Source organism: Streptomyces boetiae, from assembly GCF_031845405.1.
Taxonomy (GTDB): Bacteria; Actinomycetota; Actinomycetes; order Streptomycetales; family Streptomycetaceae; genus Streptomyces; species Streptomyces boetiae.
This window is the reverse complement of sequence record NZ_JAVREN010000005.1, coordinates 1-112,755: the sequence shown is the minus strand read 5'-3', so window position 1 is coordinate 112,755 and position 112,755 is coordinate 1. Positions and strand designations below refer to the sequence as shown.

97 protein-coding genes, 2 tRNA genes and 3 pseudogenes (1 of these 102 only partly in view) are annotated in these 112,755 nt (G+C 74.2%); 45 read left to right on the top strand and 57 right to left on the bottom strand.

The window, feature by feature from the left end; translation table 11 throughout:
- Positions 1-4,110, bottom strand: partial view of an FtsK/SpoIIIE domain-containing protein gene (locus tag RM780_RS05215; RefSeq protein ID WP_311629284.1) — the 5' portion only. It extends 456 nt beyond the left edge of the window; 4,110 of the gene's 4,566 nt are visible here — the first part of the coding sequence; it begins with the start codon at positions 4,108-4,110; its stop codon lies beyond the left edge, outside the window.
- A 313-nt stretch (positions 4,111-4,423) separates the two neighbouring features.
- On the opposite strand from RM780_RS05215, the gene RM780_RS05210 reads away from it, so the two are divergent.
- Positions 4,424-4,714, top strand: coding sequence for a WXG100 family type VII secretion target (locus RM780_RS05210; protein ID WP_311629283.1), 291 nt, complete (start codon positions 4,424-4,426; stop codon positions 4,712-4,714).
- A 284-nt stretch (positions 4,715-4,998) separates the two neighbouring features.
- Here the strand turns inward: RM780_RS05210 and RM780_RS05205 are convergent, their stop codons facing one another.
- Positions 4,999-5,865 carry a class I SAM-dependent methyltransferase family protein gene (locus tag RM780_RS05205; RefSeq protein WP_311629282.1) on the bottom strand — a complete coding sequence of 289 codons (867 nt, stop codon included), beginning with the start codon at positions 5,863-5,865 and terminating at the stop codon, positions 4,999-5,001.
- Positions 5,866-6,114: 249 nt separating this feature from the next.
- Between RM780_RS05205 and RM780_RS05200 the strand changes: the two genes are divergently transcribed.
- Positions 6,115-6,753, top strand: a complete 639-nt coding sequence (locus tag RM780_RS05200) for a PadR family transcriptional regulator (RefSeq protein ID WP_311629281.1) — start codon at positions 6,115-6,117, stop codon at positions 6,751-6,753.
- On the opposite strand, the gene RM780_RS05195 is transcribed toward RM780_RS05200, so the two are convergent.
- From RM780_RS05195 to RM780_RS05185, 3 genes are all read right to left on the bottom strand, one after another.
- On the bottom strand, positions 6,735-11,498 hold the full coding sequence (locus RM780_RS05195) for a DNA repair ATPase (protein WP_311629372.1): 4,764 nt from the start codon (positions 11,496-11,498) through the stop codon (positions 6,735-6,737). The genes RM780_RS05200 and RM780_RS05195 overlap by 19 nt on opposite strands.
- Before the next feature lie 495 nt (positions 11,499-11,993).
- The gene (locus RM780_RS05190; RefSeq protein WP_311629280.1) at positions 11,994-14,075 is read right to left on the bottom strand and encodes an SPFH domain-containing protein; all 2,082 of its coding nucleotides are present in this window, start codon (positions 14,073-14,075) and stop codon (positions 11,994-11,996) included.
- A 140-nt stretch (positions 14,076-14,215) separates the two neighbouring features.
- Complete coding sequence (locus tag RM780_RS05185) at positions 14,216-14,896, bottom strand: hypothetical protein (RefSeq protein WP_311629279.1); 681 nt, start codon at positions 14,894-14,896, stop codon at positions 14,216-14,218.
- Positions 14,897-15,090: 194 nt separating this feature from the next.
- Between RM780_RS05185 and RM780_RS05180 the strand changes: the two genes are divergently transcribed.
- The 3 genes from RM780_RS05180 to nhaA all read left to right on the top strand — a co-directional run bounded on the left by RM780_RS05180 (position 15,091) and on the right by nhaA (position 18,677).
- Positions 15,091-16,464, top strand: a complete 1,374-nt coding sequence (locus tag RM780_RS05180) for a TrkH family potassium uptake protein (RefSeq protein WP_311629278.1) — start codon at positions 15,091-15,093, stop codon at positions 16,462-16,464.
- Between the two features lie 16 nt (positions 16,465-16,480).
- A complete protein-coding gene (locus tag RM780_RS05175) occupies positions 16,481-17,206 on the top strand; it encodes a potassium channel family protein (protein ID WP_311629277.1) in 726 nt (241 codons plus the stop codon).
- A gap of 214 nt (positions 17,207-17,420) precedes the next feature.
- Positions 17,421-18,677 carry a Na+/H+ antiporter NhaA gene (nhaA, locus tag RM780_RS05170; RefSeq protein WP_311629276.1) on the top strand — a complete coding sequence of 419 codons (1,257 nt, stop codon included), beginning with the start codon at positions 17,421-17,423 and terminating at the stop codon, positions 18,675-18,677.
- A 9-nt stretch (positions 18,678-18,686) separates the two neighbouring features.
- Here nhaA and RM780_RS05165 read toward each other — a convergent pair whose 3' ends face one another.
- Positions 18,687-19,499, bottom strand: coding sequence for an NmrA family NAD(P)-binding protein (locus RM780_RS05165; protein WP_311629275.1), 813 nt, complete (start codon positions 19,497-19,499; stop codon positions 18,687-18,689).
- A gap of 233 nt (positions 19,500-19,732) precedes the next feature.
- Between RM780_RS05165 and RM780_RS05160 the strand changes: the two genes are divergently transcribed.
- The 9 genes from RM780_RS05160 to RM780_RS05120 all read left to right on the top strand — a co-directional run bounded on the left by RM780_RS05160 (position 19,733) and on the right by RM780_RS05120 (position 25,342).
- The gene (locus RM780_RS05160) at positions 19,733-19,939 is read left to right on the top strand and encodes a hypothetical protein (protein WP_311629274.1); all 207 of its coding nucleotides are present in this window, start codon (positions 19,733-19,735) and stop codon (positions 19,937-19,939) included.
- The gene (locus tag RM780_RS05155; protein ID WP_311629273.1) at positions 19,923-20,420 is read left to right on the top strand and encodes a DUF6879 family protein; all 498 of its coding nucleotides are present in this window, start codon (positions 19,923-19,925) and stop codon (positions 20,418-20,420) included. The genes RM780_RS05160 and RM780_RS05155 overlap by 17 nt, the downstream gene beginning before the upstream one ends.
- Entirely contained in the window at positions 20,417-21,250 is an 834-nt protein-coding gene (locus RM780_RS05150; protein ID WP_311629272.1) for a helix-turn-helix domain-containing protein, read from the top strand. Before RM780_RS05155 ends, RM780_RS05150 begins: the two co-directional genes overlap by 4 nt.
- 155 nt (positions 21,251-21,405) lie before the next feature.
- The gene (locus RM780_RS05145; RefSeq protein ID WP_311629271.1) at positions 21,406-21,906 is read left to right on the top strand and encodes a glycine-rich domain-containing protein; all 501 of its coding nucleotides are present in this window, start codon (positions 21,406-21,408) and stop codon (positions 21,904-21,906) included.
- Positions 21,907-22,366: 460 nt separating this feature from the next.
- Positions 22,367-23,029, top strand: coding sequence for an HAD family hydrolase (locus RM780_RS05140; protein ID WP_394812886.1), 663 nt, complete (start codon positions 22,367-22,369; stop codon positions 23,027-23,029).
- A 146-nt stretch (positions 23,030-23,175) separates the two neighbouring features.
- A complete protein-coding gene (locus tag RM780_RS05135) occupies positions 23,176-24,372 on the top strand; it encodes a helix-turn-helix domain-containing protein (protein WP_311629370.1) in 1,197 nt (398 codons plus the stop codon).
- 96 nt (positions 24,373-24,468) lie between these two features.
- Positions 24,469-24,858, top strand: a complete 390-nt coding sequence (locus tag RM780_RS05130) for a hypothetical protein (protein WP_311629270.1) — start codon at positions 24,469-24,471, stop codon at positions 24,856-24,858.
- Positions 24,855-25,139: a hypothetical protein gene (locus RM780_RS05125; protein ID WP_311629269.1), complete on the top strand. Its 285-nt coding sequence runs from the start codon at positions 24,855-24,857 to the stop codon at positions 25,137-25,139. Before RM780_RS05130 ends, RM780_RS05125 begins: the two co-directional genes overlap by 4 nt.
- Positions 25,136-25,342 (top strand): hypothetical protein, encoded by a 207-nt coding sequence (locus RM780_RS05120; RefSeq protein WP_311629268.1) that lies wholly within the window; start codon positions 25,136-25,138, stop codon positions 25,340-25,342. Before RM780_RS05125 ends, RM780_RS05120 begins: the two co-directional genes overlap by 4 nt.
- Before the next feature lie 12 nt (positions 25,343-25,354).
- Here RM780_RS05120 and RM780_RS05115 read toward each other — a convergent pair whose 3' ends face one another.
- A complete protein-coding gene (locus tag RM780_RS05115; RefSeq protein ID WP_311629267.1) occupies positions 25,355-26,218 on the bottom strand; it encodes an MmyB family transcriptional regulator in 864 nt (287 codons plus the stop codon).
- A 101-nt stretch (positions 26,219-26,319) separates the two neighbouring features.
- On the opposite strand from RM780_RS05115, the gene RM780_RS05110 reads away from it, so the two are divergent.
- The 3 genes and pseudogenes from RM780_RS05110 (at position 26,320) to RM780_RS05100 (ending at position 28,387) form a co-directional block, all read left to right on the top strand.
- Entirely contained in the window at positions 26,320-27,081 is a 762-nt protein-coding gene (locus RM780_RS05110) for an SDR family oxidoreductase (protein ID WP_311629266.1), read from the top strand.
- Positions 27,082-27,205: 124 nt separating this feature from the next.
- Positions 27,206-27,691 (top strand): hypothetical protein, encoded by a 486-nt coding sequence (locus RM780_RS05105; protein WP_311629265.1) that lies wholly within the window; start codon positions 27,206-27,208, stop codon positions 27,689-27,691.
- A 32-nt stretch (positions 27,692-27,723) separates the two neighbouring features.
- A pseudogene (locus RM780_RS05100) lies at positions 27,724-28,387 on the top strand (class I SAM-dependent DNA methyltransferase).
- Between the two features lie 10 nt (positions 28,388-28,397).
- Here RM780_RS05100 and RM780_RS05095 read toward each other — a convergent pair.
- From RM780_RS05095 to RM780_RS05080, 4 genes are all read right to left on the bottom strand, one after another.
- Positions 28,398-29,147 (bottom strand): GntR family transcriptional regulator, encoded by a 750-nt coding sequence (locus RM780_RS05095; protein WP_311629369.1) that lies wholly within the window; start codon positions 29,145-29,147, stop codon positions 28,398-28,400.
- A gap of 95 nt (positions 29,148-29,242) precedes the next feature.
- The gene (locus tag RM780_RS05090; RefSeq protein ID WP_311629264.1) at positions 29,243-30,076 is read right to left on the bottom strand and encodes an ATP-binding cassette domain-containing protein; all 834 of its coding nucleotides are present in this window, start codon (positions 30,074-30,076) and stop codon (positions 29,243-29,245) included.
- A gap of 5 nt (positions 30,077-30,081) precedes the next feature.
- Positions 30,082-31,128, bottom strand: coding sequence for an ABC transporter permease (locus tag RM780_RS05085; RefSeq protein ID WP_311629263.1), 1,047 nt, complete (start codon positions 31,126-31,128; stop codon positions 30,082-30,084).
- Positions 31,128-32,159 carry a substrate-binding domain-containing protein gene (locus tag RM780_RS05080; protein WP_311629262.1) on the bottom strand — a complete coding sequence of 344 codons (1,032 nt, stop codon included), beginning with the start codon at positions 32,157-32,159 and terminating at the stop codon, positions 31,128-31,130. The genes RM780_RS05085 and RM780_RS05080 overlap by 1 nt, the downstream gene beginning before the upstream one ends.
- A 327-nt stretch (positions 32,160-32,486) precedes the next feature.
- On the opposite strand from RM780_RS05080, the gene RM780_RS05075 reads away from it, so the two are divergent.
- The gene (locus tag RM780_RS05075; RefSeq protein WP_311629261.1) at positions 32,487-32,684 is read left to right on the top strand and encodes a MerR family transcriptional regulator; all 198 of its coding nucleotides are present in this window, start codon (positions 32,487-32,489) and stop codon (positions 32,682-32,684) included.
- On the opposite strand, the gene RM780_RS05070 is transcribed toward RM780_RS05075, so the two are convergent.
- Positions 32,635-33,357, bottom strand: a complete 723-nt coding sequence (locus RM780_RS05070) for a DedA family protein (protein ID WP_311629260.1) — start codon at positions 33,355-33,357, stop codon at positions 32,635-32,637. The genes RM780_RS05075 and RM780_RS05070 overlap by 50 nt on opposite strands.
- A gap of 214 nt (positions 33,358-33,571) precedes the next feature.
- Between RM780_RS05070 and RM780_RS05065 the strand changes: the two genes are divergently transcribed.
- Positions 33,572-33,784 (top strand): heavy-metal-associated domain-containing protein, encoded by a 213-nt coding sequence (locus tag RM780_RS05065; RefSeq protein ID WP_311629259.1) that lies wholly within the window; start codon positions 33,572-33,574, stop codon positions 33,782-33,784.
- A gap of 265 nt (positions 33,785-34,049) precedes the next feature.
- Here RM780_RS05065 and RM780_RS05060 read toward each other — a convergent pair whose 3' ends face one another.
- Positions 34,050-35,375 (bottom strand): citrate synthase, encoded by a 1,326-nt coding sequence (locus tag RM780_RS05060; protein WP_394812885.1) that lies wholly within the window; start codon positions 35,373-35,375, stop codon positions 34,050-34,052.
- 134 nt (positions 35,376-35,509) lie between these two features.
- Complete coding sequence (gene recD2, locus RM780_RS05055) at positions 35,510-37,888, bottom strand: SF1B family DNA helicase RecD2 (RefSeq protein ID WP_311629257.1); 2,379 nt, start codon at positions 37,886-37,888, stop codon at positions 35,510-35,512.
- Positions 37,889-38,282: 394 nt separating this feature from the next.
- On the opposite strand from recD2, the gene RM780_RS05050 reads away from it, so the two are divergent.
- The 4 genes and pseudogenes from RM780_RS05050 to RM780_RS05035 form a co-directional block, all read left to right on the top strand.
- Positions 38,283-40,421, top strand: a complete 2,139-nt coding sequence (locus RM780_RS05050; protein ID WP_311629256.1) for a PEP/pyruvate-binding domain-containing protein — start codon at positions 38,283-38,285, stop codon at positions 40,419-40,421.
- A 177-nt stretch (positions 40,422-40,598) separates the two neighbouring features.
- Positions 40,599-41,537 (top strand): hypothetical protein, encoded by a 939-nt coding sequence (locus RM780_RS05045; RefSeq protein ID WP_311629255.1) that lies wholly within the window; start codon positions 40,599-40,601, stop codon positions 41,535-41,537.
- Positions 41,538-41,631: 94 nt separating this feature from the next.
- Positions 41,632-41,967, top strand: a complete 336-nt coding sequence (locus tag RM780_RS05040) for a hypothetical protein (protein ID WP_311629254.1) — start codon at positions 41,632-41,634, stop codon at positions 41,965-41,967.
- Positions 41,930-42,133, top strand: a pseudogene (locus tag RM780_RS05035) (ATP-binding protein); the annotation flags it as partial. The gene RM780_RS05040 and the pseudogene RM780_RS05035, both read left to right, overlap by 38 nt.
- Before the next feature lie 31 nt (positions 42,134-42,164).
- Here the strand turns inward: RM780_RS05035 and RM780_RS05030 are convergent.
- Positions 42,165-42,593, bottom strand: coding sequence for an SRPBCC family protein (locus RM780_RS05030; protein WP_311629253.1), 429 nt, complete (start codon positions 42,591-42,593; stop codon positions 42,165-42,167).
- A 90-nt stretch (positions 42,594-42,683) separates the two neighbouring features.
- Between RM780_RS05030 and RM780_RS05025 the strand changes: the two genes are divergently transcribed.
- Together RM780_RS05025 and RM780_RS05020 are read left to right on the top strand one after the other, a co-directional pair.
- On the top strand, positions 42,684-43,208 hold the full coding sequence (locus RM780_RS05025) for an NUDIX domain-containing protein (protein WP_311629252.1): 525 nt from the start codon (positions 42,684-42,686) through the stop codon (positions 43,206-43,208).
- 33 nt (positions 43,209-43,241) lie between these two features.
- Entirely contained in the window at positions 43,242-43,481 is a 240-nt protein-coding gene (locus RM780_RS05020) for a hypothetical protein (RefSeq protein ID WP_311629251.1), read from the top strand.
- A gap of 38 nt (positions 43,482-43,519) precedes the next feature.
- Here RM780_RS05020 and RM780_RS05015 read toward each other — a convergent pair whose 3' ends face one another.
- The gene (locus RM780_RS05015) at positions 43,520-47,230 is read right to left on the bottom strand and encodes an ABC transporter ATP-binding protein (protein ID WP_311629250.1); all 3,711 of its coding nucleotides are present in this window, start codon (positions 47,228-47,230) and stop codon (positions 43,520-43,522) included.
- 409 nt (positions 47,231-47,639) lie between these two features.
- Between RM780_RS05015 and erm the strand changes: the two genes are divergently transcribed.
- The gene (gene erm / locus RM780_RS05010) at positions 47,640-48,407 is read left to right on the top strand and encodes an ErmE/ErmH/ErmO/ErmR family 23S rRNA (adenine(2058)-N(6))-methyltransferase (protein ID WP_311629249.1); all 768 of its coding nucleotides are present in this window, start codon (positions 47,640-47,642) and stop codon (positions 48,405-48,407) included.
- A gap of 46 nt (positions 48,408-48,453) precedes the next feature.
- On the opposite strand, the gene RM780_RS05005 is transcribed toward erm, so the two are convergent.
- Positions 48,454-48,714: a helix-turn-helix domain-containing protein gene (locus tag RM780_RS05005; protein ID WP_311629248.1), complete on the bottom strand. Its 261-nt coding sequence runs from the start codon at positions 48,712-48,714 to the stop codon at positions 48,454-48,456.
- A gap of 51 nt (positions 48,715-48,765) precedes the next feature.
- Here RM780_RS05005 and map point away from each other — a divergent pair, with 51 nt between their 5' ends.
- Positions 48,766-49,539, top strand: a complete 774-nt coding sequence (gene map / locus RM780_RS05000; RefSeq protein ID WP_311629247.1) for a type I methionyl aminopeptidase — start codon at positions 48,766-48,768, stop codon at positions 49,537-49,539.
- Between the two features lie 110 nt (positions 49,540-49,649).
- Here the strand turns inward: map and RM780_RS04995 are convergent, their stop codons facing one another.
- Positions 49,650-51,404, bottom strand: coding sequence for a SpoIIE family protein phosphatase (locus RM780_RS04995; RefSeq protein WP_311629246.1), 1,755 nt, complete (start codon positions 51,402-51,404; stop codon positions 49,650-49,652).
- 134 nt (positions 51,405-51,538) lie between these two features.
- Here RM780_RS04995 and RM780_RS04990 point away from each other — a divergent pair, with 134 nt between their 5' ends.
- On the top strand, positions 51,539-52,336 hold the full coding sequence (locus tag RM780_RS04990; RefSeq protein ID WP_311629245.1) for a phosphatase: 798 nt from the start codon (positions 51,539-51,541) through the stop codon (positions 52,334-52,336).
- A 95-nt stretch (positions 52,337-52,431) separates the two neighbouring features.
- Here the strand turns inward: RM780_RS04990 and RM780_RS04985 are convergent, their stop codons facing one another.
- Entirely contained in the window at positions 52,432-53,337 is a 906-nt protein-coding gene (locus tag RM780_RS04985) for an acyl-CoA thioesterase (protein WP_311629244.1), read from the bottom strand.
- A gap of 78 nt (positions 53,338-53,415) precedes the next feature.
- A tRNA-Met gene (locus tag RM780_RS04980) sits at positions 53,416-53,489 on the bottom strand.
- A gap of 216 nt (positions 53,490-53,705) precedes the next feature.
- Here RM780_RS04980 and RM780_RS04975 point away from each other — a divergent pair.
- A complete protein-coding gene (locus RM780_RS04975) occupies positions 53,706-55,169 on the top strand; it encodes a catalase (protein WP_311629367.1) in 1,464 nt (487 codons plus the stop codon).
- A gap of 120 nt (positions 55,170-55,289) precedes the next feature.
- Here RM780_RS04975 and RM780_RS04970 read toward each other — a convergent pair whose 3' ends face one another.
- A complete protein-coding gene (locus tag RM780_RS04970) occupies positions 55,290-55,685 on the bottom strand; it encodes a CBS domain-containing protein (RefSeq protein WP_311629243.1) in 396 nt (131 codons plus the stop codon).
- A gap of 143 nt (positions 55,686-55,828) precedes the next feature.
- On the bottom strand, positions 55,829-56,623 hold the full coding sequence (gene hisN, locus RM780_RS04965; protein WP_311629242.1) for a histidinol-phosphatase: 795 nt from the start codon (positions 56,621-56,623) through the stop codon (positions 55,829-55,831).
- Between the two features lie 106 nt (positions 56,624-56,729).
- On the opposite strand from hisN, the gene RM780_RS04960 reads away from it, so the two are divergent.
- Positions 56,730-57,347: a TetR/AcrR family transcriptional regulator gene (locus tag RM780_RS04960; RefSeq protein WP_311629241.1), complete on the top strand. Its 618-nt coding sequence runs from the start codon at positions 56,730-56,732 to the stop codon at positions 57,345-57,347.
- Here the strand turns inward: RM780_RS04960 and rsgA are convergent.
- The 4 genes from rsgA to RM780_RS04940 are packed head-to-tail and all read right to left on the bottom strand — an operon-like array spanning position 57,344 to position 62,069.
- Positions 57,344-58,351 carry a ribosome small subunit-dependent GTPase A gene (rsgA, locus tag RM780_RS04955; protein WP_311629240.1) on the bottom strand — a complete coding sequence of 336 codons (1,008 nt, stop codon included), beginning with the start codon at positions 58,349-58,351 and terminating at the stop codon, positions 57,344-57,346. The genes RM780_RS04960 and rsgA overlap by 4 nt on opposite strands.
- 16 nt (positions 58,352-58,367) lie before the next feature.
- Entirely contained in the window at positions 58,368-59,717 is a 1,350-nt protein-coding gene (aroA, locus tag RM780_RS04950; RefSeq protein WP_311629239.1) for a 3-phosphoshikimate 1-carboxyvinyltransferase, read from the bottom strand.
- Positions 59,718-59,772: 55 nt separating this feature from the next.
- Positions 59,773-60,486, bottom strand: coding sequence for a M50 family metallopeptidase (locus tag RM780_RS04945; RefSeq protein WP_311629238.1), 714 nt, complete (start codon positions 60,484-60,486; stop codon positions 59,773-59,775).
- Positions 60,487-60,497: 11 nt separating this feature from the next.
- Positions 60,498-62,069 (bottom strand): RNA polymerase sigma factor, encoded by a 1,572-nt coding sequence (locus RM780_RS04940; protein ID WP_311629237.1) that lies wholly within the window; start codon positions 62,067-62,069, stop codon positions 60,498-60,500.
- A gap of 153 nt (positions 62,070-62,222) precedes the next feature.
- On the opposite strand from RM780_RS04940, the gene RM780_RS04935 reads away from it, so the two are divergent.
- A complete protein-coding gene (locus RM780_RS04935) occupies positions 62,223-62,876 on the top strand; it encodes a DUF2637 domain-containing protein (RefSeq protein ID WP_311629366.1) in 654 nt (217 codons plus the stop codon).
- Positions 62,877-63,000: 124 nt separating this feature from the next.
- Here RM780_RS04935 and RM780_RS04930 read toward each other — a convergent pair whose 3' ends face one another.
- From RM780_RS04930 to RM780_RS04915, 4 genes are all read right to left on the bottom strand, one after another.
- A complete protein-coding gene (locus tag RM780_RS04930) occupies positions 63,001-63,954 on the bottom strand; it encodes a peptidoglycan recognition protein family protein (RefSeq protein ID WP_311629236.1) in 954 nt (317 codons plus the stop codon).
- A 249-nt stretch (positions 63,955-64,203) separates the two neighbouring features.
- Positions 64,204-64,279 (bottom strand) — tRNA-His (locus RM780_RS04925).
- Between the two features lie 94 nt (positions 64,280-64,373).
- Positions 64,374-64,970 carry an oligoribonuclease gene (gene orn / locus RM780_RS04920; protein ID WP_311629235.1) on the bottom strand — a complete coding sequence of 199 codons (597 nt, stop codon included), beginning with the start codon at positions 64,968-64,970 and terminating at the stop codon, positions 64,374-64,376.
- A gap of 57 nt (positions 64,971-65,027) precedes the next feature.
- Positions 65,028-66,155: a GlxA family transcriptional regulator gene (locus tag RM780_RS04915; protein ID WP_311629234.1), complete on the bottom strand. Its 1,128-nt coding sequence runs from the start codon at positions 66,153-66,155 to the stop codon at positions 65,028-65,030.
- A gap of 757 nt (positions 66,156-66,912) precedes the next feature.
- Here RM780_RS04915 and RM780_RS04910 point away from each other — a divergent pair.
- Positions 66,913-67,440: a universal stress protein gene (locus RM780_RS04910; RefSeq protein ID WP_311629233.1), complete on the top strand. Its 528-nt coding sequence runs from the start codon at positions 66,913-66,915 to the stop codon at positions 67,438-67,440.
- 347 nt (positions 67,441-67,787) lie between these two features.
- On the opposite strand, the gene glmS is transcribed toward RM780_RS04910, so the two are convergent.
- The 8 genes from glmS to RM780_RS04870 all read right to left on the bottom strand — a co-directional run bounded on the left by glmS (position 67,788) and on the right by RM780_RS04870 (position 78,361).
- Positions 67,788-69,608, bottom strand: a complete 1,821-nt coding sequence (glmS, locus tag RM780_RS04905) for a glutamine--fructose-6-phosphate transaminase (isomerizing) (protein WP_311629232.1) — start codon at positions 69,606-69,608, stop codon at positions 67,788-67,790.
- Between the two features lie 111 nt (positions 69,609-69,719).
- A complete protein-coding gene (locus RM780_RS04900; RefSeq protein ID WP_311629231.1) occupies positions 69,720-69,995 on the bottom strand; it encodes a hypothetical protein in 276 nt (91 codons plus the stop codon).
- Positions 69,996-70,126: 131 nt separating this feature from the next.
- Entirely contained in the window at positions 70,127-71,641 is a 1,515-nt protein-coding gene (locus tag RM780_RS04895; protein WP_311629230.1) for a serine/threonine-protein kinase, read from the bottom strand.
- 33 nt (positions 71,642-71,674) lie between these two features.
- Entirely contained in the window at positions 71,675-72,142 is a 468-nt protein-coding gene (locus RM780_RS04890; RefSeq protein ID WP_311629228.1) for a hypothetical protein, read from the bottom strand.
- A gap of 282 nt (positions 72,143-72,424) precedes the next feature.
- The gene (locus RM780_RS04885; protein ID WP_311629227.1) at positions 72,425-73,600 is read right to left on the bottom strand and encodes an acyl-CoA dehydrogenase family protein; all 1,176 of its coding nucleotides are present in this window, start codon (positions 73,598-73,600) and stop codon (positions 72,425-72,427) included.
- On the bottom strand, positions 73,597-74,544 hold the full coding sequence (locus tag RM780_RS04880) for a hydroxymethylglutaryl-CoA lyase (protein ID WP_311629365.1): 948 nt from the start codon (positions 74,542-74,544) through the stop codon (positions 73,597-73,599). The genes RM780_RS04885 and RM780_RS04880 overlap by 4 nt, the downstream gene beginning before the upstream one ends.
- Positions 74,545-74,591: 47 nt before the next feature.
- A complete protein-coding gene (locus RM780_RS04875) occupies positions 74,592-76,739 on the bottom strand; it encodes an acetyl/propionyl/methylcrotonyl-CoA carboxylase subunit alpha (RefSeq protein ID WP_311629226.1) in 2,148 nt (715 codons plus the stop codon).
- A 5-nt stretch (positions 76,740-76,744) separates the two neighbouring features.
- Positions 76,745-78,361 carry a carboxyl transferase domain-containing protein gene (locus tag RM780_RS04870; protein WP_311629225.1) on the bottom strand — a complete coding sequence of 539 codons (1,617 nt, stop codon included), beginning with the start codon at positions 78,359-78,361 and terminating at the stop codon, positions 76,745-76,747.
- 48 nt (positions 78,362-78,409) lie between these two features.
- Here RM780_RS04870 and RM780_RS04865 point away from each other — a divergent pair, with 48 nt between their 5' ends.
- A complete protein-coding gene (locus RM780_RS04865) occupies positions 78,410-79,057 on the top strand; it encodes an SACE_7040 family transcriptional regulator (RefSeq protein WP_311629224.1) in 648 nt (215 codons plus the stop codon).
- Between the two features lie 2 nt (positions 79,058-79,059).
- Here RM780_RS04865 and RM780_RS04860 read toward each other — a convergent pair whose 3' ends face one another.
- From RM780_RS04860 to RM780_RS04840, 5 genes are all read right to left on the bottom strand, one after another.
- Positions 79,060-79,572, bottom strand: coding sequence for a GntR family transcriptional regulator (locus RM780_RS04860; protein ID WP_311629364.1), 513 nt, complete (start codon positions 79,570-79,572; stop codon positions 79,060-79,062).
- A 90-nt stretch (positions 79,573-79,662) separates the two neighbouring features.
- A complete protein-coding gene (locus RM780_RS04855; protein WP_311629223.1) occupies positions 79,663-79,920 on the bottom strand; it encodes a hypothetical protein in 258 nt (85 codons plus the stop codon).
- On the bottom strand, positions 79,917-80,294 hold the full coding sequence (locus RM780_RS04850; protein ID WP_311629222.1) for a hypothetical protein: 378 nt from the start codon (positions 80,292-80,294) through the stop codon (positions 79,917-79,919). The genes RM780_RS04855 and RM780_RS04850 overlap by 4 nt, the downstream gene beginning before the upstream one ends.
- Entirely contained in the window at positions 80,287-80,694 is a 408-nt protein-coding gene (locus RM780_RS04845) for a hypothetical protein (RefSeq protein ID WP_311629221.1), read from the bottom strand. The genes RM780_RS04850 and RM780_RS04845 overlap by 8 nt, the downstream gene beginning before the upstream one ends.
- Positions 80,694-81,032, bottom strand: coding sequence for a hypothetical protein (locus RM780_RS04840; protein WP_311629220.1), 339 nt, complete (start codon positions 81,030-81,032; stop codon positions 80,694-80,696). Before RM780_RS04840 ends, RM780_RS04845 begins: the two co-directional genes overlap by 1 nt.
- A gap of 140 nt (positions 81,033-81,172) precedes the next feature.
- Between RM780_RS04840 and RM780_RS04835 the strand changes: the two genes are divergently transcribed.
- Positions 81,173-82,357 carry a helix-turn-helix domain-containing protein gene (locus RM780_RS04835; RefSeq protein ID WP_311629218.1) on the top strand — a complete coding sequence of 395 codons (1,185 nt, stop codon included), beginning with the start codon at positions 81,173-81,175 and terminating at the stop codon, positions 82,355-82,357.
- A gap of 93 nt (positions 82,358-82,450) precedes the next feature.
- Here RM780_RS04835 and cutA read toward each other — a convergent pair whose 3' ends face one another.
- Positions 82,451-82,780: a divalent-cation tolerance protein CutA gene (gene cutA, locus RM780_RS04830; protein WP_311629217.1), complete on the bottom strand. Its 330-nt coding sequence runs from the start codon at positions 82,778-82,780 to the stop codon at positions 82,451-82,453.
- 143 nt (positions 82,781-82,923) lie between these two features.
- Here cutA and RM780_RS04825 point away from each other — a divergent pair, with 143 nt between their 5' ends.
- The 4 genes from RM780_RS04825 (at position 82,924) to RM780_RS04810 (ending at position 88,283) form a co-directional block, all read left to right on the top strand.
- Positions 82,924-83,706 carry a TIGR03084 family metal-binding protein gene (locus RM780_RS04825; protein ID WP_311629215.1) on the top strand — a complete coding sequence of 261 codons (783 nt, stop codon included), beginning with the start codon at positions 82,924-82,926 and terminating at the stop codon, positions 83,704-83,706.
- On the top strand, positions 83,703-85,388 hold the full coding sequence (locus RM780_RS04820) for an acyclic terpene utilization AtuA family protein (protein WP_311629214.1): 1,686 nt from the start codon (positions 83,703-83,705) through the stop codon (positions 85,386-85,388). The genes RM780_RS04825 and RM780_RS04820 overlap by 4 nt, the downstream gene beginning before the upstream one ends.
- Before the next feature lie 85 nt (positions 85,389-85,473).
- Complete coding sequence (locus RM780_RS04815; protein WP_311629213.1) at positions 85,474-86,688, top strand: acyl-CoA dehydrogenase family protein; 1,215 nt, start codon at positions 85,474-85,476, stop codon at positions 86,686-86,688.
- Positions 86,685-88,283, top strand: a complete 1,599-nt coding sequence (locus RM780_RS04810) for an acyl-CoA carboxylase subunit beta (RefSeq protein WP_311629212.1) — start codon at positions 86,685-86,687, stop codon at positions 88,281-88,283. The genes RM780_RS04815 and RM780_RS04810 overlap by 4 nt, the downstream gene beginning before the upstream one ends.
- Before the next feature lie 14 nt (positions 88,284-88,297).
- On the opposite strand, the pseudogene RM780_RS04805 reads toward RM780_RS04810, so the two are convergent.
- Positions 88,298-89,500 (bottom strand): annotated as a pseudogene (locus tag RM780_RS04805) (RNA-guided endonuclease InsQ/TnpB family protein); the annotation flags it as partial.
- A 170-nt stretch (positions 89,501-89,670) separates the two neighbouring features.
- Between RM780_RS04805 and RM780_RS04800 the strand changes: the two are divergent.
- The 4 genes from RM780_RS04800 to RM780_RS04785 all read left to right on the top strand — a co-directional run bounded on the left by RM780_RS04800 (position 89,671) and on the right by RM780_RS04785 (position 94,553).
- Positions 89,671-91,836: an ATP-binding protein gene (locus RM780_RS04800; protein ID WP_311629210.1), complete on the top strand. Its 2,166-nt coding sequence runs from the start codon at positions 89,671-89,673 to the stop codon at positions 91,834-91,836.
- On the top strand, positions 91,833-92,993 hold the full coding sequence (locus RM780_RS04795; RefSeq protein ID WP_311629209.1) for an acyl-CoA dehydrogenase family protein: 1,161 nt from the start codon (positions 91,833-91,835) through the stop codon (positions 92,991-92,993). The genes RM780_RS04800 and RM780_RS04795 overlap by 4 nt, the downstream gene beginning before the upstream one ends.
- A gap of 67 nt (positions 92,994-93,060) precedes the next feature.
- Positions 93,061-93,870 (top strand): enoyl-CoA hydratase family protein, encoded by an 810-nt coding sequence (locus RM780_RS04790; RefSeq protein WP_311629208.1) that lies wholly within the window; start codon positions 93,061-93,063, stop codon positions 93,868-93,870.
- Between the two features lie 8 nt (positions 93,871-93,878).
- Positions 93,879-94,553, top strand: coding sequence for a TetR/AcrR family transcriptional regulator (locus RM780_RS04785; protein ID WP_311629207.1), 675 nt, complete (start codon positions 93,879-93,881; stop codon positions 94,551-94,553).
- A 93-nt stretch (positions 94,554-94,646) separates the two neighbouring features.
- On the opposite strand, the gene RM780_RS04780 is transcribed toward RM780_RS04785, so the two are convergent.
- The 4 genes from RM780_RS04780 to RM780_RS04765 form a co-directional block, all read right to left on the bottom strand.
- On the bottom strand, positions 94,647-96,161 hold the full coding sequence (locus RM780_RS04780) for an NCS2 family permease (RefSeq protein ID WP_311629206.1): 1,515 nt from the start codon (positions 96,159-96,161) through the stop codon (positions 94,647-94,649).
- Positions 96,162-96,259: 98 nt separating this feature from the next.
- Positions 96,260-97,240, bottom strand: a complete 981-nt coding sequence (locus tag RM780_RS04775; protein ID WP_311629205.1) for a purine-nucleoside phosphorylase — start codon at positions 97,238-97,240, stop codon at positions 96,260-96,262.
- 277 nt (positions 97,241-97,517) lie between these two features.
- Positions 97,518-99,308 carry a tetratricopeptide repeat protein gene (locus tag RM780_RS04770; RefSeq protein WP_311629363.1) on the bottom strand — a complete coding sequence of 597 codons (1,791 nt, stop codon included), beginning with the start codon at positions 99,306-99,308 and terminating at the stop codon, positions 97,518-97,520.
- Between the two features lie 311 nt (positions 99,309-99,619).
- Positions 99,620-102,634, bottom strand: coding sequence for a UPF0182 family membrane protein (locus RM780_RS04765; RefSeq protein WP_394812888.1), 3,015 nt, complete (start codon positions 102,632-102,634; stop codon positions 99,620-99,622).
- 136 nt (positions 102,635-102,770) lie between these two features.
- Between RM780_RS04765 and RM780_RS04760 the strand changes: the two genes are divergently transcribed.
- Positions 102,771-103,355: a PPA1309 family protein gene (locus RM780_RS04760; RefSeq protein WP_311629203.1), complete on the top strand. Its 585-nt coding sequence runs from the start codon at positions 102,771-102,773 to the stop codon at positions 103,353-103,355.
- Positions 103,356-103,441: 86 nt separating this feature from the next.
- On the opposite strand, the gene RM780_RS04755 is transcribed toward RM780_RS04760, so the two are convergent.
- The 4 genes from RM780_RS04755 to RM780_RS04740 all read right to left on the bottom strand — a co-directional run bounded on the left by RM780_RS04755 (position 103,442) and on the right by RM780_RS04740 (position 106,607).
- On the bottom strand, positions 103,442-104,533 hold the full coding sequence (locus RM780_RS04755; RefSeq protein WP_311629202.1) for a YlbL family protein: 1,092 nt from the start codon (positions 104,531-104,533) through the stop codon (positions 103,442-103,444).
- A gap of 25 nt (positions 104,534-104,558) precedes the next feature.
- Positions 104,559-104,732 carry a hypothetical protein gene (locus tag RM780_RS04750; protein ID WP_311629201.1) on the bottom strand — a complete coding sequence of 58 codons (174 nt, stop codon included), beginning with the start codon at positions 104,730-104,732 and terminating at the stop codon, positions 104,559-104,561.
- Between the two features lie 250 nt (positions 104,733-104,982).
- Positions 104,983-105,426 (bottom strand): molybdenum cofactor biosynthesis protein MoaE, encoded by a 444-nt coding sequence (locus tag RM780_RS04745; protein ID WP_311629200.1) that lies wholly within the window; start codon positions 105,424-105,426, stop codon positions 104,983-104,985.
- A 26-nt stretch (positions 105,427-105,452) separates the two neighbouring features.
- Positions 105,453-106,607: an NAD-dependent epimerase/dehydratase family protein gene (locus RM780_RS04740; protein WP_311629199.1), complete on the bottom strand. Its 1,155-nt coding sequence runs from the start codon at positions 106,605-106,607 to the stop codon at positions 105,453-105,455.
- Positions 106,608-106,742: 135 nt separating this feature from the next.
- On the opposite strand from RM780_RS04740, the gene RM780_RS04735 reads away from it, so the two are divergent.
- Together RM780_RS04735 and RM780_RS04730 are read left to right on the top strand one after the other, a co-directional pair.
- Positions 106,743-108,188 (top strand): zinc-dependent metalloprotease, encoded by a 1,446-nt coding sequence (locus RM780_RS04735; protein WP_311629198.1) that lies wholly within the window; start codon positions 106,743-106,745, stop codon positions 108,186-108,188.
- Entirely contained in the window at positions 108,185-108,712 is a 528-nt protein-coding gene (locus RM780_RS04730) for an NUDIX hydrolase (RefSeq protein ID WP_311629197.1), read from the top strand. Before RM780_RS04735 ends, RM780_RS04730 begins: the two co-directional genes overlap by 4 nt.
- Positions 108,713-108,757: 45 nt before the next feature.
- Here RM780_RS04730 and RM780_RS04725 read toward each other — a convergent pair whose 3' ends face one another.
- The 4 genes from RM780_RS04725 to RM780_RS04710 form a co-directional block, all read right to left on the bottom strand.
- Positions 108,758-109,504 (bottom strand): AIM24 family protein, encoded by a 747-nt coding sequence (locus RM780_RS04725; RefSeq protein WP_311629196.1) that lies wholly within the window; start codon positions 109,502-109,504, stop codon positions 108,758-108,760.
- 58 nt (positions 109,505-109,562) lie between these two features.
- Positions 109,563-110,243, bottom strand: a complete 681-nt coding sequence (locus RM780_RS04720) for an AIM24 family protein (protein WP_311629195.1) — start codon at positions 110,241-110,243, stop codon at positions 109,563-109,565.
- 12 nt (positions 110,244-110,255) lie between these two features.
- Entirely contained in the window at positions 110,256-111,914 is a 1,659-nt protein-coding gene (locus RM780_RS04715; protein ID WP_311629194.1) for a TerD family protein, read from the bottom strand.
- Positions 111,915-112,087: 173 nt separating this feature from the next.
- Positions 112,088-112,690, bottom strand: coding sequence for a M48 metallopeptidase family protein (locus RM780_RS04710; protein WP_311629193.1), 603 nt, complete (start codon positions 112,688-112,690; stop codon positions 112,088-112,090).
- Positions 112,691-112,755 lie beyond the last annotated feature (65 nt).

Here is a 112,755-nt window from a genome sequence, read left to right as displayed (position 1 = left end):
GGCGACGGCCACGCGGACGCCCTGCTTGAGGTAGGACTTGGCGAGCATCGTCAGGACCGTGGAACGGCCGGACTTGGCCGGTCCGGCGACGATGAACGCCGGCGTGCCCTGGCCCAGGTCGGGGCCGTAGCCCAGGAGTTCGTCGCCGCCGACGCCGACCAGGCCCCACAGCCGCGAGGCCGCGGCGTCGGGGTCGCGCATCTTCCACGCCTCCTCGAAGGTGAGGCGGGAGGGCAGCACGTCCACGCGGAACGGCCGCCTGGCGCGCGGCAGTCGGTCGTCGCGCTGGGTGGCCCAGTCCCCGATGGCGGTCAGGGCCGCTGCCTGGGCCTGGCCGGAGAGCTCCTCGGCGAGCACCGCGACCTGGATCTCGGTGAGGGCCTGGTTGCGGAACATCCGCCCGTCCACGATCTCCTCGGGGACCTTCCGGGCGGGCATGCCGATGTGTGAGTAGTCGCCGCGGTCGTTCAGCCGCAGCGTGTACTTGTCCTCGGTGAGCGTGGCGATGCGGCCGGAGAGGACGGTGCGGTCCCCGACGACGACCATGTGGATGCCGACGCTGGCGCCCTCGCGGAAGAGGACGTACAGCTCGTCGGTGAGCGCCCCGTGGTCGATCTCGCCGAGGGTGGAGACCCAGCCCTCCCAGCGGTCGAGCAGAACGACGATGTGCGGCAGCCGCTTCTCGGGCTCGGCCGCGGCGCGCTGCTCCCCGATGTCGGCCAGCGCGTCGGTGGCCAGGATCTCCTGGCGGCGGTCGAGTTCGCCGCGCAGCCGCTTGATGAGGCGCCGCACCCGCTCGGGCTGGTTGCGGTTGACCACCGCGCCGCAGTTGGGCAGCTTGGTGAGGGCGTTGAGCGCGCCGTTGCCGCAGTCGATGCCGTAGAGGTGGACGTCGGCGGCGGAGTGGATCCAGGCCAGGGAGCCGGCCATGGTGCGCAGGAGCTGGGAGCGGCCCGAGCGTGGCGAGCCGCCGACGATCATGTGGCCGAAGGTCTTGAAGTCGATCGCGAGGGAACGCCGGGCCTGCTGGTCGGGCAGGTCCTCCACGCCGTAGGGGGCGGCGGGCAACTGCCCCAGCGGGGCGGGGTGCTCCAGGTCGCGCAGCAGGACCTTCTCGCCCAGCGCGGGCAGCCAGGGGCTGTGCTGCTTGGGGTAGCCGAGCTGCTGGTCGGCCTCGATGATCGCGTCGACCAGGACCTTGAGGTCGGTGATCTCCTCCTCCTCGGACTTGGCGCCGGGCGGGCGCTTGAGGAGACCGCGGCCCAGGTCGTTCCACTCCAGGCGGCCGGTCCAGGGGCGGGCGGCCATCGGGTCCACGGCGCCGGGCCGCCGGCCGCCGACGCGGCCGGACTGGAAGGGCACCAGGGAGGAGGCGCCCAGGCGCACGTACGCGCGGCCGGGCGTGGACTTGGCGATCTGGCCGGCGTCGGGGGCGTCGATGACGTCGGAGGACTCGGAGGCGTCGGTGACGCGCAGGGCGATGCGGAGGTTGGTGTTGGCGCGGATCTCGGGGGAGACGACGCCGCTGGGGCGCTGGGTGGCCAGCAGCAGGTGGATGCCGAGGGAACGGCCCCGCTGGGCGATGTTGACCAGGCCCTTCACGAAGTCGGGCAGCTCGCGGACCATCGAGGCGAACTCGTCGATGACGATCAGCAGCCGGGGCAGTTGCGCGAGGCGGCCGGGGTTGCGGCGGACCAGGTCCTGGTAGTCCTCGATGTCCTTGGCGCCGACCCCGGCGAGGATGTGCTCGCGGCGGGTCAGCTCGGCGCCGAGAGAGGCCAGGGCGCGCTCGACCAGGTGGTTGTCGAGGTCGGTGACCATGCCGACGGTGTGCGGGAGCTGGACGCAGTCCTTGAACGCCGAGCCGCCCTTGTAGTCGACCAGCACGAAGGTCATATTGTCCGGGCTGTTGGCCACGGCCAGGGAGGCGACGATGGTCTGGAGCAGCTCGGACTTGCCTGAGCCGGTGGTGCCGGCGATGAGGCCGTGGGGGCCGTCGCGGCGGATGTCGATGGCGAAGGCGCCGTCGTAGGACTCGCCGATGACGGCCTCGGTGGACTGGCCGCCCAGGCGCCAGCGGGCGGCAACGGCCCCGGCCGTGGGCGGCTCCATCTCGATGACGTCCAGCAGGCGGCTGGAGGAGGGCAGGGCCGCGTCCTCGGACTCGCCGCTTATGTCGCGGATCGGGGAGAGGGAGCGGGAGAGCAGCTCGCACCACTCCGGCGGGACCCAGTCCGGGCGCACGCCCCGGATGCGCCAGGCGCCGGTCTGCTCCACGCGCAGCCGGTCCGCGAGCTGGGCGGGGGCCGGGCCGCCGGGGGACGCGCCGGGCCCGCCGCCGGGGACGGCGAGGAAGGTGTGGAAGCCGGTGGCGTAGCCGGGGTTGCGGGACGGGCCGCCGCCGTGGGCGGCGCGGTCGGGGTTGGGCTCGGCGATGACGACGGCCTGGCACTCGCCGGGCAGGAACCGCTCTTCGTCGTCGATGCACAGGGCGAAGATGGACACGGCCGGGCCCTCGCGCAGCAGGCGGATCACGCCGGGCAGGGACCGCATCCGGCGGGAGCCGTCGAAGACGACGACGATGTCGGGGTCCTTGAACGAGGTGGCGGCGGCGCGGGTCTGCTTGGCGGCCTTCTGTCGGGCGTCCAGAAGCTGGGTCAGCTCCGCGATGCGGGCGCCGACGGTCTCGGCGTCGGTGCCGATGAGGGCGTTGACCTCGTGCTCGGGGCCGGGGCGGCAGTGCGGCAGCCAGCGGGTCCAGTTCCAGCTGTACTGGCCGGAGCCGTCGGTGAGGACGTAGAACTGCACGTCCACGTGGCTGTGCAGGACGGCGAGCTGGCTGACGGCCCAGCGGCCCAGCGCGCGGGAGGAGTCGCCGGGGCCGGCGAAGCCGACGACGCCGAGGGTGCGCAGCGGGAGAGTGACGGGGGCGTCGGCGATCTTCCAGGCGACCTGCCGCTTGTGCTCGTCCTGCTCGGGGTCGTTGAGCACGACCTCGGAGTCCAGCTCGTGGGTGCCCACCCGGATGAGCAGGTGGTCGTCGTCGGTGCGGCGCCGCTCCCACAGGCGGGTGCGGGGGCCGGTGGCCTGGTTGAGAACGGTGGCCGGGTCGGGGGCGGCGTGGCGGCGGGCGAAGCGCTCGGCGATGAGCGCGTCGCGGGCGTCCTTCTCGATCCGGGCCTTGCGCTCCCCGTACTCGGCGACCTTCTGGGCGTGCGAGATCCGGCCCCGCTTCTTGTCCATGAAGTAGTTGGACAACATCATGATGGGGCTCATGAAGGCCATCATCAGGAAGATCCAGCGGCCGGTGAGGCTGGCCATGGCCACGGCGCCGACGACGGGCAGGATGGCCATCAGCCAGGGCAGCGGGCGGCGTTCGCGCTCGCCGGGGGGCCGGGGCAGGGTGAACTTGGTCTGCCGCTCCGGGGGGAGGAGCCGGGGCGGGCGGTTGTAGTCCAGGCCCGCGCCGTCCTCGGAGACCTTCAGGGCGGCGTCCGGCGGGAAGTAGGGGGTCAGCTCGAAGAGGGAGTCGCCCATGGCGAGTTGCTTGCCGAGCTTCCAGTCGGCGCGGTCGCCCTCGGTGTGGGCGAAGGGCTCGCCGTCCAGTCGGGGCTGCTCCTGGCTGTAGCAGGTGACCTTGCAGGAGCCGTCGGGGGCGACGCGCAGCGTCATGGCGTGCGGCGGCAGCGTGGGGTCGCTGACCCGGATGTGCACCTGCTCGCCGCCGCCGATCTCGACCTTGCCGGGGCCCAGGCGGTGAACGGCCCCGGCGGCTGGACCGCCGACGACGCGCAGCTCGACGACGCCGCTGGGCTCCCCGGGCCAGCAGCCACTGGCGTTGTGCAGGCTGACGACCGCGCCCTCGCGCAGCGGGGACTCGGCCAGGGTCGTGGCGGGGTCGACGTACTCGCCCGCGACGAACAGGGGCGTGCCGCCCGGCGCTTCGGCACCCCACTGGCCGGAGGCGGCGGCCGGGCTGGCCACGCGGCTGCCGACGACGCCCGCCAACTCGGGGGTGAGGTCGCCGATCTGGGTCTCCGGGGCGGCGTCGATCACGGCGTCGGCACTGAGACCCCCGACCGGGTCCACGACTGTCAGGGTCAGGCGCACGCTCTTCCTCCCGTTGCTGACGCGGCCCAGAAACTTCGCTGGACATGACCATAATCGCATCTTGCGCCGTTGTGACAACGGCCCTTGCGCGGCTTCCGGAACGCCCGGGAACCGCACGGCTGTGTGCGGCGTCTGTGCTGTCGGTGCGGTTCGCGGAGGTACACGCGAGATCGCTGCGAAAGGCGTTCTTGACCGGGGTATCGCCCCGTGCTTCGCGGTCGTAGTCTGAGGAACGGAGCCCTGCCGCTCCATCCGTATCCCAGCGGGGGGACCGGCCCTCCGCCTCACTGAGGAGGGGAATGCCATGCCAGACATGGATGTAACGTATGACGAGATGACCTCGGCCGGTGACCGGCTCATCAGCGAGCAGGAGCAGATGGACGCGAAGCTCAGCGAGCTTCAGTCGTACATCCAGGGCCTGGTGTCGGACGGTTACGTGACCTCGCGTTCCTCCCGCGCCTTCGAGGAGTCCTACACCCAGTTCACCGACGGCGCCCGCAGCATGCTGGAGGGCCTGAACGGCATGGGCCAGTTCCTGCGGACCGCGGCCCAGACGCTGGAGGACACCGACGCCCAGCTGGAGAGCACGATCCGGGGCAACTGAACGACCCGTCATCCGCGAGGGGTTCGTGTCCGACCGGGGCGGCTCCCCCGCGCGCCGTGTGCGCGCCCGGGGGGCCGCCCCGGCGGTTTTTCCCGGACGCGGGGAGAAGGGCCGCCCTGGGTTTGCGGGGGCTTTGCTCGAATCCCGTGCGGAATGGGGCGCGTGAGAAGGCCGCGCGCGGACGTGGGGATATCGCGGAAATCCCGTGACGAACGATCTCCGCGCCGGCCGCCGTAAAGCGGCCATTCCCGCGCCCGCGCGCACGCCCGCCCTTCCGGGACGGCTCAGCGGGCGGTGGTGACGGTGAACAGGCCCACCTCCTCGCGGTCCTGCGTCACCTCGCGGAACCCGGCCCGGCGGGCCCACGCGGCGACCTGCGCGGCGGGGCGGCAGCGCGTCGGCCCGGGTCCGCCGTCCCGCTCGCGCAGGGCGCCGGCGATCGGATCCCGCCGCGGGTGCCGGGTCCGGATCGTGAAGATCAGCGCGCCGCCGGGGGCCAGCAGGCCGCGCAGCCGGGCCAGCGAGGCGCGGATCAGGTCCTCGTCCAGCACCAGTTCGTACAGCCCCGCGACGAGAATGACGTCCGGGGCGTGCGCGGGCGGCTCGGGGTCGAAGGCGTCGCCGCGCTCGTAGACGATCCGGGTGAGCCCCCGCTTCCTCGCCTCGGCGCGCCCCTGGGCCAGCCCGAGGACGGCGACGTCGCGGCAGATCACCTCGACCGCGTCGTGCGGGTGGTCGGCCAGCAGGTCCTGGAGGTAACGCCCGGTGCCGGCCGCCACGTCGAGGATCCGCACGGGGTTTTCGGGGTCGGTGGGGCGGCGGCGGGCGATCTCCTCGTGCAGCGTGCGGCGCAGCAGCAGGGCGCGGGCGCGGACGGCCCGGCAGCCGGGGGCGTCGAGGTAGGCGCGGTCGATCAGGCGGCCGATGCCGAGGCTGCCGCGGGCGCGGTCGAGATAGACGTGGTCGAGCGCGGGGCCGCTGTCGAAGCCGTGGCGCAGGCCCGTCCTGATCCCCTGGCTGGTGCGGCCCACGGTGCGCAGCAGGCCGCGCAGCAGCGCCCGCCCGACGCGATCCGCGAACGCCAACGGCAGGGGCCGGGCCCGGCGCGCCACGCCCGCCGGGTCGTTCACGGCCTTAGCGGGGCGGTTCATCGAGGCGTGTCCTTCCATGTGTGCCAGCCTCGCGGCGGCAGCGGGGCGCGGGCATCCGTCGCGCTACTCAGGGGGGCGGGAGGGCCGTACTCAGCCGGGGTGAGTACGGGAGGGGCGGGCCGGATCGCCGCCGCGCCGGAAACGATTGCCTCTGGATAGTTCTCGATATATCGTTGACGTGTCGGCAACGGAAGGCCGACATCCGAACGAGCCGGGAGATCCCCGGATCGACACCCAGAGGAGTCATCCATGCACAAAATGCGCATGCACCCCGGACACCCCTTCGACCGGCGCGGCGGCGAGTTCCCCCCCGGCTTCAGACGGCGGTGGGAGGGGCCGCCCTTCGACCGCGGCATGGGCCGGCCGGGCGGCTTCGGCCGCCCCGGCGGACGCGTCCGCGCACGGCGCGGCGACGTGCGCGCCGCGATCCTCGCGCTGCTCGCCGAACGCCCCATGCACGGGTACGAGATGATCCAGGAACTGTCCGAGCGCACCGGGGGCGCCTGGCGCCCCAGCGCCGGCTCGGTCTACCCGGCCGTCCAGCTCCTGGAGGACGAGGGCCTGGTCACCGCCGACCGCGAGGGCGGCCGTCGGCTGCTGCGGCTCACCGACGAGGGCCGCGCCGCCCAGGAGGCCGGCCCCGGGGAACGCCCTTGGGAGCAGGTCGCCGCGGGCGTCGCCCCCGGCCGCAGGCACCTGCGCGACGGCATCGGCCAGTTGGTGGTCGCCGCCCGCCAGGTCGCCGAGGCCGGCACCGAGGAGCAGCAGACCGAGGCCGTGGAGATCATCGCCGAGGCCCGCCGCCGCCTCTACCGGCTCCTGGCCGGCGAGGAGACGACGGGCCAGGAGGCCAGGAACGGGGAGGCGGGTCAGGAGGACGCGCGGTGAGCGCGCCAGTCCTCCTTCAGCCTCTCCCAGCGGGCCGCCTGACCCGGCGTCAGGCGGCCCCGGAGCTCGGCCAGTTTGAGGAGATTGGCCTCGGCGTCGGTGGTCAGGGTGCGGGCCTCGGCCCGGTAGTGGTCGTCGATGAGGGCCTCAGTCTCCGCCTCGTTCATCACCGGAACGACCCGCTCGGCCAGGCGGTTGGTGTTGCGGTAGGAGCCCTGGAGACGGAAGGGCGGCTCGGTGCGGGTGGCGTCGTCCTGGCCGGCCGAGGCGATATAGGCGGCGTTGACGGCCAGCGTCGTGCGCTGGATGTGCAGCAGCCTGCGCAGGACGGCCAGCACGCGCTCCAGCTCGGCCGGGGCGTAGGGGTGCGACAGCCGGTCGGCCGAGGCCGTGGCGTCGCCGCGCGCGAGGCGGACGAGCAGCTCGGTGTCGGCGCGGTCGCGGCCGGCGAGCGGGGCGAGCACGGGGTTGGCGGTGAGGGCGTTCTCGATGTGGCTGAGGGCGAACAGCTCCTCCCGGCCCGCGAGGACGTCGCCCAGGTTCCACACGTCCGCGCGGTTGGCCAGCATGTCCGGCAGCCGGAAGCGGGTGCCGGACTCGGTGAAGGGGTTGCCCGCCATCGACACGGCGAAGCGCTTGCCGCGCAGGTCGAAGGTGGCCGGCGCGCCGTCCGAGGCCCGCACCCCGTCGACGCGGCGCTGGGCGTCGGTCAGCGGGATGAAGCGCTGCAGGAGCTCCGGCGAGACGTGCTGGATGTCGTCCACGTGCAGCAGGACGTTGGTGCCCAGCTCCAGGGCCAGGCCGATCTTCCCGACCTCGCGGCGGGCGGCGGCGTCGGGGGCGGCGGCCGGGTCGAGTGAGGTGGTGCCCTGGCCCAGGGCGGGGCCGTCCACCCGGACGAAGGCCAGCCCGAGCCGGGCGGCGACGTACTCCATCAGCGTCGTCTTGCCGTAGCCGGGCGGGGAGAGCAGGAGCAGCAGGCCCTGGCTGTCGGTTCGGCGCTCCTCCCCCGCACCGCCCAGTTGCTTGGCGAGGCTGTCGCCGATCAGCGGCAGGTAGACCTCGTCGATCAGGCGGTTGCGCACGAACGCCGGCATCACGCGCGGCCGGTGGGTCTCCAGGCGCAGCCGCTCGCGTTCTGCCTCCAGCAGCGCGGCGCGGCGGCGGGTGAAGGCGCGGTGCGCGGGCACCCGAGTGGTGCGGAACTCCCCGGTGCGGGTGAGGAATTCGTCCAGCCGCAGCGTCAGCCTTCCGCCCCGCACGCGGGGGTGGCTGCCCAGCAGCCCCTCGGCCGAGGCGGTCAGCCCGGCGTCCACCGGCCGGTGGCCGACCAGCCCCTCGCACAGCTCGACGGCGACGGCCTCGGGCAGGTCGGCCTCGTCGAGGCCGCAGGAGCGGGCGAACGCCCCGAGCCAGGCCCTCAGCAGCTCCGCGCGGGCCGCCAGGCCGGGGAGGTCCTCGCCCAGCGCGTGCAGTTCGCGGGTCAGCTCCTTGGCCCCGGGCCCGCCGAGCGCGGCGCGGAACTCCTCCCGCAGTGCGCGGGCCCCGCCGCCGACCGCGAAGTCGGGTCCGCCGCGGGCCAGTTCGTCGTAGAGGTAGGCGCCGGCCGCGGCGGGGTCGGCCTCCGGGCCGGGGAACGCCAGGCGTTGCCCGAAGGCGGCGACGGCGGCGGTGAGTTCGCCGGTGAGCGCCTGGACGGCCCCCGTGGTGGCGGCCGTTCCGAAGGTGGCGGCGGCGCGAGCCAGGGACTGGGCGCGGGTGGCCAGGGCGGCCCGCTCGGCCGGGGCGCAGCCGTGGGCCCAGTAAAGCTGGGCGGCGGCGCGGGCCGGGGCGGGGTGGCGCAGCAGGTCGGCACTGCGGTGCAGGGCGAGCAGGGCGGTGAGGATGACGGTGGCGTCGTGGTCGTGGACGCCGCGGTCGTAGCCCTCGTCGAAGGCCGACTCGGCGGCGGCGCGCACGAGTGCGGCGACCGTCTCCCCGGTTTCGGGGCCCTCCGCGGAGGCGGTGGCGGCGAGGGCGGCGGGCAGCACTCCGGCGGCCAGGTGCTCGGCCCGGTAGACGGCGGGGGACTCCGAGACCAGCGGCTGGTCGAAGAACTCCCGGGCGGCGGCCAGTCCGGCCTCCCGGACCGGGGCGCGGTAGTCGGTGCCGACGACGGCGAAGGCCAGGCCGTCCGCGCCGTGCGGGACGAGGGTGAGGTCGAGCGGCTGGGTGGTGACGGAGAAGCGGTGGCGGCCCAGGCGGATGGTGCCGTCGGCCGCGCGCAGGTCGGCGCGGTCCCGCAGAGCGCGCACGGCCTCCTGGCGGGCGGCGGTCAGGCGGCCCTCCAGCTCGTCGGCCGGCACGGTGGCCCCGGCCTCCCGCAGCTCCCCGGCGGTGGCCCGGATCCGGGCCACCAGCGGGTCGCCCGCGAAGTAGGCGTGCACGGCGGCGTCCGTCTCCAGCGCGGCGGCGCGGCGGGCGACGGTCTCCAGCAGCCGGCCGGCGGAGCCGGTCAACCGCTGGGCGTGGCGGGCGCGTTCGTCCAGCGCGGCCTGGCGCCGGGCGGCGAAGGTCTCGTGGATCTCCTCGCGGCGCTCGGCCAGGGTGGCGGCGAAGTCCTCGTGCTCCGCGAACCGGGCGGCGAGGTTCTCCACGTGGAGCAGGAGCCGCCCCAGGTGCTCGTCGCACTCCTCGGGGGTGCGGGCGGCGGCCAGCGCGGCGACCACCGACTGCCCCAGCAGGGCGAACTCGGCGGCGAACTCCGCTCGTCCCTCGGCCTCCGCCAGCTCCCTGCGCCGGCCCTCCAGCACGGCGCGGGCGCGGTTGACGGCGCCCAGGACCTCGCCGATGCGCTTCAGCAGGCCGGTGCGGACGGTGGCGTCCGCGATGTCCAGACCGCCGATGACCTCGGTGACGGTGCCCAGCCGCGCGGCCTCGGCGTCGATCTCCCCGGCCAGGGGCGCGGCGTGGGCGACGCTGTCCACGGCGGCGGCGCGTTCGGCCAACTGCCGTACGGCGGCGAGGGTTTCCTCGAAGGCGTCGGGCCGGGAGAGGGCGGCGACGGCGCGGCGGCCGGTGGCGGCCAGGGACTCGGCCAGCCGTCCGGCGAGGGCGTCCACGCGGGCCGGGTCGGCGTACTTCACCTCGCGCAGCGTCTCGGCGCGGCCCTGGGCCTCGCGCAGCTCCGCGAGCAGGGCGACCCAGCCGGCGGCCCGGCGCGGGGCCTCGCCGCGGGCGCGCCGCAGCAGCGCGGTGACCTCCTCCTCGGCGGCCGTCAGCGACTCCTCGGCCTGCCGCCGCAGTTCGGCGACGCGCCGGTACTCCTCGACCACGGCCGCGGCTGCGGCGCGGACTTCGGCCAGGGGCTCGTGGAGCGCGGCCAGGCCCTCCTGCCGCAGCCAGGGGTGATGGTCGGCCAGCCCGTCGCAGGCGGCGACGATCCCCTCGAACACGGCCGTTCCGGGGGCGAGTTCGGTGGCCATCCGGGCGACGGTCAGGGCCCGGGAGACGCCGCGGACCAGCTCGGCGTTGCCGATCCTGGCCAGGGGGCCGGTGCCCGCGGGGCGCCCTGCGGCGTGCGCCTCGGAGACGAACGGGGTCCGCCACAGCTGCACGGGGTGGACGCGGCCGGGCTCGGGGGTCGCGGCGCGCAGCAGCGCGAGGGTGCCGTCCTCCAGCAGGGCGTGGCCCTGGGCGCTGAGGGGGGCGGCGACCTCCTTGCGGATGAGGTTGTAGGGCAGCAGCAGGCAGCGGCCGTCCCCGGCGGCGCGGGCCCGGAAGAGGTAGAGGACGTCCTCGCCGTTGGGGGCGTGGACGGTGCTCTCGTAGGCGAACTCCCCGGGCGGGCCGGGGATGTCGAACGTCCGGGCCGCGGCCCCGGCGGGGGCGTCGGCCAGGCAGTAGCCGCCGGGGAAGACGATGCCCTGGTCCTCGGGCAGGGCCCGGCAGTCCTGGCCGATGCCGTCGAGGCGGACGAGGTCCCCGGTGCGGGTGTTGAAGACGAAGTGGCGCGGCGCGGGCTCGTTGTAGGGCAGGACGCGCAGCAGGAGCAGGGGCCCGACGCGGGCGTGGGCGACCTGGGCGTCGGCCAGGGACTGGAGGGGCTCCTCGACGGGCTCGTGGTGCACGCCGTCCGGCCTGCCGGTGTCGTTGGCCGTCTTGAGGGTGAGCCGGCCGCCGAGGGTGGAGACGAAGAGGGTGCCGTCCACGGCGATGTGCGGGTGGGGGCCGGGGACGTGGCTCTCGCGGCCGGCCTCGGTCCACGCCAGGCCGCCGGGGGCGGGCCGCAGGTGCTCGCGTTCGCCCTTGGCGTCCTCGTAGGCCGGGCGGCCGTCCGGGTGGAGGCGCCAGCGCAGGACGCGGATGTCGCTCTCGCGCTCGCCGGTGGACCAGACGGCCAGCAGCCGGGAGGCGGACCGCCGCAGCCGGGTCAGGCGGGCGCCGCGGAAGTAGCGGTGCAGCTCCTCCAGGTCGCGCCGGAAGTCCGGGGCGTCCAGCAGGCCGGGCACGGCGTCCTCGGGGGCGGGCGCGGCCTCCCCCTCGGGGCCGAGGCGGTGCAGGGTGAGGGTGTCGCGGCCCGTGGGCACGTGGGCGGCGAGCAGCAGCAGCCCGCCGGCGTGCGCCAGGTCGCGCGGCAGTGCGGGCTCCCCGGTCTCCAGCGTCGCGGTGGCGGCCAGTTCGAGCCCCCCGCCGCCGAACGCCTCCACGCGCCGGGCGTTCAACTCCTCCGCCCGCGCGGCCAGATCGCGCGCCGCGGCCGTCATCCGCCCGAGCAGCACCTGGTAGCTGCCGGCCTCCGCCTCGCCGCCGGGCCCGTCGGCGTCCCCCTGGCCGGACAGGCCGCCGTCGCCTCCGGAACGGCCGCGCCCCGCCGCCGCGCTTCCCGGGACTCCCCCCGCGGCGGCGCGCGGCACCTGCCCGCTGCCGGCACCGGGCGGGTCAACGCCCGCCACCGCGGGGCCGCCTGCCTCCGGCCTGCCGCCGGGCACCGCCACGCCCGGACCCCCGGCCGCCTCCGCCGCCTCGCTCACGGTCACCCTTCCTTCCCCATCTCCTTGCCGGCCCCTGCCCGGGGCCGCCTCACCGCGAACGCCCGCAGGACCGCCCGCCGTCGCGCGCCCGTCACCGCGCCGCACGTGCCGGACGGCGCCCGGCCCGGGGCGCGGGCGCGGCCACGCGACCCCCGCCCCTCAGGCCGGGGGCGTGCCGGGCCCGGAACGGCCCGGGCGTGCCGCCCCGCAACGGCCGGGCGGCGCGGCCTACTTGTGCAGCGTCACGCCGTTGGCCGCGCCCGCCGGGGCGGGGCCAGCCATCAGCTCGGCCAGCGGCGTGTCGCCCAGGCCCTGAGCCCGGACGGCCTCCAGCAGCGGGCCGAGGCGGTCGGCGCCGTCCCCGCCGCGGGCGATCAGCGTGGACAGCAGCCCGGCCAGGGTCAGGTCGCGCACGCCCGCCGCGCCGAGGCCGCCGACCATCGCGCTCAGGTCGCGGGTGAAGGTGGAGCCGTCCTTGTCCAGCCAGGGCCCGGCCAGCGTGCGCGCGCTCTCGGAGCGCTCCACGAACGCGTCCAGCCCCTTGCCCGCCGTGATCGAGCCGACGAGCCGGTCGAAGAAGACCGAGTCCCCGCCGACGATGTCGATCCGGGCGTTCTCCAGGCCGGTGCCCACGAGCGTGGCCTGCGCCTCCGCGATCCGCCGCTGGACGTCCAGGCCGGCGATCCGGATCTCCTTCTCGGCGTCGATGCGCAGCCGGTACTCCTCGTGGTCCCGGCTCGCGGCGTCCAGCGCGGCCATGGCCCCGGCCTTGTCGCGGATGCCGGTGGCCTCGGCCTGCATCCGCTCGCGCAGGGCCTCGGCCTCCGCGAGCCCCTTCTCCTTCTCGGCGACCGCCTCGGCGATGCCCATCTCCTTGGCGGCCTCGGCCTCCGCGTGCTTGGTGCGGGCGATGGCGTCGGCCATCCGCTCCCGCACCTCTGCCTCGGCCAGCCCCTCGGCGGCGCTCTGCGCCCGGGTGCCCTCGGCGGTGCGGATGGCGGCCTGCGCGTCGAGGTCGGCGGCCTTGCGCCGGGCCTCGGCCATCTCCAGCAGCTCGCGGGCGCGGTGCGCGGCGGCGGCCTCGGCCGCCTCGGCGGCCTTGATGTCCTTCACCAGCCGCTCCTGCGCCTCGGCCTCGGCGGCTATGACCCGCCCCTGGCGTTCCCGCTCGGCCTCCTCCACCGCGCGCAGCTTCTTGATCTCCTCCTCCTGCTCGGCGACGGTCTTCTCGACCGCGATCCGCTCGCGCACGACGTCGGCGATCTCCCGCTTCTCGCCCTCCAGTTCCTTGTCCTTGGCGATGCGCTGCAGCTCCGTCTCCCGCTCGCGGGCGATGACCTCGAGGACCCGGTCCTTCTCGATGCGCTCCTGCTCCACGGCGACGACCCGGTCGCGGTTGAGGCGGGCGACGACGATCTCGCGCTCGCGGTTCTCGTTCTGCACGCCGAGCTGCTCGTCGGTCTTGATGGCGGCGCTCTGGGCGCGCAGCCGCTCCTCGGACTGGATGCGGAAGGTCTCGGCCTCCTCCCGGGCGCGGGTGGTCTCGATCTCGCGCTGCTGTTTGATCTCGGCGTCGGCCTGGCGGCGTTCCAGCTCCAGGACGGCCTCGCGGGCGTCGACGTTCTGCCGGGTGATCTCCTTCTCCTCGGTGCGGCGGAACTCGTTGGTGAGAACGTTCTGGGCCGCGGTGAGTTCGGTGATCTTCCGGATGCCCTGGGCGTCGAGGATGTTGTCCTTGTCCAGCGCGGACAGCGGGGTCTGCTCCAGGTAGTCGATGGCCGCGTCCTCCAGGCTGTAGCCGTTGAGGTCGGTGCCGATGACGGCGATGATCCGGTCGCGGAACTCCTCGCGCTTGGTGTAGAGGTCGGCGAAGTCGAGCTGCTTGCCCACCGTCTTGAGGGCCTCGGAGAACTTCGCGTTGAACAGCTCCTGGAGCGTGGCCCGGTCGCTGGCGCGCTGGGTGCCGATGGCCTGCGCCACCTTGATGACGTCCGAGACCGTCTTGTTGACGCGTACGAAGAACGAGATGCGGATGTCGGCGCGGATGTTGTCGCGGCAGATCAGGCCCTCGCGGCCGGTGCGGCCGATCTCGATGGCCTTCACGGAGATGTCCATCACCTCGGCCCTGTGGAGCACGGGCAGCACCACCGCGCCGGTGAAGGTGACGTCCACCTTCCGGACCTTGGAGATGATCAGCGCCTTGCCCTGCTCGACCTTGCGGAAGAGACGGCTGAGCATGAACAGGACGGCGATGAGAATGATCAGCAGGGCTGCGACGAGCACGCCCAGGCTGGTGCCCACGGTGTCCATGGTGAGTGGAGGCCCCCCTCGTGAAGTGCGGTGGAACGACGGCTGCTCGACGCCGCGTCGTGCCCGGCGGCCGGGCGGGTGGTGCGAGGCGAATGGCGGGATGACGTGAAGGCGGAGTGTCCGCAACCGGAAGGACGCGCTCAGGCCAGTGCGCGGTTCTCCCCGGGCGAGGATTCGCCCGAATCGTAGGGCGCGACCCAGAAGTACTGCCCCTCGGGCTCGTAGCCGAAGATCAACGCCCGCCGCCCGGCGCCGAGTTCGGCGGCCTCGGGTCCCTCGGCGCGGACCTGCACGACGGAGGTGCCACCGTCGTCGGCCGTCACCTCCGCCTGGCCGAACCGGTCGGTGACCCGCCCGGTGCGGATGACGCAGACCCTGCCGACGAAGTCCTCGTGGTAGATGCCGCGTTCGGCCGCGAACGCCCGGCGCAACGGCCGCACCAGCGCCGCCGCGCCGGCCCACCCGGCCAGCAGGGCGACGGGCAGCGTGGCCACGCGCGGCCAGCCGGGGTCGAGCAGCTCGGTGCCGGCCATCGCGACGAACCAGCCCACGGCGATCACCAGCGAGACGGGCAGCGCGGGCGGCACGCCGCCGAGACCGGCCAGGGCCAGCGCCCCGGCGAACGCCCCGCCCTCGCCCCCGGGCGCGGCGTCCTCGCCGACGGAGGCGCCCACGCCGAAGACGACCGAGAAGATCCAGTAGAGCAGGACGACGGCCAGCGGAAAGGTGAGGACCGCGGCCGGGAAGCTCAGCGCCGTCTCCGCGAAGTCCCCGAGGTCCGGCATCCGGACCACCCCCCAGTGCTCACCGTCGGAAACCACTGCGATCCTAACGCGACCCCTGAGGTTTCGGCAGGGTCACGTCACGGGCCGGGATGCCGGGCTAGGGTGCTGACCGGCGGGCCGCGCCGCGTGCCCGCCGCCCGCCCAGCCGCCGGTGCGGGCGTCCGCCGGGCCGGCGGGCGCGGGACCAGCGTTCAGGAACAGCAGGAGCAGGGAGCGAGGACAGCACGGCCATGGCCTCCCCGACCGCTCCGCCGCGCCGACGGCTGGTCCTCAATACGCACCCGGCCCGCCTGGTCGCCCTGGCCTTCGGCGTCACCGTCCTGCTGGGCACCGCCCTGCTGGCGCTGCCGGCCGCCCGCGCGGGCGAGGAGTCGCCGAGCCTGCTGACCGCCCTGTTCACCGCGACCTCGGCCGTGTGCGTCACCGGCCTGGCCGTGGTGGACACCGGCACCTACTGGAGCGGCTTCGGCGAGGGCGTCATCCTCGTGCTGGTGCAGGCCGGCGGCTTCGGGATCATGACCCTGGCCTCCCTGCTCGGCCTGCTGATCGCGGGCAAGCTGCGGCTGCGGATGGCGCTGGTCACCCAGGCCGAGGCCAAGGTCGGCATCGGGGACGTGCGGATGGTGCTGCTGAGCGTCGGAGCGATCACCGTCGTCGCCGAGTCGGTGACCGCCGCGATCCTCACGCTGCGCTTCCGCCTCGGCTACGACATGACCTTCGGCCGGGCGCTCTACGAGGGCGTCTTCCACGCGGTGGCCGCGTTCAACAACGCCGGATTCGGCCTGCGCCCGGACAACCTCGTCCCCTACGCCGACGACCCGTGGATCCTGCTGCCCGTCGCGGGCGCCGTGATCCTGGGCGGCCTCGGCTTCCCCGTGGTCATCGAGCTGCTGCGGCACCGCGCCCGCCGCCGCGCCACCGGCCTGCGCGGCTGGTCCCTGCACCTGAAGCTGACGCTGCTGCTCAGCGCCGTGCTGCTGGCCGCCGGAACGCTGCTGACCCTGGCCCTGGAGTGGGGCAACCCGGGAACGCTGGGCCCGCTCGGCGCGGACGACAAGCTGCTGGGGTCGTTCTTCCACTCGGCCATGTCCCGCACCGCCGGGTTCAACGCCACCGACGTCGCCGCGCTGGAGCCTGCCACGCTGCTGGCCACCTGCGTGCTGATGTTCATCGGCGGCGGCAGCGCGGGCACGGCCGGCGGCATCAAGGTGACGACCTTCGCCGTGCTGGGCGCGGCGATCCTGGCCGAGGTGCGCGGCGAGCCCTCGGCCGAGGCGTTCCGCCGCAGGCTGCCCCCGCAGGTGCTGCGGCAGGCGCTGACCATCGCGCTGCTGGGCGTCGGCCTGGTCATCGCCGCCACCATCCTGCTGCTGACCCTGGTGGACGCCCCGGCCGAGGCCGTGCTGTTCGAGGCGGTCTCGGCCTTCGGCACGGTCGGGCTGACAGCCGGGCTGACGGCGGAGCTGTCGGGACCGGCGCAGCTGATCCTCGTCGTACTGATGTTCATCGGCCGGCTGGGGCCGATCACCCTGGCCTCGGCGCTGGCGTTGCGCGAGCGGACCCGCCGCTACCAGCATCCGGAAGAACGTCCGATCATCGGCTAGCGACCCTGGGAAGGCCATGAGCAATTACCTGCACTCCGTACGCCGCAGGCGCGGCAAGCGCCCGGCGCACGCCCCCGCCGGGCAGGACGGCGGCGATCAGCGGATCGCGGTGATCGGCCTGGGCCGGTTCGGCAGCTCGCTGGCCGAGGAGGTGATGCGGCGCGGCTGGGAGGTCCTGGGCGTGGACGAGGACGAGCGGCTGGTGCAGCGGCACAGCGACGCCCTCACCCACGCGGCGGTCGCGGACTGCACGGACGTGGAGGTGCTGCGGCAGCTGGGGGTGAGCGAGTTCCCGCTGGCGGTCGTCGCCATCGGCACGGACATCGAGGCGAGCATCCTGGTCACCTCCAACCTGCTGGACGAGGGCGTCCCCACCATCTGGGCCAAGGCCATCAGCCGCCAGCACGGCCGGATCCTGGAACGCCTGGGCGCCCACCACGTGGTGCTGCCCGAGCACGAGATGGGCGAGCGGGTGGCACACCTGGTGACCGGGCGGATGCTGGACTTCATCGAGTTCGACGACGACTACGCGCTGGTCAAGACGGTCGCGCCCCAGGTGGCCACCGGCGTGCCGCTGGGCGTGAGCGCGGTGCGCAGCAAGCACGGCGTGACGATCGTGGGCATCAAACGGCCGGGGCGGGACTTCACCTACGCCGACGCGGAGACGGTGGTGGAGTCCGGGGACGTGCTGATCGTCACGGGCCGGACGGCGGCGGTGGAGGCGTTCGCGGAGCTGGACTGACCCCGCGCTTCTGACCTAGACATGACCGTCCGCTGTGACGGACGCCCTGATGACGATCACACCGGGGGCGGGTACGGTGTAAAGAAAGCGTCAGGACGGGTCCGACATGCCCGGAGTGACGCCACAGGTGCGCCGGGAAGTCTGGTCGGCACGAGGATACGGACCTAGCCGCATCCTCTCTTATCCGCCCGTACCGGACGAAAGGCACCACCCCATGACGCCGCCGCCCGCGCTGCCCTCTCCCTTCCACCGCCGCTCCCGCGAGGAGCGCGCCGAGGAGCGCAACCGGCGGTCCGTCGCCGAGTTCCTGCGCCTGGAGACCACCGGCGGGATGCTGCTGCTGGCCGCCGCCGCGCTGGCCCTCGTCCTGATCAACTCCCCCCTGCGCGACGCCTACCTCGACCTGCGCGACGCCCACCTCGACATCCCCGCCCTCGACCTGCATCTGTCCGTGGGCCACTGGGCCTCCGACGGCCTGCTGGCCGTGTTCTTCTTCGTCGCCGGCATCGAGCTGAAGCGCGAGCTGACCGTCGGCGAGCTGCGCCGCCCGGCCGCCGCCGTCCTGCCCGTGGTCGCCGCCATCGGCGGCATGGCCGTTCCCGCGCTGATCTACGTGGCGGTCAACGGCCTGGGCGACGGCGACCTGGGCGGCTGGGCGGTGCCGATGGCCACGGACATCGCCTTCGCGCTGGGCGTGCTGGCGGTCGTCGGGCGCCATCTGCCCTCCGCGCTGCGGACGTTCCTGCTGACCCTGGCCATCGTGGACGACCTGATCGCGATCGTCGTCATCGCCATCTTCTTCACCTCGGGCCTGGACCTGGCCGCGCTGCTGGGCGCGATCCTCGGCCTGGTCGTCTTCGCCCTGCTGCACCGGCGCGGCATCCGCGGCTGGTACCTGTACGTGCCGCTGGCGCTGGCCGTCTGGGTACTGATGCACCACAGCGGCATCCACGCCACGATCGCGGGCGTCGCCCTGGGCATGCTGCTGCGCACCACGTCCAACGACGACGAGGACGAGTCCCCGGCCGAGCACATCGCGCACCTGGTGCACCCGTTCTCGGCCGGGGTGGCGGTGCCGGTGTTCGCGTTCTTCGCGGCCGGGGTCGAGGTCTCCGGCGGCACGCTCGGCGACATGGCGCGCGAGCCCGAGGCCCTGGGCGTCACGCTCGGCCTGCTGGCCGGCAAGACGATCGGCGTCTTCGGCGCGACCTGGCTCACCGCGCGCTTCACCGGCGCCCGCCTCAGTCCGGACCTGAGCTGGCCCGACGTCCTGGGCGGCGCGATCCTGGCGGGCATCGGCTTCACCGTCTCCCTGCTGATCGCGGAGCTGGCCTTCGCGGACCTGCCGGAGCTGGAGGAGCACGTCAAGGCGGCCGTTCTCCTCGGCTCCCTGCTCTCGGCTGCCCTGGCCGGCCTGCTCCTCTCCGCCCGGGGCCGCCGCTACCGTGCGGCGGCGGCCCCCTCGTCCTAGGGGCTCGCCCTAGACCCTCCCCCGGAACCGCCCGGCGTGCTCCTCCACCCACCGCGCGAACGTCCGCGCCGGGCGCCCGGTCACGCCTTCCACCGTGTCCACGACAGTCATGGCGTCGGCGCCCGGGTCGGCGTACCAGCCGATGACGTAGTCGGCGTCCTCCCGGGACACGCCGGTGGCCATCAGCCGCTCGACGGCCTGCTCGTGGCTGATCGTCTCGAACGCGATCGGGCGCCCGGCGACCCGCTCCAGCAGCACGATCCGCTCGCGCGAGGTCAGCGCCTCCGGCCCGGTGAGGTTGTAGGCGCGCCCGGCGTGCCCCTCCTCCAGCAGCGCGACGGCGGCCACGGCCCCGATGTCGCCCTCGTGCACGAGCGCGCTGGGGTGGTCGTACGGCTCCCGCACGACCCCCTCCTTCAGGATCGAGTCGGCCCAGGTCAGCGTGTTGGACATGAACTCCTGCGGCTCCAGCCGCGTCCACTCCACCCCCGACTCCGCCACGGCCTGCTCCACGGGCCCGACCCACCCACCCCACACCACACTGATCCGCCGCACCCCGGCCCCCACGGCCCGCCGCACCAACTCCTCCCCCACGTCGGCCAGCCCGGCCGTCACGGTGATGTGCAGCCGGCTCACCCCCTCCAGCGCCTCCCCCAACTTCTGCGGCTCGGTGTGCGTCGCCTCCACGACCTCCACCCCTGCGGGAAACCGCACCACCCCGGGCCTCCGCGTCAACGCCCGCACCTTCTCCCCCCGCCGCACCAGCTCCGCCACGACATGCCGCCCCGTGTTCCCCGTCGCCCCGGTCACCAAGGTCGTCACAGCACTCTCCTTCCATCGGTCCTGTCCCACCCGACGCTAAAACCTCAACTTACCTTGAGGTCAAGAACGGCTAGCCGGTGAACTCCCGCGCCCGGGACCCGGTCGACAACTGACCTGCCGGAGTCCCCTCATGATCTTTATGCCAACTCGCGCATGGCCCTGTCCGCGCATGGACGGCCGCGCCCACCGCTCCGTACGGTCGGTGCACCACTCATACACTCAGGGGGTTCGGCATGGCCCGTGAGGAACTGATCAGGCTTACCGGCAACGGAAGCGGCGAATGCGGGCAGGGCGACTGTCCGAACGTCTACCGGACCGAGCGCGGCTCGTTCGTCGTCCAGGGTGACGTGTCCCGGGCGTTCACCCCGCCCGACGGGGAAGGGCTCGTGGAGCTTCCGGAGAACGTGCTGAGGGAGGCGTTCCGTGCTCTTGGATGGTGACGAATGGGCAGCCAAGTTCCGGACTTTCCAGCAGGAAGCCTGGAGGCTTGAGACCTGGCCGCAGTACCTCGTGCCGCAGGAGGCAGACGAATTTGCGGCCTTCAGGAACGGAGCCCGTTTCCCAGGCCCGTACGAGGACGCCTGGACGCGGATGGTGAGCACCCGAAATGTGGGGCGCGTCCACATCGTGTCCCGTCCCCTGACCGACTATCTGCGCTTCGAATTCGAACGCTACTACCAGCACCAGGCGCGGGCCGGAGAAGACATCAGGATTCTCGACGTCACGGAACAAGAGAACCCGCTGCCGGGAGTGCAGGACTTCTGGATGTTCGATCAAACCACCATCGTTCTCATGCACTACGAGCCGGACGGCAAGCAAATCGGCCGCGAATTGTACGATGGCGACCCTGCGCCGTACATCGAATATCAGCGCATCGCCAAGGCGGCGTCTACACCCTTCCTGGAGTATGTGAAGGAGTGACGTTCGAGCCAGAACGGCTGGGGCAGTCCGCGCACGAGTTGGCCGCCCTGCTGAAGAACCTCCGCAGAACCGCTCAACTGCCGGGTGACCGGCTGGCCAAGCGCTGCAACATGTCTCAGTCGAAGATCAGCAGGATCGAGAATGGCAAAGTACGTCCGTCCCTCGTCGACGTGGAGCAGATCCTCAAAGCCTTGGACGCGCCGCCCGCGATAGCCGCCGACGTCCTGGCGCTGGCCCGCGTCGCGAACACCGAGTGGCAGGGATCCAGGAGCCTTCGCAGGAAGGGCTTGGACAAGAAACAGCTGGAGCTGGCGGGACTCGAACAGACGTCGGCGGAGTTCCGTTACTTCCTCCTCTCCATGCTCACCGGCCTTCTCTCCACTCCGGAGTACGTTCGCGCGAGTCTCGCCCACATCCCTGGAGACCACAGCAGGACCGTCGCCCGGAAACTGGAGCGCCAGGAAATTCTCTACGACAGGACGAAGCGGTTCACCTTCATCCTCACGGAACAGGCGGTCAGGTCACCCTTCCTGCCGCGCGAGGACATGGCCGTACAGATCGACCGGCTAGCGACGCTGACCCGCCTGCCGAATGTCCGGCTCGGTGTGCTCCCCATCGAGACTCAGCTGCCTGGCACCCCTCTCAACACCTTCACCATCTACGATGCGCGCATAGCCACAGCCGAACTCTCCGCCGGCGTCATGGTGTTCCGCGACCCGAGAGACGTCAACGGCTTTCTGGAGGAGTTCGAGTCGTACAAGGAGCTAGCACTGTTCGGTGAACCTGCGCGGAGCTGCCTGACCGGCTGGGCCGACCTGTACCGCCGATGATCTTTAGTCATCAACGTGCATGACGATCGTCAGTTCTCGCTCGGCGTTGGACCATAAGTCGATCGCTGAAATCTGCGTCCACACCGGACGACTTCAGCTCGGCGCTCTCCGGCACGTCCTGAGGGCGGCCCAGTCACGTCAGGAGAGAGGAACTCATGGAAGAGGTAAGCGCGTTACTGACGCCCGCAGGCTGGCAAGGTGTCATCGCGACGGTCTCCGACAACAACCCCGCAGCGGACGAGGCGACGGCCCGCCGAATCTTCGCCGAAGCGCTCAAGTTCGTGGATACCGCCGCTCGCTTCCCTACCGCGTTCATGACGCCGTCGAACGTCGTGGACGAGGGATGGCACGCCCTGATTCTCCACACGAACCTGTACGAAAACCTGTGCAGGCGGCTGGGACGTTTCGTGCACCACTGGCCCGAACGACCCGATGCACGGCGGCACGACGGTCATGCTCTCGCCGGCACAGTGGCCCTGATCGAACAGGCTGGGCATCTCGTCGACGGCGCATTATGGAGGGGGCCGGGCAGCACCCTTGTCGGTGTGGTCGCCAACTGCTCCCACACGCCCAAGCCCGGGGGCTGCGGGCCCATCAATCCGGGCAACTGCGCTTCGCACTGCTCAGGCGGAAGCGGCGGCGGGAACGTCACGTAGGCTGCCGGCACCGGACCCGGAAGGAAGCGCATGGATGCGGAGCAGGCACGGCGGGTGGACGCTGTGCTGAGGCGGCTGGGAATTCCCGGCGTGGTCGCACCGGAGGACCCCGACGACTCCGGCGGTCCGTGGCGCGTGTACGACTCGGCCGACACTGCGACGCGCCAGGATGTCACCGCGGAGGCGCTGGCGGCCGTGGCCGCCCGATTCCCCGATGAGAAACCCAGTGCGGGACCGACCCGAGGGTTTGTCGTCCCTCCTGGGAACGGGTAACGCCTACGGTCCTTCAACGAGCCGATGGGCTTCTCCCGTCGAGACCTGCGGGAGAAGCCCATCCGTGCGGCGCTCCCCGAAGAGCCGAAAACGCGACGGCCCTGGTAGCCGCAACGAGCCAGTGGCGCCCCCTTGGGTCGACGGACGCGTGAACCAGCAGGACGATTGGACGCTCTATCGTGCCCCCGTGATCAGGTGCGTGGCGTTGGACATCGGCGAGACATTGATGCGGGACGACCGCTACTGGGGGGCGTGGGCGGACTGGCTGGGGGTGCCCCGGCACACGCTGTCGGCGCTGGTCGGCGCGGTCGTCGCCCAGGGCCGGGACAACGCCGACGCGCTCAGGCTCGCGCGGCCCGGCCTGGACGTCGGCGCGGAGTACGCGGCCCGGGAGGCGGCGGGGCAGGGCGAGGTGCTGGACGAGAGCGACCTGTACGCGGACGTGCGTCCGGCCCTGCGGGACCTCCGGGCTCTGAGTGTTCGCGTCCTGGCCGCGGGCAACCAGACAGCCCGCGCGGGGGCGTTGCTGCGCGGGCTCGCGCTGCCCGTGGACGCGGTCGTCACGTCCGGCGAGTGGGGCGTCGCGAAGCCGGAGCCCGAGTTCTTCCGCCGGGTGGCGCGGATGGCCGGGGCGTCGCCGGCCGAGGTCCTGTACGTCGGGGACCACCCGGCGAACGACGTCTTCCCCGCCCACGCGGCCGGCCTGCGCGCCGCGCACCTGCGCCGGGGGCCGTGGGGGCACTTCTGGGCCGACGATCCGGAGGTGCGACGGGTCGCGGACTGGAGCGTCGGCAGCCTGGCGGAGCTGTGCGACATCGTCGCGGCCGGCGTCGGGCGCGTCGGGGCGTGACCTCGCCAGGAGCGGTCGGCGCGGGGCCGCCTCGGGGGGACAGCGCTTACGCTGGCGGAATCACGTCAGTTGAGAGAGAGGCAGGGCCCGTGTCCGCCGACGCCACCTCGTACTCTTCGCCGGAGCCGCTGACGTTCGGGCAGCGCATGCAGGTCCTCCGCGTGCGGAGGGGAATGAGCAGGCCGGTGCTGGCCGGGCTGGTCGGGATGTCGCCCTCGTGGGTGAAGCAGGTCGAGGCCGGGCGCCTCCAGACGCCGAAGCTGCCCATGATCCTGCGGATCGCGGAGGCCCTGCGCGTGCGTGACCTCGCGGAGTTGACGGGGGATCAGTCCCCGCACGTGGAGCTGTTCGCCGGCCCCGGGCACGCCCGGCTGCCCGCCGTCGCCGCCGTCATCAACGCCTTCCCGCTCGCCGCCGAGGACCGGGCGGCCCCTGCGGCCCCGCACCTGCGTGCGCGGCTCGCCCGCGCCTGGGCCGCGCGGCACGCCTCGCCGCACCACCGCGAGGCCATCGGGGCGCTGCTGCCCGGCCTGATCACCGACGCCCAACTCGCCGCCCGGCAGGCCGAGTCGGCAGCCCAGCGGCGCGCGGCGCAGGCCGTTCTCGCGGAGACGTGGAGCCTCAGCCAGTTCTTCCTCGCCTACCAGCCCGACGCGGCCCTGCTGTGGCGGGTGGCCGAGCGCGGCATGGTCGCGGCGCAGGAGTCCGAGGACCCGCACGCCATCGGCGTCGCGGCCTGGCTGCTGGCGCAGGCCCACCGAGACGCGGGGCCGGGGCACTTCGAGGCGGCCGACGCGGTGACGCTGGGGACGCTGCGGTACTTGGAGCCCCTGCTGGCCGAGGCGACGGACGAGGTGCTGGCCATCGCCGGTGCCCTGCGGTTCGAGGCGGCCTACACGGCGGCCCGGCGGGGCGACACGGGCGTGGCCTGGGGATGGTGGGACCGCGCCGACGAGATCGCCCGGCGGCTGCCCGCCGACTACTTCCATCCCGTGACCAGCTTCTCCCGCGCGATCATGGGTCCCCACGCGGTGACGGTGGCGGTCGAGCTGCGCGCGGGCGGCGAGTCGGTCCGCCAGGCCACGGCCTCCCAGGACGTTGCCCTGCCCTCCCGGCCGCGCTCCGCGCGCCACCGGATCGAACGGGCCCGGGGCTACCACGTCGCGGGCCAGGCGGAGACCGCGCTCGCCACGCTGGAGCGGGCGTTCGAGGACGCGCCCGAGACGATCCGCTACAACGGCCACGCCCGCAGCCTGATCCTGGAGGAGACGGAGGCCCGCTCCCCGGAGCGCCGCCGCCGCGCCGCTCAACTCGCCGTCAAGGTCGGCCTCCTGGCGGCCTGATCGCACGTTCGAGGGGCACACTGTGTGCCCCTCGGCATGGCCAACCGCTCCTACGGTCGGTGATCAGTCGATCACGAGAGAGACCTGGAGCTGACGATGACGATCAACGACCCTCTGCGGCCCGAGTGGTTGCCCAGGGACGAGTTTCTGCCGATGGCGCTCGTGCCGTCGGGGCGGTGGTGGCACGGCGTGCGGGTGCCGCCCGCGACCGCGCCGATGGTGCTGGCGCGGCTGAACTGCCATTCCGGGCCGGTGATCGAGGACCTGCCGGGGTGGACGTGGCTGGTGCCGCTGGACGCGGGCGAAATGCCACTATCCGGCGCTCAATTGCTGCCCGAGGGGCACCTGGTGGCCGTGCCGCCGCCGGGGCGGCGCCACCGGGGACACCCGCGCTGGCTCGGCGCGCTCACCCCCACCTGCCTCACTGACTCCCGTCACCTGCGCCAGGCCCTGACCGCCATCGGCACCCCCGGGAGGACGGCATGACCAACCCACTCCCGCCCGCGCGGCGGCTCGTCCGATGTGACGGGTGCCCGGAGTACTTCCCGGAAGGGTCGGTGCATGTGTGTGGGCCGCCGCCGGAGCTGGCCGGGGTGGATTTGGAGGCGAGGTTGTCGTTGGGGCAGTGGGCGCAGGAGGAGTGTGTGCTGTGCGGGGTGGCGTTCGACGGAGAAGAGAAGACGCGGACGCTGGGGCCCGTCTTCGACCGGATGCGGCAGCCGCACATGGTGCGGGCCTGCGCGGACCAGTGCCGGGGGAAGGCGTGATCGCCGTACCCGTCCTCGTGGACACCAAGAGCGTGCGGCGGGGGGACCAACTGCTCGTCGGCGGGCAGGCGTTCACCGTCGTCGACATCCTCGGGCAGCCCCGGGGAGGGAAGCGGCTGGACCTCGGGGACGGCGTTCAGCTCGTGATACAGCCGAACACCGTCCTCTACGCCACCCGGACCGTCAGGCCCAGGCGGCGGTGATGAGGAGGCGGCTCACCGGGCTGGTTCGGTCCGCATCGCCTGCGTGCCCACGACCGTCAGCAGCGCAAGCTTCTCGGCCGTATCCGTCCCGGCGCGCGGGGTGAACCAGAGGAGCCGCTGGCGGCCGTCCTCGCTGAAGAGGCTGAGGCAGGTGAGGTCGAGCAGGCCGACGGTGGGGTGGATGATCCGCTTGCGCTCGTCCCTGCGTACTCCCACGTCCTGGTCGGCCCAGAGCGCCCGGAACTCCGGGGACTGCTCCAGCAGTTCGTCCACCAGGGCGGTCGCCTCGGCGTCCCCCGGGCTGCGCCGCCCGACCGCCGCGCGCAGGTCGGCGACGAACGAGCGGGACTGCGGGGCGAGATCCTCCCGCGGATAGATCCGCCGCGAGGCCGGGTCGGTGAACCACCGGTAGATGAAGCTCGCGGCGCGGCCGCGGTGCGTGGACAGGTCGCCGAGCAGCGCGGTGGCGAGCGCGTTCTGGACCAGGACGGTGTGCAGGTCGGTGCTCACCATCGCCGGGGTGCCGTCGATGCGGGTCAGCAGGTCGAGCATCGCGGGGTGGACGTGCGAGGCCGTCCCGCCCTGGGGCGGGATCGGGCGGTTCGCCAGCCGGTACAGGTGGTCGCGTTCGTCGTGGCTGAGGCGCAGGGCGCGGGCGAGCGCGGCGAGCATCTGGTCGGAGGGCTGCGAGCCAGCACCGCGCTCCAGCTCGGTGTAGTACTCCACCGAGGCGCCGGCCAGAACCGCGACCTCGTCGCGCCGCAGGCCGGGGACGCGGCGCCGCGGGCCGGGCGCGAGCCCGACCTCCTCGGGGCGGATCCGCTCGCGCCGCGAACGCAGGAAGCCACCGAGTTCGGCGTACCTCGTCTTCGACATGGGCCCAGCCTCCCCGCGTGGGGCCGCCGGCGCCAGGGGACGACGTCCCCACCTTCGGAAGCAACTGTCGCGTGCCCGCGCCGCGCCTCAGAGTGATCGCCATGAACACCCCACTCACCGATACATCCACCGACTCCGGCGCGGCGCCGACCGCCGCGAGGACGGTCCTGATCACGGGCGGCACGAGCGGGATCGGCGCCGCGACCGCCCGGCTCCTGCTCGCGCGCGGCCACCGGGTCGCCGTCACCGGGCGCGACCCCGGCCGGCTCAAGGCGTTCCTCGACGAGGCCGGCCCCGCGGACCGCGTCCTGGGCCTGACAGCGGATGCCTCCGACTGGGACTCCACGGAGGCGGCTGTCGCCGGCACGGTGGAACGCTTCGGGTCGCTCGACGCGGCCATCGCGAACGCCGGCGGCGCGTCCCCGGATCACTTCCGGCCGGGCGGCGCCGGGGTCGTCGACGGCGGCGACCCGGAACTGTGGGCGCCGATGGTCCTGGCCAACGTCCTCGGCCCGGCCCTGCTGGCCAAGGCGACCCTGCCCCACCTTGAGCAATCCGGCGGCCGGCTGGTGCTCATCGGCAGCGTGGCCGGGATCAAGAACAGTCCGGGCAACCTCTACTCCGCCACGAAGTGGGCCGTGGTCGGCTTCGCCGAGAACCTCCGCCTGCACGCGACGGCCCGCGGCGTCGGAGTCACGGTCGTGAACCCGGGCATGATCGACACCGCGTTCTGGCACGGCCAGACTCCCCCCATCGCGATGAGCCCCGACGCGGTGGCCGAGGCGATCGCGTTCGCGCTCGACCAGCCGGCGGGCGTCGACCTCAACACGGTCACGATCCGGCCGATCGGCCAGCCCGTCTGAACCCGGGCGGACGCCACGGCGGCTGGGCAACGGCCGGAGGCGGTGCGCGTCCGGGGCCGAATCCTCGGGGGCGGGGGCTCGTTCACCCTGCGACGAGTCGCCGCCTCAGGAGGTCCGCAACGCCATGCGCCCGCAGCGCTTTCAGCAATTCACCGTCGCCGCGTACGTGGACGCGCCGGGGGTGCGCGCCGCCGAGGTCTGGTCCGACGGGGTCAGGCGGCCGTTCGGGGTGGCCGCGACGGTGGAGCCGGGGGTCGTGGTCCGGCACGCGATCACCGTGCAGGCCCGGGACGGGGACGATTACCGCGAGCCGGAGCGCCCCGTGGAGGGCGAGCCGGCGGCCCCGATGGAGGTCCCGGGCCTGTCCGGCGGCGAGGGCGGCCGGGTGCGGATCGCGGATCTGGAGCAGTACCTGGCGGCCCTGCTCAACAACGCCGGCTCGGCCGAGATCGCCGGAACGTACACCTACTCGGGCCGCGAACAGCGCGGCAGCGTCCCGGGCCTCGGCGTCACCTTTCACGACGGCAGCAAGGCCTTCCTCCCCTTCGTCCACGTCCACCGACCGGGCCAGGGGCCGGGCGAGGCGTACGCGCTGCCCTCGGAGATCTGAAGGCCCGGGAAACGATTCACGGAGGAGGAGCTATGGCCGCTCAGCACAATTTCGACCACGAGCGTGAGCTCTGGGATGCGTACGCCGAGTCGGTCACGAAGGATCTCAGCGAGTCCGAGCCGGTGTTCGGGTGGACGCAGTACGCGGGGCACGGACCCGGGGCCGAGGTGTTGGGGCGGCCCGGGAGTGTGCTGGAGATCGGGTGCGGGACGGGGCGGGCGCTGGCGTTTCTGGCGCGGCGGGGGGTCAGGGCGCGCGGGGTCGACCTGTCTCCGGTCATGGTGGCGCGGGTTGCGGAGCGGTGGAAGGCGCTGGGCGTCGAGGTGGTGTGTGCCGAGGTGCTGGACTTTCTGCGGGGGGACGCGGAGGTCTATGACGCCGTCTACTCCGTGTTCGGCCGCGGCCTGGTTCAGTGATCCCAGGCGGCTTTTTCCGCTGGTGCTGGAACGGCTGGCGCCGGGGGGCGTCTTCGCTTTCTCCCAGCCGCCGGCGATTCCCGGGGCGTACGGGCCTCAGGGCATGTACAAGGGCGGTTTCGCGGGCAGGGCCCAGTTCGCCTACCGGTACAGCTACACGCCCCGGACGTGGAGAAATCTCCTGCGAGGCGCGGGCTTCGCGGAGGCCGAGGCGCGGGTTGTCGGCGCACCGGAGGCCGGGCATATCGGGACGCTGGTGGTGCGCGCGGTGGCGCCCTGACGGCGACGGGTCAGGGGCGCAGCAGCAGTTGCAGGTCCAGGCTGTAGCGGGAGGCCCGGCAGGCGTGGGTGCCGTGTTCGACGGCGCGGCCGGCCGTGTCGTAGGCGGTGCGGGTGAGGGTGAGGAGGGGGGCGCCGGGGGGCTCGGTGAGGGCGGTGGCCTCCTCGGGGGTGGCGGCGCGGGCGCCGATGGTCTGGCGGGCGCTGTGGGGGGTGACGCCGGCGGTGCGCAGCAGGCGGTAGAGGCCGGTGGTCTCCAGCTCGTCCGCGGAGGGGCGGAAGCCGTGCGGGGGGAGGTAGGTGAGGAGGAGGGCCAGGGGTTCGCCGTCGGCCAGCCGCAGGCGTTCCAGGCGCAGGACCTCGGCGCCGTCGGCCAGGCCGAGGGCGGTGGCCACCTCGGGCGGGGCGGGGACGGCGGCCAGGGAGCGCACCAGGGTGGAGGGGCGGCGGCCGGCGGCTTCGAGGTCGTCCCAGAGGCTGCTGAGCTGCGAGGGGCGGCGGACGCGGGGGTGGACGACCTGGGTGCCGACGCCGCGGCGGCGCACCAGCAGGCCCTTGTCGACCAGGTTCTGGATGGCCTGGCGGACGGTGGGGCGGGAGAGGCCCAGGCGCCCGGCGAGGCGGATCTCGTTGCCGAGCAGGGCGCCGGGCCGCAACCGGCCGTGCTCGATGGCGGATTCGAGCTGCTGGGAGAGCTGGAAGTACAGCGGCACGGGGCTGCCGCGGTCGAGGCTGAGGTCGACGCTCCACGTCACGTCCACAGGACTGCGCACGTGAGCGAGCCTACGCCCCGCGCCCGGCGGCCCGTCGGGCCCCCTCGGAACGAGAACGGCCGGGCCCCCGCACGGGCGGGCGTTCAGCCCTCGTCCGGGAGGTGGTCCGTGTCCACGCCCGCCGTGCGGGCCAGCTCGTGCTTGAGGGCGGCGAGTTCGGCGCCGCCGGACATGTGGTGGGTGAGCTGCTCCAGGGTGACCTCGGAGCGGGGCGCGCTCAACTCGACGGCGCCCAGGCGCAGCACCGCGAAGTGGTCCCCGACGAGGTAGGCGTGATGGGGGTTGTGGGTGATCAGGACGACGCCGAGGCCGCGTTCGCGGGCGGCGGCGACGTAGCGCAGGACGACGCCGGACTGCTTGACGCCCAGGGCGGCGGTGGGCTCGTCGAGGACGAGGACGCGGGCGCCGAAGTGGACGGCGCGGGCGATGGCCACGGACTGGCGCTGGCCGCCGGAGAGGGAGCCCACGGGCTGTTCGAGGTCGGGGAGTTCGATGCCCATGCCGCGCAGCTCGCGGTCGGCCGTGGCCTTCATGGCGGCGATGTCCAGGCGGCGCAACGGCCAGGGCCCGCGCGTGAGTTCGGAGCCGAGGAAGAAGTTGCGCCACACGGGCATGAGGGGGACGGTGGCCAGGTCCTGGTGGACGGCGGCGATGCCGCGGGCCAGGGCCTGGCGGGGGCCGGAGAGGCGCACGGGCTCGCCGTCGATGCACAGCGTGCCCTCGGTGGGGCGGAGCAGGCCGGTGACGAGCTTGATGAGGGTGGACTTGCCGGCGCCGTTGTCGCCCAGGACGCAGGTGACCTCGCCGGCGCGGACGTCCAGGCTGACGTCGCGCAGGGCGCGGACGTTGCCGTAGCGGAAGCCGACCGAGTCGAGGGTGACCAGCGGGGCGGCGGGGGTGGGGGCTGGGGCGGTCATGGGCGTCACCTCCGGGTGGCCTGCTTGCGGACGAGGACGTTGAGCAGGGTGGCGAGCAGCAGCATCGCGCCGAGGAAGAACAGGAACCAGTCGGGGTCCCAGTCGGCGTAGACGATGCCCTGCTGGGCCATGCCGAAGAGGAACGCCCCCACGACCGGGCCGGGAACGGAGCCGTAGCCGCCGGTCAGCAGGCAGCCGCCGATCACCGCGGCGGCGATGTAGAGGAGTTCGTTGCCGACGCCGCCGCCGGACTGCACGGTGTCGTAGGCGAAGAGCTGGTGCATGCCGACGAACCAGGCGGCGAAGCCGACCAGCGTGAAGAGGCTGATCTTGACGAACGCCACGGGCACGCCCACCGCCCGCGCGCTCTCCTGGCTGCCGCCGACCGCGAAGACCCAGTTGCCGTAGCGGGTGCGCAGCAGGACCCAGGTGGCCAGGGCGGCGAAGCCAAGCCACCACAGGACGGTGACGCGGACCTGCGTTCCGGCGATCTCGACGGAGGAGGCGAAGACGCGCTCGGCCTGGGCGAAGCCGTCCATGTCGGCGATGGTGTCGGTGGCGACGTTGCCCGTGATGGCCTTGGTGACGGCCAGGTTGAGGCCCTGGAGCATCAGGAACGTGCCCAGGGTGACGAGGAAGCTGGGCAGGCGGGTGGTGACCAGCAGGACGCCGTTGAGCGCCCCGACGGCCAGGGAGAGGGCCAGGGCGACCAGGACGCCGGACCAGACGTTGAGGGTGAGCTGGAAGGCGACCATGCTCGCGGTGAGGGCGGAGGTGGTGACGGCCACGCCCGCGGAGAGGTCGAATTCGCCGCCGATCATCAGCAGGGCGACGGCCAGGCCCATGATGCCCAGGGTGGAGGACTGGTAGAGGATCGTGGCCTGGGCATCGGCGTCGCGGAAGGCTGGGGCGGCGGCCCAGAACAGCAGGAAGACGGCCAACGCCCCGAGCAGCGCGCCCGTTTCGGGGCGGGCCAGGACCCGGCGGGGCAACGGGCGGCGGGCCGTGGGGAGTTCACGGGCGGCGCGAGGCGGGGCGGGCGGGGCGGTCATCAGCGGGTCCCGTTCTCGGCGAAGGCGGCGATCTCCTCGACGTTCCCGGCGTCCACGAACGCCGGGCCGGTGAGGACGGGTTCGGCGCCGCCGCCGCTGAAGTTGCCGTTGGTGTGGAAGAGCCAGAGCGCGTCGATGGCCAGGTACCCCTGGAGGTAGGGCTGCTGGTCGACGGCGAAGGCGATGTCCCCGGCGCGGATGGCGTTGACCAGCTCGGTGTTGAGGTCGAAGGTGGCAACGGCCGCCTCGCTGCCGGCGTCCCGGGCGGCGTCCACGGCGGTGAGGGCGAACGGGGCGCCCAGCGCCGCGACCCAGTCGACCGAGGAGTCCTGCCGCAGCCGGGCCTCGACGGTGGAGCGCACGGAGGGCATGTCGGTGCCCTCGACGTAGAGGATCTCGCTCTCGCCCTCGAAGGTCTCGGCCAGCCCGGCGCAGCGGGCCTCGTGGCCGATGTTGCCCTGCTCGTGGACCACGCAGACGGCGTGCTCGGCGCCCTCCTCGTTCAGCCGCTCCCCGAAGGCACGGCCGGCGACGGTCTCGTCCTGGCCGAAGAAGGAGAGCAGGCCGAGGTCGCGCCAGGCATCCGCGCCGGAGTTGAGGCCGACGACGGGGATGCCGGCCTCGCGGGCGTCGGCGAGGACGCGGGAGAGGCCCTGCGGGTTGGCCAGGGAGACGGCTATCCCGTCGACGTCCTGGTCGATGGCGTTGCGCACGAAGGTGGCCTGGCCCTCGACGCTGGGGTCGGAGGAGTAGATCAGCCGGGCGTTGCTCTTGTGGGCGGCGTCCTCGGCGCCCTCGCGGACGGTGTCCCAGAAGGTGTCGCCCTCGCCGCCGTGGGTGACCAGGGCGACGGTCATCCGGGGCGTGTCGGCCTGGCCCATGGCGGCTGCCTCCCGCTCCTCGCGGGCCCGGCGCCCGCCGGAGTCGCTGGAGCAGGCGGCGGTGGCCACGAGCAGGGCCGCGGCGGTCGCCGCCAGGGCCACGCGGGCGGCACGCGCGGCGCGGGGGGCCGCGCGGTGGGGGCGCGTCATCGTCCGGTTACCTCTCTTCCCGGGGGACTCCCGTGGTTTGTCCGGACAACATAGTGACAGGGCGGCGCGGGAACGCGGGGCGCGGGGGGCCGCTGGGACGCACGGGTCGCCTGGGGCGTTCGCACGGGCCGCCGAGTGCGCTCGCACGTCCGCGCGGGGTCCCGATCGTCCGTGCCCCGCTACGGGCGTCACCGTTACGCGGCTTGCACGTCACAGGCGTTCAACAGCCCCATGCCCCCCTCCCGTACCCTCGTTCACCGCGCGGAAGGCACAAACGATCAGCGGCCCGCGCTTCCGAGCGCGCCGGCCGCGGGGAGGTGCGCAGAGATGTCACAACGCGGACTCTGGTCGTACAAGGAGATCGCCGCACACATCCGGGTCCAGGTGGACACGGTCCGCTCCTACCGCAAGCACGGGCTGCTGCCCGACCCGGACGTGGTGGAGAACGGGAAGCCCTACTGGTACCCGGACACCATCAGAGAGTGGGTGCGCCGCCGGCCGGGGCATCGGGGGCGCCGGGACTGACCCCGGGGCCGGCCGCTGGGGCGGGGCCCTCGGCGGGAGTCCGGGCCGCGGCCGGGTCGGGGAGCGAGGTGCGGACCGTGCGGGAGGCGGAACGGGCCCCGCGCCGCAGGCGGAAGAGGCTCCGCAGGCGGAACCCCCGGGGGAGGCTGAGGAGTTGGGCGACGCCGGCGACCAGCACGGAGACGGCGGTGCCGATGATCAGCGGGGGCCAGGTCCCCTCCAGGGCGGAGCCGCCCCAGTACCCGATGGCGACGCTGTAGAAGGCCCAGACGGCCTCGGCTATCGCCGTGCCCAGCAGGTAACGCCGGGCGCTGTAGCCGACGATGGCGGCGGTGAGGCCGCCGACGATCCGCCCGCTGGGGAGGAAGCGCACGCCCACGACGAACGGCAGCCCGTGGGCGTGCATCCGCTCCGAGGTCCAGTGCAGGGCGGCCTCGCGCCGGGGCGTGCGGCCCAGCCAGCGCAACGCCCGCCCGCGGGCGAGCCGTCCGATCCCGTAGATCGCGGCGTCCCCCGCCAGCGCGCTGCCGCCGACGACCAGCACCACCAGGGTCAGGGAGAGTTCGCCGGACTGGGCCATGGCCCCGGCCTGGGTGATCAGCGCGGCGTTGGGGAAGAGGGGCGGGACGGTGGTGACGGCCAGCAGGACGTACATCCACAGTGCGCCATCCATGCCGAAGTCCGTTCCGTCTCCGCGGGGCAGCCCCCGGCGTCCAACCCGTAAGACCAAGCTGACACGTCAACGGGGTAACGCGGAAGTGGGTTTCGGTGATTCCCGGGAGGCCCCCGGGTGACCCCTAGGGGGCGCGTCGCGTATACCGTAGGGGGGTATACACTCGGGCGAGGCGGGCAACCGCGCACGAGGAACACGGAACGGAGAGCGCCCCATGAGCACCATCACGTACAAGGTTTCCGGGATGACCTGCGGGCACTGCGAGGGCGCGGTGCGCAGCGAGATCGGGGCCCTTCCGGGGGTCACGGAGGTCTCGGCCGCGGCGGCCACGGGCCTGGTGACCGTGACGGCTGAGGAGCAGCCGGGCGACGAGGCGGTGGCCGCGGCCGTGGACGAGGCCGGTTACGAACTGGTGGGCCGCGCCTGAGCCCCGATCGGAACCGAAGGACACGGAGAAGCGCCCCGCCGACGGGTCCCCCCACAGGGCCCGGCGCGGGGCGCTTCATGCCGTCCGCTAGAGCGTCCCCCCACGGGACCCCGGTCGGACGGCCGTTGGCGTGGATCCAGCCGAACCCGCGCCAACTCTGACCGATTAGACCGACGACGCCGAGGAAGGTTGCACCGCGGAGGATGTGATCCGCGTCACATCACTAGACGTCACGCGTCGTCGCGCGACGCGGCGGTCACCGTCGTCACCGCTGCTCGACGGGCAGGTAGTCCCGCTCGACGACGCCGGTGTAGACCTGCCGCGGGCGGCCGATGCGGGTGGTCGGATCCGTGATCATCTCGTGCCACTGGGCGATCCAGCCCGGCAGCCGGCCCAGCGCGAACAGCACGGTGAACATGCTGGTCGGGAAGCCCATCGCGCGGTAGATCAGGCCCGTGTAGAAGTCGACGTTCGGGTAGAGGTTGCGCGAGACGAAGTAGTCGTCGCTCAGGGCGTGTTCCTCCAGCCGCAGGGCGATGTCCAGCAGCTCGTCGGACTTGCCCAGGGCGCTGAGCACGTCGTGCGCGGCGGCCTTGATGATCTTCGCCCGGGGGTCGAAGCTCTTGTAGACGCGGTGGCCGAAGCCCATCAGGCGGACGCCGGACTCCTTGTTCTTCACCTTGCGGATGAAGGTGTCCACGTCGCCGCCCTCGCGCTGGATGCCCTCCAGCATCTCCAGCACCGCCGCGTTGGCGCCGCCGTGCAGGGGGCCCCACAGGGCGTTGATGCCCGCGGAGATGGAGACGAAGAGGTTCGCCTGCGAGGAGCCGACGATGCGCACGGTGGAGGCCGAGCAGTTCTGCTCGTGGTCCGCGTGCAGGATGAGCAGCTTGTCGAGCGCGCTGACCACGACCGGGTCGGCGTAGTACTCCTCGGCGGGCACCGAGAACGTCATGCGCAGGAAGTTCTCGACGTAGCCCAGGTCGTTGCGCGGGTAGACCACGGGGTGGCCCTGGGCCTTCTTGAAGGCGTAGGCCGCGATCGTCGGGAGCTTGGCGAGCAGCCGGATGGTGGAGATGTGGCGCTGGCGCTCGTCGAAGGGGTTGTGGCTGTCCTGGTAGAAGGTGGACAGGGCGCTGACGACCGAGGAGAGCATCGCCATCGGGTGGGCGTCCCGGGGGAAGCCGTCGTAGAAGCGCTTGACGTCCTCGTGGAGGAGGGTGTGCTGGGTGATCTCGTTGCGGAAGGTCGCCAGCTCGTCCACGGTGGGCAGCTCTCCGTGGATCAGCAGGTAGGCCGTCTCCAGGAAGGTGCCGTGCTCGGCGAGCTGTTCGATGGGGTACCCCCGGTACCGGAGGATGCCCTGCTCGCCGTCGAGGTAAGTGATGGCCGATTTGCACCCCGCGGTGTTGCCGTAGCCGGAGTCCATGGTGACCAGACCGGTCTGGGCCCGCAGTTTGCCGATGTCGAAGCCGCGGTCACCGACCGTGCTCTCCACCACCGGGTAGCGGTACTCCTCGTCGCCGTACCGCACTACTACTGCATTGTCTGCATTGTCGCCGTAGCGGTTTTCGCTCACGTCTTCCCTCACCGACGTAGTGCCTCTTCTTCGAGGTGCCCTGACTCCCTCCACTGTCCCCCATCTGGCGCCACAATGTGCACTCGGGGTCGGCAATCGGATCAAGATCTGGCACGGGGTGCCGCGACAACCCCAGATCTTTCGGTTCATTTCGCGCCGAGGGCGCCGGAGAGCCGCGCGTCCAGCGCCGTGCACCTGCGGCCCGCCGAAACGCTGCGCACCGCCTGCCCCAGAGCACGACGGGAGCCGACAAGCACCACCAGACGCCTCGCCCGTGTCACCGCCGTGTACAGCAGGTTACGTTGCAGCATCGTCCAGGCGCTCATCGTGACCGGGACGACCACGCACGGATACTCGCTGCCCTGCGAGCGGTGGATGGTGACCGCGTAGGCGTGGGCCAGCTCGTCCAGCTCCGCGAACTCGTAGCCGATCTCCTCGTCCTCCTCGGTACGCACCGTGAGCCGCTGGTCGTCCAGGTCCAGCGCCGTGACCACACCGACCGTGCCGTTGAAGACGCCGGCCGCGCCCTTGTCGTAGTTGTTCCTGATCTGGGTGACCTTGTCGCCGACGCGGAAGACCCGGCCGCCGAACCGCTTCTCGGGCAGGCCGGGGCGGCCGGGCGTGATGACCTCCTGGAGCAGGCCGTTGAGCACCCCCGCGCCCGCCGGGCCGCGGTGCATCGGGGTCAGCACCTGCACGTCCCGCCGCGGGTCGAGGCCGAAGCGGGCCGGGACCCGGCGGGCGGCGACGTCCACGGCCAGCCGCCCGGCCTGCTCGGTGTCCTCCTCGGGAAAGAGGAAGAAGTCGGCCAGCCCCTGCGTGACGGGGGGCAGGCCGGCGTTGATCCGGTGGGCGTTGGTCACCACGCCCGACTGCTGGGCCTGCCGGAAGATCCTCGTCAGCCGCACCGCGGGCACCGGGCCGCCGGGGGCCAGCAGGTCGCGCAGCACCTCCCCGGCGCCGACCGAGGGGAGCTGGTCCACGTCCCCGACCAGCAGCAGGTGCGCGCCGGGGGGAACGGCCTTCAGCAGCTTATTGGCCAGCAGCAGGTCGAGCATGGACGCCTCGTCCACCACGATCAGGTCGGCGTCCAGCGGACGGTCGCGGTCGAACGCCGCGTCCCCGCCCGGCTTCAGCTCCAGCAGCCGGTGGACGGTGGAGGCCTCGGCGCCGGTCAGCTCGGCCAGCCGCTTGGCGGCCCGGCCGGTCGGCGCGGCCAGCAGCACCTTGGCGCGCCGGGCACGGGCCAGCTCCACCACCGAGCGGACGGTGAACGACTTGCCGCAGCCCGGCCCGCCCGTGAGCACCGCGACCCGCTCGGTCAGGGCCAGGCGAACGGCCTGCTCCTGCTCGGGGGCCAGCGAGGCGCCGGTGTGCCGCGCCAGCCAGGACAGGGCGCGCTCCCAGTCCACGTCGCGGAAGGCGGCGAGGCGGTCGGCCTCGGCGCGCAGCAGGCGGCGGACCTGGCCGGCCAGGGACTGCTCGGCACGGTGGAAGGGGACGAGGTAGACGGCGGTGACGCGGCCCTCGGGGGCGTCGGGGCCGGGGACGGACTCGCGGACGAGGCCGGGGCCGCTGTCGCCGGGGCGCGGGCTGTCGTTGCCCTGGCCGTCGCCCCCGGTCCCCTCCTCCTCCGGCTCCTCCGGCGGGGGCTCGTCGCGGGGCCCCTCCTCCTGGGCGGCCAGCTCGGCGAGGCAGTCGATCACCAGGCCCGTGTCCACCTGGAGGAGCTTGACCGCGTCGGCGATCAGGCGCTCCTCGGGCAGGTAGCAGTGGCCCTGGTCGGTGGCCTGGGAGAGCGCGTAGCGCAGGCCGGCCTTGACGCGCTCGGGGCTGTCCTGGGGGATGCCGACGGCGCGCGCGATCCGGTCGGCGGTCAGGAAGCCAATGCCCCAGACGTCGGCGGCCAGGCGGTAGGGCTGGTTGCGGACCACGGAGATGGAGGCGTCGCCGTACTTCTTGTAGATCCGCACGGCGATGGAGGTGGAGACCTCCACGCCCTGGAGGAAGACCATCACCTCCTTGATGGCCTTCTGCTCCTCCCAGGCCGCCGCGATCAGCGCGGTCCGCTTGGGGCCCAGGCCCGGGACCGCGATCAGCCGGGCGGGGTCGGCCTCGATGACCTCCAGGGTGTCCGTGCCGAAGTGGTCCACGATGCGCTCGGCGGTCTTCGGCCCGATGCCCTTGATCAGCCCGGAGCCGAGGTAGCGCCGGATGCCCTGCACGGTCGCCGGCAGGACGGTCGTGTAGTTCTCCACGAGGAACTGGCGGCCGTACTGCGGGTGGGAGCCCCAGCGGCCGGTCATCCGCAGGGACTCCCCGACCTGGGCCCCGAGCAGCGAGCCGACCACGGTCAGCAGCTCTCCGCCGCCGCGGCCGGTGTCCACGCGGGCGACGGTGTAGCCGTTCTCGTCGTTGGCGTAGGTGATGCGCTCCAGGACCCCTTCGAGGACCGCGGGCCGCGGCGGGGTGCCGTTCGGCGTGCCGGGCGGGCTGCCGTTCGGCCCGGGCGTGCTGTGCGACATGGGCCGACGGTAGCGGCCCGCGGTGACAACGCGGTCCGCGCGGGCGGGCGTTCCGCGCCGGGAGGACGGGCGTTCCGCGCAAGCGCGGGCGTTCCGCGCAAGAGCAGGCGTTCCGCAGGGGGCGGAGGGCCCACCCCCCGGGCCGGGCCCTTCGCCTCCCGCTCCCCTCCTGCCGTTCTCCCCCACGGCTGGACGGTATGACCCGCGAGGGCGCCCGGGGGTTGTACGGCGGACGCGGGGAGTTTCGCGCCGGTCGCGGCGCGTGCGCGCGCAATGTGCCGCGCTCCCGGGGAATTTCTGACACCTCCCGTTTTGCTGTCAGGTGCAAGCGGTTTCCCTGCGTCTCATCCAACGGGTCCTCCAGGGACCGCCCGGAACGCGCAGGAGGCCGACGATGCGGACAGCAGACATCGAAGCCGGCGGCGATTCCCGCACCACCCCCGCGGGCGTCGCCCTCGCACTGACCGATCCACGCGCCCGGCGCGCGGAGCTGACCGGCGGCAAGGCCGCCTCGCTGGCCCGCGCCGCCGCGGCCCGATTGCCCGTCCTGCCGGGCTTCGTGATCCTCCCGCCGGGGAACGGCCCGGGCGGGCGCGATCTGCGCGAGGTGTGGCGGGAGCTGAGCGAGGACGGCACCAGGCCGCTGGTGGTGCGCTCGTCCTCGGCCGCGGAGGACACCGCGGAGTCCTCGATGGCCGGGCGCTTCGCCTCGGTGCTCGACGTCCGGGGGTGGGAGGCGTTCGCCGCGGCGGTGGAGACCGTGCGCGCCTCGGCCCTCGCCGCGGGAGACGAGAGTGTCATGGGCATGATCGACAGCGGGGGCGGGGGCAGGGGCGACGATGGCCCCGCCGACATGGCCGTCCTGGTCCAGCCGATGGTCACCTCCCGCGCCGGCGGCGTCCTCTTCGGCGCCGACCCGGTCTCCGGCCGCGCCGACCGGATGCTGCTCTCCGCCGTCCGCGGCGGCCCCGACGCCCTGGTCAGCGGCGCGGACGCCGGCACCGACGCCCGCCTCACCCCCCACGGCCGCGTAGTGCGCGAACGCCGCGCCGCCGCCCGCGGACTCCCCCTCGGCCACGCCGAGCTGCGGCGCCTAGCCGCGCTGGCCCGCCGCGCCCGGCAGGTCTTCGGAGCCCCGCAGGACATCGAGTTCGGCGTGGAGGAGCGCACGGGGCGGCTGTGGCTCTTCCAGTCCCGCCCGATCACCGCCATGGCCCCGCGCCCGGCCCGCCGCGCCCGGCTGCTGGGCCCGGGCCCGGTGGCCGAGACCCTCCCCGGCCTGCTCCGCCCGCTGGAGGAGGACCTGTGGGTGGTGCCGATGGCCCACGGCCTGACCACCGCCCTCGATGTGGGCGGCGCCGCCGCCCGCCGCACCCTGCGCGCCCACCCGGCCGTGACCACCGTGGACGGGCGGGCCGTGGCCGACCTGGCGCTGCTGGGCGCGGCGCCCCGCCGCCGCCGTTTCCTGGCCGCGCTCAACCCGCTCCCTCCGGCCCGCCGCCTCGCCGCCGCCTGGCGGGTGGGGCGGCTGCGCGCGAGCCTGCCGCGGCTGGCGGCCGGGCTGCTGGCGGACGTGGACCGGGAGCTGGCCGAGGCCCCGGCGCCCGGCGAACTGCCCCCGGCCGGGCTGGTCTCCGCGCTGCGCTGGTCGCGCTCGGCGCTGGTCTCGCTGCACGCGCAGGAGGCGCTGGCGGGGGCGCTGCTGGTGGCGGCGGAGGAGGAGCGGGCCACGGCCGCGTCGGCGGCGCTCGCGGCGTTGCACCACGGACGGGCCGAGGGCCTGACCGACGGGCAGCTGATCGCCGCCAGGCCCGAGGTGCTGGCGCTGGTGCCGCCCAGCCTCACCGGGCCGGTGCGGCTGCCGGCCCGCGGGGTGGCCGGGACCGGGCCGGGCACGGGCAGCCTTGGCGTCCGCGAGGCGCTGCGGCTGCGCATCCGGTGGGTGCAGGCGTTCCAGGTGGCGCTGGTGCGGGAGGTCGCGGGCCGGGCGGGCGCGCGCCGGGTGAACGCCGGGCGGCTGGCGCTGCTGCGCTGGCCCGAGCTGCTGGCCGTGGCCGAGGGCGGGCCGCTTCCGGCCGACTTCGCGCGGCGCGAGGCGCCGGCGGAGGGGCCGCCGCTGCCGGACGCGTTCCGGCTCGCGCCGGGCGGCGTGGTGGTCGCCGAGCCGGGCAACGCCCCGGGTGCGGGCCCGGGGGCGGGCGCACGCGGGGTCTCGGGCGGGCGTGCCTCGGGCGTGGCCTGGGACGGGGCGGGGGAGGTGCCGGCCGACGCGGTGCTGGTGGTCCGGCACCTGGACCCGGCGCTGGCGCCGCTGCTGCCCGGCGTGGCCGGGCTGATCGCCCAGACGGGCAGCCCGCTGTCCCATCTGGCTGTCTTGGCACGGGAGTTGGGGCTGCCGGTGGTCACGGGGGCGGCCGAGGCGGTGCGGCGCTTCCCGCCGGGGACGCCGGTGCTGCTCGACGGCACGACGGGCGAGGTGGAGATCCGCCGGCCCGCCGGGGCCGTGGCACGGGACGGGAAGGAGGCACGGTGAACGACGTCCACGCGGCTGCCGGGCCGCGGACACGTACGAGGCGGTCACTGTGCCGCGTGGGCGGAGAAGTTCACGAGGAGGCACGGTGAACGACGTCCACGCGGCTGCCGGGCCGCGGACACGTACGAGGCGGTCACTGTGCCGCGTGGGCGGAGAAGTTCACGAGGAGGCACGGTGATGAGGACCGCGCGGATGGCCGCCTACTTCTTCGGCGGCGCCGCCGCGCTCGGCGCGGCGGCCTACCTGGTCATCTACCTCTACCGCTGGCAGTGGCAGCGGGCCCTCGTCAGCGGCGTCCTGCTGCTGGTCATCGAGGTGCTGCTGCTGGGCCTGGCGGCGCTGGACCGGATATCCCGGCTGGAGCGCCGGGTCCGCGAGGGCGACCGGCGGCAGGAGGACATCCTGGCGCAGCTGCGCGCCGCGGAGCGCGAGGCCCGGCGCGGGCCGCGGGTGCCGGGCGCCGGGCCGGGGCGGCAGCGTTTCGCCTGGCTGAGCCAGGAGGAGTCGCGGACGTTCGTCTTCGTGCCCGTGCTGATGGCCGCGGGGGTGGCGCTCTCGGGGCTCGCGTGGGTGGTGGAACGCGTGGCGCGCGCCACCGTCCGCCCGGCCGCGAGCCGCCGGCTGGCCGGGCGCCTGGCCCCGCTCGCGGCCCCGCCCGGGGGCCTCGCCGGGGGCGCGCGGGAGCTGCCCGAACGCCCCGCGCTCGGCTCGGTCCCGGCGCGCCGGCGGCTGCTGCGGGCGGGGGCCTTCGGGATCGCGGCCCTGCTGTGCGTGGGCCTGTACTCCGGCCTGTCCGCGCTGACCGAGACCCAGCCCCCGGAGCGCGGCGGCGAGGCCGCGACCTCCCTGCTCCTGAGCGTGGAGGGCAACGGCATCACCGAGGCCCGCGCCGAACTGGCCGCCCACCAGTTGTGGGAACGCTGCCGCGACTCCACCGCCCTCCCCCTGCGGGACGCGGGCATGACCCCCCTGTCCGACGGCCTGTTCGCCGCCACGGTCTCCCCCTCGCTCAGCGAGCACGACGCCCACCGGCTGCGCGGCTGCCTGGAGGACACCTCCATCGACCGCATTCGCGCCACGGTCCTGGGCACGGGCTCCCTGACGGCCGCCGGCTGACGGCCCGGCGGGCGGGGCGCGCGCCGGTCGCGACCCCCCTCCTCCGCCGCTACCGTGGGTGGGGCGGAACGACCCGACGCCGGAGGTGCACCACGTGGCTCCCCTTCGCCGCGGGGGGAAGAGCGGCGTGTTCACGCTGCTGGTGGTGTACCTGGTGCTGCTCGAGGTGGTCCAGTTCTGGGGCGCCCGGCGCGGGATCCACGGCTGGGGGGCGCTGGCGCTGCTCGCACCGCTCGTGGCCAGCGCCCTGCTGCCGCTGCGGCGCACCTTCACCATCGGCGCCCTGACGCTGGCCACGGTCGGCCTCTACGGGCTCATCGCCCGGGACCTCACCCTCGGCGGGCGGATCCTGCCGCTGATCGCGGCGGCCTGCGCCCTGGCCCTGTGCGTCGCTGCGCCTCATCCGCGAGCCGGACGCCCTCATCTGTGAGGTCTCCGACAGCAGCAGCACCTCGCCCCACCTGCGCCGCGCCCGCGTCCTGGACGAGAGCGGCCGGGGCCTGTTCATCGTGGCGAACCTCACCAACCGCTGGGGGACGCGGCACGGCCGGGGCGGCAAGACCATCTGGGCCGAGCTGACGCCGGCCGCCCCCTGACCGACCCGGCCGGGACCCCCGCGCCCGCTCCTCAGCGGGCGAGGTACGCGGTCAGCGCGTCCAGCAGCATCGTGGAGCCCTCGCGGGCCTGGTCGCGCTCCTCCTCGGAGTCGCACTCCTGGGAGAGCACGATCCGGGTCCTGCCCTCGCCGAGCGGGGTCAGGTCCATCTCCATCACGGCGGGCTCGGGGCGGCCGACGTTCATCGTCGTGACCAGGCGGCGCCGGGGAACGACCTCGGCGTAGCCGCCGCTCATCGGGAAGTCGCCCACGGGCGTGACGATCGTGCTGCTCCAACTGCCGCCGGGGCGCACGTCCAGCTCGACGGTCTCGGGGATCACGCCGAACCACTCCACGAAGTGCTCGCGCTCGGTCCAGGCGTCCCACACGGCGGCGACGGGCGCCTCCAGCTCGCGGGTGAGGGTGTAGGAGGGGGCCTGGGCGGTGTCGTTGGCGGTCATCTCGGTATCTCCTCAAGGGGCCGTTCCATCGTGTTCACCCTTGCAGACCACCCCCGCCGCGGGAACTCATCGGTCGCTAGGCTCCCTTTCGTGACCGATTCCGGAACGGCCCCCGCCGCCCCCTCCGCGCCGCTGGCCGCCGGGCCGCTGGGCATGCGGCTGCTGGCCTTCGAACGGCTCCCGGAGGACGCGGCCTTCGGCCCCGGCGAGGTGCCCGTCGGGTACGCGCTGGTGGTGCTGTGGCACGCCGGGCGGCTGCTGCTGGTGCACGTGCGAGAGCGGGACTGCTGGGAGCTGCCGGGCGGGAAGCTCGACGCGGGCGAGAGCGCCCGCCAGGCCGCCGCCCGCGAGCTGCGCGAGGAGGCCGGCCAGGACCTGGAGCCCGGCGCGCTGGCCTTCGCGGGCTTCGCCCGCACCGCGCTGCCCGGCAGGCGCGTCCTGCGCGGCGCGGTGTTCAGCGCCGAACTCCCGGACCGGCCCAGGGCGTTCGCCCCGACCGAGGAGATCAGCGGCATCCACTGGTGGAACCAGGAGGACCCGCTGCCGCGCGGCGAGCTCCAGACCGTGGACGCCTACCTGGCCGCCCTGCTGCGCCCCGGGGAGCCCGGAAGGTAACGCCCGCCGCGCGCGCCGGGTACCGTGCCCGCCATGGCCCGGCACCCGCGCACCCCCGAGGGCTTCTCCTACGACAGCCGCCCGGACGGCACCGTCCACATCACCCACCACGGGCGGCACGCCACGACCCTGCGCGGCGCGCGGGCCCGGCGTTTCCTGGCCGAGGTGGAGGCACCGGGCGGCGACCCGCAGTTGGTGATGGCCCGCTGGACGGGCAACTACCGGCGCGGCAACGAGCGCACCGCGCGCGCCCACCCGCGCAACCGCCGCTGATCAGCGCCCCCGGTGCGCGCCCCTTCAGCCCGCGCCCCTCAGCCCGCGACCGGCTCGCCCGCGTACGTCCGCCACAGCTGTGCGTAACGCCCGCCCGCGGCGAGGAGTTCGGCGTGCGTGCCGTCCTCCGCGACGCGCCCGCGGTCCAGGACCACGACCCGGTCGGCGCGGGCCGCGGTGGTCAGGCGGTGGGCGACGACCAGGGTGGTCCGGGCTCCGGCCAGGCGCTCGGTGGCCCGGGTGACGGCCGCCTCGGTGGCCAGGTCCAGGGCCGCGGTCGCCTCGTCCAGCAGCAGGATGTCGGGCTTGACCAGCTCGGCCCTGGCCAGGGCGATCAGCTGCCGCTGCCCGGCGGAGAGGTTGCGCCCGCGCTCGCCGACCCGGTAGCCGTAGCCGCCGGGCAGCGCGGCGACCATCCGGTCCGCGCCGACCGCGCGGGCGGCGGCGGCCACCTCCGCGTCCGTGGCCTCCGGGCGGCCGTAGGCGATGGACTCGCGGACCGTCCCCCGGAAGAGGAAGGGCTCCTGAGGCACCACGCCCAGGCGGTGCCGGTAGGCGGCCAGGTCGTAGGAGCGCAGGTCCCGCCCGTCCGCCCGGACCGTGCCGGAGGTGGGGTCGTAGAAGCGCGCCACCAGCTTCACCAGCGTGGACTTGCCCGCGCCCGTCTCCCCGACGAAGGCCACGGTCTGCCCGGCGGGCACGCGCAGCCGGATCCCGGACAGGGCCTCGCCCTGCGCGGCCCCGGACTCCGCGCCGCTTCCCGCGTTGTACGAGAAGTGCACGTCGTCGAACTCGACCTCGCCGCGCAGCCCTTCGGCCGGGACGGGCAGCGGTGCGGCGGGCGCCGGGGTGCTGGTCTCCTCGCGCAGCAGCTCCTGGATGCGGCGCAGCGAGACCACGGCCTGCTGGTAGCCGTCGAAGACCTGCGAGAGCTGCTGCACGGGCGCGAAGAACAGCTCGATGTACAGCAGGTACGCCACCAGCGCGCCCGCCGTGAGCGTTCCGTCCCCGACCCGCCCGGCGCCGACGATCAGCACGCCGGCCGTGGCCAGGGTGGCGAGGAGCTGCACGAAGGGGAAGTAGACGGAGATCAGCCACTGGCCGCGCACCCGCGCCTGCCGGTAGCCGTCCGAGCGCTCGCTGAACCGCTCGTAGCCGTCGCGCTCGCGCCGGAACGCCTGCACCATCCGCAGCCCGGCCACGGACTCCTGGAGCTGGGCGTTGACGCCGCTGACGCGCTCGCGGGCCAGCTCGTAGGCGTGGACGCTGCGGCGGCGGAAGACGACCGTTCCGGCGGCCAGGGGCACGAGGGTGGCCAGGACGACCAGGGCGAGCTGAAGGTCGAGGGCCACCAGGACGCCCAGGATGCCGAAGAACGTCAGCACCGCGACGAGCGCCTGCACCAGGCCCGTCTGGAGGAAGGTGGTCAGGGCGTCCACGTCGGTGGTCATCCGGGTCATCACCCGGCCGGTCAGCTCGCGTTCGTAGTAGTCGAGGCCGAGCCGCTGGAGCTGGGCGAAGATCTTGACGCGCAGCGTGTAGAGGGCGCGTTCGCCGGTGCGGCCGACGGCGCGGGTGGCGCCGTACTGGACGGCCCACTGGGCGAGGACGACGGCCAGGGCGGCGCCCGAGGCCACCCAGACGGCGCCGAGCGCGGCGCGCTGCACACCCTCGTCGATGCCGTGCCGGATGAGGACCGGGAGGAGGAGGGAGGCGAGGGCGTCGGCGACGACCAGCAGCAGGGCCCCGGCCAGGGGGGCGCGCAGGCCGCCCAGGAGCCGGCGCAGGCCGTAGTCCCGCTCGGGGCGCGCGGCGCGTTCCTCGTCCACCTGGGGGGTGTCGGTGGCGGGTGGCAGGGCGGCGACCTGGGCCAGCAGCTCGGGGGTGGCCCCGGCCGCCTCCTCGTCCTCGCCCTCCTCGCCGGCGGGGGCCGCGGGCGAGGCCTCCACGGCGTCCGCCGGGTCCTCCTCCGCGGCGAGCGCGAGGCCGGCCGGGTCGCGTTCCACGCCGCCCAGCTCGCCGGGGTCGGCCAGCAGCCGCCGGTAGGGCTCGCAGCGCTCCACCAGCTCCTCGTGCGTTCCGGAGTCCACCAGCCGCCCGGCGTCCAGGACCGCGATCCGGTCGGCAAGCTGGAGGGTGGACTGCCGGTGGGCGATCAGCAGCGTGGTGCGCCCGGCCATCACCGAGCGCAGCGCGTCGTGGATCTCGTGCTCCACCCGCGCGTCGACGGCCGAGGTGGCGTCGTCCAGGATCAGCAGCCGGGGGTCGGTGAGGATGGCGCGGGCCAGGGCGATCCGCTGCCGCTGCCCGCCCGAGAGGGTCAGGCCCTGCTCGCCGACGACCGTGTCGTAGCCCTCGGGAAGGGCCTCGATGAAGCCGTCGGCCTGGGCGGCCCGGGCGGCGGCGCGGATCTGCTCCTCGTCGGCCTCGGGATGGCCGTAGGCGAGGTTGGCGCGGATGGTGTCGGAGAAGAGGAAGCTGTCCTCGGGGACCAGCCCGATCGCCGCCCGCAGCGAGGCGTAGGTCAGCTCCCTGACGTCCTGGCCGCCGACGCGGACGGACCCGCCGTCGGGGTCGTAGAAGCGGGGCAGCAGCAGGGAGACCGTGGACTTGCCGCTGCCCGAGGCGCCGACGACGGCCAGGGTCTCGCCGGGTTCGATGCGCAGCGACAGCTCGCGCAGCACGGGCCGGGCGCCGGGGCCGTAGCCGAAGCTGACGCGGTCGAACTCGACGGTGGCCGGGGCGTCGGGCGGCAGGTCGCGGGCGTCGGGGGCCTCGCGGATCTCCGGCTCGGTGTCGATGAGTTCGAGGACGCGCTCCACGCCGGCCCGGGCCTGCTGGCCCATGGTGAGGATGACGGTGAGCATCCGCACGGGCCCGACGAGCTGGGCGAGGTAGGTGGAGAACGCCACGAAGGTGCCCAGCGTGATCTCCCCCCGGGTGGCCATCCAGCCGCCCAGGGCCAGCATCCCCACCTGGCCGAGCGAAGGAACGGCCTGCAGCAGCGGGGTGTACCGCGCCTGGAGGCGGACGGTGCGCATCCGGGAGGCGAACAGCCGCCCGCTGACCGCGCGCAGCTTCCCGGTCTCCTGCTCCTCCTGCCCGAAGCCCTTGACGACCCGCACGCCGGTGATCGCGCCGTCCACGACCCCGGCCACGGCGGCGGCGCGGTGCTGCGCCTCCCAGGTCGCGGGGTAGAGGCGGGTGCGGCTGCGCCGGGCGACCAGCCACAGCGCGGGTCCCACGGCCAGGGCCACCAGGGTCAGCGGCGGCGAGAGGATCAGCATCACGACCAGGGAGACGGCGAAGAGCATCAGGTTGCCGATGGTCATCGGCATCATGAAGAGCAGCCCCTGGATGAGCTGGAGGTCGCTGGTGGCGCGGCCGACGACCTGGCCGGTGCTGAGGCGGTCCTGCCGCCGTCCGTCCAGCCGGGTGATGGTGCGGAACATCTCGGTGCGCAGGTCGTGCTGCACGTCGATGCCCAGCCGCCCGCCGTAGTAGCGGCGGATGAACGTCAGCGCGTACACGAGCAGCGCGGCGGCCGTCAGCAGCCCGATCCACAGGCTCAGGCCGTCCTCGCCGCCGATCACGATGTCGTCGATGACGACCTTGACGATCAGCGGCATCAGGGCCATCACGCCCATGCCGGCCAGCGAGGACCCCACGGAGAGAAGCAGGTTGCGGCGGTAACGCCAGCAGTAGGCGGTCAGCCGCCGTATCCATCCACCGTCCCGCACTGCGGTCACCTGTGCGCCTCCCGTCGTGATCAGCCACGGGACTCAACACCGCCGGCGTGGGCATTTCATCCCACTGCAACACTATGAACGAGATCGCGGCCGTACGCGGGCGGAAATCGGCTTGCCGGGCCTCGCCCGTCCGGCCTACCGTGCGGGGCATGTCAGGCATCACGCTCATCGCCACGGTCTGCGCCGACGCGCGCGCCGCGGAGTGGAGCGCCTTCCTCGTCCGCCGTCCCCGCGCCCGGCGCCCGGTCCTGGTCCGCTAGACCCGCCCGGCGCGTCGCCGCACCAGGGCCGTCCGAGTCCCTTTCCGACCGGACAGGCCGTCGGCACCCCCCTTGTTTCCCGGCTGTACCCCTTATCCGGGTCCCCTCCGGGTCCCTCCGGCCTGTCCTCGCCCGACGAGGACGACACCGTGGCCAGCCGCCGCAAGACCCTTTCGCAGAACTTCCTCCACCACCCCGGCGTGCTCCAACAGATCGTGCGCGCCGCCGAGCTGCGCCCCTGCGACCTGGTCCTGGAGCCCGGCGCGGGCGAGGGAACGCTCACCCGCGCCCTGGCGCGCGCGACCCGGCAGGTCCTGGCGTACGAGCTGGACCCGGCCCTGGCCGCGCGCCTTCCGGGCCGCCTGCGCGCCGAGCGCAACGTCCGGGTGGTGCCCGGCGACTTCCTCAACGCCCGCGCGCCGCGCGGCCCGTTCGCGGTGGTCGGCAACATCCCGTACGCCCGGACCACCGACATCGTCCGCTGGTGTCTGGGGGCGCCGGGGCTGACGGCGGCCACGCTGGTGACGCAGCTTGAGTTCGCGCGCCGGCGCACCGGGGACTACGGGACCTGGCCGCTCCTGACCGTCCGCAGCTGGCCGGAGCACGCGTGGGTGCTGGGGCCGCGGATCGGCCGCGGCCACTTCACGCCGGTGCCGCGCACGGACTCGGCGGTGCTGCGGATCGTGCGCCGCGAGGCGCCGCTGCTGCCGCGCCGGGACCTGCCCGCCTACCGGGCGCTGGTGGCCGAGGGCTTCACGGGCGTCGGCGGCTCGCTGGGCGCGACCCTGGCCCGCGGGCACCGCACGCGCCGGGTGCGCGAGGCGCTGCGCGCGGCGCGCGTCGCCCAGGACGCGCCGGTGGGGCGGGTGACGCCCCACCAGTGGCTGGTCCTCTTCGCCCACCTGCGCGGCGCGTAGCGCGCGTGGCGCCTGGGGCGGCCCGCACGCCCTGCCCCGGAGCGGGCTACGCCGCCGGGAGTTCCGCCTCCGCGCACAGCTCCGCGAGGTGGTCCAGGGACAGGCCGAGGGCCGTGGCCAGGGCGGTCACGGTGAAGAAGGCCGGGGTCGGGGCCCGGCCGGTCTCGATCTTGCGGAGGGTCTCGACGGAGATCCCGGCCCGCGCCGCGATCTCGGCCATGCTCCGCTCGCCGCGGGCCGAGCGGAGCAGCGCGCCCAGGCGGCGACCGCGTTCGCGTTCCAGTGGGGTCAGGGGAGTGCGCACCATGGACGTGATACTAATACCGGTATAAGAATTGGAACCAGGAGGGAAGCCGGGATGATCGAGATCAAGACGGACGCCGCGCTGGAGGCGATGCGCGAGGCCGGACGGGTGGTGGCCAACGCCCTGGCCGCCGCCCGCGAGGCCGCGGTCCCCGGCGCGCGCCTGCGGGACCTGGACGAGGCCGCGCGCGCGGTGATCGAGAAGGCGGGGGCCAGGCCGGCGTTCCTCGGCTACCACCCCTCCTTCGCGCCCACGCCCTACCCGGCCGTGCTGTGCACCTCGGTGAACGACGCCATCGTGCACGGCATCCCGACCGACTACCGGCTGCGTCCCGGCGACCTGCTCAGCCTCGACTGCGGAGCCGTGCTGGACGGCTGGACGGGCGACTCCGCGCTCAGCCTGCTGGTGCCCGGCGCCCCGGCCCGGCCGGAGGACGAGCGGCTGATCCGGACCGCAGAGCGCGCCCTGGAGGCCGGCATCGCCGCCGCCGTGACCGGCGCCCGGATCGGGGACATCGCGCATGCCGTCGGCACGGTCGCCCGCGCGGGCGGGTACGGCGTCCCCCAGGACTTCGGCGGCCACGGCATCGGCCGGGCCATGCACGAGGACCCGCCCGTCCCGAACGAGGGCCGCCCCGGCCGCGGCTTCCCGCTGCGGCACGGCCTGGTGCTGGCCATCGAGCCGATGCTGCTGGCCGGGGGCCGCGACGCGTACGTGTGCGACCCGGACGGCTGGACGCTGCGCACCACCGACGGCTCCCGCGCCGCGCACGTGGAGCACACCGTGGCCATCACCGACGACGGCCCCCGCGTCCTGACCCTGCCCTGACAGCGGCACGGAGGGCGGCGGGGAGGGCGACCCCGGCACCGGCCCGCGGGCTGCCGTTCGCCCGTCCCGGGGACGTTCCCCGGCCCCGGGACTTCCCGCGCGCGCCCGCCTCAGGCCGCGGCGTCGGCGCCCGGCACCCGCAGCGCCACCATCGCGATGTCGTCCGCGCCGCCCGGCGGCATCCGGTCCAGGATCTGGTCGCAGAAGTCGTCCAGCCCGTGGCTCGCCAGGGCCGTGGCGTGCCGCCGCAGCCGGTTCAGGCCGGTGTCCAGGTCGCTGCCGGTCAGCTCCACCAGCCCGTCGGTGTACAGCAAAAGCGTGGAGCCCGGCGGCAGTTCGGCCACCCCGTCCCGGCGCGGGCCCGTGTCGCCCATCCGCGCGCCCAGCAGCAGGGCCTGCCCCTGCTCCAGGTAGCGCGCGCCGCCCTCGGGCGTGACGAGCAGCGGCGGCGGGTGGCCGGCGCTGGCCCAGCGCATCGTCCACCGCTCCCCCTCGGCCGGCTCCTCCCCGCCGCTGCCGCCCCCGCCCGGGCCCTCCCCCGGCCCGGCGCGCTCGATCCTGGCCAGGATCAGCGTGGCCATCAGCACGTCCGTGATCGAGGACATCGCCTCGTCGAGGCGGTCCACGATCACCCCGGGCGGCTCGGCCCGGTCCCAGGCCATGATCCGCAGCATGTTCCGTAGCTGCGCCATGCCGGCAGCCGCCGACAGGTCGTGCCCGACCACGTCCCCGATGGCCAGCGCGATCCGGTGCCCGGGCAGCACGATCGCGTCGTACCAGTCCCCGCCCACCTGGGACCCGCGCGGGGCCGGCCGGTAGCGGGTGGTGACCTCCAGCGGGTGGATGTCGGGCAACGACGGCAGCAGGTGGCGCTGCATGGTGGCGGCGATGTCCCGCTGCCGCTCGAAGAGCCGGGCGTTGTCGATGGCCAGGCCCGCCCGGCGCCCGATGTCCTTGAACAGCGGCAGCTCGTCCTCCCGGAAGGGCCGCCCCGGGTCGGTGCGCGCCACCGTCAGCGCGCCCATCACCTGGCGCGGCGTGCTCAGCGGAACGACCACGGCGGAGACCGCGCCCAGCGCGTGCAGGAAGGTGGTGTGCACCACGGCCAGCGGGCTGTCCGGCGGGGCCGCGATCTCCTCCGGCCCCAGCAGCACCGCCTCCCCGCCGCGCAGCACCCGCGCCAGCACCGAGCGCGAGGCCTCGGGGATGGCCGAGAGGGTGCCCTGCCCGCCCTCCTGCCCGGCGTCCCGGCCCTGCGGCCCGACCACCGCGACCCGCCGCACCTCGTCGTCCCCGATCCGCAGATCCACCGCCGCCCAGTCCGCCAGCCGGTGGATGAGCAGCCGCCCCAGCCGGTTGAGCGCCTCCTCGGCCTCCAGCGTCTGGGTGAGAACCTCGGTGATCTCCCCCACCAGCGTGAGGCGCGCGGTCAGGTCCTCCATCGCGGCGAGCTGCGAGCCCAGGTGGTCGCGGGTGGCCTGCGCCTCGGTGGCGTCGGCCACCATGGTGACCACGCCCAGGGTGCGGCCCTCGGAGGTGACCGGGGCGCCGGACCAGCTCACGGGCAGCAGGCTGCCGTCGGCGTGCAGGAAGCTGTCGGTGTCCACCCGCACCACCTCGCCGCGCTCGGCCACCGCCATCAGCGGGCACTCGTCGCGCGGCGCCAGCGAGCCGTCGGGGCGGCGGTGCAGGAGGTCGTGGAAGTCCTGGCCGGTCATGCTGCGGGCGCGGCGGCCGACCAGCCGCTCGGCCTGGGGGTTGACGCCGGTGATCTGGCCGCTGTGGTCGGTGAGAATCATGCCGGCATTCATGTTGTCGAACACCGCGCGCAGGATCCGGGGGTCGTCCTCCAGGAACTCCGCCATCGTCCGCCGCCTCCGCTCGGCCCGCACACCGTCCTCCCGGCGATCCTCGCACCATTCCCGCCCGGCGGCCCGGCGGAGATCACAGCTCGGAGACACCTCCGCCACCATTCGCCCATCGGCGCGATACTGGGCGTATGCCGACGAGCGCCGTACCCACCCGGTCCGAACTGATCGAGCACCTCATACGCACCCGCATCGCCGGCGATGTCGCCACGCCCCGGGAGAACAACCTCTCCCACTACCGGGAGCTGGCCAACGGCAACCGGTACTACTGGCTCGGCCTGGAGTTCGGTGAGCGCTGGGCCGACGAGCAGGACGTGCTCGCCGTGATGGCCGAGCGCTGCGGCGTCGACGAGGACCCCGGCCACCGCCGGGGGCAGGACACCATCGACCCCGAGCTGACCGTGGACGGTCTGGAGCGGGCCGCGCGCCTGCTGCGCAAGGCAGTCCTGGGCCGGCAGCGGGTGCTCGTGGCCACCGGGCACCCCGGCGGCCTGCTGGACGTGCACGCCCGCACCGCGGCGGCGCTCCAGGCCGCGGGCTGCGAGCTGATCCGGGTCCCGCTGGGCCTGACGGCGGACGAGGGCGTGGTCGCCCAGCTCGCCGGGGTGGCGATGTACGAGCGCGGCGCCACGCTGTGGCACACCCATTCGCCGCAGCCGATGGCCGAGATCCTCGACGCGCTGCCCCGGGAGGGCGCCGGCCTGCCCGACCTGGTGGTCGCCGACCACGGCTGGGCGGGGTACGCGGCCGAGCAGGGCATCAACACGATCGGCTACGCCGACTGCAACGACCCGGCCCTCTTCCTGGCCGAGGCCGAGGGCACCCTGTCCGTGTGCGTCCCGCTGGACGACCACGTCGCCAACCCGCGGTACTACGAGCCGATGACCGCGTACCTGCTGGAGGCCGCGGGCCTGCCCCACCCGGGCTGAGCAACCGGCCGAACGGCCGCGGCGGGCCGCCGCAGAACCCCGCGGGCCGCCCGCCGCCACCCCTCACCCCGCCCCGGGCCGGGGGGAGCCCGCGCTCAGCGCGTGCCCGGGGGTGTTCCCCGGCGCGGGACGCGGATCACGCCCTCCTGCATCACCGACAGCGCCAGCCGCCCGTCGCGGGTGTACATCCGGCCGCGCGCCAGGCCCCGCCCGGCCTGCGAGGTGGGCGAGTCCGTGTCGTAGAGGATCCACTCGTCCGCGCGGAAGGGCCGGTGGAACCACATCGCGTGGTCCAGGCTCGCGCCCACGATGTCCCCGGTCCACCAGCCGCCGCGGCCGTGCGCCAGCAGCACCGAGTCCAGCAGCGCCATGTCCGAGACGTAGGTGGCCAGGCACAGGTGCGCCACGGGGTTGTCGGCCTCCCCGTCCAGCTTCCCGTTGATCCGGAACCACACCTGCTGGCGCGCCTCCCGGGGCCGCCCGGCGGTGGCGAAGGCCGGCTCCTGGACGTACCGCAGGTCGATGGCCTGCCGGGCCGCGAGCAGCAGGTCCAGCACCTCGGGGGCGAAGAACTTGTCGGCGTAGCGCGGCAGCAGCTCCTCGCCGGTCGGCAGGCTCTCCGGGTCGGGCGCCTGCGGCATCGGCTCCTGGTGCTCCAGGCCCTCCTCGGCGTCCTGGAAGGAGGCCGAGAGGGTGAAGATCGGCTGCCCCTGCTGCACGGCGACCACGCGGCGGGTGGTGAACGAACGCCCGTCCCGGATCCGCTCGACGCTGTAGATGATCGGGTGGCCCGGGTCGCCGGGGCGCAGGAAGTAGGAGTGCAGCGAGTGCGCCTGCCGTTCCTCGGGCACGGTGCGGCAGACCGCCACCAGCGCCTGCGCCGCGACTTGTCCGCCGAAGACCCGGGGGAGCACGGAGGGGTGGCTTCGGCCGCGGAAGATGTCGCGGTCGATCTGTTCGAGATCGAGCAGGTCGAGCAGGTACTGGAGAGTAGCGTCCATGTGGCTGATTCTGCACGGTGAACGCCCCGCGCACCACGAAGGCCCGGATCCTGATCGGATCCGGGCCTTCGCTTCTCGTAGCGGGGACAGGATTTGAACCTGCGACCTCTGGGTTATGAGCCCAGCGAGCTACCGAGCTGCTCCACCCCGCGGCGTGTGTCTCTACTTTAACGTGCGGCGCACGGTGCGTGCAAATCAGCTCGCGGGCGGGTGTCGGGACGCCGCCCGGCCGCGGCCAGTTCGAGGGTTCATCTTGACTTGGATTAAGTCCAAGGTAGGATCTCCTCAAGCATTGGCCACAGCATCAGCAGAGCACCGACAGTGCACAGCGAGGGCCCGGGCACCACACGAAGGGCGTGACAGGCACGATGACCGACCAGATCGCAGCGGGACCGCTCACCACCGAGACGGGCGCCCCGGTCGCGGACAACCAGCAGAGCCAGTCCGCCGGCCCCGGCGGGCCGGTGCTGCTCCAGGACCAGCACCTGATCGAGAAGCTGGCGCGCTTCAACCGGGAGCGCATCCCGGAGCGCGTGGTGCACGCGCGGGGCGCGGGCGCGTACGGCACCTTCCGGGTGACGGCCGACGTGACGCGGTGGACCCGGGCCCGGTTCCTGTCCGAGATCGGCAAGGAGACCGAGGTCTTCCTGCGTTTCTCCACCGTGGCGGGGAACCTGGGAGCGGCGGACGCGGTGCGCGACCCGCGCGGCTTCGCCGTGAAGTTCTATACCGAGGACGGCAATTACGACCTGGTGGGGAACAACACCCCGGTCTTCTTCATCCGGGACGCCATCAAGTTCCCCGACTTCATCCACACCCAGAAGCGGGACCCGTACACCGGCTCCCAGGAGGCGGACAACGTCTGGGACTTCTGGGGCCTGTCGCCGGAGTCCACGCACCAGGTGACCTGGCTCTTCGGCGACCGCGGCATCCCCGCCTCCTACCGGCACATGGACGGCTTCGGCTCGCACACCTTCCAGTGGAGCAACGAGGCCGGCGAGGTCTTCTGGGTGAAGTACCACTTCAAGACGGACCAGGGCATCCGCAACCTCACCCAGGACGAGGCCGACGCGCTGGCAGGCCGTGACCCCGACAGCCACCAGCGGGACCTGCGCGAGGCCATCGAGCGGGGCGAGTACCCGACCTGGACGGTGCAGGTGCAGATCATGCCCGCCGCCGAGGCCGCCGCGTACCGCTTCAACCCCTTCGACCTGACGAAGGTCTGGCCGCACGCGGACTACCCGCCGGTGACCATCGGCACGCTGGAGCTGAACCGCAACCCGCGCAACGTCTTCGCCGAGGTCGAGCAGGCGACGTTCTCCCCGCACCACTTCGTGCCGGGCATCGGCCCCTCGCCCGACAAGATGCTCCAGGGCCGCCTCTTCGCATACGGCGACGCCCACCGCCACCGGGTGGGGATCAACGCCGACCAACTGCCCGTCAACCGGCCGCACGCCGCCGGGGCCCGCACCCACGGGCGCGACGGCCTGGCCTACGACGGCCGCCACGGCGGCGCGAAGAACTACGAGCCCAACAGCTTCGGCGGCCCCGCCCAGACCGGCCGCCCGCCGTGGGAGCCCGTCCAGGTCGCCGGCGCCACCGGGGACCACCCGACCCCCGCGCACGCCGAGGACGACGACTTCGTGCAGGCCGGCAACCTCTACCGGCTGATGTCGGAGGAGGAGCGGGAGCGCCTGGTGGCGAATCTGGCGGGCTTCCTCGCGAAGGTCTCCCGGGAGGAGATCGCCGAGCGGGCGATCGCCAACTTCCGCCGGGCGGACGAGGACTACGGCAAGCGGCTGGAGGCCGCCGTCCAGGCCCTCCGCGGCTGACCCACGTCGCCGCTTGCCGTACACCCCGGTGCGGCCGGACGCCCCGAGGCCTCCGGCCGCACCGGTCGTTCCGGTGGCCGCCGGGCCGGGGATTTCCGGCCCGGTCCCGTCGGGTCCGGCTCAGACGGCCGCGGCGACCACCGGGGTCCAGCAGTTGATGATGTCGCGCACCGAGACGATGCCCACCGGGCCCGGCTCGCGCTCGTCCAGCACGATCAGGTGCCGGAAGCCGCCCTGGGCCATGGCGGTGGCCGCGTCCGCCAGCGTCCACTGGGGCGCGGCGAAGACGACGTCGGTGGTGGTGTGGGCGCCGGCGCGCTCCTGGTCAGGGTCCTGGCCCCGGCCGACGGAGACCAGCACGTCGCGTTCGGTCAGGATGCCGACCCCGGAGGTCTCGGGGTCCAGGACGACCGCGGCGCCCACCCGGCGGGCGGACATCAGGCGCGCGGCCTGGCGGAGGGTGTGATCGGGGCCGATGGTGAGGACGACGGTGCTCATGGCGTCGCGGACGAGCATGACGGGAGCCACCTCCTGAGGGGGAGAGGGAGCTTGAGAGGGGATTCACAAAGTCACAAGCAGGGGGACTCTCATGCTCACACGGGCAACCCGGGGCAACAAGGGTGCGGGCCGCACCAATCGGACCGGCCCGCCCCGGCCGTTCAGCCGCGCAGGTAGCTCAACAGCTCCTCGTGCAGCAGGCCGTTGGAGGCCGCCGCGTCCGCCCCCAGGGGCCCGTCCTTGCCGTCCAGGCCGGTGAACCGGCCCCCCGCCTCCTGCACCACGACCGCCGGCGCCGCCATGTCCCACAGCGACAACTCCGGCTCCGCGCACAGGTCCACGGCACCCTCGGCCACCATCATGTACGACCAGAAGTCGCCATAGGCGCGGGTGCGCCAGCAAGCCCGGGTCAGGTCGAGGAACCCGCCCAGCCGCCCGCGTTCCTCCCAGCCCGAGAGCGAGGAGTACGAGAACGAGGCGTCCGCCAGCCGCTCCACGGCCGAGACCCGCAGCCGGGTGGCCGAGGTCAGGCTGCGCCCGGTGAACGCCCCGCTGCCGGCCGCCGCCCACCAGCGGCGGTTCAGCGCCGGGGCCGAGACCACGCCCACCACCGGCCGGTCCCCGCCCGCGCCCCGCTCGACCAGCGCGATCAGCGTCGCCCACACCGGCACGCCCCGCACGTAGTTCTTCGTCCCATCGATGGGGTCGATCACCCAGCGCCGCGCGCTCTGCCCCTCGCTGCCGAACTCCTCCCCCAGCACCGCGTCCCGCGGCCGGGCCCGCTGGAGCGCCGAGCGGATCAGCTCCTCGGCCGCCCGGTCGGCGTCACTGACGGGCGTCATGTCGGGCTTCGTCTCGACCTTCAGGTCCAGCGCGTGGAAGCGCTCCATGGTCGCGGCGTCGGCGGCGTCGGCCAGCACGTGGGCCAGCCGCAGGTCGTCCTGGTAACCGGGCATGCCCCCCAGTATCCGGCACCGTGCGGGGCATCTTGACACCCCTGCGCGGCCCCTCGATTCTTTCCCGCACCAGGCGGCAGCCGCGCCTGGAGGCGAGGAGGCAACGATGCCCACCGCGCGCGAGTCCCTGCTGCGAGCCGCCAGGGACGCCGTGGAAAGACAGCCCTGGCCCGTGGTCCGGATGATCGAGGTGGCCGCCGACGCGGGCGTCTCACGGCAGACGCTGTACAACGAGTTCGGGGACAAGGCGGGCCTCGGAGCCGCCCTGACGGATCATCACCTGGCCGCTTTCGTCCGGGAGTTCCGCCGTTTCGCGGCCGGGCGGCCGGAGCCGCCCGGGGAGTTGCCGGCCCGGCTCACCGACTGGATCGTGCGCTCGGCGCGCGCGGACCGGGTGGTGCGCGCCGCGCTGACCGGGTGCAGCCGCTGCGCGGGGCTCCCGGCGGCGGCCCGGGACCCGGGCCAGCTGATAGCCGAGCTGTGGGAGGCCGCGTGGGCGGTCCTGGCGGCGCGCGCCCCCGGGACGGACGCCCGGGAGCTGCGGTCGCGCTGCGAGACGGCGGTGCGCCTGGCCGTTTCCCACCTGATCGCCCCGCCTGCGCCGCCCGCCACGCCTTCGGAGCCGCCCGCCCCGGAGGCCGTGGTCCCGGCGCAGCTGGTGCCGGGGTCCGCGGGCCCGGCGCGTGGGGCGCTCCGCTCCCGGGGCGGGCCGCAGGGCCGTTAGTCGCCCTCGCGGCGCTCGCGGGTGGCCAGCAGGCGGCGCAGCGAGTCCAGCCGCGAGGGGTCGGCGTGACCGGCGGCGACCCAGGCGTCCAGGGCGCAGTCCGGCTCGTCGTGGCTGCACGCCCGCGGGCACTCCGCTGTGCCCGGCTCCAGGTCGGGGAAGGCGTGGATCACCCGCGAGGGGTCCACGTGGTGCAGGCCGAAGGAGCGCACCCCCGGGGTGTCGATGACCCAGCCCGCGTCCGGCCCCGGCAGCGGCAGGGCCAGGGCCGAGACGGTCGTGTGCCGGCCGCGGCCGGTCACGGCGTTGACCGCGCCCGTGGCCCGCTGCCGCTCGGGCACCAGGGCGTTGACCAGCGTGGTCTTGCCGACTCCGCTGTGCCCGACGAACGCCGTGACGCGCCCCGCCAGCAGCCCGCGGACCGTCGCCAGGGCGGCCTCGTCCAGCTCCTCGTGGTTGGTGACCACGTGCCGGATGCCCATCGGCAGGTACGCCTGGAGCAGCGGGCCCGGCGCGGCGAGGTCGGCCTTGGTGAGGATCAGCAGCGGGTCCAGGCCCGCGTCGAAGGCCGCCACCAGGCAGCGGTCGATCAGGCGCGGGCGCGGCTCGGGGTCGGCGAGGGCGGTGACGATGGCGAGCTGGTCGGCGTTGGCCACCACCACCCGCTCGAAGGGGTCGTCGTCGTCCGCGGTGCGGCGCAGCGCCGAGCTGCGCTCCTCGACGCGGACGACGCGGGCGAGGGTGTCGCGGCGCCCGGAGAGGTCGCCGACCACGGCCACCCGGTCCCCGACGACCACGCTCTTGCGGCCCAGCTCGCGTGCCTTCATCGCGGTGACCGTCACGCCGTCCACCAGGCAGGTGATCCGGCCGCGGTCCACGGTGAGGACGAAGCCCTCCTGGGCGTCCTCGTGGGCGGGGCGCCGGTGGGTGCGCGGCCGGGTGCCCCGGCGGCTGGGGCGGACCCGGACGTCGTCCTCGTCGGTGTTCTTGCCGTACCGGCGCATGGCCGCGCGCCCGTGCCTAGGCTCTCTCTCCGGCCAGCATCCGGTGCCACAGCTCCGGGAAGTCCGGCATGGTCTTGCCGGTGGTGGCGATGTCCTCGATCTCCACGTCCTCCACCAGCAGGCCGAGCACGGCGCCGGCGGTGGCCAGGCGGTGGTCCTCGTAGGTGTGGAAGACGCCGCCGTGCAGGGGGCGCGGGCGGATGCGCAGGCCGTCGCCGGTCTCGGTGACGTCGCCGCCCAGGGAGTTGATCTCCTTGGTGAGCGCGGCCAGCCGGTCGGTCTCGTGCAGCCGCAGGTGGGCGACCCCGCGCAGCACGGACTCGCTCTCGGCCAGCGCGGCGACGGCGGCGATGCCCGGGGTCAGCTCGCCCACGTCGCTGAGGTCGGCGTCGATGCCCCGGACGCGGCCGGTGCCGGTGAACGTCAGACCGCGGTCGTCCAGCACGCACCGGCCGCCCATGGCGGTGAAGATCTCCCGCAGCGCGTCGCCCGGCTGGGTGGTCTGGCGGGGCCAGTCGGGGATGGTGACCGTGCCGCCGGTGACCAGGGCCGCGGCCAGGAAGGGCTGGGCGTTGGACAGGTCGGGCTCGATGACCAGGTCACGGCCCAGCAGGGCGCCGGGGGTGACCCGCCACACGCCGGGCTCGCCGCCCGCGTCGGGGGTGTCGACCTGGGCGCCCGCCCGGCGCAGCATGTCCACGGTCATCCGGATGTGCGGCGTGGAGGGCAGGCGGCGGCCGGTGTGCCGGACCTCGACGCCCTTGTTGAAGCGGGGGCCGGTCAGCAGCAGCGCTGAGATGAACTGCGAGGAGGCGGAGGCGTCCACGGAGACCCGGCCGCCGTCCACGGAGCCGATGCCGTGCACGGTCAGGGGCAGCGCGCCGCGGCCGTCGTCCTCGATGCGGGCGCCGAGGGTGCGCAGCGCGTCGATGAGGGAGTGCAGCGGGCGTTCGTGCGAGCGGGGGTCGCCGTCGAAGCGGACCGGGCCCTCGGCGAGCGCGGCCAGCGGGGGCAGGAAGCGCATGACCGTGCCGGCGTTCCCCACGTCCACCGAGGCGGGGGCCTGGGGCGTGGAGGGAATGACACGCCAGGACTCGCCTCGGCCGCTGGGGAGTCCGGAGACGGAGGTGCTGGAGGAGACGGTCTCCTCGATGCCGATGCCCAGGGAGCGCAGCGCGTCGGCCATCAGCAGGGTGTCCCGGGAGCGCAGCGGGCGGCGCAGCCAGCCGGGGTCGGAGGCGAGCGCCGCCAGGATCAGGGCGCGGTTGGTGACCGACTTCGATCCGGGCACCGTGACGGTCGCGCGCACCGGACCCGGGGCGGCGGGCGCGGGCCAGTGAGCGAGGGTTTCGCTGTGGTCGGTCATGCCTCTCACTCTAGTGCGCCACGCACCGTGACCACCGGTATCGGGCCGTCCGGGCTCAGAGGTCGAGGAGCCACCGGCCGCCGCCGAGGAGGGAGGTGAGGCAGACGGCGTGGAACAGCAGCAGCCAGAGCGTCGCGGGAACGCGGGTGAGGCGGGAGAGCTGGTCGGCGTCGGAGTCGCGGGCGCCGCCGCGCCGGCGCTTGCGCTGGAGCTCGAACACCGGCCGCACGCCGCCGAGCAGCAGAAACCAGACCACCAGGTAGGCGAAGGCGGCCTGCACCTCGGGCTCGGTCAGCCAGGTCACCAGGAGGAACGCGGCGCAGCTCAGCAGCACGGTCAGGACGCCCCAGGCGTTGCGGACCATCACCAGCAGGGCGAGCAGCAGGCCGCAGGAGAGCCACAGCAGCGCGGTGATCCGCCCGGCCGAGAGCAGGGCCGCGCCGCCCAGCCCCAGCAGCGAGGGGGCGGTGTACCCGGAGGCGGCGGTGAGGATCATGCCGAAGCCGGTGGGCTTGCCGCGCGAGAGGGTCAGACCGGAGGTGTCGGAGTGCAGGCGTATGCCGGTGAGGCGGCGGCCGGTCAGCAGGGCGACCAGGCCGTGGCCGCCCTCGTGGGCGATCGTGACGGCGTTCCTCGACACCCGCCACACGCCCCAGGGGGCGACGAGGGCGAGGGCGAGCAGGCCGGTCGCGACGGCCAGCCACAGGGCGGGCTCGGGCTGGGTGCCGGTGACCCGGTCCCACAGCTCTTCCAGGTCGGCGATGTCCACGGGCCCGCCGCCTAGCGGGTGCCGGAGGGCGAGGGCTCGCCGGTGGGGGACTCGGCGGCGCCGCCGGAGGGGCCGTCCCCGCCGCCGAGCAGGCCCAACTCCGCCTCGATCAAAGCCGGTTCCTCCTCCCGGGCCGCGCCCCCGCCGCTGCCGTCCGTCGCGCCGCTCACGTCGTCCGGGGCGGTTTCGCCGCCCGTGCCCGCGACGTCGCCCGTCACGCCGCCCGTCACGCCGCCGAGGAGGCCGCCGACCAGCCCGGACCCGTCCCCCGCGGCGGGGTCCTGGGAGCCGAGCACGGGCGGTATGCGGACCTCGACGAGGCCGCCGGGGCAGTCCGTGCCGATGAGGCCGGCCACGCAGTCCAGCAGGCCGGGGTCCTCGCCCTGGCCGGCCGCGGCGGTGGGGCCGTCCGCGGCGCTGCCCTCGCCGGCGGAGGGGGCGGGGGCGGCCTCGGGAGATGCCGGGTCGTCTGCGGTCGCCTCGCCGGTGTCCTCGGGGGCGGAGGCCGGGGAGGAGGCGCCGCCGGGCGGGGTGCCGGCTCCCTCGCCCGCGCCGGGCAGCGCGCGGGCCGGGCTCTCGCCGGGGCCCTGCGGGGCGAAGTGGGGGGCGGTGGCGGTGACGGCGACCACCGAGACGGCGGCGGTAACGGCCAGCTTGCCCAGCAGGCCGCCGGCGCCCGCCCCGGCGCCCGCGGCACCGGCACCGGCGCCCGCGGCGGCTCCCGCGCCGGCCCCGGCCGTTCCCGCTCCCGCTCCCGCTCCCGCGAGCCCCGCGGACTTGGTCACGGCCGCGGCGCCGCCCACGCCCGAGGAGGCCAGCCACCCGGCCAGGGCGAACGGCAGCAGCCCGCGCAGCGTCTCGTTCAGGTCGACCAGCTCCAGGTAGGCGGAGCGGCAGCGGTCGCAGACGTCCAGGTGGTGGCGAAGCTGGCGGTACCCGGCCCGCAGCAGCGGGCGCCGGGCGAACGTCCCCAGCCGCCCGGCGTGCCGGCGGCACTCGTCCCGGCCGGTCAGGGCCTCGTTCACGTGCGCCTGGAGGTACGCCTCCCGCAGGCCCTCGCGCGCACGGAAGGCGAGGACGGCGGTGGCGTTGGTCGTCAGGCCCAGGCGGGGCGCGACCCGCCGCACCGGCTCGCGCTCCACCACCGTGTGCCACAGCACCTGCTGCCAGCGCTCGGGGAGACTGAGGTAGGCGCGCACCACGATGGAGCGGTCGGTCTGCGAGATGACCCGGGCCTCGGAGTGCGTCTCGGCGGCCGGGCGGCCCGCCGCATCCCCGAGGTCGGCCACGGGCAGCTCGGCGCGCACCCCGGCGCGCGCGGCGGCGCGGCGCACCATCGTCAGCAGGTAGGGGCGCACGGCGCTGTCCGGCCCGCCGCCCTCGCGCACCACGCGCAGGGTGCGGGTGAAGACCTCGGCGGTGACGTCCTCGGCGGTGTGCGCGTCGGGGCAGCAGCCGCGGGCGTACCGGCGGACCGCGTCCACGTGGCGGCGGTACAGCTCCTCGAAGCCCCCGTCGTCGCCCTCGCGCACCCGCCCGAGCAGCGCGGAGTCGGATGCCGGGTCCTCTCGGCTCTCAGCCATGCGTCCCCCTCGGTCGGATCGGCCTGCCAACGACACCCAAGAGCCGAAGAAACGGTTCAGTCAAGATGCCGGGGCCCGTGTCACCCGCTTTTATCGCTTCACTCCAATGCTTCACACCCCGATGGCGGTCCCCTCGTTGGCGGAGTCGTGACAATGTTCAACCAGCGGATGATCTACGACCCTTCCGCGTCGATGAGACTCTTCCTCCCGCCGGAGACCACCTCGGAGCAGACCGCCCGCCTCACCGGCCTGCGCGACCTGCTCGACGCGTCCGCCCCGCCCCCTCCCCCGGAGGCCGAGGACCGTCCCCTGCGCGGCCACCGGCGGGCGCGCCGCCGCCCCGCCTGGGCCGGGCAGGCGGCGCGCGCCCAGTGGCTGCGCTGCGCCAGCCTCGTGCTGGCCGCGGCGGCGGCCCTGCTGGTCGCCATGCTCAGCGTGCTCGGCGGGCTGATCTCCTACCCGCCCCTGCGCGCCTCGGCGGCCCCGGGCGTGACCGGCGCCCTGCGGGCCTGGTGGCCCCTGCTGATCTACGGGCCGTGGCTGGTCGCCTCGCTCTCGATCCTGCGGGCGGCCCTGCACCAGCGGCACGCCCGGCACGCCTGGGCCGTGGTGGTGCTCTTCTCCGGCCTGGCCGTGTGCCTGTGCGCGGCGCAGGCGCCGCCCACCCCCTCGGGAGTCGCCACGGCCGGGCTGCCGCCGGTCTCCGCGCTCGTGGCGTTCCACCAGATCGTGCGGCAGATGACCCTGATCAACCCGCCCCGGCACGCGGTGCTCCCGCGCCGGCACGCCCGCACGCTGCGCCGGTGAACCGGCGCGGCACCGGCGCACGCCCGCCCCGGCGACGGGCGCCCGCCGTGCCTCCCGGCGCCGGCCGCGCCGATCGACGCCCGCCCCGGCGCGGGTCGTCACCGCGCGGGCCGCGCGGGCGCGCTCAGCCCCCGGCCGCCTCGGCGACGACCCGCTCGATGCGGGCCACCAGCGCGTCCGCGTCCACCGACTCGTCCCGGGCGGCCAGCGCTGTGCCCAGCTCGGCGACGACGGCGCGCAGCGCGGTGACCTCGGTGTGGATGCGGGTGAGGTACCCCCAGGCGTCGGCCTCGGAGCCCTCCGGCTTGAACTGCCACAGGTGGTGGGGCGAGGCGGCGTCGTCCCACATCTGGCGTGCGTCCCGGTCGTCGAGCCGGTCGTCCTTGTACAGGGCGACCTGGCGGGCGGCCGCCTTGGCGATCTTGTCCACGTCCGCGTCGGACACGGCCATGTCTTCCTCCCAGTCGGCGTCGTGCTTGAGTCGTTCGGCGACGCGGCTGCGGACGTCGCTCATGCTGATGCCGGGCCCGCGCGGGTCGATCTTGCCCGGCTGCCACTCCAGGTGACCGATCACCGAGGTGTCGCCCTGCCGTCCCCAGCCGTGCGCGCGGCACAGGGCCGCGGAGGCCCGGACTGCCGCCTCCACCTGCTCGGGCGGCCAGGGGTCCTTCCCGTCGCCGAGGTTGACGCACTCGAAGCCGTAGAAGTGGGTGTTGCCGTCGGTGTCGGTCTCGTTGTCCGCCGGGAGGCCGCGCTCCTCGATGACGGCGGCCAGGACGTCGCCGTCCCCCGAACCGGCGTGATTGGCCCGGCCGTTGCCGACCAGGTGGACCGTCCCGTCCTTCGCGATCACGCCGTGGCACAGCGGGCCCGGCAGGTCGGAACGGCCCGCGTAGCACAGCTCCACGGTGCCGGAGGTGCCCGTGGTGACCGTGTGGTGGATCATCACGCCGTGCACCGGGCCCCAGGAGCCCACGTGGTTGCGATTGTTGGTACGCCAGGACTTGTACTCCACCACCCGGACGCCCTCGTTCTGGAGAGCGCGCACCAGTTGGTCGGCGGAGAGCGGCGTGGCCATCGAAACCCCCTTACCAGGGGCCCCCGCCGCGGCGGCCCCTGTAATCAGGTTGCCACGCGGAGTGCCGATGAGAGCCGCACGAGACGGGGCGCGGGAGCCCGTTGGGCGCACGGGAACAGACGCCTTTGCGCCCGCGCACGCCGCCGCGCCCCCACGCACCCCGGCACGTTCGCCCTCGCACCCCCGGAGCGGCCGGGCCCGGCATGACGAAGGCCCGGCCGCGTTTCCGCGGACCGGGCCTCGGTCGTGTGGGGTGAGTGACGGGACTTGAACCCGCGACCACCTGGACCACAACCAGGTGCTCTACCAGCTGAGCTACACCCACCATCGGGTCGGCCGGTGAGGTCCGGCCAGCCGGGATACGAGTGTACAGGGTCCGAGGCGGTGGCTACGCCGCCTTTACGGCGGGCCCCGGCGGCTCAGGAGACGACGTGCTGGGCGGCGATGCGCTTGGCGGCGTCCGAGTCGGGGCCGGGCAGCGGGACGAAGATCGCCTCCCGGTAGTAGCGCAGCTCGGCGATGGACTCCCTGATGTCCGCCAGCGCGCGGTGATTCCCCGTCTTCTCCGGGCTGTTGAAGTAGACCCGGGGGTACCAGCGGCGGGCCAGCTCCTTGACCGAGGAGACGTCGATCACGCGGTAGTGCAGGTGGGACTCCAGCCGCGGCATGTCCCGGGCCAGGAAGCCGCGGTCGGTGCCGATGGAGTTGCCGCACAGCGGCGTCTTCCCGGCCTCCGGCGCGTGCTTGAGGACGTACTCGAGGACCCGCTCCTCCGCCTCGGCCAGCGTCGTGCCGCCGGCCAGCTCGTCGAGCAGACCCGAGGCGGTGTGCATCCCGCGCACCACCTCGGGCATGGTCTCCAGGGCCGACTCCGGGGGCCGGATGACGATGTCCACGCCGTCGCCGAGGACGTTCAGCTCCGAGTCGGTCACCAGCGCGGCCACCTCGATGAGCGCGTCGTCGGCCAGCGAGAGACCGGTCATCTCGCAGTCGATCCACACCAAGCGATCGTTCATGCGAACAACCTTACGTCGCGCTGCGCGACCGTACCGACCGCCTGGGGGCCGCTCCGGTCACGGTGCGGAACGAGTGCGCTGCCCCGGCAGCCGCGGCGCGGCGGCCTCCACCCCCGCCTTCACCCGCTCCCGCTCGGGGCCTGGCCCCGGGCCCGCGTCCTGCTGGCGCGCCCGGTACGCCGCGCGGTACGCGGCCGGCGAGGCGCCGAGCTGGCGCCGGAAGTGGCCGCGCAGGGCGACCGGGGAGCGGAAGCCGCAGCGGCCCGCCACCTCGTCCACCGAGTACTCGGAGACCTCCAGCAGCCGCTGCGCCTGGAGCACCCGCTGCGTGATCAGCCACTGCAGCGGGGCGCTGCCGGTGAGCGAGCGGAAGCGGCGGTCGAAGGTGCGCCGGCTCATGTACGCCCGGGCGGCCAGGGTCTCCACGTCGAACTGCTCGTGAAGGTGCTCCAGCGCCCAGGCCACCACCTCGGCCAGCGGGTCGGCCCCGATGTCCTCGGGTAAAGACCGGTCGAGGTGCCGGTGCGGCGCGGCCTCGGTGCCGTTGCTCCGGCGCGGGGGGAGCACCAGGCGGCGGGCCAGCGCGGCGGCGGCCTCCTGGCCGTGGTCCTGGCGCACGATGTGCAGGCACAGGTCGATCCCGGCGGCCGTGCCCGCGGAGGTCAGGATGTCGCCGTCGTCCACGAACAGCTCCCGCGGGTCGACGTGGACCGACGGGTACCGCTTGGCGAGCGTCGGCGCGTACATCCAGTGCGTGGTGGCCGGGCGGCCGTCCAGCAGCCCGGCCGCGCCGAGCGCGAACGCCCCCGTGCACAGGCCGACGATGCGCGCTCCCTCGCTGTGGGCGCGGCGCAGCGCGGCCAGCGCCGCCGCGGGCGGCGGCCCGGTGATGGACCGCCAGGCCGGAACGATGACGGTGCCCGCCCGGGCCACGGCGCCCAGGCCGTAGGGCGCGCGCAGTTCGAGCCCGCCGGTGGTGCGCAGCGGCCCCTCCTCGCCCGCGCAGGCGAGCAGCCGGTAGCGCGGCACCCCGGCGTCCTGCCGGTCGACCCCGAAGACGGACAGCGGGATGGAGCTTTCGAACATGGGGCTGCCGCTGAACAGGATCACCGCGACGACTTCGCGGCGCCGGCGGGCAGCCAGCTTGACGGCGGGCTCGGGGCCGTGCGTTGGGTCCTGGCTCATGCTCCTCAGTTCCCTCGGTCGTCGCATCCTCTCGGTCCTGCACGTTTCCCCCGACGTGTTTGCCAAGATCGAATCTACTGTGTCGGGTGAGGTTGGCGGGACCAGTTCATCACTCGGCGCTATATCGACATGACAACGTGGCGCGAAGCATTCGATCAGGAAGCGTTACACGTAGGAGCAGTTGGGGGAAGTGCGCCTCACCTCACTGCATGTCACCGATAGGACACAACCATGGCCCGGGCCCATCCGGCGGGCGCCGGCGGGGTGTTGGGAGCTGATGCGGGCAACGTACCCCGGGCACAGGGAAGTTGGCCGAAAAATGCGGGCCGCCGGAATGACAGTCGGCTCACGCGCCGGGCGCACGCCCCCGGATCGCGAGCCCCCGCCGCGCTGTAATCAGCCGGGCACCGTACGCGACACGGCCCTGCTCGCCGGCTGCCGGCCCCGGGGCGCGGGCACCGGCCCCGCCACGGGCGTTCCGGCTGGTCACGCGGCGGTGCCAGTCGCCGCGCACGGTGTCCGAAAGCGTTGCGCCCCGGGCCCGGCGTGGGGCATGCTGCGGGGTCACGGCGTCTACGGGCGGTTCCGGGGGTTGCACGCACGGTCCCTGGGAACGAGCCGGGGAACGCCTTACCCTGGAGGTGGAACACCGTGGACGCACAAGGAATCTTCGCCGCTTCCCCCGGCCTCTCCACACGCCGCCCCCATCCCCGACATATCCCCGAGGCTCCCTCGCCGACCCACCGCTGAGGCTCCGATGGCTGGATACGAGTTCCCCGAACCAGCGGATCGCCGCCCCCTCGCCGATCCGTCGTCCACGCCCGCGCCCGGCCGGGACGAGGGCGCGAAGCCGGTCTGCGACCCGGCCTTCCTGCACGGGGTGGTCGTGGGCTTCGACGGCTCGACGTCGAGCGAGCGGGCCCTGGCCTACGCCGTCGGCATGGCCCGGCGCTCCGGCTCGGGCCTGATCATCGTGCACGTGGCCAACCGCCTGCCGACCACCGTCTGGGCCGGCTGCGAGCCCCCCGCCCTGGTGGACATCCCCGACCACCGCACCGAGGTCCTGGGCCTGGAGCTGGCCTGCGCCGACCACCTCTCGGACGTGCCCTGGGTGCTGCTGGAGCGCGGCGGGGACATCTGCCACGAGCTGGAGGAGGTCGGCCGGGAGTACGAGGCCGACGCCATCGTCGTCGGCACCACGCACGGCCTGCTCAGCCGCCTCTTCGGCTCCGTCTCGGGCCGCCTGGCGCGCCGCGCGCAGCGGCCCGTCGTTGTCATCCCCTGAGCCCCCCGGCCCGGCCCTTGGGGTCAACTCGGTCGCGCACACTCGTCTTTCACCAAATTCCTCGCCCCGAAAGGGTGATTGTGCGCTTGTGATGGGCATAAGGGGGTCACGGGACACACGGCCAACCGAGCCGCCCGCCGGGAGGTGACGGACCCGGCAGCGGCTTCCTCCGCCGGCGTAATGGGCGACGCCGGCGCATGACGGCGGCCCCCGGGCGTGCGTTTGGTGGCACGCACTCCCCCCGGGGGCCGCCGTGCGCCGCTCTCGCGCGGCGCACGGCCCGCGCGGAGCCGGTCCCGCGCGACGCCCGTCTCGCCCGGCACCCCTCCCGCATCGCCCCTATTCCACTATTCCACCGTGACCGACTTCGCCAGGTTGCGCGGCTTATCGATGTCCCGGCCCAGCGCCAGCGCCGTGTGGTACGCCAGCAACTGCAGCGGGATGCCCATCAGCACCGGGTCCAGCTCGGGCTCGTTGCGCGGCACCACGATGGTGTCGTCCGCCTTCTCCTGCTCCTCGTGCGCCACCGCCACGATCCGCCCGCTGCGCGCCTTGATCTCCTCCAGCGTCGCGCGGTTCTTCTCCAGCAGCTCGTCGGTGGGGATGATCGCCACCGTCGGGACGGCCGGCTCGATCAGCGCCAGCGGCCCGTGCTTCAGCTCGGAGGCCGGATACGCCTCGGCGTGGATGTAGGAGACCTCCTTCAGCTTCAGGGAAGCCTCCTTGGCCACCGGGAAGCCGCGCACCCGCCCGACGAACATCATGCTCTTCGCGTCGGCCACCTCGGCGGCCAGCTTGGCGATGCGGTCCTCCTCGCGCAGGATCTCCGAGATCTGCTCCGGCAGCTTCTTCAGCCCCTCGATGATCCGCCGCCCGTCCGCCACCGACAGGTCCCGGATGCGGCCCAGGTGCAGGGCCAGCAGCGCGAAGGCCACCGCCGTGTTGGTGAAGCACTTCGTGGAGACCACGCACACCTCGGGCCCGGCGTGGACGTACACCCCGCCGTCCGTCTCCCGCGCGATCGCCGAGCCGACGACGTTCACCACGCCCAGGACCATCGCGCCCTTGCGCTTCAGCTCCTGGACGGCGGCCAGGGTGTCGTAGGTCTCGCCGGACTGGCTGGTCGCGATGTAGAGCGTGTCGGGGTCCACCACGGCGTTGCGGTAGCGGAACTCGCTGGCCGGCTCGGCGTCGGCCGGGATGCGCGCCAGCTCCTCGATCAGCTGGGCGCCGATCAGGCCCGCGTGGTACGCCGAGCCGCAGCCGAGGATCTTCACCCGGCGCACGGCGCGGGCCGCGCGGGCGTCGAGGTTGAGCCCGCCCAGCCGCACGGTCGCGAACCGCTCGTCGATCCGGCCGCGCAGCACCCGGTCCACCGCGTCCGGCTGCTCCGCGATCTCCTTGTGCATGTACGTGTCGTGGCCGCCCATGTCGTAGCTCTCCGCCTCCCACTCCACGGTGGTCGGGGAGGCGGCGGTGCGGCTGCCGTCGGTGGTGTAGGTGCGGTAGTCGTCGGCCTTGAGGGTGGCCATCTCGCCGTCGTCCAGGGTGATCACCTGGCGGGTGTGGCTGATCAGCGCGGCCACGTCGGAGGCGACGAACATCTCCTTCTCGCCGATGCCCAGCACCACCGGGGAGCCGTTGCGGGCCACCACGATCCGGTCGGGGAAGTCCGCGTGCAGGACGGCGATGCCGTAGGTGCCCTCGATGTAGCGCAGGGCCTCGCGGACCTTCTCCTCCAGCGTCTCCGCCTGCGAGCGGGCGATCAGGTGGGCCAGCACCTCGGTGTCGGTCTCCGAGGCCAGCTCCACGCCGTCCGCGGCGAGCTTGGCGCGCAGGTCGGAGGAGTTGTCGATGATCCCGTTGTGGACGACCGCGATGCGGCCCTCGCCGTCCAGGTGCGGGTGGGCGTTGGTGTCGTTGGGCGCCCCGTGGGTGGCCCAGCGGGTGTGCGCGATGCCGCAGGAGCCGGCGAAGCGGGCCGGCACCTTGGCCTCCAGATCACGGACCCGCCCGGCGTTCTTGACGGTCTTCAGGCCCCCGCCGCGCCCGCTGGAGTGGATCGCGATGCCGGCCGAGTCGTAGCCGCGGTACTCCAGCCGCTGCAGGCCCTCCAGCAGGAGCGGGGCCACATCCCGTTTGCCGACGTACCCGACGATTCCGCACATGAACGCTCCTCCTGCTGACACTGGTCCTGCTGTGCTGGTGCTGCTGTGCTGGTGCTGCTGGTGATCCTGCTGTGGGTCCTGGGTCCTGCCGGTGCCGGGCCGCCGGGCGGCTCACCCGTAGACGATCCGCCGCAGCTGCCGCAACGACAGTGCGGGAGGCGCCACCGCGCGGCGCGGCAGCTCGGCCGCGATCCGCTCGAAGATCGCCTCGTTGGCCAGCCCCCGGGAGCGCAGCTCGCGGTGCCGCCGCCGGACGAACTCCTCCGTCGTCTCATCGAAGTACGCCAGCACGTCGAGCACCACCCGGACCGCCTCTCCCGGGGCCAGGGGGGTGCTGCGGACCAGGTGTTCCACCAGGTCCTCATGGGGCGTACGGCCGTCGAGCACCCCTCGATACTGCGGAGCCACGACCGTTTTCGCAACTTTCCTGCCCGGAATCGGGCAGGAATTTGCCGCAAGGCGGTCATTCGCGGGCCCTCCGTCCCGGTGAACGGCCGCTGCGCCCCCTCAGTCGCCCATCAGTCCTCTTCGCAACGGCCGCTGCCGCCGCCCTGCGGGTGGCAGACCAGGGCCCGGTGCCCGGCGTCCTGGCTCAGATAACGGCCGACGCACTCGTTCGACTCGGTCCGCCCGTGCGCGGCGCAGAACGCCACGGCCGCGCGCCCGTCCGCGAACGGCCCCGGGGCGTGGATCACCCAGAACCCGGGGTTGAGGGAGGCGTAGTCGTCGCTGCGCAGCACCTGGGCGTCGGGGACGTCCTCGCGGACGGCGGCCAGCCGCTGGTCGAGGGCGCCCGAGTCCACCGGCTCCGAGAACAGCATGGCGATCCACCGCCCGGCCGGGGGCTCGGAGGTGGGCTCTCCCGTGGGCTCCTCGGTGGGCTCCTCCGTAGGCTCCTCCGTAGGCTCCTCCGTAGGCTCCTCCGTAGGCTCCGCCTCCGTGCGCTCCGCCTCCGTGGGCTCCGCCTCCGTGCGCTCCGGCGGCTCGTCCTCCCGCGTGACCGCGGGGGCGCCGCCGCCCCGCGGGTCCTCGGTGCCCTCCCCTCCCCCGCCGCTCAGCAGCGCCGCGGCCGTGATGCCGCCCGCCAGGGCCAGCGCCCCGACAACGGCCGCCGCAACGACCACCCCACGCCGGGCGCGCGGCCTCTCCGGCGCCTCGCCCGTCCGCGCGGGCACCGACGCCAGGACCGTGGCCCGCGCCCGCTCCTGCGCCCTGGCCAGCAGCGCGTCCAGCCGCGCCCCGTCCGGCCGGGCCGCCGGGTCCTTCACCAGGACCGCGCCCAGCACCTCGCCCAGCGGGCCGGAGCGCACGGGCGGCGGCACGGGCTCCTCCAGCACCGCCGACAGCGTGGACAGGGGCGTCGCGCGGCGCATCGGGCTGGTGCCCTCGGCCAGGACGTACAGCGTCATCCCCAGCGACCACAGGTCCGCCGCCGGGGCGTCGGGCACGCCGCGGATGCGCTCGGGGGCGATGTACTCGGGGGAGCCGACGATGCTGCCCGTCAGCGTCACCGGCGCCGCGCCCATCAGCGCGGCGATCCCGAAGTCGGTGAGCACGGCCGGCCGCGCCCCGCCCTCCCCCGGCGCGCCCAGCAGGACGTTGCCCGGCTTCACGTCCCGGTGGTGCACGCCGACGGCGTGCGCCGCCCGGAGCGCTGCCAGCACGTCGCGCCCGTACGCGATCACCTCGGCGGGCGGCAGCGGGCCCGCCTCCGCCAGCTCCTCCAGCGAGGGTCCCGGCAGCAGCTCCATCACCAGCCAGGGGAAGGGCTGGACGTCCACGATGTGGTAAATCCTCACCGCGTTCGGGTGGCTGACCCGCGCCAACGCCCGCGCCTCGCGCACGGCCCTCTCCCGCAGCGCCGGCTCGGCCTCCCCGGCCCCGTGATCCGGCGGCCACACCTCCTTCAGCGCGACATCCCGCTCCAACGCGACATCCCGCGCCAGCCAGACGGTCCCCATCCCGCCGCCCCCCAGCCGCCGCACCAGCCGAAACCGCCCATCGACGACCTGCCCCTGCTCCGCCCCAGCCATGCGCTCACTCTAGGCGTCCCGCCCCCGTCCCCATCAGCCACCGGCAACCCGCTCGGGCGCCCCTTCGGGCAGGCCCGACTCCTCAAGACACCCCAGGCCGTCGGCGACAACGCGCGCCGCCGCGTTGAGCACGGACATCCGCAGGTCGGGGTCCCAGGCCTCTGTTCCCGCCGAGAACGAGGCGTTCGTGTACGGGGCCGGGTAGGGCTCGTCGCCGTCCGCCGAGCAGGGAAAGGTGATGCCGGTGGCGTCGTTGAGGCTGTACGACAGCTCCCCGGTCGCATACGGGATGGAAGCGTCCGGGTAGCCGTCGGCGATGGACTCGGGCCGGAGCCAGCCGAGGGCCACTCGCGCCGGAGTCGAGTTCGGCGAGCTGCGTGCCGTTCCCTGAGCTTCGAACAGACAGAGCGTCTTCTCGAAGGCTCTCGCCAGCCCCGCCAGAAAGGCTTCGAGAGCGGCCGGCTCCTCGCCGACCTCCTTGAACTCCCGCGTCCCGGCCATCCGTTCCAGATCGCCGGCGGCCGAGGCCAGGACTCTCTCGCAGAGTTGCCGTACGGAAACGGAAGCCGTCGCCGATGGCCGAAGGACTCTCCTCACCGGTCCCTCCGGAGGAGCAGCCTCCGACCAGAAGCCCTGTGACGCACCACCAGGCAGAGACGGCGGATGCGCACCGCCAACGGCGAACATTTCATGTCCTCCGCCTCGCCCGTTGACAGATCGCCGGGGGCGAAGTCCCCCCTCGGTACTCCGGAAACGACGGGGGTCACGGTAACAGGGCGCGTATCAGAGGTCACTCAGCCCCAAGGCGCGGGCGATCAGCATGCGCTGGACCTCGCTGGTGCCCTCGCCGATCTCCAGGATCTTGGCGTCGCGCCACATGCGGGCGACAGGGTATTCGTTCATGAAGCCGTAGCCGCCGTGGATCTGGGTGGCCTCGCGGGCGTTGGTGACGGCAACGTCGGAGGCGTGGAGCTTGGCGATGGCGGCCTGCTGCTTGAAGGGGGCGCCGGCGGCGAGGCGGGCGGCGGCGTCGCGCCAGGTGGTGCGGGCGGTGTGGGCGCGGGCGGCCATGTCCGCGAGCTTGAACTGGATGGCCTGGTTGGCCCCGATGGGGCGGCCGAAGGCGGAGCGGGTGCGGGCGTAGGCGAGGGATTCGTCCAGGCAGCCCTGGGCGAGGCCCGTGGAGAGGGCGGCGATGGCGATGCGGCCCTCGTCCAGGATGTGCAGGAACTGCGCGTAGCCGCGGCCCTCTTCGCCGAGGAGGTGGTCGGCGGGGACGCGCACGTCCGCGAAGGACAGCTCGTGGGTGTCCGAGGAGTTCCATCCGACCTTGGAGTACGCCGGGGCGACGGTCAGGCCGGGCGTTCCGGCGGGGACGACCAGGGTGGAGATGCGGCCGGGTGAGGTGACGGCGGTGACGGTGATCAGGGAGGTGATGTCGGTGCCGGAGTTGGTGATGAAGCACTTGGTGCCGTTGATGACCCAGGTGTCGCCGTCGCGGACGGCGGTGGTGCGGGTGCCCCCGGCGTCGGAGCCCGCCTCGGGCTCGGTGAGGCCGAACGCCCCGAGGGCCTCGCCGCGGCACAGCGCGGGCAGCCAGCGGCGTTTCTGCTCCTCGGTGCCGTAGCGGAACAGGGGCATGGCGCCGAGGGAGACGGCGGCCTCCAGGGTGATGGCCACGGAGGAGTCGACGCGGGCCAGCTCCTCCAGAGCCAGGCACAGGGCGAGGTAGTCGCCGCCCATGCCGCCGTACTCCTCGGGGAAGGGCAGGCCGAACAGGCCCATCCGGCCCATCTCGCGCACGATCTCGTAGGGGAAGGCGTGGCGTTCGTAGAGGTCCCCGATGGCGGGGGCGATCACGTCGTGGGCGAACTCCTCGACGGTGCGGCGGAGTTCCTCGTGCTCCGGGGTCAGCCCGAAGGAGGGGGCGGGAGCGGGGGCCGTGGGGGTGGTCGTCATTCGCGGGGCTCCTGGTGGGAGAGGGCGCGGACGGTGCGGGAGGGGCTGGGGCGTCCGAGGCGGCGGGCGAGCCAGAGGCTGGTGGCGACCAGCCTCTCCAGGTCGACGCCGGTGGAGATGCCCAGGCCGTTGAGCATCCACAGCAGGTCCTCGGTGGCGAGGTTGCCGGTGGCGCTCTTGGCGTAGGGGCAGCCGCCCAGGCCGCCGGCGGAGGCGTCCACGGTGGTGACGCCGTGCCGGAGCGCGGTGAGGGTGTTGGCCAGGGCCTGGCCGTAGGTGTCGTGGAAGTGGACGGCGAGGCGGTCGGCCGGGATGCCGGCCGCGGCGAGGGCGTTCAGCAGCTCGGCGACCCGGCCGGGGGTGGCCACGCCGATGGTGTCGCCCAGGCTCAGCTCGGCGCAGCCGAGGTCGCTCAGGCGGCGGGCGACGCGAACGACCTGGGTGACGGGCACGTCGCCCTCCCAGGGGTCGCCGAAGCACATCGAGAGGTACCCGCGGACGGGGACGCCGGCGTCGAGGGAGCGGGCGACGACCGGGGTGAACATCGTCAGGGATTCGTCCACGGTGCGGTTGAGGTTGGCGCGGGCGAAGGACTCGGTGGCGCTGGCGAAGACGGCGACCTCGCGGGCGCCGTGGGCCAGGGCGCGCTCCAGGCCGCGCTCGTTGGGGACCAGGACGGGGAGGCGGACCCCGGTGAGGTCGCGGACGAGGGGGAAGACCTGCTCGGCGTCCGCGAGTTGGGGGACCCACCGGGGGTGGACGAAGCTGGTGGCCTCGATGGTGGTGAGGCCCGCGGCGGCCAGGCGGTGGATGAACTCGGCCTTGACGTCGGGCGGGAGCGTGGCCGGCTCGTTCTGCAGGCCGTCGCGGGGGCCGACTTCGTGGATGCGCACGTGGGCGGGGTACCCGGGAGCGGAGGTCGGCGCGAGGACCGCGCCGGGGATGGGGGACGGGAGGGGGGACGGGTTCGCGGCGGGCGCGGAGGCGTCGTTCACGCGGGTGCCTCCCCGGGGGGCGAGGGTGTAACGGCCGTGGCCGGCGTGACGACGGCGAGCGGCTGGTCGATGGCGACGGCCGTGCCCGCGGCGACGGACAGGGTGGTGAGCGTGCCGTCGTGCGGTGCGGTGATGAGGTGCTCCATCTTCATCGCCTCCAGCACCAGAAGGGTCTGACCCGCCGTCACCTCCTCCCCCGCCGCGGCCTTGACGACGGTGACCGTGCCGGGCATGGGGGCGGTGAGGGTGTCCTGGAAGCCCGCCGCGCCCGCGCCGGCGGTGGCGACGGGGTCGTGCGGGCGCACCTCCCAGGCGTCGCCGTCGCGGCCGAGCCACAGCGTGGGCCACGCGCCGGACCCGTCTCCGGGCCGGAGACCGGTCGGACCGGCGGGCGTTCCACCGGGCGTCGCACCGGGCGTTCCGGGCGAGCCCCCCGGCAGGCCGCCACCGGGGCCGCCGGGCGAGCCGCCCGCCACGTGGAACGCGTGGGTCAGCTCACCGAAGGCGATGCGCGCCTCGGGCGCCTCCGGCGGGCTCAGCAGCCGCGCGGCCACGGCCGCCCCCTCCCCGACGCGGACCTCCCCGGGCCGGACCCGGACGGCCACCGGCTCGTGCCCGGGGACCCGCAGGTGGTGCACGGTCCACGCCGCCTCGCCGCCCAGCCGCCAGCCGTCGGCGGCCCCGAAGGGGTCGGCCCACTCCCCCGGCGCGGGCGCCGGGGCGAGCGCCGCGTGCCGCAGCAGGGCCGCCGCCGCGTACACCTCCTCGGGAACGTCCCCGGGGATCAGCGAGGGCGCGGCGGACTCGACCAGCGTGGTGTCGTAGTCGCCCGCGGCGAAGGCGGGGTGGGACAGCAGGCGGCGCAGGAACCCGGCGTTGGTGTCCACGCCGAGCACGGCGGTGCGGCCGAGGGCGGCGCGCAGGCGGCGCAGGGCGGTGGCGCGGTCGGGGCCGTGGGCGACGACCTTGGCGAGCATCGGGTCGTAGTGCGGGCTGACCTCGGTGCCCTCCGCGAGCCCGGAGTCCACGCGGATGCCCTCCCCCTCCGGCTCGCGCAGCAGGCGGACGGTCCCCGCCGAAGGCAGGAAGTCGAGGCGCGGGGTCTCGGCGCACAGCCGGGCCTCGACCGCGTGCCCGGAGGCGGGCGGCGGGAAGGCGGCGGGCAGCGGCTCGCCCGCGGCGATCCGCACCTGCCATTCGACCAGGTCCAGGCCGGTGATGGCCTCGGTGACGGGGTGCTCGACCTGAAGGCGCGTGTTCATCTCCATGAACCAGTGGGTGCCGGGGTCGTCGCCGGGGACGATGAACTCCACGGTCCCCGCGCCCCGGTACCCGCAGGCGCGGGCGGCCCGGACGGCGGCCTCGCCCATGGCGGCGCGGGTGTCGGCGTCCAGCAGGGGGCTGGGGGCCTCCTCCACGACCTTCTGGTGGCGGCGCTGGAGCGAGCACTCGCGTTCGCCCAGGTGGACCACCCTGCCGTGGGCGTCCGCGAGGATCTGGATCTCGATGTGCCGGGGGCGTTCGACCCAGCGCTCGGCGAGCAGCGTGTCGTCCCCGAAGGCGGCGCGGGCGGTGCGCCGGGCGGCGGCGATCTCCTCCTCCAGCGCGGCGGGGTCGCGCACCAGCCGCATGCCCTTGCCGCCGCCCCCCGCCGAGGGCTTGAGCAGCAGGGGGAACGCCAGCCCGCGCGCCGCCTCGGCCAGGCCGGGGGCGCCGGGGTCCCCGGGGCCGGGGTCGCGCACGCCAGGCACCACGGGAACGCCCGCGGCGGCGACCGTCTCCTTGGCGCGGATCTTGTCGCCCATGGCGGCGATGGCCTCGGCCGGAGGGCCGATGAACGTCAGCCCGGCGTCGGTGACGGCGCGGGCGAAGGCGGCGTTCTCCGCGAGGAAGCCGTACCCGGGGTGGACGGCGTCGGCGCCGGTGGCCGCGGCGGCGTCCAGCAGGCGCGGCAGGGAGAGGTAGGACTCGGCGGCGGGCGCGGGGCCCAGGCGCACGGCGCGGTCGGCCGCGCGGACGTGGGGCGCGTCGGCGTCGGCGTCGCTGTGGACGGCGACGGAGGCGATGCCGAGGCGCCGCAGGGTGCGGATGACGCGGACGGCGATCTCGCCGCGGTTGGCGATGAGGACGGTGGCGAAGGGCACGCGGATCACATCCGGAAGACGCCGTAACGGGTGTCGGGCAGCGGGGCGTTGGCGCAGGCGGTCAGGGCGAGGCCGAGGACGGTGCGGGTCTGGAGCGGGTCGATGATGCCGTCGTCCCACAGGCGGGCGGTGGCGTAGTACGCGTCGCCCTGGGTGGCGTACTGGGCGCGGACGGGCTCCTTGAACGCCTCCTCGGCCTCGGCGGGCCACTCCTCGCCGGAGGCGGCGAGCTGGTCGCGGCGGACGGTGGCCAGCACGGCGGCGGCCTGCTCGCCGCCCATGACGGAGATCTTGGCGTTCGGCCACATCCACAGGAAGCGGGGGGAGTACGCCCGGCCGCACATCGAGTAGTTCCCCGCGCCGTAGGAGCCGCCGATGACGACGGTGAGCTTGGGGACGCGGGCGCAGGCCACGGCGGTGACCATCTTGGCGCCGTGCTTGGCGATGCCGCCGGCCTCGTACGCGCGGCCGACCATGAAGCCGGAGATGTTCTGCAAAAAGACCAGCGGGATGCCGCGTTGGTCGCACAGCTCGATGAAGTGGGCGCCCTTCTGGGCGGATTCGGAGAAGAGGACGCCGTTGTTCGCCACGATGCCGACGGGGTGCCCGTGCAGGCGGGCGAAGCCGGTGACCAGCGTGGGCCCGAACTCGGCCTTGAACTCCTGGAATCGGGAGCCGTCCACCAGGCGGGCGATCACCTCGCGGACGTCGTAGGCGGTGCGGGAGTCCACGGGCACCACACCGTAGAGGCCGGCCGGGTCCACGGCGGGCGGCTCGGCGGGCTCGACGGACCAGGGCAGCGGGCCGCGCCGCGGGAGGGTGGCGACCAGGGTGCGCAGGATGCGCAGGGCGTGGGCGTCGTCCTCGGCGAGGTGGTCGGTGACGCCGGAGACCCGGGAGTGGACCTCGCCGCCGCCCAGCTCCTCGGCGGTGACGACCTCGCCGGTGGCGGCCTTCACCAGCGGCGGGCCGCCGAGGAAGATCGTTCCCTGGCCGCGGACGATGACGGCCTCGTCGCTCATGGCCGGAACGTACGCCCCGCCGGCGGTGCAGGAGCCGAGGACGGCGGCGAGCTGGGGGATGCCGGCGGCGGACATCCGGGCCTGGTTGTAGAAGATGCGGCCGAAGTGGTCGCGGTCGGGGAAGACCTCGTCCTGCATCGGGAGGAACGCGCCGCCGGAGTCGACCAGGTAGAGGCACGGGAGGCGGTTCTCCAGGGCGATGTCCTGGGCGCGCAGGTGCTTCTTGACGGTCAGGGGGTAGTACGTCCCGCCCTTGACGGTCGCGTCGTTGGCCACGATGACGGCCTCCCGGCCGCTGACGCGGCCGATGCCGGCGATCACCCCGGCGGCCGGGGCCTGGCCGCCGTAGAGGCCGTCGGCGGCGAGTGGGGCCAGCTCCAGGAAGGGCGAGCCGGGGTCGAGCAGGGCGTCCACCCGGTCCCGGGGGAGCAGCTTGCCGCGGGCGGCGTGCCGCGCGCGGGCGCGCTCGCCGCCGCCGAGGCGGGCGGCGGCCAGCTTCTCGCGGAGCCGGGCCGCCAGCTCGCGGTGGGCGGCCTCATGAGCCCGGAACGCCTCGGACGCCGGGTCGGCCGCGGAGGTCAGCACGGGTGCCTGCCGCATGCGGCCAGGTTAACGCTCGCTAACCCGCCGTGTCTACAATGCGGTGTCATGACCTCCCGTTCCCGCGCCGAGGGCGCCTCCCGGCCCGCCGCGGGCGCCCTCTCGCGCCGGGAGCAGATCCTTCGCGAAGCCTCGCGGCTCTTCGCCGAGCGCGGCTTCCACGGCGTGGGCGTGGACGAGATAGGCGCGGCGGTGGGCATCAGCGGGCCGGCGCTGTACCGGCACTTCGCGGGCAAGGACGCGATGCTGGCCGAGCTGCTGGTGGGCATCAGCAGCCGCCTGCGGGAGGGCGGCGAGGCGCGGGCCGCGCGGGCGCGCGCCTCGGGCCAGGGCGCCGAGGCGGCGCTGGACGCACTGATCGCGGGGCACATCGAGTTCGCCCTGACGGACCGGGCGCTGATCACCCTCCACGACCGGGAGCTGGACCGCCTCCCGGACGCGGACCGGCGCCGGGTGCGGCAGCTCCAGCGCCAGTACGTCGAGCTGTGGGTGGAGGTCGTCCGCGAGGCCCACCCCGCCCTCCCCGACCCCCAGGCCCGCGCGGCCGTCCACGCGGTCTTCGGCCTCCTGAACTCCACCCCCCGCCTCTCCCGCCCCCACACCCTCCCGGACCGCCCGACCACGGCCGCGCTCCTGCACCGCCTGGCCCGCGGAGCGTTCGCCTCGGCGGCGGGCGGGGGCGGTGGGCGGGGCTAGGCTCAGTCCGGCCTCAGCTCGTAACGCAGCCGTCGGCGCGCCGCGGGCATCACCATCACGTCGGCCTCGACGGGGCGTTTCTCCCGGTCGAGAGTGAGGCGCGCCAATTGCAGCACCGGCTCGTCCCGCGCGGCCCCGAGGAGTGCGCGCTCCTCGTCGGTCGGCATGCGCGCGGTCACGTCCTCCCGGACGAGGTGGCCGACGTGCCCCAGCCCGGCCAGCAGGGCGACGGCTCCGCCCGGGATCTTGGCGGGTGCGGCGAGGGGCGTCCCCCGGGCGATGTGCAACGGGAAGTAGGCGTCCGTGAGTTCGACCGGCTCCTCGTCGGCGTACATGATCCTCCGGCGGACGACCACGAGGCTTCCTTCCGCCACCCCGAGCAGCCCGGCCACGACCTCCGGGGCGGGGACCTCCCCGGCGTGCACGATCCGCTGGCCACCGCGCCGCCCCCGGGCCCGCGCCTCCTCGCGCCAGGCACCCCCGGGCCCGTCGCCTCCCGGCCTGAGGTACGGCATCGACGCACTGACCCAGTCGCTGCCCACGGCTTCCACCCTCTCCCCTTGTGTGAAGAGCAGTATGTTCCCGGCGCGCAGGCGCGCAGGCGGTCAGCGGGTGCGGGGGTGTGGTCGTCCTGATCGGGCGCCGGTGGTGCCGGGCGTGGGGCGGATGGTGCGGGTGGCGTAGTGGACGGTGTGGGCACGCATGGTGAACGACTCTCCGCTGGTGAATTCCAGACGGCGCCCGCCGCGCGGGGTGGCCGTCATGTCGGCCACGGTGAACGCCTGGCCCGCGAGGAGCAGTTGATCCCCGACCCGGATGGTGAGCGGGTCCACGGTGACGCCGATGGCGATGCGCTGGTTCATCCCTGCCTCGTTTCCTGGTCATCAGCGGCGACCTGGCCGTGCGAGTCCTCGTGGGTGCGGGCGTTGGGGCCGGGCGGTCGGAGGGCCAGTCGGGCGCACCGGCTCTCCGCCACCCGCAGCGCGTCGGACAGGCACTCCGCCAGCCGGATCGCCGCGAAGCGCACCTCCCTCACGGTGGCCGCCGGTTCAGCGATCAACGGCCGGGCACAGCGCAGCACCTCGGCCCCGGCGGCCGGCTGAAGCTGCTCCACCTCGTCCGCAAGCGCGGCCAGCTGCGTCTCCCCGCCATGGGGCGCGAGGAAGGCCGGGCTCCCCTCCTGCCCCGGCCAGGGCAGCAACCGCGCCCCGGCCCAGGGGGCTTCGGTGTCAGGCACGGCGGGTCTCCTGGTGGGCGAGGCAAAGCGCGGCGCGCAGCGGCCCGGGTTCGGTCAGACAGGCCCCGGCAGGCGGGACCAGCCAGCGAATGCTGGCGCCCCCGGTGAAGGTGCCCGCGCAGTAACGCGCCGGGGGTACCGGGACGACCCCCATGCGCAGAACCTCGGCATTGATGGCCTCCCACCCATCCGCCGCGCCCACGCGGACCAGCCACGTCAGGGTGTCGGCCTCCTGATCCTGAACGACCGCGCCGCAGCCACGGACACAACGAAGCCGGTACAGCACCCGGAAACCCACGAACCCCGGCAACCGGACGGCATCCCACCAGCGATGAGCGGGCAGCATCTGCACGCCCTGATCCGTCGTCGGCAGCCACACCGGCAGGCTCTGTGTGCTCATCAGGCGCCCCCTTGGGTCCTGAGCGCGGCGCCGAGCGCCGAGGCCGCGTCGGCCAGCAGTTGCATGTGGACGGCCTGGGCCAGCGGTCCGCCTTCCGCCGGGGGCCTGTTGAGGAGGTGCCGGGCACTCTCCAGGGCGGCCAGGTGGAAGCCGGGGCCGTCAACGGCCAGCGTCTCGCACGTGCGGAGAGCGGCCCGCAGGTGCGCGGAGAGTTCCGCGGTCGTCGCGGCGACCTGATCCGGTGCGCCCTTGGTCGCGTAGAGGCGTCTGGCCCGGCGAACGGCCTCGCGCAGCGCCTCGTGGTCGACGCTCGTGCTCTCCGGCGCCCCACTGGTCATGGTTCCTCCAGACGTCGTTGCCTGTCGTAAGCAGACAACTACGCGGACAGGACCCGAAGAATCACAGACGATGCACAGCCATCGGCAGGAATCAGGGCGATGTGGCGCGGAAGCGGCCTGAGTTGGGGAACACTCTGGGCATGCACGCTGCCGCATCCCCCACCGCCGTGGGCGAGAACATCGCCGTTCAGCGGAAGGCCCGGGGCCTGTCACAGCAAGCGCTCGCCAACCGGGCCAACATCTCCAAGTCCCTTCTCGCCAAGATCGAGATCGGTGACCGCGCCTGCCGCCCCGCCGTGGCCGCCGCCCTCGCCGGTGCGCTCGGCGTGCCCCTCGCCGTCCTCTACGGCCAGCCCTACGCCGAGTCCCCCGACCCCCAGCTGATCGACGCGCTGCGCTCCGCGGTCCTGCGCCACCGGCACCCCGCCATCTCCGACATCCGGCCGGAGACGCTCGCGGCGGACGTCAACGCGGCCTCCGAACTGCGGGCCTCCACCAACTACGCCGACCTGCTGCCCGGCCTGCCCGAGCTGATCGGCCGCACGGTCGCCCACGCCCACGACAGCGGGGAGCCCGCCGCGTGGCAGATGGTCGTGGACGCCTACTCCTGCGCGTTCACCATCGCCCACCGCCTCGGCTACCCCGACCTCGCCGCGCTGATCTCCGCCCGGCAGGAGTGGGCGGCCAACCAGACCTGGTCCCCCGTCGCCCAGATGGCCGCCGCCTGGACCGAGGCCGGCACCTACCAGTCCGCGGGCGACTACCTGGAGGGGCTGGCCGTGACCGACCGGGCGCTGTCCACCCTCGGGGCGTCGGCGCCGCAGAGCGTCGAGACGGTCGTCGCGGCCGGGTCCCTGCACCTGCGGGCCGTCACCCTAGCCTCCCGGGCCCGGGACGGCGCGACCACCCGGCTGCACCTGGGTCACGCGCGGCGCCTGGCCGCCCTGGTCCCGGCGGGCGACGCCTACCGGCACAACCTGACCTTCGGCCCCGGCAACGTCGCACTCCACGAGCTGGCCACGCACATCGAGCTCGAACAGCCACGGCGCGCCGTCGCGATGGCCGAAGACCTCCAGGACGCCCGGCTCCCGGGGCTGGCACCCACCCGCATCGGACACCTGCACATCGACGCAGCCCGCGCCCACCTCGCCGCAGGAGACCGCGACACCGCCCTGCACGCCCTCCTCCAAGCCCGCGACGCCGCACCCCAAATGGCTCGCATCCACCCCATGGCCCGCGAAGTCCTACGAGTCCTCGTATCCCTCCACCGCCGCTCCAAGCCCGAACTCACGCTCCTGGCGAAGTGGGCGGGCCTGCGGAAGTGACCGGGGGCGCCGGCGGCTGATCGCGCCGCGCGAGCAACTGCCAGGAGGGCGCACCGGACGGGCGCTCGCCGAAGAGCTGCGTCTGGCGCCGGCCTAGGTGGCGGGCGTGGTGGTCTCCCGGTCTAGCCACGAGAGGTAGGCGGCGCTGCCGCGGGCGATGTCGGCGGCGATGATCTCGGGAGTGTCGTAGGTGTGGACGCTGCGGATGTGGGCCTCCAGCGCGTCGTAGCGCGCGGCGGGCGTCTTGTAGAGGACGCGCCACTCCTGGTCGGTCTGGACCTCGCCCTCCCACCAGTACACGCTGGTGACCGGCCCCTCGATCTGGGCGCAGGCGGCGACGCGGGCCTCGACGGCGGAGCGGGCCAGCGCCTCGGCCGCCTCCCGGCTGTCGGTCGTGGTCAAAACGGTGATGTGCTCGGCCATGGGCCCCTCTCCCTCACGGTCCGCAGAGAACGTACCCGAGACGAGCCGCCGTCCTGCGTCGGCAGGGGCTTGTGCGCGGGGGGTGACATTGGAAACAAGCAAGCGTCATTGATTTTTTATGGGGGGCGTGGGACCTTGGCCGCGTGACGGACTTGGATGTGGTGGCCGATCTGCGGGCCGAGGGCGAGGCGCTGGACCGGGTCGTGGGTGGGTTGCCGCCTGGGGGCTGGGTTGTGGCGACGCCTGCGGCCGGGTGGAGCATTGGGCATCAGATCGCCCACCTGGCCTGGACCGACGGGATGGCGCTGCGGGCGCTGACCGACCCGGATGCCTTCGTGGCGGAGCGTGATCGGTCCATGGGGAGGGCCGACAGTTACGTCGACCGGGCCGCCGCGCGGGGTGCGGCGCGGCCGGATCTGCTCGCACACTGGCGGGAGGTCAGGGAGACCCTGGCCGAGGCGCTCGCGGATGCGCCGCGCGGGACGCGCGTGCCGTGGTTCGGGCCGCCGATGAGTGTGACCACGCTCGCCACCGCGCGGCTGATGGAGACCTGGGCGCACGGGCAGGACGTCGTGGACGCGCTCGGCGTGCGCAGGGAGCCGACCGCGCGGCTGCGGCACGTGGCCCATCTGGGCGTGCGTACAAGGGACTTCGCCTTCCTTATCCGGGGCGATGAGGCGCCGGGCGGGCCGTTCCGGGTGGAGCTGGAGGGTCCCGGCGGCGAGAGCTGGGAATGGGGCCCCGAGGACGCGGAGCAGCGGGTGCTGGGGCGGGCGCTGGACTTCTGTCTGCTGGTCACCCAGCGGCGGCACCTGTCCGACCTGGCGGTCACGGCCGTGGGCCCCGACGCCCGCCGGTGGCTGGAGATCGCGCAGGCCTTCGCCGGGCCGCCCGGGGCCGGCCGCGCGGCCGGAGCGTCCGCATGAGCGGGGCCGGGCAGCCGCTGCGGATCGGCAACGCCTCCGGCTTCTACGGGGACCGGTTCTCGGCCGTGGCCGAGATGCTGGAGGGCGGCGAACTCGACGTGCTCACCGGCGACTACCTAGCCGAGCTGACCATGCTGATCCTGGGCCGCGACCGGCTGAAGGACCCCGGCGCCGGGTACGCCAGGACGTTCCTCCGTCAGTTGGAGGACACCCTGGGCACCGCGCTGGAGCGCGGCGTCAGAATCGTCACCAACGCGGGCGGCCTCAACCCGGCCGGCCTGGCCGAGGCCGTGCGCACGCTGGGCGAACGCCTGGGGCTGCGGCCCGCCGTGGCGCACGTGGAGGGCGACGACCTGCTGCCGCGCGCCGCCGAACTGGGCCTGGGCGGCCCGCTGACCGCCAACGCCTACCTCGGCGCCTGGGGCATCGCCGCCTGCCTGGAGGCGGGCGCCGACATCGTGGTCACCGGCCGCGTCACCGACGCCGCGCTCGTGGCCGGCCCGGCCGCCGCGCACTTCGGCTGGGCCCGGGACGACTGGGACGCGCTGGCCGGGGCAGTGGTCGCCGGGCACGTCATCGAATGCGGAACGCAGGCCACCGGCGGCAACTACGCCTTCTTCACCGAGATTCCGGACCTCGCGCACCCCGGGTTTCCGCTGGCCGAGGTCCACGCGGACGGCAGCAGCGTCATCACCAAGCACCCCGGAACGGGCGGCGCCGTCACCGTGGGCACGGTCACCGCACAGCTCCTGTACGAGATCGGCGGGGCCCGGTACGCCGGGCCCGACGTCACCGCCCGCTTCGACACCGTGCGGCTGGAGGAGGAGGGCAAGGACCGGGTGAGGATCTCCGGCGTGCGCGGCGAACCGCCGCCGCCCACGGTGAAGGTGGGCTGCGCCACGCTCGGCGGATACCGCAACGAGGTGGAGTTCGTCCTCACCGGACTGGACATCGAGGCCAAGGCGGAGCTTGTGCGCGCCCAGCTCGCCCACCTGGACGCCGAGTGGACCCTGGCCCGCACCGACCACCCGGACGCCCCCGGCGAGGAGGAGGCCAGCGCGGTGCTGCGCGCCGTGCTGCGGGGGAACGACCCGCGCGCCATCGGCCGCCCGCCGGGCCGCGCGGCCGTGGAGCTGGCCCTGGCGAGCTACCCCGGGTTCCACGTCACCGCGCCGCCCAAGGACGCCTCGCCCTACGGGGTGTTCGAGGCCGCGTTCGTGCCGGCGGCGGAGGTGCCGCACGTCGCGGTGCTGCCGGACGGCGGGCGGGTGGAGATCGCTCCGCCTGCGGAGACACGCAAGCTGACGGAAGTTCAGGAGGCCAAGCCGCCACCGCCGTTGCCCCCGGGGCCGGTGCGCCGCGCGCCGCTGGGCCTGGTGGCCGGGGCGCGCAGCGGGGACAAGGGCGGCTCGGCCAACGTCGGGGTGTGGGCGCGCGGCGAGGACGCCTGGCGTTGGCTGGCCCACACCCTCACCACCGAGCGGTTCCGCGAACTTCTCCCCGAGACGGCGGACTTGCCGGTGACCCGGCACGCGCTGCCGAACCTGCGCGCGCTGAACTTCGTCGTGGACGGCCTGCTCGGCGCCGGCGTCGCCTACCAGGCCCGCTTCGACCCGCAGGCCAAGGCGCTGGGCGAGTGGCTGCGTTCGCGCCACGTGGACATACCGGAGGCTCTTCTGTGAGCGACGCACGCGCGGCTGACGGGCCGCAGCCCCAGACGATAGCCGGGCTTTGCCGCGCGGGCGGAGAAGCGATCGAGGAGGTGCTGTGAGCAGGACAGCGAGCGACGCCCTCGCGAGCGAAACGCCCGTGAGCGGCGGCGATCCGTTCCGCACGCCCGAGCGCAGGGCGCTGCGTGCCGCCGTGCGGCGGTTTCTCGCCGAGGAGGTGCTGCCGCACCAGGACGAGTGGGAGCGTGCGGGGCAGGTCCCGCGCGAGCTGCACCGGCGGGCGGCTGAACTCGGCCTGCTGGGGCTGGCGTTCCCCGAGCGCGTCGGCGGGGGCGGCGGGGACGCCGTGGACCTGGTGACGCTGTGCGAGGAGTGGCACGCCACGGGCGCGGCCGGCGGGCTGTTCCCCGCGCTGTTCACCTCCGGCATCGCGCTGCCGCACCTGATCGCGGCCAACGACCCGGCGCAGCTCGACCGTTGGGTGCGGCCCACGCTGGCGGGCGAGAGGATCGGCGCGCTGGCCATCACCGAGCCGGACGGCGGCTCGGACGTCGCGGGCCTGCGCACCACCGCCCGGCGCGAGGGCGCGCACTACGTGGTCAACGGCGCGAAGACGTACATCACCTCGGGCGTGCGCGCCGACTTCGTGACGACGGCCGTGCGCACCGGCGTTCCCGGCGCCGGCGGCATCTCGCTGCTGGTGATCGAGAAGGGAGCGCCCGGCTTCACCGTCAGCGGCCCGCTGGAGAAGATGGGCTGGCTGTGCTCGGACACCGCCGAGCTGTCGTTCGCGGACGTGCGCGTCCCGGCCACGCACCTGGTGGGCGCCGAGCACTCGGGGTTCGCGCAGATCGCGGCGGCCTTCGTGGGGGAACGCCTGCTGCTGGCCGTGCAGGCGTACGCGGCGGCGCAGCGGGCGCTGGACGTGACGGTCGCCTGGTGCCGGGAGCGCCGGACCTTCGGGCGCGCGCTGATCGAGCGGCAGAGCGTGCGGCACACGCTGACCGAGATGGCCCGCAGGATCGACGTGGCCCGCGTGTACACGCGGGAGGTCGCGCGGCGGGCCGCGGCCGGCGAGCCGGACCTGACGGCCGAGGTGTGCTTCGCGAAGAACACCGCCGTGGAGGCCGGGGAGTGGGCCGTCCACCAGGCGGTTCAACTGCACGGCGGCCTGGGCTACATGCGCGGCGCCGAGGTGGAGCGGCAGTACCGCGACATGCGCATCCTGGGCATCGGCGGCGGCACGAACGAGATCCTGACCGGACTGGCCGGGCGCCGGCTCGGCTACACCCCGCAGGGAGGTGCGGCATGACGGTCCTGCGGTCCTCGCTGGACCCGCGCTCGGCCGAGTACGCCGAGCGCCGGGAGGCGACGCTGGCGAAGGTGGCCGAGCTGGAGGCCGAGCACGCCAAAGCGCTGGCCGGCGGCGGCCCCAAGTACACCGAGCGGCACCGCAAGCGCGGGAAGCTGCTGCCGCGCGAGCGCATCGAGCTGCTGCTGGACCGGGACTCGCCCTTCCTTGAGCTGTCCACGCTGGCGGCCTGGGGCAGCGACTTCCCCGTGGGCGCCAGCCTGGTGACGGGCATCGGCGTGGTCGAGGGCGTCGAGTGCATGATCATCGCCAACGACCCCACCGTGCGCGGCGGGGCCAGCAACCCGTGGACGCTGCGCAAGGCGTTCCGGGCGGCGGAGATCGCGGCCGAGAACCGGCTGCCCACGGTCAACCTCGTGGAGTCGGGCGGGGCCGATCTGCCCAGCCAGAAGGAGATCTTCATCCCCGGCGGGCGGACCTTCCGGGACATCACCCGCTCCTCGGCGGCCCGACTGCCCACGGTGGCGCTGGTCTTCGGCAACTCCACGGCCGGAGGGGCGTACATCCCGGGCATGTCCGACCACGTGGTGATGGTGCGCGAGCGGGCCAAGGTGTTCCTGGCCGGGCCGCCGCTGGTGAAGATGGCCACGGGCGAGGAGTCCGACGACGAGTCGCTGGGCGGCGCCGAGATGCACGCCCGCACCTCGGGCCTGGCCGACCACCTGGCGGCGGACGAGCCGGACGCGCTGCGCATCGGGCGTTCCATCGTGGCGCGGCTCAACTGGCGCAAGGCCGGGCCGGCTCCGTACCCCGAGGCGCTGCCGCCGCGTCACGACCCGGAGGAGCTGGCGGGGATCGTCCCGGCGGACCTGAAGCTGCCGTTCGACCCGCGCGAGGTGATCGCGCGGATCGTGGACGACTCGGACTTCGACGAGTTCAAGCCGCTGTACGGCTCCAGCCTGGTCACCGGCTGGGCGCGGCTGCACGGCTACCCCGTGGGGATTCTGGCGAACGCGCGCGGCGTGCTGTTCAGCGAGGAGGCGCAGAAGGCCACGCAGTTCATCCAGCTCGCCAACCAGGCCGACACCCCGCTGATCTTCCTCCAGAACACCACCGGCTACATGGTGGGCCGCGAGTACGAGCAGGGCGGGATCATCAAGCACGGCGCGATGATGATCAACGCGGTCTCCAACTCGGCCGTCCCGCACCTGACCGTGGTGATGGGCGCCTCCTACGGCGCGGGCAACTACGGCATGTGCGGGCGGGCGTTCGCGCCACGCTTCCTCTTCACCTGGCCGGGCGCCAAGTCCGCCGTGATGGGCCCGGCGCAGCTCGCCGGGGTCATCTCCATCGTCGCCCGCCAGGCCGCCGCCGCGCGCGGCGACGCCTACGACGAGGCCGGGGACGCGGAGATGCGGGCCCTGGTGGAGAACCAGATCGAGAGCGAGTCGCTGGCGATGTTCCTCTCCGGGCGGCTGTACGACGACGGGGTGATCGACCCGCGCGACACCCGCACGGTCCTCGGCCTGGCCCTGTCCGCCGTCCACTCGGCGCCCGTGGCGGGCGCCACCGGATACGGAGTGTTCCGCCCTTGACTTCCTCCCCCGCCTCAAGGGCGAGGGGTTCCAGCGGTCGCCCGCTGGGTTTCGTGCTTCGTCGACGACTGCCCCGTCCGGGAGGACTCCCGTTGAGGTCTTACACCGCCTCCACAGGCCGAGACGGCCAGCCCGGCCGCCTTGACGGTGCGTGCCGCGTTCACGTCGCGGTCATGCGTGGTGCCTCAGTCCTCGCACGTCCATGTGCGGACGTTCAGGGGCAGCTTCTCGCGGGCCGTGCCGCAGTTCCCGCACAGCTTGCTGCTGGGGAAGGAGCGGTCGGTCACGACGAGTTCACGCCCGTACCAGGTGCACTTGTACTCCAGCATCGACCGGAGTTCCGTCCACGACGCGTCACTGATGGCCCGCGCGAGCGTGCCGTTCTTGAGCAGGTTGCGGACGGTCAGGTCCTCGATCACGACCGTTTGATTCTCACGGACGAGACGCGAGGTCAGTTTGTGCAGGAAGTCCCGGCGCCGGTCAGCGATCCGCGCGTAAATCCTGGCAACGCGGCGGCGGGCCTTCCCCCGGTTCGCCGAGCCCTTCGCCTTCCGCGACAGCGCCCGCTGCGCCCTCGCCAGCCGGGCGCGGTCACGCCACTCATGCTTCGGGGTGACGATCTTCTCCCCGGTCGACAAGGTCACGAGGCTGGTTACGCCCGCGTCGATACCGACCGCCTTCGTGGTGGCCGGGGCCGGAGCGATGCGGTCGTCGCACAGCATCGACACGAACCAGCGCCCGGCGCTGTCACGGGACACCGTCACCGTGGCCGGTACCGCCCCCTCCGGGAAGGGACGCGACCAGCGGATGTCCAGCGGCGCGGACATCTTCGCCAGAGTCAGTGGCCCGTCGCGCCAGGTGAAGGCGCTGCGGGTGTACTCGGCCCACGCCCTGGACTTCTTCCGGCTCTTGTACCGGGAGTACTTGGCGCGCTTGGCGAAGAAGTTGGCGAACGCCGTCTGAAGGTGGCGCAGCGCCTGCTGGAGCGGAACGGAGGACACCTCCGCCAGGAACGCGAGCTCTACCGTCTTCTTCCACTCCGTCAGCGCGGCCGAGGACTGCACGTAGGAGATGCGGCGCCGCTCGCCGTACCAGGCCCGCGTGCGCTCCTCCAGCGCCTTGTCGTACACCAGCCGGACGCAGCCGAACGTACGCGACAGCTAAGCCGCCTGCTCGTCCGTGGGATAGAAGCGGTACTTGAAAGCCCGCTTGACCTGCTAGGTCATGCCTCACACGCTATCAGCTCCCCTGTGAATGGCGGCTGTTGGCCGGTGCGCGGTGGACGCCGGCCCGCCCTGGCGGCGGACCGCCTGTCCCTGCCCTGCTCCGCAGGAGCTTCGTTTCCTCCCCCGGCTGAAGCCGGGGGTATCCACGAAGGAAGGCCGCGATGACGACGCACACGACGCGCACGACCGCGCAGACGGAAACGGCCGTGGCCCGGGCCGAGGACGCCCTGCCCCGGCCGTTCAGCAGCGTCCTGGTGGCCAACCGGGGCGAGATCGCCCGCCGCGTCTTCCGCTCCGCCCGCGCCCTGGGCCTGTCCTGCGTGGCCGTCCACTCCGACGCCGACGCGCAGGCCCCCCACGTCGCGGAGGCCGACGCCGCCGTGCCGCTGCCGGGCACCGCGCCCGGCGAGACGTACCTGCGCGGCGAGCGGATCGTGGAGGCGGCGCGGCTGGCCGGGGCCGACGCCGTCCACCCCGGCTACGGCTTCCTCTCGGAGAACGCCGGCTTCGCGCGCGCCGTGCTGGACGCCGGGCTGGCGTGGATCGGGCCGCCGCCGGAGGCCATCGCCGCGATGGGCAGCAAGATCGAGGCCAAGCGGCTGATGGCGCGGGCCGGCGTCCCCGTGCTGGCCGAGACCGACCCGGGCGCGGTCGCCGAGGCCGACCTGCCGGTGCTGATCAAGGCCTCGGCCGGGGGCGGCGGGCGCGGCATGCGGATCGTCACGGACCTGGCCGCCCTGCCGGGCGAGCTGGCCGCCGCCCGCGCCGAGGCGGAGGCCGCCTTCGGGGACCCGGCGGTCTTCTGCGAGCCGTACCTCGCGGCGGGCCGCCACATCGAGGTGCAGGTGCTCGCCGACGCGCACGGCACGGTCTGGGCGGTCGGGGAGCGCGAGTGCTCCATCCAGCGCCGCCACCAGAAGGTGCTGGAGGAGGCGCCGTCCCCGCTGGTGGAACGGCGGCCCGGCATGCGGGAGGAGCTGTTCGAGGCCGCCCGCGAGGCCGCCCGCGCCATCGGCTACCGGGGCGCGGGAACCGTGGAGTTCCTTGCCGACGAGGCCACCGGCCGGTTCTTCTTCCTGGAGATGAACACCCGCCTTCAAGTCGAGCACCCCGTCACCGAGTGCACCACCGGCCTGGACCTGGTCGCCTGGCAGCTTCGGATCGCCCGGGGTGCGGCCCTGCCGCCGCAGCCGCCGCCCTCGCGCGGCCACGCCATCGAGGTGCGGCTGTACGCCGAGGACCCCGGCGCCGGCTGGCGGCCCCAGCCGGGGACGTTCCACCGCGTGCGAGTCCCCGGCGTGGCGGCCGAGTTCGCCGTTCCCGAGGGCGGCGGGCTGCGGCTGGACGCGGGCGTGACGGACGGCAGCGAGGTCACCGTCCACTACGACCCGATGCTGGCCAAGGTCATCGCCTGGGCCCCGGAACGGTCCGAGGCCGCCGCCGCGCTGGCCGCCGCCCTGGCCCGCGCCGAGCTGCACGGCCCGCCCACCAACCGCGACCTGCTGGTCAACGTCCTGCGCCACCCGGCGTTCCTGGTCGGGGACACCGACACCGGCTTCCTGGAACGGTACGCGGCCGACGGCCTGGCCGACCCGCTGGCCTCCCCCGTGGCCGTCCGGCTCTCCGCGCTGGCCGCCGCCCTGGCGGACGCCGCGCACCGGCGCGCGGACGCCCGCGCGCTGGGCACGCTGCCCTCCGGGTGGCGCAACGTCCCCTCCCGGCCGCAGCGCGCGGCCTACCTCGCCCGGGGCGGCGAGGAGGTGGCGGTCGGCTACCGGCTGGACCGCTCCGGCGCCCTGGCCGTGGCCGAGGGCTTCGAGGACCTGGCGGGCCTGGAGCCGGTCGAGGCCGCGCCCGGGCGCGTGGTGCTGGCGGTCGGCGGCGTGCGGCGGGCGTTCTCCGTGGCGCGCTACGGCGAGGGCGGGCGCGAGGTGCACGTCGACTCTCCGCTGGGGCCGGTCGCGCTGACGGCCGTTCCCCGCTTCGCCGGCCCGGCGGAAGCCGCCGCCGCGCCCGGCGCCCTGCTGGCGCCGATGCCGGGCACGGTCACCGCGCTCGCGGAGGGCGTTGCGGCCGGGGTGGCGGTGGCGGCCGGGCAGCCGCTGCTGTGGCTGGAGGCGATGAAGATGCAGCACCGGATCGAGGCCCCGCACGACGGGGTGCTGGCGGAGCTGGCCGTGGGCGTCGGCGAGCGGGTCGAGGTCGGCGCCCTGCTGGGCGTCGTCCGGCCCGGGAAGCCGGACGAGGAGCGGCCGGACGGCGAGCGGCCGGGCGACGACAAGTCGGACAGCGGGAAGTCGGGCAACGAGCAGGAGGAGACGTCGTGAACTTCACCGAGAGCGAGGAGCGGCGGGCGCTGCGGGCGGCCGTCGCCCAACTCGGCGCGCGCTACGGCTTCGGCTACGCGAACGCCAAGGCGCGCGAGCACCAGCCGCTGTCCGAGCTGTGGGAGGAGGCCGGCAAGCTGGGCTACCTCGGCGTCAACCTCCCCGAGGAGTACGGCGGCGGGGGCGCCGGGATCTACGATCTCGCGCTGGTGCAGGAGGAGTTGAGCGCCGCCGGCTGCGGGCTGCTGATGATGGTGGTCTCCCCCGCCATCTGCGGCACGGTCATCGCGAGGTTCGGCACCGAGGAGCAGAGGCGCCGCTGGCTGCCCGGCCTGGCGGACGGCTCCTCGATCATGGCCTTCGGCATCACCGAGCCCGACGCCGGGTCCAATTCCCACCGCATCACCACCACCGCGCGCCGGGACGGCGCCGACTGGCTGCTGACGGGCCGGAAGGTGTTCATCTCCGGCGTGGACCAGGCCAGTCACGTGCTGATCGTGAGCCGCACGGAGGACGCGCGGACGGGGAAGCTGAAGCCCGTGCTGTTCGCCGTGCCCACGGACGCGCCCGGCTTCGAGTACCGGCCCATCGGCATGGACGTCACCATGCCGGACCGGCAGTTCGCGCTCTTCCTCGACGATGTACGGCTGCCCGCCGAGGCGTTGGTCGGCGAGGAGGACGCCGCGCTGGCCCAGCTCTTTGCCGGCCTCAACCCCGAGCGCATCCTCGCCTCCGCCTTCGCCGTGGGCATCGGCCGGTACGCGCTGGACGCCTCCGTCCGGTACGCCAAGGAGCGGCGCGTCTTCCGCGACGCGCCCATCGGCGCGCACCAGGGCGTCGCGCACCCCCTGGCCCAGATCCGGATCGAGCTGGAGCTGGCGCGGCTGATGATGCAGAAGGCCGCCGTGCTCTGCGACGAGGGCGAGGAGATGGGCGCGGCCGAGGCCGCGAACATGGCCAAGTACGCCGCCGCCGAGGCAAGCATCCGGGCCGTGGACCAGGCCGTGCAGACCCACGGCGGCAACGGCCTCGCCTCCGAGTACGGGCTCGGCTCGCTGCTTTCGGCGGCGCGGGTCTCGCGCATCGCGCCCGTCAGCCGCGAGATGATCCTGAACTTCGTGGCACAGTTCTCGCTCGACCTCCCCAAGTCCTACTGACTCCCCAAGTCCTACTGAGGTCGGCTCCCCTCACCACGGAACGCACCCACGGAAAGGCCCGAGGAAGATGGCAGAGCAGGCGGCACAGGAGAAGGCGCAGGAGGCCGAACGCCCGGCGCTGGTCGGGTACGCGGCGGCGCAGGGCGTTGCCACACTGACCCTCGACTCCCCCGCGAACCGCAACGCCCTCTCCCCGCGCCTGATGAGCGAGCTGGCGGAGGGCCTGGCCGCCGCGGCGGCCGACCCCGGCGTGCGGGTCGCGGTCCTCACCCACACGGGCGGGACGTTCTGCGCCGGGGCCGACCTCAGCGGCTCGGACCCGGCCGAGGGGACGGCCCGGCTGCTGGCGCTGCTGCGCCGGATCGTGGAGCTGCCCAAGCCGGTGGTCGCCCGGGTGGACGGGCACGTGCGGGCCGGCGGGCTCGGGCTGCTGGGGGCCTGCGACCTGGCGGTGGCCGGGCCGGGCTCGACCTTCGCGTTCACCGAGGCACGGCTGGGCCTGGCCCCGGCGATCATCTCGCTGACGACGCTGCCCCGGCTCTCCGGGCGGGCCGCCGCCCGGTACTACCTGACCGGGGAGCGCTTCGACGCGGCGACGGCCGAACGCATCGGGCTGATCACCTCGGCGCCCGACGGCCCGGACGGCCTGGACGCCGAACTGGACGCGCTGCTGAACGCGTTCCGCGCCTGCTCCCCGCAGGGCCTGGCCGAGACCAAGGCGCTGACCACCCGGGGCGTGCTGCGGGCGTTCGCGGAGCACGGGGAGGAGATGACGGCGCTGTCGGCGCGGCTGTTCCGCTCGGAGGAGGCGCGGGAGGGGCTGACGGCCTGGCTGGAGCGGCGGCGGCCCCGGTGGGCGGCCGGGCACGCTCCATAATGGAGCCCATGCCCTCGCACGATGCCCCGCCCGCCGGGCCGGCCACCTCCCTCGCGCCGGGCTCCCCCGCGGGAGCCTCCGGGCGCGCCCCGCAGCAGGACCGCAGCCGGGCCACGCGCCAGCGGCTGCTGGACGCCGCCGTGGAGTGCCTGGTCGAGCTGGGGTGGACCGGCAGCACGGTGACGGTGGTCGCCGAGCGGGCCGGGGTCTCGCGCGGCGCGGCGCAGCACCACTTCCCGACCCGGGAGGCTCTGATCACGGCGGCCGTTGAGCACGTGACGCGGGCGCGGGCGGAGGAGATCCGGCGGGAGCTGGACGCGGTGGAGGTGGGCACGCTCGGCACGGAGGCCGTTCTGGGGCTGATCGTGAGCTGGTTCATCGGCGTGCCCTTCCGCGCCGCGCTGGAGCTGTGGGTGGCGGCCTCGGCCGACCCGCGGCTGCGGGAGCTGGTGGTGCCGCTGGAGGCCCGCACGGGCCGGATGGTGCACCAGGCCGCGGTCCGGCTGCTGGGCGTGGACGAATCCGAGCCGGGCGTGCGGGAGATGATCCAGGCCACCTTGGACATGGCGCGGGGCTTCGGCCTGGCGAGCCTGCTGACGGACGACAGCCGGAGGCGGCAGCGGATCATCCGCCAGTGGGCGGGCGTCCTCGACGCGACGCTGCCGCGGCGCACGCGAGCCTGAACGGCGGCGGCGCGGAGAGACGTTGAACGGCCGGTGCCAGGGGGGACGTTGAACGGCCGCCGCAGCCCCGGCCGTTCAACGTCCCGCGCGGGGTCAGTCCACGCCGAGCAGGTCCTCCAGCGGGACGATCGCGAAGTAGGCCAGGAACAGCGCGGCGACGATCCACAGCAGCGGGTGGATGGTCCGGGCGCGGCCCTGGCAGACGCGGATGACGACGTAGCTGACGAGCCCGGCGCCGATGCCGTTGGTCACCGAGTAGGTGAACGGCATGACCACCATCGTCAGGAAGGCCGGGATGGCGATGCCGTAGTCCCGGAAGTCGATCGCGGTGATCTGCGTCAGCATCAGGAAGCCGACGACGACCAGCGCGGCCCCGGCCGCCTCCGAGGGCACCACCGAGACCAGCGGCGTGAACAGCGTGGCCAGCAGGAACAGCACGCCGGTGACCACGCTCGCGATGCCCGTGCGGGCGCCCTCGCCGACGCCCGCGGCCGACTCGATGTAGGTGGTGTTGGAGGAGGTGGAGGCGGCGCCGCCGGCGACCGCGGCCAGGGAGTCCACGAAGAGCACCGGGCCGATGCCGGGCAGGCGGCCCTCCTTGTCGAGCAGGCCGGCCTCGGCGCCGACGCCGACGACCGTGCCCATGGTGTCGAAGAAGTCGGCCAGCAGCAGCGTGAAGACGAACAGCAGCGCGGCCACGGCCCCGACCCGCTCGAAGGAGCCGAGCAGGCTGAACTCGCCCAGCAGCCCGAAGTCCGGCGTGTCCACGATCCGGTCGGGCAGCTCGGGCACGACCAGGCTCCAGCCGCTGGGGTTCACCGAGCCGTCCGCGCCGAAGGTGGGCCCGGGCCCGGCCGTCGCCTCGACCACGACGGCCAGCGCGGTCGTTGCGGCGATGCCCAGCAGGATCGCGCCGGGGACCTTGCGGACCAGCAGCACGGCCAGCAGCAGCACGCCCACGGCGAAGACCAGCACGGGCCAGCCGCTGAGGGTGCCGCCCGAGCCGAGCTGCACGGGCACGGTGGTGCCGGCCGCGTCGGGCATCCGGCGGACGAACCCGGCGTCCACCAGGCCGATGAGGGCGATGAACAGGCCGATCCCGACGCCGATGGCGGTCTTCAGCTGGGCCGGTATGGCGTGGAAGACGGCCGTGCGGAAGCCGGTCACCACCAGGACGGTGATGATCAGCCCCTCCAGCACCACGAGCCCCATGGCGTCGGCCCAGGTCATCTGGGAGGCGAGGCTGGTGGCGACGAAGGCGTTGAGCCCGAGGCCGGTGGCCAGGGCGAAGGGGTAACGGCCGACCACGCCCATCGCGATCGTCATCACCCCGGCGACCAGGGCCGTCACGGCGGCCACGGCGGGGATGCCGAGGACCGCGCCGGTCTCGTCGGGGGCGGTGCCCACGATGAGCGGGTTGAGCACCACGATGTAGGCCATGGTGAAGAACGTGGCGAAGCCGCCGCGGATCTCGCGCGACCAGGTGGAGCCGCGGGCGGTGAGGCTGAAGTACCGGTCGAGGGCGGCCAGGGGGCCGGTGCCGGCGGGGGGCGGGGGCGTCGGGGGTCTGTCGGCCGTCGGGGAGGCGGGCGGGGTCTCAGCGGTCATGGTCTCGGGGCTTTCTCGCGGTCGCTCCGGGACGGAGCGCGGGCGGGCTGGGGAGGGGCGGGGCGCCAGGGAGGAGAGGGCGCCCCGCCCCGGGGCGCTCAGCGGCGCAGCAGGTGGTCGGCGACCCGGGAGCCGACGAGGTAGGCGTTGGTGACGGAGGTGCGGAAGGCGCCCGAGTTGGAGTCCAGGTGCTCGGAGACCGTCTGGCCGGGGTAGGGCTGGTCGAAGTTGCTGGCGGTGCGGAGGTTGAGGTAGCGGTCCAGCAGGCCGAGGCGGTCCAGGACGGTGGCCGTGGCGTTGTCCTCCATCTGCGTCGTGCAGTACGTGCCCTGGCCCTCGGTGCGCAGGTCGGTGATGTACTGCGCGCGCGCCGACTGGCCGGCGCCCGACCAGTAGTTGTCGCCGGTGACGGTGTCGCACACCGCGACGTAGGGCTCCACGCCCTCCTGGCCGGGGTAGTGGCTGCGGACCTCCTGGGAGACCTCGCTGTCGGTCAGCTCCATGTCGCGCGTCAGCCGGTAGGCGAGGTCGACCAGGCGGTCGTTGAGCCGGAAGACGGCGCTCTCGGCCCCCATCTCCTGGTAGCCGTGGGGGATGTCGGGGGCCTCCTCGGTGAGCAGGTGGTGGCCGAGGTCGTAGTCGACGACCCAGCGGGCCCAGGCGGCGAAGCCGAGGGTGCCCTGCGAGGGGGGCGTGCCGGCGATGCCGGCGGAGAGGAAGTAGGCGTCGTCGAAGTCGAAGCGGGAGCTCTGGAGCACGGCCGTCATGGTGGCGGCGGTGTTCGACTTGCCCATGCCGGTGGTCAGGACGCACAGGCCCTGGCGGTTGCAGCGGACGGGACTGTAGGCGCCGGGGACCTCGACGCTCAGGGGGAGGCTCTCGTTCTGGAGCCAGGGCGCGGTCTCCGCCTGGAACATCGTGATGACGAGCACCTCGACGTCGATGGGGCGGTGGCCGGGGGAACGCCCGGCGGAGCCGGCGGCCGTTGAGGCGGGGGCGGTGGCCAGGGCGGCGAGGAGGGCGGCGAGGGCCCCGGCTATGCCGAGGGGCAGCCGCCACCGGCGCAGGATGCCTGACATGGTGTGGTCTCCGTTCGCGACGGGGGGAGGGCACGGAACCGGGGGGACGGGGGCGTGCACTTCAACGCTTTGTTGAACCCTAGCGGCGCGGGTCACGGGGACGTTTCCGCTGCATGAAATTCGAATCTCATGGCTTGCGGAGGTCCAGGGGCGGCGGGCTCGTGCGGGGCCGCCCCGGGCGTGGGGCGCCCAACGGCCCGCCCGCGCCGGGGAGTCGGCGCGGGCGGGCCGTCGGATGTTGCCCCGGCGGGGCCCCGGCGGGCCGCCGCGGAAGGCGTCAGGCCGTCAGCTCCTGGTGGAGCGCGTCGCGCAGCCGGGCCGCGCGCTCGGCGACCTCGGCCGGGCCCAGGGCCATCGCCTTGGTGCACCAGTCGCCGCCGCCCGCCAGGTCGCCCCGGCGGGAGGCGAGCAGCGCCAGGCGCAGCGCGGCGCGGCCGTGCCCGGCCTCGGCGGCGCGCGTCCACCACACCGCGGCCTCCGGCTCACTGCCCTCGCGGGCCAGCAGCAGCCCGAGGTTGAACGCGCCGTTGCGGCTGCCCGCCTCGGCCGCCTCGCGGTACCGGCGCGCGGCCTCCACCACGTCGCCGCGGGAGGCCGCCCGCATGCCGAGGCGGACCTGCGCGCGGCGGTGTCCGCGGTCGGCGGCGCGCTGGTACCACGCGTCCGCCTCCTCGCCGCTGCCGGTGCGCTCGGCGTGCACGGCGAGCCGGAACGCGCCCTCCACGCTGCCGCCCTCGGCCGCCCGGCGCAGGTACGCCACCGCCTGGTCGTGGCCGGCCGCGTCCGGCAGGTCCCGGCCGGTGCCCGTGTCCGGGTCCGCGCCGACATCCCGGCCGGTGCCGGTGTCGGGGCCCGCGTCGGAGCCCCGGCCGGGGCCGACGTCCCGGCCGGTGCCGGTGTCCGGGCCGCGCCGCCCCGCGCGCAGCAGGTCGACGGCCATCTGGAGCGCGGCCTCGGCGTGCCCGGCCTCGGCGGCCTGCTCGTACCAGCGCCGCGCCTGGACCACCTCGCCGCGCCCGGCGTGCAGGATGCCGAGGTTGAACGCCGCGTCCACGCTGCCCGCCTCCGCGGCCTTGGAGAACCACGGCTCGGCGCCCGCCGCGTCGCCGCGCTGCAGCAGCAGCACGGCCAGGGCGTTCGCCGCCTCCCGGTGGCCCGCGTACGCGGCGCGCCGGTACCACTGCTCGGCCTGGGCCGTGCGGCCCTGGCCGGCGCACAGCAGCGCGAGGTTGAACGCGCCGTTGATGTCGCCCGCGTCCAGGGCGGCCCGGTACCAGCGCTCCGCCTCCTGCCGCTGCCCGCGCTCCGCGTAGACCGCGCCCAGGGCGTTGGCCGCCGGGCCGTCACCGTCGCGGGCGGCGCGCAGCCACCAGCGTTCCGCCCCGGAGCGGTCGCCCGCGTCGCGCAGCAGGAAGCCCAGCGCGCTCGCGGCCCGGGCCTCGCCCGCCTCGGCGGCGGCCACGTACCAGCGGCCGGCCTCGGTCACCTCGCCGCGCTCCTCCAGCAGCGCGCCCAGGCGCAGGGCGGCGCGGCGGTGGCCGCGGGCGGCGGCCTGCCGGAACCAGGGCTCGGCGGTGTTCGCGCCGGGCGCGCCGCCCTCGCCCAGGCGGGCGATGGCGCCCTCGGCGATCAGGCAGCCGTACCGGTACGCGGCCTCGCGGTGGCCGCACTCGGCGGCGGCACGGAACCAGCGCTCGGCGCCGGGGGCGCCGCGGTGGTCGAGGAGGTCGGCCAGGGCGTAGGCGCCGGAGGCGTGGCCGGACTCGGCGGCCTGGCGCAGCCAGTACTCGGCGGCGACCTCGTCGCCGCGCTCGCGGTGGTACCGGCCCAGGGCGTGGGCGGCGGGGGCGGAGCCGGCCACGGCCGCGATCCGCCACCACTCGCCGGCCTCCTGGCCGCGGCCCGACTGGTGCAGCAGCACGCCGAGATTGTTGGCGGCCGAACGCTCGCCCTCGGCCGCCGCGGCGCGCAGCAGCGCCTCGGCGCGGTCCATGTCGCCCAGGCGCAGCAGCCGCGCGCCCTCGCGCGCGGCCGTACGGCTGCTCTCGAACCTCGCCTTGTCCCCCATAAGGTCCATAGTCGCACCACCTGAAACCTGCGTACACCTGGTATGCCGCAGCCAGTGAAGTCACTTCAGCGGTTTGTCGACTTCCCGATATGGATACACCCAAACACTGTTCCGCGCAGGGAGTTGTCCAGGATCCGGCCCGTGATTTTCGCCGTAACGGTCATACCAGGTCAGGGGGGGCGTTCCGCAACCGGCGAACATCCGCGCAGGGTTGACGCGCCGTCGCGCAGGGCGACGGGCGAAGGGCCCGCAAGTCACGGGGACTCGCGGGCCCTTCGGGTGCCGGCGCGGGCGGCGGGGGGCAGGGGGTGTCAGGAGGTGGCGTTCTCGCCACCCTCGGCGTCGCCGCCTCCGTCCCCGCCGTCGCCCGGCGGGGGCTGTTCGCCCTGGCCGTCCTGCTCCTCCTGCTCGTTGCGCCCGTCCTCCAGCTCGGCCAGGCGCTCCAGCGCCGCCTCCAGGCGCTCCTGGGCCTCGCCGTAGGCCGTCCAGTCGCCTTCGCCCAGGGCGTTCTGGCCGTCCTGGTAGGCGTCCTGGGCCTCCTGGAGAGCCTCCTGGAGCGTGTCCTCCGACGGGGGCTCCTCCTCGCCCGGCGGTGGGTCCTCGCCCTCCGGTGGATCCTCGCCCTCGTCGCGCTCCTCCGCCCCGAAGACGGCGTTCAGCGCCTCGCCCAGGGTGTTCTCGAAGGCGATCTCCTCGCCGTAGGCGACGAGCACCCGTTGCAGCAGCGGGTAACTCTGCCCGGCGCCGAGCACGTAGACCGGCTCGATGTACAGCAGGCCGCCCTCCAGGGGGACGGTCAGGAGGTTGCCGTAGTCGACCGTGGAGTCACCGCGCTGCCAGATGTTGATCTGGTTGGCCACTTCGGTATCGGAGTTGAATCTCGACTGGACCTGTTGTGGTCCCCATACGGTCGTGGCCGAGGGCAGCGTGAGGATTCTCATCGTGCCGTAGTCCTCACTTCTGGCGTCCGCCTCGACCGCCATGTAGGCGGCCAGCGTGTCGCGGTCCAGTGGCGAGAACGTCGTGGTCAGCGAGAAGACCCGCTCGTCCTGGTCCGGCATCCGCATGCTGAGGTAGTACGGCGGGACGGCCGAGGTGCCCTCCTGGGTCGGGTCGTCCGGCACCTCCCAGCGCTCGGAACCGCTGTAGAACTGGTTCGGGTTGTCCACGTGGTACCGCTGGAGCAGGTCGCGCTGGACGGTGAACAGGTCCTGCGGGTACCGCAGGTGATCCAGCAGCTCCTCGCTGATCCGGTCCCTGTCCTGCACCACGCCGGGGAAGGCCGAACGCCAGGTGTGGAGCACCGGGTCGTTCTCGTCCCACTCGTACAGCTCCACCTCGCCGGTGTAGGCGTCCACGGTGGCCTTCACCGAGTTGCGGATGTAGTTGACCCGGTCCTCCTGGGCGATCACCTCGCCCTGCTCGTCCGTCAGCGAGGTCTCGGTGGCCTCGCCCAGGGTGGTGCGCGCCGAGTACGGGTAGCCGCTGCTCGTCGTGTACGCGTCGACGATCCACAGGATGCGGTCGCCGACCACGGCCGGGTACGGGTCGCCGTCGATGGTCAGCCAGGGGGCGACGGCCTCCACCCGCTCCTTGGGGGTGCGGTTGTACAGGATGCGGGAGCCCTCGCCGATGGCGCCGGAGTACAGGATCTGCGGCTCGCCCATGGTCAGCGCGTACGCGGCCCGGTTGAACCAGTTGTCCAGGTTGACGCCGGAGTTCCCGGAGTAGCTGAACTCGACCTCGCCGTCCTCACCGGCGTAGTCGATCTCCTGCTGCGGGCCGCCCACGATGGAGTACTGGGTGGTGTACTCGCCGAAGTAGATCCGCGGCTCGTAGTCCCCCAGCTCGCCCTCCGGCGGCAGGTTCCGCTCGACGAAGACCGGCTGGCCGTCGGCCCGCACCTCCGTGCCGCTGGCCGCGACCATGCCGAAGCCGTGCGTGTAGCGGAAGTGCTCGTTGATCCAGTTCCGCTCGGGGAGCTCGTTGACGTTCATCTCGCGCAGGCCGACGACGGTGTCCTGCTCGCCGCCGTCCTCGCCCGCCGGGTACCGGTCCACGTCCAGGGCGCTGGGGAACTGGTAGTACCCGCGGACCTGCTGGATCTGCTGGAACGCAGGGGAGACGACGTTCGGGTCGAGCAGGCGGATGGAGGCGGTGGAGCTGACCGCGTCCACCAGCTCCTCCGGCTCCCCGCCGTCGGCCGACCCCTCGTAGTCCTCGATCCGCGCGTCCGCGATGTCGTAGGCGTCCTTGGTCGCGTCCATGTGCCGCTCGATGTACTGCGACTCGCGCGCCTGCTCGTTCGGCCGGACCTGGAACTGCTGCACCAGCGCCGGGTACACCCCGCCGATCAGGACTGCCGAGAGCACCATCAGGCCCAGGCCGATGACGGGCAGCTGCCAGCCGCGCCGCCACAGGGCCGCGAAGAACAGCACCGCGCAGATCGCCGCGATGATGGTGAGGATCGTCTTGGCCGGCAGGTAGGCGTTGGCGTCCACGTAGCGCAGGCCGGTCCAGCCCTCGGTGTGCCGGAAATCGCCGCTCTTGAGGGCGAGTCCGTACCGGTCGAACCAGTACGCCACGGACTTCAGCGCGACGAAGAGGCCGACCAGCACCGACAGGTGGCCGGTGGCCGACTGGGTGATCCGGCTGCCGGGGGTGGTCAGCCGGATGCCGCCGTAGAGGTAGTGCGTGAGGGCGGCGGCGAGCGTGGAGAGCACCACCACCGCGAAGCCGAAGCCGAGCAGGAAGCGGTAGAACGGGTAGTCGAACGCGAAGAACGACACGTCCATGCCGAACTGCGGGTCCTCCACGCCGAAGGACGTGCCGTTCACCCACTGGAGCCAGGTGCGCCACTGGCCGGAGGCCGACCCACCCGCGATGAGGCCGATGAGCAGCGACACGCCCAGCAGCACCCACCGCTTGTACGGCGCGATGCTCATCCGGTACCGGTCGAGGTTCTGCTGCTCCATCGACATCGCGCTCAGCGGCGGCCTCAGACGGTGCGCCAGCCAGACGTTGAAGCCGACCGCGAGGGCCATCACCAGGCCGAAGATGGCGAACATCGTCGCCCGGGTGAGCATCTCGGTGCGGTAGACGCTGGTGTAGCCGACCGAGCGATACCACAGCCAGTCCGTCCAGAAGCCCGCGAACATCGCGAAGAGAATGGCCAGGCCGGCCAGGATCGCCGCGGTGATCAGCAGGGACTTCGCGCCTCTGGACGGGCGTCCGACGCTGAACCTCGGCCCGCCCGGACCCCGTGGACCGCGGGGACCTCTGGGTCCGTTCGGACCATGGGAGCCGCCCGAGCCCCGGTCCGGCATCTGGAAAGCCAACGCGCGCACCTCAACGATTCGCAGGATCTGGAGCCATGCGGGCTGCGAAAGCGGCCCACTCGACTAACTTACTCAAGCTTTACTCGGTTCCCGTTTTCGGGGGGTGAGACGGCACGATAGGCCCATGGACACCATTCCGCCCGCTGAACCCACTGATCCGTCCGGCATTCCCGGCTCCGCCGGCACCGCCTCCTCCCTGACCCGCGCCGTCCTGGAGATCGACGAGTACGCCGCCGGCCTCGGCTGGGACCACCCGGCGCGGCTGTTCGCGCTGGTCGACACCGCGCGGCTGCGCGCCGAGGAGCCGGAGCTGGCCGAGCGGCTCGGCATGGGCGGCGAGGACGGCAACGCCCCCCTGACCCCCGTCGAGCAGGACGAACTGCCGCCGGGCCAGCCGCTGGACGAGTTCCTCGCAACGATCGCCTGGCCCGAGGCCGTCGCGGGCTGCGCCCTGACGATCGAACGCCTCATGCTGCCGCCCGCCGCCGAAACGTCCCTGCCCACGGGCGCTCCCGAGGCCGAGCTGAGCCGCTGGGTCGCGGAGCACCCGGAGCGTCAGGAGGTGCGGATGACCGTGGCCGTGCTGCGGGACGGGCGGCGGGAGTCCGCGATCCGGCTGCGGGAGAAGGACTCCGCGACCGAGGTGCTCACCGGGCCGGACCTGGTGCCCGGCCTGGCCGAGGCGCTGGCCGCCACCTTCGAGGGCTGAACGCCCGGGGCAGGGGGTGAACGCCCGGGGCGCCGCCGGACCGCGGCCGGCGCCCCGCCCTCCCCCGGGACGCGCCCTGGCCGCGCTCAGCGCGTGGGGCACTCGGGGAGGCCGTCGGCCTGCCCGGCCCGTATGCCGCGCAGGGCGGCGAGGGCGTCGTCCAGGGTCTCCACCGGGACCAGCCGGAGGCCGTCGGGGACGTTCGCGGAGGCTGCCACGCAGTTGTCCAGGGGGGTGAGGAAGTACTCGGCGCCGGCGTCGCGGGCCGCGATCGTCTTCATCGACACCCCGCCGATCGGGCCGACCCGCCCCTCGGCGTCGATGGTGCCCGTCCCGGCCACGAAGGCCCCGCCGGTCAGGTCGTCCTCGGTCAGCCGGTCGATCAGCCCCAGCGCGAACATCAGCCCCGCGCTCGGCCCGCCCACGTCGGCCAGCTCGATGTCTATCTCGAACGGGAAGGTGTGGGCCACGCCCGCCTGGATGCCGACGATGGCCCGCCCGTCGTCCTCGGCCTCGCCGGTGGTGACGGTGACCTCCTCGGTCTCCTCCGGCAGCTCCTCGCCCGCGTCCAGCGCCTCCTGCGCCCGGTCGGCCGGGACGACCGTGAACACGGCCTCTTCGCCCGGCTCATGCCGGGTCACCAGCTCCGCGACCTGCTCCGGCGCGGCGACCTCCGTGCCGTCCACGGCGACGATCGCGTCCCCCGCGTCCAGCAGGCCCTCGGCCGGGCCGCCCTCAACGACGGCGCCCACGATCGTCTGCTCGCCCACCTCGTACCCCAGCTCGCGCAGGGCCGCGACCTTCGCGCTCTCCTGGGAGCGCGTGAAGTCCGCGGCGTTGCGCTGCTCGACCTGGTCGGCCGAGACCGCCTCGGGGTAGAGCGTCTCGTACGGCACCACGGCGCGGTCCTCGGCGAACCAGCCGGCCACGGCCTCCAGGAGATTCATCCGGTAGTCCACGCCGGTCACCCGGACGGTGGTCATGTTCAGATGGCCCTCGGAGTCGTACGTACGCTCGCCGCCGATGCTCAGGACCGGCTCGCCGTCGTGCTCCCCCAGGGTGTCCACCGTGGGGCCCGGGGACATCTCCGCGTACGGCACCCGGACGAGGAGGCCGGCGCAGAGCAGGCCCACGAGCAGCAGGGTCGAGGTCAGCAGCGTCGCTGTGCGGCGTGGCATGTCTTGACAGTACGTGACGGCACTGTCAGCCGTCGGCCGGGGCCCGTTCCATGGCCGCCCTGAAGGCCTCGTAGCCGCGCACCCCGGCGGCGTCCCCGACCCCTTTGCCACCCGTGCTGCGACGAGTGGCCCACGCACTCCACACCCCGGCCACCACTGCCCCGGCGACGGGAATCAGCAGCCAAACGAGGACCGCCACGACCAACCTCCCACCTCGGCGACGTACCTCCAACGCTCCGCTGCGGGAACGAGTTACGCAACCGGAGTAGTGCCCGGCATCCGGTAACGATCAGGGCACTTCCGACGCCAGCCGCCGGGCCTCGGGAACGCGCGCTACGCGCAGGCCCCCACCTCCCACCCGTCGCCCGACCACCACCCCTCAACGACTGCGCTACGCGCAGGCCCCCACCTCCCACCCGTCGCCCGACCACCACCCCTCAACGACTGCGCTACGCGCAGGCCCCCACCCATTCATGAGTGCCGTCCGCGAAGGTCTGGTGTTTCCAGATCGGGACCTCGCGCTTGAGGTCGTCGATGAGGCGGCGGGAGGCGGCGAACGCGGCGTCCCGGTGGGCGCAGGCGACCGCGACGACGACCGCCAGGTCGCCGACCGCCAGCTCCCCGACCCGGTGCACCGCGGCCAGCGCCAGCACGGGGAAGTCAGCGGCCACCCGCTCCGCGACGCGCCGCAGCTCGGCCTCCGCGCTGGGGTGCGCGGAGTAGGCCAGGGAGGTGACCGCGGCGCCCGAGGCGTGGCCGTCGTGGTCGCGGACCGTCCCGGCGAACAGCGCCGTGCCCCCGGCCGCCGGGTCACCGACGGCGGCCATCACCTCGGGAACGGACAGCGGGGTCTCGCGCAGCGCCAGCAGCCGGATGGGGTCGTGGTCGGTCATGCCGGACATCCTCTCGCAACCGGGCCCTACCGGCGCCGGGCGCGACGGGCCCGGCGAACCAGCGCGGCGGTGCCGACCAGGGCGACGGTCGCGCCGGCCGCGCCGAGCGTGGTGGCGGCGTCCTTGCGGCCCAGCCTGCGCCCGGCGACCGTGTGCCGCCCGGACACCTCGGTCAGCAGCTCGGCCAGCACCTCCTCGTTGCTCCAGCGCGGACGCCAGCCCGCCTCGTAGAGCTTGCTGCCGCTGACCACCCAGGGGTGCATCGTGTACGCCAGGTCCCCGGCCGGGGAGGGGGTCAGGCCCAGCCGGTGCAGCCGGGCCGCGGCGCCCAGCGCGACGGCGGGCGGCAGCTCCATCCGGCGGATGCCGGAGAGGGCCTCGACCTCCTCCTGCTCCAGCCAGCCGTCGCAGCCGACCGCCAGCTCGCCGTCCACCCGCTCCAGCGCGGCGAACTCCAGCGCGCCGACCAGGTCCTCGACGTGGCAGAACTGCCAGCGGGGGCGCGTTCCCGCCACGACCAGCAGCCGCGGGGACTCGAAGTAGCGGGTGAGCACGGTGTCCACGCCGCCGACCAGCAGGGCCGGGCGCAGCACGGTGACGTTGAGCCCGGGGTGGACCCGCGGGGCGCGGCGGGCCAGGTGCTCGATCTCCAGCAGGTCCCCGAGGCAGGTGGCGTCGGCCGTCGCCCGCAGTTCGGCGTCCTCGGCGAGCGGGACGTCGTTGTCCGCCAGGGCGCCGTAGACCATGGCGGAGGTGCACAGCACGACCCGGCGCACGCCGGCGGCTGCGGCGGCGGTCAGGACGGTCTGCGCGCCGCGGACGTTGTAGGCGGTGCGGGCGGCCGGGTCGGAGCCGAGCTCCAGATCCAGCGCGAGGTGCACCACGACGTCGACGGGGTCGGCCTCCTCGCGCAGCTCGCGGGCCCCGGCGTCGCGGGCGGCGCCCGAGGTGCGCAGGAGGTCCGCGATGGCCGGGTCGCGCACGTCGAGAGTGTGCCACTCGGCGCCCTTGACGTCCCCGACCCGCTCGTCCAGGGCGAGGACACGCTTGACGTCCTCGGCGGCCAGCAGCCGCTCGGTGAGCAGCGCCCCGACCCCGGTGGCGGCTCCGGTGACCGCCACGGTCAGGGGGCCGGCGGGGCCGTTTCGCGCTGCGCGAACGGCTTGGTCCGGGGAACTCACAGGACGTCTCCAGCGGTTGTCTCGGTACGAGGTGCGCAGGCCCATCCTGCCCGAGAGGTGTCTAGGCTGGGGGCACAGACCAGCGATTTTCACGCGCGTTGGTCCCGTCAGAGACAGTAGAGCCGAGGGATTCCCGTGAGTGACTTTCCGTTCGGATTCGGTCTTCCCGACGAGCCGGAGGACGGCGAGTCCCGGAAGAGGGAGGGCGGCGGGTCCGGCCCGGCGGACAATCCGCTGGCGGCGCTGTTCGGCTTTGGGGCGGGCGGCGGGGCGGGCGTTCCCAGCCCACAGGACCTGGGCGCGGCGTTCCAGCAGCTCGGTCAGATGCTCTCCTACGAGGGCGGCCCGGTGAACTGGGAGCTGGCGCGAGGCGTGGCGCGGCAGACGGTGGCGCAGGGCGGTGCGGAGGGCGTGCCGGGCCCGGCGACCAAGGACGTGAGCGTGGGCCGGGCCGAGCGGGAGCAGGTCGAGGAGGCGCTGCGGCTGGCCGACCTGTGGCTGGACGGGGTGACCTCGCTGCCCTCGGGAGCGGCCTCGGCGGTGGCGTGGAGCCGGGCCGAGTGGGTCGAGGCGACGCTGCCGGTGTGGCAGGAGCTGGTGGACCCGGTGGCCGAGCGGGTCGGGGCGGCGATGGGCAACGTCCTGCCCGAGGAGATGCAGGCGATGGCCGGGCCGCTGCTGGGGATGATGCGCTCGATGGGCGGGGCCATGTTCGGCACGCAGATCGGGCAGGCCGTGGGCGTGCTGGCCGGCGAGGTGGTGGGCTCCACGGACGTGGGGCTGCCGCTGGGCCCGGCGGGCAAGGCCGCGCTGCTGCCGCAGAACGTCGCGGCCTTCGGCGAGGGCCTGGGCGTGCCCGAGGGCGACGTGCGGCTGTACCTGGCGCTGCGGGAGGCGGCCCACCAGCGGCTGTTCGCGCACGTGCCGTGGCTGCGTTCGCACCTCTTCGGCGCGGTCGAGGGGTACGCGCGGGGCATCCAGGTGGACACCTCCAAGCTGGAGGACATGGTCGGGCAGCTGGACCCGGCGCGGCCCGAGGAGCTGCAGGAGAAGCTCCAGCAGGGGCTGTTCCAGCCGGAGGACACGCCGGAGCAGAAGGCGGCGCTGGCCCGGCTCGAGACGGCGCTGGCGCTGGTGGAGGGCTGGGTGGACGCGGTGGTGCACGCGGCGGCCGAGCCGCACCTGCCGTCCGCCTCGGCGCTGCGCGAGACGCTGCGGCGGCGCCGGGCGTCGGGCGGGCCGGCGGAGCAGACGTTCGCCACGCTGATCGGCCTGGAGCTGCGGCCCCGGCGGCTGCGGGACGCGGCGCGGCTGTGGGCCTCGCTGACCGGGGCGCGCGGGGCGGACGGCCGGGACGCGCTGTGGGCGCACCCGGACATGCTGCCGACGGCCGAGGACCTGGACGACCCGGACGGGTTCGTGCACCGGGACCAGGTGGACTTCTCGGAGCTGGACCGGATGCTGGGCGACGCGGCGGGCGAGCGCGGGCCGCGCCTGGAGAAGGGCCCCGACGAGACGGACGGCCCGGACGACGCGGAGGGCTCCGGGGGTTCCTCGGGACCGGGCGGCTCTCCGGCGTGAGCGGGCTGCACGCGGACGCCTCCCGGGTGCTGCGGGAGTGGGGCGCGCCGGACGAGGAGCAGGAGGCGCTGCGGCGGGCGTACGCCGGGCACCTGGAGGATCACCCGGACGGGGTGTGGCGCGGCTGCGCGAGCGGGCACATCACGGCCAGCGCGCTGGTGATCGACCCGGCGGCGGGGCGGGTGCTGCTCACCCTGCACGGGAAGCTCGGGCTGTGGCTCCAGACGGGCGGGCACTGCGAGCCGGGGGACGCCACGCTGGCGGGAGCGGCGCTGCGGGAGGCCACCGAGGAGTCCGGAATCGGCGGGCTGCGGCTGCTGCCCGAGCCGGCGCGCCTGGACCGGCACCGCACGCCCTGCGCGGTGCACCTGGACGTGCAGTACGCGGCGCTGGCGCCGGCCGGGGCGCGGGCGGTGATCAGCGAGGAGTCGGCGGACCTGCGGTGGTTCGCCTACGAGGAGGTCGCCGGGGTGGCGGACGCCTCGGTGGTGCGGCTGCTGGAGCGCTCCCGCGCGCTGCTGTAGCGCGGGAGGCGCGCGAGGCCGGGCGCCTGCCCGGCCGGGCGCCGGTCAACGCCCCCAGGCGCCGCCCTGGCCGAGCTGCGGGCCCTGCCCCTGGCGGAACTGCAGGCGTTCCCCGAAGGAGGTCTGCTGCGGCGGCATCAGCTCGCTGGGCTGGACCACGACGTACCCGTCGCCCATGAAGCTCAGCTCCCAGCCCTCGCCCGTGCTGCCGCGGCGGCGCCAGACGCTGTGGCTGCTGGTCTGGGCCTGCATCTGCACCCGCAGCGAGGTCGACCAGGCGACCACCGCGTCCGCGTCCGCGCTGACGTAGGACGTGGGTGTCACCCGCAGGACGAGCGGCTGCCCGGAGGTGGTGATGGCGACCTGGCCCTGGCCGGTGAAGAGGAGGTTGTGCGAGCCGACGCCGGGGATGCCGTACTGGCTCTCCACGGAGACGACGTCCCAGTTCAGGTGGGCGTCCAGCGCCAGCACGTAGGAGCTGTCGACGGTCAGGCCCTCCTGGTCGACGGCCAGCACGTGGACGTTCTGCGCGAGGTTGGCGAACCAGATGGAGCCCTGGCCGTAGGCGCGCATCAGCGGCAGGACCTCGCCGGCCCGCTGCTGGCGGCGGCGCTGCCCGGGCGGCTGGTACTCGCCGTCGAACTCGACCATGCCCTCGAACGCGACCATGCTGCCGGCGCGGGCGATCACGTCCTCGCCGCGGGTGAGGGCCACGCGCAGCATGTGGGCGTTCTGGAGGGCGAAGCGGTCCTGGGACTGGGTGACGGTGTTGCTGAAGATCGGGCTGTGCACGGTGGGGCTCCCCCGGTCGAGGCGTCGGGCGCGCCCGCCGGGCGCGCGCGGGTGGTGACTACTGCTGCTGCTGGAGCCGGTCGGTGCTGTCCTCGCTGGGCTGCACGATGACGAACCCCTGGCCGGAGAACGCCAGCTGGAACGCCTCGCCGCTGCCGCGGCCGATCAGCGAGGACGCCTTGAAGCTGCGCTTGGGCGTCATCCTCAGCCCAGTGGACCAGGCGACGAGGGCGTCGGGGTCGACGTAGGTCTCCCCGGCCTGGCCGCAGTCCACCACGACGGGCGTGCCGCGGCTGGTGACGGCGACCCAGCCGGTGCCGGTGATGCCGAGGTTGAAGAAGCCCTGCCCGGCGAACTTGGCGATGCCCTTGACCCGCTGAACGCCCCACTCCAGGTGTGCGTCGAAGGCCAGGACGTTGCTGGCGTTGACCGAGAGGTTGTCCCCCTGGAGGGGGAGGCAGACGACGTCGGCGCCGTAGTCCGCGAGGTAGAGCTGGCCGTCGCCGTGGCACTTCATCAGCGGGACGCTCTCGCCGGTGATCCGGCCGGCGAACATCTGCTTGAGGGCGGCGGGGTTGGACTCGTACTGGATGAAGCCCTCGTAGGCCACCATCGAGCCGGTCCTGGCCAGGACGTCCTGGCCCGCGGTGAGGGAGATCCTCGCCATCGTGGGGCCGTGGTTCTCCATCCGGGCGGCGGGGGCGCCGGGCGCGTAACCCGCGATCATGCGCTGGTCCATCACGGGCTCCGGTCAGATCTCGTAGGGCTGGACGATGGCGAAGTTCCCCGGGGCGCCGCGGAACTGGAGCTGGGTGGACTCGCCGGTGTGGCCGGGGTACGCGTGCCGGCGCAGGCGGACCTGGTTGGCGACGAGCACCTGGGCGCCCGCGGACCAGGCCACGACGGCGTTGGCGTCGGAGTAGGTCATCGGCGTGACCGGGAGGACCAGCGGCTCGCCGTGCGTCTTGACCACGACGGTGCCCTGGCCCTGGAACTGCAGCGCGAACAGCGAGCCCCCGGGCAGGCCGTGGCCGTCGATGCGGCGCACGTCGAAGTCGAGGGACTCGTCGAACGCCAGGACGTGCTGGGAGGCGACGCACAGGGCGTCGCCCTGCAGCTCGATGGGGTGCAGGTGCGTGGCGTCCTCGGCGAGGTAGACCTGGCCGGGGCCGCTGCACCGCATGAGGCTGGGGAAGCCCTGGCCGGTGGCCCAGGTGGTGGCGCGGCGCTTGAGGCCGCCGCCCTTGTACCCGAACTCGACCTGGCCCTGGTAGAGCACCATGCTGCCCTGGAGGGCGAGGGCCGCCTGCTGGTTGCCCGCGGTGAGGTCGACGCGGATGAGGCGGGGGTTCTGCAGGGCCCAGCGCTGGCCGGGGGCGGGGGCGGCGCGGTACTTGTCCAGCAGGCCGCCGAGGCCGCCGGCGGGGGGCGCGGCGGGAACGGCGGGCGCCGTGGGCACACCCGGCTGGGGGGCGCCGGGCGGCGGGAAGCCCTGCCCGGGAGCCGGCGGGGGGTAGCCGGCGCCGGGGGGCGGCGCGCCGTACCCGCCGGGGGGTCCCGGCTGTGGGGGAACGGGCGCGTGCGGGGCGGCGGGGGCCGGATACCCGCCGGGGCCGGGGGGCGCGGGGGGCGGCACGAAGCCGCCGCCGGGCGGAGGTGCGGGGGCCGCGGGCGCCGGGGCCGGGGGCGGCACGGGGGCCGCCGGCGCGGGCGCGGGCGCCGGGGGCGCGAAGGCGGCGGGCGCGGGAGCAGGGGCCGGCGCGGGGGCCGCGGCGGCCCCGGGCGGGGCGGCGAATCCGGGCGGGCCCGCGGGGGCGGCGCCCGGGGGCGGGGCGAAGCCGGGTGCGGCGGCGGGCGGCGCGGCCTGCGGCTCGGGCTCCTCGTCGGCGACCTCGCCGCCGAAGTGCCGCAGCAGCGCGGCGAGCCCGCCGTCGAAGCCCTGGCCGACGGCCGCGAACCGCCAGCCGTCCTTGCGGTAGAAGTCCCCGAGCATCACGGCGCGCTCGGTGGTGAACTCGCTGCCGTCGAAGGCGTACCGGACGATCTCCTCGCCGCCGGCCACGATCCGCAGATATCCCGGGGCGACCTGCGACATCGTGCCGTCGCCGTCCAGGGTCGCGGTGAACGCCAGCCGGTGGATCGCGTCGGGGACCCGGTCGAGGGTGACCCGGAAGGACTCGGTGTCCCCGGCCTGCGCCCCGAGCAGTTGCAGGGACTCCTCGGGCGACTTCGGCTGGTTGTAGAAGACGAAGTACCGGTCGTCGGAGAGGCGCTCGGCCGCGTCAAGTCCGAAGCAGCTGATGTCGAAGGTGAGCCCGGGCCCGCCGATCTGCACGCCGACGTACAGATCCGTGCCCAGCGTGAGATCGGTGAGCCTGGCCTTCTGGCCGCGCTTGAAGTGCGTCACCATACGTAACGACCGTCCCCCATCCGATACGACAAACTTCCGGCGGGGGCCAGACTAGCCCGTCTCGCGGACAGTGACGGCGGGTTGGGGCGGGTTGGGCCGGGTCCGCCTCGGGACGGGGGCGGATCGGGGCTTCGCGGAGGCCGGATCGGGGCGGCCCTCGCCCGGCGCGCGGCTCAGTCGCGCCGCAGCCAGGGCAGGTAGGGGAGGCGCTCGGCGGCCACCACGCCCTCCAGGAAGCCGCGGGCGCGCTCGGTGCGCGGGTAGGCGTCGAGCAGGCGCCAGAAGGCGGGGCCGTGTCCGGGCACCAGCAGGTGCGCCAGCTCGTGCAACAGCACGTAGTCGATCACGTACTCGGGCATGCCCTGGAGGCGGTGGGAGAGGCGGATGCTGCCGAGTGCGGGCGTGCAGGAGCCCCAGCGGGCGTTCTGATTGGTCACCCAGCGCACGCTGTCGGGGCGCGCGCGGCCCTGGAGGTAGCGCCGGGACAGCTCGGCGGCGCGGTCCTCCAGCTGGTCCTCGCCGAGGATGCGGCGGTCCTCCTGGGCGGCCAGCTTGTCCAGCATCACGGTGACCCAGCGGGACTCCTCGTCCGCGGTCATACGGGCCGGGATGAGCACGATCGTCCGGTCTCCCTCGCGGTAGGCCGAGACGGTCCTGCGGCGTCGGGCGCTGCGGCGCACCTCCACCCGCCCGTACTGCTCCGCGTCCACCACCGCCCGGCCCGCCGGGGTGATGCGCTGCGGCGGGCCGGCGCTGTTCAGCGGATCGGCGGGCACATCTTGACGTTACCCGGTGTGAGCCGGATATGTCCCGCGTGCGGAGGAGGCCGGCGCGACCGGGG

What these genes read in the sequence shown, in the direction of transcription:
- RM780_RS05210 (WP_311629283.1), top strand. Translation starts at nt 4,424, where the DNA reads ATGGATGTAACGTATGACGAGATGACCTCGGCCGGTGACCGGCTCATC.
- RM780_RS05205 (WP_311629282.1), bottom strand. Translation starts at nt 5,865, where the DNA reads ATGAACCGCCCCGCTAAGGCCGTGAACGACCCGGCGGGCGTGGCGCGC.
- RM780_RS05200 (WP_311629281.1), top strand. Translation starts at nt 6,115, where the DNA reads ATGCACAAAATGCGCATGCACCCCGGACACCCCTTCGACCGGCGCGGC.
- RM780_RS05195 (WP_311629372.1), bottom strand. Translation starts at nt 11,498, where the DNA reads ATGACGGCCGCGGCGCGCGATCTGGCCGCGCGGGCGGAGGAGTTGAAC.
- RM780_RS05190 (WP_311629280.1), bottom strand. Translation starts at nt 14,075, where the DNA reads ATGGACACCGTGGGCACCAGCCTGGGCGTGCTCGTCGCAGCCCTGCTG.
- RM780_RS05180 (WP_311629278.1), top strand. Translation starts at nt 15,091, where the DNA reads ATGGCCTCCCCGACCGCTCCGCCGCGCCGACGGCTGGTCCTCAATACG.
- RM780_RS05175 (WP_311629277.1), top strand. Translation starts at nt 16,481, where the DNA reads ATGAGCAATTACCTGCACTCCGTACGCCGCAGGCGCGGCAAGCGCCCG.
- nhaA (WP_311629276.1), top strand. Translation starts at nt 17,421, where the DNA reads ATGACGCCGCCGCCCGCGCTGCCCTCTCCCTTCCACCGCCGCTCCCGC.
- RM780_RS05160 (WP_311629274.1), top strand. Translation starts at nt 19,733, where the DNA reads ATGGCCCGTGAGGAACTGATCAGGCTTACCGGCAACGGAAGCGGCGAA.
- RM780_RS05145 (WP_311629271.1), top strand. Translation starts at nt 21,406, where the DNA reads ATGGAAGAGGTAAGCGCGTTACTGACGCCCGCAGGCTGGCAAGGTGTC.
- RM780_RS05135 (WP_311629370.1), top strand. Translation starts at nt 23,176, where the DNA reads ATGCAGGTCCTCCGCGTGCGGAGGGGAATGAGCAGGCCGGTGCTGGCC.
- RM780_RS05130 (WP_311629270.1), top strand. Translation starts at nt 24,469, where the DNA reads ATGACGATCAACGACCCTCTGCGGCCCGAGTGGTTGCCCAGGGACGAG.
- RM780_RS05125 (WP_311629269.1), top strand. Translation starts at nt 24,855, where the DNA reads ATGACCAACCCACTCCCGCCCGCGCGGCGGCTCGTCCGATGTGACGGG.
- RM780_RS05115 (WP_311629267.1), bottom strand. Translation starts at nt 26,218, where the DNA reads ATGTCGAAGACGAGGTACGCCGAACTCGGTGGCTTCCTGCGTTCGCGG.
- RM780_RS05110 (WP_311629266.1), top strand. Translation starts at nt 26,320, where the DNA reads ATGAACACCCCACTCACCGATACATCCACCGACTCCGGCGCGGCGCCG.
- RM780_RS05105 (WP_311629265.1), top strand. Translation starts at nt 27,206, where the DNA reads ATGCGCCCGCAGCGCTTTCAGCAATTCACCGTCGCCGCGTACGTGGAC.
- RM780_RS05090 (WP_311629264.1), bottom strand. Translation starts at nt 30,076, where the DNA reads ATGACCGCCCCAGCCCCCACCCCCGCCGCCCCGCTGGTCACCCTCGAC.
- RM780_RS05085 (WP_311629263.1), bottom strand. Translation starts at nt 31,128, where the DNA reads ATGACCGCCCCGCCCGCCCCGCCTCGCGCCGCCCGTGAACTCCCCACG.
- RM780_RS05080 (WP_311629262.1), bottom strand. Translation starts at nt 32,159, where the DNA reads ATGACGCGCCCCCACCGCGCGGCCCCCCGCGCCGCGCGTGCCGCCCGC.
- RM780_RS05075 (WP_311629261.1), top strand. Translation starts at nt 32,487, where the DNA reads ATGTCACAACGCGGACTCTGGTCGTACAAGGAGATCGCCGCACACATC.
- RM780_RS05070 (WP_311629260.1), bottom strand. Translation starts at nt 33,357, where the DNA reads ATGGATGGCGCACTGTGGATGTACGTCCTGCTGGCCGTCACCACCGTC.
- RM780_RS05065 (WP_311629259.1), top strand. Translation starts at nt 33,572, where the DNA reads ATGAGCACCATCACGTACAAGGTTTCCGGGATGACCTGCGGGCACTGC.
- recD2 (WP_311629257.1), bottom strand. Translation starts at nt 37,888, where the DNA reads ATGTCGCACAGCACGCCCGGGCCGAACGGCAGCCCGCCCGGCACGCCG.
- RM780_RS05050 (WP_311629256.1), top strand. Translation starts at nt 38,283, where the DNA reads ATGCGGACAGCAGACATCGAAGCCGGCGGCGATTCCCGCACCACCCCC.
- RM780_RS05045 (WP_311629255.1), top strand. Translation starts at nt 40,599, where the DNA reads ATGAGGACCGCGCGGATGGCCGCCTACTTCTTCGGCGGCGCCGCCGCG.
- RM780_RS05030 (WP_311629253.1), bottom strand. Translation starts at nt 42,593, where the DNA reads ATGACCGCCAACGACACCGCCCAGGCCCCCTCCTACACCCTCACCCGC.
- RM780_RS05020 (WP_311629251.1), top strand. Translation starts at nt 43,242, where the DNA reads ATGGCCCGGCACCCGCGCACCCCCGAGGGCTTCTCCTACGACAGCCGC.
- RM780_RS05005 (WP_311629248.1), bottom strand. Translation starts at nt 48,714, where the DNA reads ATGGTGCGCACTCCCCTGACCCCACTGGAACGCGAACGCGGTCGCCGC.
- map (WP_311629247.1), top strand. Translation starts at nt 48,766, where the DNA reads ATGATCGAGATCAAGACGGACGCCGCGCTGGAGGCGATGCGCGAGGCC.
- RM780_RS04995 (WP_311629246.1), bottom strand. Translation starts at nt 51,404, where the DNA reads ATGGCGGAGTTCCTGGAGGACGACCCCCGGATCCTGCGCGCGGTGTTC.
- RM780_RS04990 (WP_311629245.1), top strand. Translation starts at nt 51,539, where the DNA reads ATGCCGACGAGCGCCGTACCCACCCGGTCCGAACTGATCGAGCACCTC.
- RM780_RS04985 (WP_311629244.1), bottom strand. Translation starts at nt 53,337, where the DNA reads ATGGACGCTACTCTCCAGTACCTGCTCGACCTGCTCGATCTCGAACAG.
- RM780_RS04975 (WP_311629367.1), top strand. Translation starts at nt 53,706, where the DNA reads ATGACCGACCAGATCGCAGCGGGACCGCTCACCACCGAGACGGGCGCC.
- RM780_RS04970 (WP_311629243.1), bottom strand. Translation starts at nt 55,685, where the DNA reads ATGCTCGTCCGCGACGCCATGAGCACCGTCGTCCTCACCATCGGCCCC.
- hisN (WP_311629242.1), bottom strand. Translation starts at nt 56,623, where the DNA reads ATGCCCGGTTACCAGGACGACCTGCGGCTGGCCCACGTGCTGGCCGAC.
- RM780_RS04960 (WP_311629241.1), top strand. Translation starts at nt 56,730, where the DNA reads ATGCCCACCGCGCGCGAGTCCCTGCTGCGAGCCGCCAGGGACGCCGTG.
- rsgA (WP_311629240.1), bottom strand. Translation starts at nt 58,351, where the DNA reads ATGCGCCGGTACGGCAAGAACACCGACGAGGACGACGTCCGGGTCCGC.
- aroA (WP_311629239.1), bottom strand. Translation starts at nt 59,717, where the DNA reads ATGACCGACCACAGCGAAACCCTCGCTCACTGGCCCGCGCCCGCCGCC.
- RM780_RS04940 (WP_311629237.1), bottom strand. Translation starts at nt 62,069, where the DNA reads ATGGCTGAGAGCCGAGAGGACCCGGCATCCGACTCCGCGCTGCTCGGG.
- RM780_RS04935 (WP_311629366.1), top strand. Translation starts at nt 62,223, where the DNA reads ATGTTCAACCAGCGGATGATCTACGACCCTTCCGCGTCGATGAGACTC.
- RM780_RS04930 (WP_311629236.1), bottom strand. Translation starts at nt 63,954, where the DNA reads ATGGCCACGCCGCTCTCCGCCGACCAACTGGTGCGCGCTCTCCAGAAC.
- orn (WP_311629235.1), bottom strand. Translation starts at nt 64,970, where the DNA reads ATGAACGATCGCTTGGTGTGGATCGACTGCGAGATGACCGGTCTCTCG.
- RM780_RS04915 (WP_311629234.1), bottom strand. Translation starts at nt 66,155, where the DNA reads ATGAGCCAGGACCCAACGCACGGCCCCGAGCCCGCCGTCAAGCTGGCT.
- RM780_RS04910 (WP_311629233.1), top strand. Translation starts at nt 66,913, where the DNA reads ATGGCTGGATACGAGTTCCCCGAACCAGCGGATCGCCGCCCCCTCGCC.
- glmS (WP_311629232.1), bottom strand. Translation starts at nt 69,608, where the DNA reads ATGTGCGGAATCGTCGGGTACGTCGGCAAACGGGATGTGGCCCCGCTC.
- RM780_RS04895 (WP_311629230.1), bottom strand. Translation starts at nt 71,641, where the DNA reads ATGGCTGGGGCGGAGCAGGGGCAGGTCGTCGATGGGCGGTTTCGGCTG.
- RM780_RS04890 (WP_311629228.1), bottom strand. Translation starts at nt 72,142, where the DNA reads ATGGCCGGGACGCGGGAGTTCAAGGAGGTCGGCGAGGAGCCGGCCGCT.
- RM780_RS04885 (WP_311629227.1), bottom strand. Translation starts at nt 73,600, where the DNA reads ATGACGACCACCCCCACGGCCCCCGCTCCCGCCCCCTCCTTCGGGCTG.
- RM780_RS04870 (WP_311629225.1), bottom strand. Translation starts at nt 78,361, where the DNA reads ATGCGGCAGGCACCCGTGCTGACCTCCGCGGCCGACCCGGCGTCCGAG.
- RM780_RS04865 (WP_311629224.1), top strand. Translation starts at nt 78,410, where the DNA reads ATGACCTCCCGTTCCCGCGCCGAGGGCGCCTCCCGGCCCGCCGCGGGC.
- RM780_RS04860 (WP_311629364.1), bottom strand. Translation starts at nt 79,572, where the DNA reads ATGCCGTACCTCAGGCCGGGAGGCGACGGGCCCGGGGGTGCCTGGCGC.
- RM780_RS04855 (WP_311629223.1), bottom strand. Translation starts at nt 79,920, where the DNA reads ATGAACCAGCGCATCGCCATCGGCGTCACCGTGGACCCGCTCACCATC.
- RM780_RS04845 (WP_311629221.1), bottom strand. Translation starts at nt 80,694, where the DNA reads ATGAGCACACAGAGCCTGCCGGTGTGGCTGCCGACGACGGATCAGGGC.
- RM780_RS04840 (WP_311629220.1), bottom strand. Translation starts at nt 81,032, where the DNA reads ATGACCAGTGGGGCGCCGGAGAGCACGAGCGTCGACCACGAGGCGCTG.
- RM780_RS04835 (WP_311629218.1), top strand. Translation starts at nt 81,173, where the DNA reads ATGCACGCTGCCGCATCCCCCACCGCCGTGGGCGAGAACATCGCCGTT.
- cutA (WP_311629217.1), bottom strand. Translation starts at nt 82,780, where the DNA reads ATGGCCGAGCACATCACCGTTTTGACCACGACCGACAGCCGGGAGGCG.
- RM780_RS04820 (WP_311629214.1), top strand. Translation starts at nt 83,703, where the DNA reads ATGAGCGGGGCCGGGCAGCCGCTGCGGATCGGCAACGCCTCCGGCTTC.
- RM780_RS04810 (WP_311629212.1), top strand. Translation starts at nt 86,685, where the DNA reads ATGACGGTCCTGCGGTCCTCGCTGGACCCGCGCTCGGCCGAGTACGCC.
- RM780_RS04800 (WP_311629210.1), top strand. Translation starts at nt 89,671, where the DNA reads ATGACGACGCACACGACGCGCACGACCGCGCAGACGGAAACGGCCGTG.
- RM780_RS04790 (WP_311629208.1), top strand. Translation starts at nt 93,061, where the DNA reads ATGGCAGAGCAGGCGGCACAGGAGAAGGCGCAGGAGGCCGAACGCCCG.
- RM780_RS04785 (WP_311629207.1), top strand. Translation starts at nt 93,879, where the DNA reads ATGCCCTCGCACGATGCCCCGCCCGCCGGGCCGGCCACCTCCCTCGCG.
- RM780_RS04780 (WP_311629206.1), bottom strand. Translation starts at nt 96,161, where the DNA reads ATGACCGCTGAGACCCCGCCCGCCTCCCCGACGGCCGACAGACCCCCG.
- RM780_RS04775 (WP_311629205.1), bottom strand. Translation starts at nt 97,240, where the DNA reads ATGTCAGGCATCCTGCGCCGGTGGCGGCTGCCCCTCGGCATAGCCGGG.
- RM780_RS04770 (WP_311629363.1), bottom strand. Translation starts at nt 99,308, where the DNA reads ATGGGGGACAAGGCGAGGTTCGAGAGCAGCCGTACGGCCGCGCGCGAG.
- RM780_RS04765 (WP_394812888.1), bottom strand. Translation starts at nt 102,634, where the DNA reads ATGCCGGACCGGGGCTCGGGCGGCTCCCATGGTCCGAACGGACCCAGA.
- RM780_RS04760 (WP_311629203.1), top strand. Translation starts at nt 102,771, where the DNA reads ATGGACACCATTCCGCCCGCTGAACCCACTGATCCGTCCGGCATTCCC.
- RM780_RS04755 (WP_311629202.1), bottom strand. Translation starts at nt 104,533, where the DNA reads ATGCCACGCCGCACAGCGACGCTGCTGACCTCGACCCTGCTGCTCGTG.
- RM780_RS04745 (WP_311629200.1), bottom strand. Translation starts at nt 105,426, where the DNA reads ATGACCGACCACGACCCCATCCGGCTGCTGGCGCTGCGCGAGACCCCG.
- RM780_RS04720 (WP_311629195.1), bottom strand. Translation starts at nt 110,243, where the DNA reads ATGGACCAGCGCATGATCGCGGGTTACGCGCCCGGCGCCCCCGCCGCC.
- RM780_RS04715 (WP_311629194.1), bottom strand. Translation starts at nt 111,914, where the DNA reads ATGGTGACGCACTTCAAGCGCGGCCAGAAGGCCAGGCTCACCGATCTC.